This is a genomic window from Mesobacillus subterraneus, from assembly GCF_023715485.1.
Classification (GTDB): domain Bacteria; phylum Bacillota; class Bacilli; order Bacillales; family Cytobacillaceae; genus Mesobacillus; species Mesobacillus subterraneus_B.
The window spans coordinates 288,358-390,691 of sequence record NZ_JAMBOF010000003.1 but is presented as its reverse complement, the minus strand read 5'-3'; the positions used below and the strand labels follow the sequence as shown (position 1 = coordinate 390,691).

Here is a 102,334-nt window from a genome sequence, read left to right as displayed (position 1 = left end):
TTAAAAATGTTTGAACAACGATATACAAAGGCCAAAAAGGGGTAGTCAGGCAGCCTCGGCTGCCTGACTACCCCTCCACATATAACTCATAGAGTATGGATGTTTACACATAATTCTTGACGGAACCTTATTTTCGCCAATATACCTGTGAAAATCGCCAATAAAATTAATTTTTCGCCAATAAACGCGAAAACTACAGAAAATAGTGTCCGTCATCAGGTAGATGACGGTCCGAAATAGTGAAGCACCAAAGAAAGTGTACGTCATCACCTGCCTCAAGCCAGATTCGGAGCTAATGCACCCTTCCACCACTCATTAAAAACCCAATTTTGGTTAAAACTAAGCAAAACGTATGGAAAGGCGGAGGTACCCTTGATTGAAATCAAATCTGAACTTGAAGGCAAGCACTTTGACCTGTTTAAGCTTGAGCAGCTTCTTAAGCCACTTGGCTACACTGTAGGAGGCAACTGGGATTATGACCACGGAGCCTTCGATTACAAAATTGACGATGAAGTAGGCTATCAATTTTTAAGGCTGCCGTTTAAGGCCATTGATGGCCAGCTTGATGCCCGGGGTTGCACGGTGCAAATGCAGCGCCCTTTTCTGCTCTCCCATAAGTATCAGCGGGGGATAGACGACCATGCAAATATCGGTAATGCGAGCGCTTCGTTCAACCAGTTCCAGGAGCCCGTGGACAAGGATGCGAGCTTTCCAGAAAAATATATCGAAGTTGGAAAGTCGCTAGTCCGTGAGGTGGAGGCCGCCATATTGCATCATTAATCGGTTGTTATGGCCAGTAGCTGGTCATCATGTCCAATTTTGATATTATTTACGGGGTTGACGACTAAGTCATCCCCTTTTTTAAGTCCGATCAGAGTTATATTTCTCTCTGTCAGTAATAAATGGCTTGCTTCCTGAAACCTCTTGCCAATCAAGATGCTATCAGCCGGAATATAGGATAAATGCTTGCCATTCAACTCGCCTAACAAATCAAGAAGTGGACCCATCACATCTTCTGAAGAAATGCTGTTCAAAAAGACAGCGCTGGTCAAGGCATTTGTCGGGATGAGATCATCTGCTCCAGCCCTGCGCGCATTATTGATTTGCTCGCTTGTAAGGATTTCCGCTATACAGCGGATTTCAGGATTTAATCCTTTAATCGCAAGCAAGGTAAGGATGGTATTCATATCTGCTTGAAGTTCATCGAGGTTTTGATCGGATGTGATGATGACTTTTAGCGCATTTTGAATTCCTGCACTTAATAAAGTGTCATCCCTGTTCGCTCGTCCTCTGATGAAATGGACATTGTCATCACTTATAGGATTTGCCCCTAACGATTCATCAATCAGTATAATTGACTTTCTTGATTCAGTAAGTGTCCTGATGATCGACCGTGACCTTTCATTCCATCCGATGATAATGACATGGCCTTTCCCCTTATATCCTACTTTACCTTCAATATATGCATTCTGTTTAGTGACCGTAGCCGCAGATAGATGGATAAAATAGGATGATAAAAAACCAGTGCCAACTAATAAGAGAATGATCGCAGTCATTCTTCCTGCAAAAGTAACAGGGTAGAAATCCCCGAAACCCACGGTCGATGCAGTAATGATCGCCCACCATATGCCGTCAAAAACCGTTGGAAAGCTCTTTGGTTCAATGAAATGGATTACTGAGCCAAATACAATAACCATCAAAGAGGCAATCATTAATATCCTTGTTAAAATAGGCATCCTGACAAAGCGCATATATATTTGACTAGTCATTTTTATCCTCCTTGTAGGTTTATGCAATTCTATGTAGGAAAACAATAGTTCCTTTTCCCTTAATAGCATCATCAAAAACAGGGTAGCCATGAAAATTATGTAAAATTAGTTTCTACGATAAGGGCTGTTTTTACACCCATTATGTACAGGAATTGTACATTAGCCCGTACCAAACTTTCAGCAATACATATGCTGTGTAGTAAAGGAGGGATATGATATGTCATTTAATTTTGGATCTAATGTGTTTCTATTCCTTGCATGCATGCTGGCTGGCTGGGCACTTATAAAATTTGGACCGTATTTACTAACACTTGCCGGCATGGGTATTTTTGGTATTATCGGAGTCATTGTCATCGTCGTTTTCGCATTCGTCATTATATTTATTGGCCTCAGGGTGCTAATTAACGGCGGCTGGCGCAGTTAGTCTGCCAAGTCAGAACCTGTCCTCAGGGCAGGTTCTTTTCCATGACATCATCATAAACTTGTACATAACAAAATATATTTTAGAGAAGGGTAAGGGAATAGGATTGGAGTGGTCTAGCTCGTGCATGATTTTATTATGGCCGTATTGGACTGGCTATCGGACCTTGGTTATATGGGAATTGCTATCGGATTGATGCTGGAAGTGATTCCTAGCGAAATTGTCCTTGGATATGGTGGATATATGATTTCTCAGGAATTGATAGGCTTTACCGGGGCAGTCATCGCCGGCACGATTGGGGGAACGATAGCACAGCTGTTTTTATATTGGCTCGGATTTTACGGCGGACGGGCGGTGCTGGAAAAGTACGGCAAATATATACTGATTAACAAGCATCATATTGATCTATCCGAAAAATGGTTCAATAAATTTGGCCCTGGTGTCATTTTCTCAGCGAGATTTGTACCTGTAGTAAGACATGCGATTTCGATTCCAGCTGGTATTGCAAGAATGCCCTTAATCAAGTTCACTTTATACACGATAGCAGCTATTATCCCTTGGACAATTTTCTTTCTTTACCTTGGTATAGTACTTGGTGAAAACTGGGCGGGCGTCAAGGACGCAGCAAAGCCATTCATAGTTCCAATCAGCATCATTGCACTGGGGGCAGGAACTGTTTATTTATTGGCAGCACGAAAAACTAAACAATGATGATCTTGCTCAGGATTGATTCCTGAGTTTTTTTATGCCAAAGCGGCTCATAAAAATTAGCAGATTAGTAAAAGTTAAGAAAAGGAAAAAGCTATTCCATACCGGCAGGGGGAAGATCCAGTGTTAAAGGAAATGTTCAAGCTGTTCAAAAAACAGCAAAAGAAACAATCTTCCTCAGTAAAAAAGCTGGGGGGAGAGCAATCCGACTTAAAGGAAAAGGAATTCAGCCGCCATCTCCAGGAGAATTTGTCTATATTAAAAAAGCTTTACAGCGTTCCGGATAATAAGGACATAAAACTGAGAGAGTTGTATCTGGAGGGCTTTAAAAAGCAAGCTGCCCTTTTATTTATCAGCACAATTACGGATGTTAAGAGTGTTGAAGAAAATATACTTAAGCCGTTAACTGAGAACACTTCATCTACTAAGCATGTGAGAGATGTAGTATCAGTACAAATGGTACATGAAATCTCTTATTTTAAGGATGCTGTCAAAGATATTAATAAAGGAAATGCCCTTTTGGTTTTAGAAGGGGAAGCCTGGGCTTATGTTTTGGATTGCCCGGATTTCCAAAGCAGGGCGATAGAAAAGCCTGACAATGAAATCCTCATTAAGGGTCCAAAAGAAGCCTTCAACGAAAAGGCGGTAGCAAATATATCGCTGCTCAGGAAGAAAATCAGGAACGAAAATCTAATTGTTGAAGGAATAGAAGTCTCTCAGCGTTCCCATAATGATGTTTTCGTCCTTTATATTCGCGGGCTGGCAAATGAAAAACTCGTTACTAACATCAAAAAAAGGCTTGGCAGTCTGGAAGTGAATGCAATACAGAATTTATCGCTGCTGGAAGAATACATTGAAGAACGCAATTATTCCATTTTTCCAAGCATCCTGAACACCGAAAGACCTGATCGTGCAGCTTCGTTCCTTGAAGATGGCTATATTATTTTACTAATGGACAACTCTCCTGATAGTCTGGTGCTTCCTGCCACCTTCTGGTCATTTTTCCATAGTCCTGAAGATCACTATCTCAGAATCCATTATGGTAATTTTACGAGGGCGCTCAGGATGTTTGCGCTTTTCATCACTTTATTTACATCTGCTATCTATATTGCAATCACAACGTATCACGCGGAAATGATCCCACCTGATTTATTGCTGGCGATTGCATCCTCCCGTGAGAAAGTACCTTTCCCTGCTGTAATTGAAATTTTAATCATGGAAGCGGCATTTGAACTGATCCGTGAGGCTGGGTTGCGTGTTCCGAGCCCCATAGGACCAACTATAGGGATTGTGGGGGCCTTGATTCTCGGACAGGCTGCTGTTGAGGCGAATATTATAAGCCCTATTGTTATTATTGTCGTCGCCCTTGGAGGTCTTAGTTCCTTTGCCGTAAGTGATTTAAGCCTGAATTTTGGAGTAAGGCTCATTCGCTTTTTGTTTATTTTGAGTGCGTCCATGATTGGCATATATGGGATGACAGCGTTTTTCGTTGCCGGACTGTTTTATATGGTTTCACTGAAGTCTTTCGGTGTTCCTTATCTAGCTCCCCTGTCTCCTAGCTATAAATCATCCAAGGATACAATTTTCCGCAGGCTAGTTAAAAATGAAAACATAAGACCAGGATTTCTTAAACCTTCTGATTCACAAAAAAAGAGCGATGGGGCCTAAATAATGATACAAAGCAAGGGGAAACTCGGAATAAAAGAATTCATATCAATTATCGCCCTCACGATTGGAACAAAGCTTAGTGATGATACTCCTTCCATCATTTATGAAAATGCCAAAAACGCTGGATGGATTGCCACAATCCTAATCGGAGTGATGTCTTTTATCCCTGTAATAATATTGATCAAAGTTTTTTCCGCCCACAAAGATAAGAATTTGCATGAGGTGATCATTTACCTTTTCGGGAAAATTCTTGGCAACCTTATTTCAATCATCATTCTTGTACTCGGTGCTTCAGCATTGATTGTCGATTCAGGTGTGTATGTAGATATTATCGGGACGATGTATTTCACAAAAACTCCGCCAAGCATAATTTACCTAATTTTGATGGCTGTATGTGCATATGGCGCCAAACGGGGGATTGAGCAAATTGGTGCGGTTTCCTGGCTGCTGCTGCCATACTTGAAAATCACCCTATTGGTGGCTGTCATTGTAAGCATCAATGAAGGAACACTTGGGTTTATTTTTCCGATTTGGGGTGAGGGGAAACTTGAAATTGTTAAAGCGTCTGCTAAAAATCTATCCATTTTTTCGGATTTTTTATTTATTGGCCTGATTGCTCCCTTGGTCGTCTCATTCAAGGATTTCAAGAAAGGAACCATCATTTCACTAATATTTGTAACTTTAGAAATCAGTCTGGCTATGGTCACATTTGTAATGTTATTTGATTACACTACGGCTGAAATGCTGAGTTATCCTTTTCACGAAACCATACGATACATACAAATTGGCTTTTTGACAAATGTAGAGACTTTATTTTTTCCGTTCTGGCTCGTGGCTACTTTTATAAGATTTTCGTTTTACCTTTATCTTAGTGCAATCTTGCTAGGTGGAATCCTGAAAATTAAAGAATTCGAATATCTTATTCCTTTAGTGACAACGATCGTTATTTTAATCGGATTAAGTCCAGATAGTCCTTCGATCGTGCTATATACAATGAGGCAATATATATTATTGCTGCTTAGCCCTGCCTTTATATTCCTGCCGCCGCTTATGTGGCTGATAGCCAAAATACGGGGAGATTTTAAGAATGAGACAGTTCAAGAATCTAGTTGAATTTTCGCTGCTAATTATAATCGTTCTCTCTTTAACGGGATGCTGGGACCAAAAAGAACTAGACCAGAAAGCATATGTAATTGGCATTGGCCTTGATCCTCACGAAGCGGAAGGAAAAGTGAAGGTTACATATATAATCGCTAACCCGGAGGTGGGTTCCCAGCAATCAGGCGGAGGCACAAATGAGCCTCCTCAAGAAACGATCACTTTGGCGGCAGATGATTTCATCTCTTCTCGAAATACTGCTAATACTGTCATATCGAAAGAAATTTCCTATGACCTGTTGAGGGTCATTATCGTATCTGAGAAGCTTGCGAAGGAATCGGATTTTATCAGATGGATCTATAGTGCAGCAAAAGACCGTGAAATCAAAAGAAGTACAAAGTTAATCGTCACGAAAGAGAGTGCGGCGAAGTTTATTTCAAACAATAAACCAAAGCTCGAAACACGTCCTCATAAGTACTTTGAATTCATGATCGACAGAGGGCAGCAAACCGGCATGATTCCCAATACGGATCTTAATGATTTCTTCCGGGTTACTGAAAGCGATGCAGATTTATTTTTGGCGATCTATGCAACTACTGAAAAAGAGGAGTCAGATCGCAGTAATATGTCGGATGATGATTTTTTAGCAGGTGAAATTCAGGTAGAAGGGGTTACGAATGATGCCCAATTTATCGGCTCTGCCGTATTCAAGGAGGGAATCATGATTGGAAAGATAACAGGAGAGGAAACAAGGATCTCAAGCTTGCTGGATGACACATGGGATATAGGAGATTTCAAGACGACGTTTAAGGATCCCTTTGATGAGAGGTTTCGGATATCTGCAAGGATAGCAAAGACTAGGGCCAATAAATTCGAATTCAAACAACAATCCGGGCGGCCAGTAATTGATATAAAAGTTCCTTTGTACATTGAAGTTCTCAGTGATCCGAGCATGATTAATTATGCAAAAAATAAAGAAAAAGTAAATGATTTAAAGAAGGCCATGAGGACAAAAATTGAAGATAATATTACAAAGTATATTAAGTATACCCAGGAAGAATTCAAGGGCGATACTTTCCATTTGTCAATTCCTATCAGGACGGAGTTTGGAACACTCGGTGAGTTCCGTGATTTTGACTGGATGAAATCCTACTCAAACGCTGAAGTTAATGTAAGTGTTGACATCCGCTTTGGAGAGTTTGGCCGTCAGACTAAATTTCCTAAGCTTGAGGAAGTGAGGGATTAATATGGTCTATTTGATATGGGGGATTGTAATGGTAGTGTGCTTCTATTCTCTCGCATTTGGAGTGACCTTGTGGAAGCAGAAAAATAAGCCAGGATCGATTGTGGTCATCCTGCTTTCCATCACCAGTATCATCCTGCCTTATTTTACTTATGTAAAGTGATATTTTAAAAACGAGAAAAAGAAATTTTCCCCATCTGGTTTTTTATTCGAATTTTTAAAAGTTTATAACATTGTGATAATATAAATATAATCAATATTAAATGGGGTGTAGGAATGAGCCTGGTTGGATATAACTTTGGAGAAATTCTTAAGTCGTTAAGAGCTTATAAACGAATGACTTTGTCAGAATTAGCCGAAGGAATTTGTTCTGAAGATGATTTGCTTCAATTTGAGAAAGAAGAGAAATATCCAACAATCGACCAATTATACAAAATAGCTTTGAAGCTGGATGTTGAACTGAACCACTTTTTTGACATCGCCTCAACAGATACATATAATTACGCAATTGCTGTTACGGAATTGATTAAAAAGTATAAAAGAGAACGGGATTATGCCGCGATCAATGAAATTATTTTAAAGGAGCAGGATAGTCCTTTATTCAAGCATACATCATTCAAGCAATTTTTGATGTGGCACGAAGGAATTTGTACCTATTACCTTGATGAAGATAAAGATAAATCTATTGGATTATTATATGGAGCTTTATCCATGACCAATCCAGAAAGAAAAGACCTGACCGAACGTGAAATTGAAATTTTGACAAGTGTAGCGATCATTAAGAAGGATGCAGGTAACCTTGAAGACGCGGTTGAAGTTTTTCTGATGGCGCTCAATAATTTGACGAAACTTCCACAAGTGCAAGACTCTAGCATCTGGTTGAAAATTCTGTATGGTCTGGCACAAGCATTATCGAAGCTTGAGAGTTATGAAGAATCACTTATTTATTGCAGCAAGGGGATCGATAATTGTATATATGAAGAAAATATGTATTTATTTGGTGAACTTCATTATCAAACAGGCATGAATTACATTAAATTGGGTAAATTAGATGAAGGAAAAGAATATTTGGAAAAAGCAGTTTTGATTTTTAAACTTCAAGAAAATGAGAAGTTTGCTAGTTTAGTAATCACTGAAATGGAAAAATTATTGAAATATTGCTGAACTTGTTAAAATATCACCTGAAAAAAGGAGGAAGAAAATGAAGAAAGCACTTATAGTTACAGCATTAGCTGCCGTCTTTGCTGCCGCGGCTGGCCTGAATACAGCTTATATTCATCTTGGCGACCTGCCATCGCAGCATTCACAGGACGGAACAACCGTAGCCGACCTGCCGTCGCAGCATTCACAGGCCGGAACAACCGTAGCCGACCTCCCGTCGCAGCATTCACAGGACAGGATAACCGTAGCCGATTTGCCGTCGCAGCATTCACAGGCCGGAACGACCGTAGCCGACCTGCCGTCGCAGCATTCACAGGACGGGATAACCGTAGCTGATTTGCCGTCGCAGCATTCACAGGCCGGAACGACTGTAGCCGACTTGCCGTCGCAGCATTCAGAGGATGGGACAACCGTAGCCGACCTGCCATCGCAGCATTCACCGGATGGTACTCAGTTAGCAGATCTTCCTTCACAGCATGGCAATAGTGATCATTTAGCTTAAATATTAATTTCGGCAGCCTTGACTGAATTGGTCAGGTTGTTTTTATTTTACATACTTAATTGGATCTGTATTGTTTCATACTTTGTTAGGCTTATTGTCTATAATATTGGATATTTAGAAAAAAAGGCTCTGGAATGCCCAGAACCTTTTTTTTACGGTATTATTACTAGTGCACGAAGTTTTTAATCAACTATATCCATGTGGCCGTCATCCATCATTTCAAAGTTCTTGCTTGGCATTGCACCCATTGTTCCATGACAATCATTGTACATTTGCTTTAATTCCTTTTCTGAAAAACCTGGGTGCATTTTTTCCATCAACGGTTTCATTTGGCCGTAATTAAAAGTTCCTTTGCCGTCATTACCTTCTTCAGCGAAGGCTGAAGTGCTTGCTCCTAGGATAAGCGCTGTGCTAAAAAAAGTTAAAATTATTTTTTTCATCTTGCTCAGCTCCTTTCTTGATATCTTAATCTTATATGGACAGTTTGCATAAACTTAGCAGAAGCGGTGACAAAGTTATGAACTCTTCAAAGCATTGCAGGAGGCAAAAGTATGATACTGCTTGATTCTCTCGCTGGCCAGCCAATCTGGCTAGCCATTTTAATCAGCCTTCTGGTTAGTATAATTATTGCAATTGCAGGTATTCTTCCTAGTACATTCGTGACTGCAGCCAATATAATTTACTTTGGGTTTGAGGGTGGCCTGGCTCTGTCAATCATAGGTGAAGCTTTAGGTGCCATCATCAGCTTTTTCCTATATCGAAAAGGCTTAAAAAAGCTCAGTGAAAAATCTTCTGGTAAGCGAAATCTTAAATTGCTGGACAGGCTGAAGGGTACATCTGGCGCAGAGGCGTTTGTACTTGTTTTTTTATTGCGGATCTTTCCATTCATACCATCAGGGCTGGTAACTCTTGCGGCCTCTTTTAGCAAAATGGGAGCAGCTGCATTTATGGTTTCGAGCACCTTCGGTAAAATCCCTGCTCTCTTAATGGAGGCATATTCTGTAAATGCTGTCCTAGGGTGGGAAAAGGAGTACCAGCTGGCGGCTGCAGCTTTTGCGGCGATTGCTGCTGTTTGCTACTATTATTGGACAACTAGAAGAAAAAAACGGAGGATTTAAAAAGATTAATGTATAAGAAAAGTTTCATGGTTGTTCTGATGCATCAATTCTTTTTACAGGCTTTTCAAAAGAGAAGGAAAAGGATGAGACAAAACCAGCGCCAGCAGAAGAAAATGCTGATCGATCAAGCAGGATGGAAGACTGGCGTTCATAACGATTTAAAATGATTTATACGATTCGGCAGATGGCAACCAAACTTGGAACCAGTTGCTGACCAAGGGTAAAATACGATATACCGGAATGCTAAATTACAATAAAACAATGCCACAGCTTTTTGCTGCGGCATTTTTATGTGATATTACTTTTCTTCTTTTCCAAGTACGCGGTTTACACGCTTCCTAAGCATGTTCATGCCGCTGCCGCCTGCCTGGAAGTGACGAAGCTTGCCTTCTGCGTCAAATACATAGTATGCGGGAACATATTTATTTTCAAAAGCATCGGTCAGCTTGTGTTCACTATCGATGAAAATCGGCTGTGAAATATCGTGGCCCATTGCCATTGCTTCGATAACGGCAACATCCAAGTCATTTTCAGAACGAGGCATATGGACTGCGATCACGTTCAATTCATCTTCAAATTCATCTCGGAACTCATTTACTTCTGGCATTGCTTCTTTGCAAAGACCGCAGCTAACAGACCAGAAATGGATTAATGTAGGCCTGCCTTGTAGATCTTCTTTTGTCACTTCACCGTTTAACCAGCTTGTTGCACCAGATAATTCCGGCATTTCTTCTCGTAATTTCATCACGGATGCCTCCTCAGCAATAAATTATATAGATATATTATCATTGAAACTATTTAAAAATCAATACTTAATTATAATTATTATAAAATATTAATGATTATCATTTAGAAACGTTTAGGTAAATAACTAGGACCAAACACTTTTCCCTAAAAGATTCATATCCTGACTATTGGGAGGTGAGCGCAATGGCATATAGCAACGCTCTTGTGTACGTCGGGGAAATGGGCGCAGACATGTATACTCAAACCCTTAACGGAGTTTTATATACCCAGGATCAAATCGGATTCATGGCCGATAGAATTTTATGGACTGAAGGACAAATAGGAGAAATGGCAAACAGAATCGTGTATGTTACTGAATTGTCCCAATTCAATACGGTTAAAGCAATGTATATGGTCATGACCATGTCTTTTATGGGCATGGATACAATGATGAACAATATGTTCAAATATGCGATTACAGTCAATCCAGTAAGCTACATTCCATGGATGACACGGGCAGGTAATGGTAATCATTATCTTCCTTATCCGTATCCTTTCTATTCAAAAGAGTAGTTTGGAAAGCAGCCAGTTAAAAGGCTGCTTTTTTTATTTTTTTCTGAAATCATGAATATTTTTTACGGTAGGAGGTATATATAAAGGTAATTTTTTTTCAGTATGGATTCCGCCGGATCATAAATACTATTGGGTAGGAAGGGGGATCACTATGTCAATTTCTGCGGATAAAGTACTGGACGCTAAAGGGCTGGCATGCCCTATGCCAATTGTGAAAACAAAGAAAATGATGAATGAATTGGAGCCTGGTCAAGTTATAGAAGTTCAGGCAACAGATAAAGGTTCAACAACGGATTTAAAAGCCTGGGCTCAAAGTACAGGCAATCAATACCTCGGAACAATCTCAGAAGGGGAAGTTCTAAAGCATTATCTTCGCAAAGCTAGTGAAGACGAACTGACGAATGACTCACCGCATCCTCATACCGCATCACTTGAAGAGGTGCTTGGAAAGCTTGAGGGCGAAGAGAAAATCACGATCCTTGATGTCAGGGAATCAGCTGAATATGCTTTCGGGCATATACCTGACGCAAAATCAATTCCGCTTGGCGAGCTGGAGCAGCGTTTCAATGAACTGAATCCTGAAGAGGATGTTTATGTTATTTGCCGCTCAGGCTCACGAAGTGATATGGCAGCAAAAAAACTGGCTGAAAAAGGATTCAAAAAACCAATTAATGTTGTTTCCGGCATGAAGGACTGGACAGGCCCTACCGAAACTTCAGTTGAAAAATAAGGAGGAACTAAAAAATGAAAGTAGCTATCATCGCCTCTAACGGCGGAATGTTTGATGCATACAAAGTATTCAATATCGCGACTGCGGCAGCTGCAACAGACGCAGAAGTAGGAATTTTCTTTACGTTTGAAGGTTTGAACCTGATCCATAAGGATGCGCACAAGCAACTTCCTATGCCTGCAGGGAAAGAGCATTTCCAGGAAGGATTCGCAAGAGAAAACGTTCCTCCAGTAGAACAGCTTGTTGAAATGGCAGCAGAAATGGGCGTCAAAATGATCGCTTGCCAGATGACAATGGATGTAATGTCTCTGGAGAAAGACCAGTTTGTTGATGGAATTGATGTGGGCGGAGCTGCTTCATTCCTGCACTTCGCAAGCGACGCAGACATTACTTTGACATTCTAAAATCAAAGCAAAACAGGAGGAATCAAATGGTACAGACGATCTCAGCAAAAGAATTAGCGCGAAAAGTCATTAACCATGAAGACCTGTTTATCCTTGATACAAGAAATACAGATGACTTCGATGACTGGAAAATCGAAGGCCGTAATGTGAAAGTCCATAATACGCCGTATTTCGACCTGCTTGAAGGCGTTGATCCCGTGAAGGATGTTTTGCCTAAGGATCAGGAGATTTATGTCGTATGTGCAAAAGGTGGATCGTCTGAGTTTGTTGCCGAGCAAATTGAAGAGGCTGGCTACACGAATGTCTACTCGATTGAAGGAGGCATGAAAGCCTGGAGTGAACATTTAGAGCCTGTGAAAATCGGTGACCTTAAGAACGGCGGTTCTCTTTACCAGTTTGTGCGTATCGGCAAAGGTTGCCTTTCCTACCTTGTTGAATCAAATGGCGAGGCTGCAATTATCGATACAAACCGGATGATTGAACAGTATGAAGAGTTCATGTCAGGCAAGGACTATAAGTTAGTTGCCCTGCTCGATACACACCTTCATGCTGACCATATTTCTGGTGGAAGAAAGCTAGCTGAAAAAGTGGGAGCTAAATATTACCTCCCGCCTAAAGATGCTGAAGAAGTAACATTCCAATATGAACCTCTGCGGGATGGCGATGAAAGTAAGGTTGGAAACACTGTAATCACGGCTGTGTATTCTCCGGGACATACAATCGGCAGTACTTCATTCATCATTGATGACCAATATTTGTTGACTGGCGACATTCTGTTCATCGACTCAATTGGACGCCCTGACCTGGCCGGCCTGGCTCAGGACTGGGTAGGAGACTTGAGGAACACTTTATACAAACGATATAAAGAACTTGCAGATGAACTACTTGTTCTGCCAGCCCACTATATGGGAATCAATGAAATGAATGAAGACGGCAGCATTTCAGAAAAACTTGGCGTCCTTTATGCCGAGAACCACGGTTTGCAGATTGACAGCGAAGATACGTTCAGGAAAACAGTAACGGAAAATCTTCCGCCACAGCCGAACTCTTACCAGGAGATCAGGCAGATGAATATGGGGAAAATCAATCCTGATATCGAAGAGCAGCGGGAAATGGAGATCGGTCCAAACCGCTGTGCTGTCAGATAAAAAAAAGGGGTACCTTGTGGGTACTCCTTTTTGAATATAAAAGGCTCTTTTCGTAAGCTTCACAAAAATTTGTGTGCGTTTTTCAGCTCACGCCATTTTATAGTTCCATCAAACAGATGATAGGTTTGCGAAAATAGCCTTAGAAAATTGGAGGAGAGAAACGATGAAAAAATTGACTTTCATCCAGCAAAACGATACACATGGCAGTTTGGATTTGCATCACGAATTATTCTGGAAAGAAAATACTCCTGAACTGAGAAAAACAGGTGGATTTTCACGGATTTCGAAATATGTAAAAGATCTTAAAGCTCAAAATGATAATGTGCTTTTCCTTGAAGGCGGAGATTTATTCCATGGAACTTTGCCGCTTGTCGCTTCGAAAGGAGAGGCCATATTGCCGGCATTAAAAGAAATGCAGCTGGATGGATGGGTACCGGGCAACTGGGACTTCGCATATGGAAAAGATCAGCTGGCTTTATTGGCAGATAGACTTCCTTTCCCAACGCTGGCTTGTAACGTAATGGATAAGGAAACAAAAGATACATTCTTTAAGCCATATTTCATTAAAGATCTCCATGGAGTAAAAGTTGGAGTAATCGGCCTTACCTATCCATATGTCGATGAAACGATGCCTGACAGCTTCTCTGCAGGACTTGCTTTTTCAAAAGGAGTAGAAGAAACCCGTAAATGTGTAGACGAGCTAAAAGGCCACGCAGATATTGTCCTTTTGCTGAGCCATATGGGCCTGCCGCTCGATGTGGAGCTTGCGGCACTTGTTGATGGGATTGATATCATTTTATCTGGCCATAGCCATGACAGGATCGAACAGCCGATTACTGTGAATGGGGCACTCGTAGTGCAGGCTGGTTCCAGCGCATCCTTTCTCGGAAAACTGGATGTAACTTTTGAAAACGGTAAAATCGATGACTACCAATACGAATTAGTGGCGATTGATGAGAGTTTTCCTGAAGATGAAAAGATGGCCAGAATCATTGCTGACATTTTGGAGGAGTACAAGCAGGAAAGGAACAATGTCGTTGGCAGTACGGAATCCCTTTTACATCGAATGACCTTGAACGAAGCACCAATGGATAAATTGATTACTGATGCCTATCTTCACGCTTTCGATTGCGATTTGGCGTTCTCACACGGATGGCGGTACGGGACACCCATAGCTGCTGGAGATATTACAGAATATGATTTGCATACCATCATTCCGACGAATCCTGAAATGTTTACTTTAGAGATGAGTGGCGAGCATCTTTTAATGGCCTTGGAGAAAAATCTAGAGATGGTTTTCTCAAGAAATCCATTCAAGCAAAAAGGTGGTTACATTCTACGATCATCAGGATTGTTCATGGCCTTCAAGCCCTATAATCCAGAAGGGAATCGCATTCAGAAGCTGCTCATTGGCGGTCAAGAAATCAACTTAAGAAATAACTATAAGATCGCAGGCGGCGGAAAACAACTGTTCAGAGGAGCAGAAGCCGATAAAACCTATCATGGTGTATATGCTATTGATGTCATTAAGCAATTTTTAACAGATAAAGGGATATTTAGGGCTGACAACGAACAAAAGATACTCAGTATTTAGCAAATAGAAATGTTAATGGACATTTCAAGCCTGGACTGAGTTCAAAATGTCCAAGAAAGGTGATTTAATGGACATTTCCAGCCAGGACCGAGTTCAAAATGTCCAAGAAAGGTGATTTAATGGACATTTCAAGCTGGAGCTGAGTTCAAAATGTCCAAGAAAGGTGATTTAATGGACATTTCCAGCCAGGACCGAGTTCGAAATGTCCAAGAAAGGTGATTTAATGGACATTTCAAGCCAGGACCGAGTTCAAAATGTCCAAGAAAGGTGATTTAATGGACATTTCAAGCCAGGACCGAGTTCAAAATGTCCAAGAAAGGTGATTTAATGGACATTTCAAGCTGGAGCTGAGTTCGAAATGTCCAAGAAAGGTGATTTAATGGACATTTCAAGCCAGGACCGAGTTCGAAATGTCCAAGAAAGATGATTTAATGGACATTTCCAGCCAGGACCGAGTTCAAAATGTCCAAGAAAGGTGATTTAATGGACATTTCAAGCTGGAGTTGAGTTTAAAATGTCCAAGAAAGGTGATTTAATGGACATTTCAAGCCAGGACTCAGTTCAAAATGTCCAAGAAAGTGATTAAATGGATTACAAAAAAAGTCGCGGCTCACAAAAGCCGCGACTTTTTCCTATTTTACCCCAGTCAGGTCTTTCATCATGTTCTCGTCCATAGGGCCGACGATTTTTTTCGTGATTACGCCGTTCTCATCGAGGATGTAGCTTGTAGGAATCGTGAATGCCTGATAGGTCGTTCCTGCATCTCCCTCTTCATCCAGAGGAATCGTGAAGGTTAGACCATATTCATCAACGAATTTTTGGACTTCCTCCACGCCTTTGTCCATATTGGTCAGGTTTACAGCGAGGATTTCAACGCCCTGGTCGTTGTATTCTTCATAGAAATTCTGCATATGCGGCATTTCTGCTTTGCATGGCGGGCACCATGTAGCCCAGAAGTTCAAAATGACTTTTTTGCCGCGGTAATCAGAAAGCTTGATTGTTTTTCCGTCAAGCGTGTTTAATTCAAAGTCAGGTGCTTCAGCGCCTTCCCGCAAGGACGACAGCTTTGCGCCAGGAATATCTTCTGTTGTTTCCGTGGCTTCTTCAGTTTGATTCGTCGTTTTCTTTTCACTTTCAGTCGAAGTCGGTTTCCAGATATTCACTACAAGAATGACGACAGCGAGAGCTAAAATAGCAAATGATAAAAGATTTTTATTCAAAGCTGTACTTCCTCCTTATTAGATCGTAGAAATGTTAGCAAGTAGAAACCAAGCGCAAGGATTAACAGGTTTTCCAAAGAAAACAAATCTGAAAATAAACTCAGTATAAGTACTTCTAACATCAAAAATAATATTGCATATTGCAAATTGAGCTTTGTTTTACTGAAATAAAACACAAGGAAACCTAGCAAAAATAGAGCCTGTAACGCGGCTGCCAAAAGGTCCTCTGATAATGCGAATAAAGCAGTCCAGTACAGCATGAAAAATATAAAGTAGACAGGGAGATACTCCGCTGTGTTAATGCTGCTGCCCTTTTTCCTTGCGATCCATAACAAATAAAGTGCAATCCCGGCGAATGCAAGGATCTGCCCCTTTGTCCCGCCATTGAAGTAAAGAAGGGAAAGGGGGGTATCAATGAACATTTTAAAATTAAAGAGCGCATAGCTTAGCTTGTAAATAGCTATGTAAATGAAGAAGCTGTTCCAATACCAGTCGTCGATGCTCTTCTTTTCCTTTAGCCTGTAGACTAAGGCTGCGATAAAGATTGCGGCAAACGCTGCAAGCAAGTCCGCAGGCAGCGTGAATCTGCCGAATGTTATATAATTCAAGCCACATCACCTTTTTTTGGCTGGTCTGGCGTCAATTCAATCTGGTACCGTATATCGATGTTCCCGATGACCGATTGAATCATGCCGCAATTTTTCAGGACAAGGCTCGCCAGCCTTTCAGCCTGATTAGCCTTATCCTGCTCGTCTGTCTGCACCCTCACATTGAATGTCAGCTGTTCAATCCGGTTTGCTTCTTCCGGATTCCTTACTGAGGATACAATAACATCAATCCTTTTATAGTCTATTCTCTTCTTCGTTAGAATATTTGCAAGCAAAGAGGTGCTGCAGCCAGTCAATGAAGCTACAAATAATTCAAAAGGCCGGTAGCCTAATTCACTGTTAGGCGATACTGGAAGGAACCCGTATTCTAGCTGTCCAATAATTTTATCATTATAATAAGTAAATTCCATCTTAATTGCTCCTTTTTAAAGGCGCTTTTCGTAAACATTGTTGCTTCTCCCCCAAAGTATGAGTGTTAAAACATTCCCTTTTCAAGAACTTTTTCGAAAGGAGCTTAAGTAAAAGAAGTAAGAAATAGAAAAACAACAATAATACGGAAACAGCCTTTTTAAAACAGTATGATTATGTTTTGTTAAGGAATGATTAAGATGAGTGATAAGCTGGTATCGTTATCCAAAATGAGTGATGATGACCATCAGTTTCAAGGCCGATTTCTCCTCCATGTGCTTCGACAATGCTTTTCGCGATCGCTAATCCTAATCCGGCACCATCTGCTTTTGTACTCCGGGATTCCTCGAGGCGGTAAAATCGTTCAAAAATCAACTCTTTCTTTTCTGGATCGATGTAATTTCCTTTATGGGAAAAAGTGATTTTGACTATCTCCCCGCTTGTATTAGCTTCAATGGAGAGTTGTCTGCCAATATCATAATCTATGATATTTTGCAGAAGGTTGGATGTTACCTGTTTGAGGCCGTCTTTATGTCCAAAAACAAGACCAGAATTTATTTCCTGGAGGAAAGTATCGAACTTGCTGTTCAGCTTCAGCTGAAAAGCAGAAATCGATTCGGACAGGACCATATTTATGTCTACCTCTTCAAACTGCTTTTCTAAAAAATAGACCTCTTTATTCCACGCATCCAGTTCACCAATCAAATCGACTATCCGGGTGATCCGCCGTGATTCCTCCAGAAGGGAACCGAACAATTCAGGGTCGCCAGTTAATACCCCGTTATGTAGGGCTTCGAGATAACCATTGATATTGGTTAGCGGGGTCCTCAACTCATGGGCGATATCTCTTAGCATTTCTTCTCGTCTTGTCTGGATGACAGAAAGAGTCTCTGTCATCGCGTTGAAGTTCGTAACCAATTCACCCAATTCACCGGTAGAGGGTGAATCAATTTGCGAAGGGATTTTCCCTTCCTTTATCTGGTTGGCGGCAATAGACATTGTTTTCACCGGTTTTACGATCCTACTTACGGAAAAATAATGCACGAGCCCGGCGGTGATAAAGGCGATGATACTTACCTTGATCAGGAATGAATTCAATGTGTCAACGAGCTGTGCTCCTGTAACCTGTTCTTGATTTACCAGGAAACAGGCATAATCTTTGACGGAAATTCCGGCAAGCATGATGACCAGCAAAATGACAACGCTGTTGACAGCAACAAGCTTCGATAATAATAAATTGGCAAAACTACTAATTCGCCGCAAATTTATACCCCATTCCTCTCACGGTCTGAATATAATCTTTTGGCGTCTTTTCTTTGATTTTTTCCCGCAGGTTCTTGATATGGACATCGATTGTCCGCTCAGTAACTGCTTTTTCGTTGTTTTCATAAATCGTATCAAGGATCTGCGGCCGGGAAAGAATCTGACCTGGATGCTGCATGAACATATGAAGGAGCCTGAACTCAAAGTTCGTCAGATCAAGTGGTTCCCCATCCACCATGGCTTGGCCTTTTGCCGGCTTGATTGTCAGTCCTGTGAAAGTAAGCTTGCCGCATCTGCTTGCGGTCCTTCTTAAAACGGCCTCGACCCGCACCATCAATTCAGCAGGGCTGAACGGTTTTACGACATAATCATCGGCCCCAAGCTTAAAGCCCTCAATCCTGCTTTTTTCAGAGGCTTTTGCAGTCAGCATGATGACAGGCATCATGCTTTCCAGATCATTCCTGAGCCAGCGGCAAATTTCCTCACCGTTTTTGCCCGGAAGCATTAGATCCAGAATCAGGATGCATGGGTCGTATTTTTCGATCATTTCCTGAGCGACAAGGCCATTGTCGGCTTCTAGGACCTCATAGCCTTCATTCGTTAAATAGATTTTCACAAGCGTCCGGATTTTCGGGTCATCCTCAACAACTAAAACGCTTTTGCCAATCAACTCTTTTTTCAAATGAAACACCCCTTCATGCAGCCTGCAGGCAAGAATTAAAATTGGAACAAGCTATACGCAGACAGCCAGGCACTGATTTTTTGCATTTGTCCTGAAAGGACGAGGAAGCCCATGCCAACCATGATCATTCCGTTAACGAATGCCAGCTTAGCTAGATATTTGTTGATTTTCTTGATTGCCTTCAAAGAATAAGAAATAACAAATGAAATAATCAAGAACGGAACGGCCATTCCAAGGGAATAGGATGTAAGCAGATACATTCCTTGATATAAAGTATCTGATGAACTTGCCAGCAGCAGGATCGATGAAAGAGCAAGTCCAACACAAGGGGACCAGCCGCTTGCAAACGCCATGCCCAGGAAAACTGAACTGAAAGCACCTTTGGATTTTGTTTCAGAATGAACTTTTTTCTCCATCATCAAAAATTTGATGTTCAGCAAACCGGCCATCTGCAAGCCAAAGACAATAATAAGCAAGCCGGCAATTTGCATAACAATTGTTCTATAGTTTGCGAATACCTGACCAAGGAAAGACGCGGATGCACCCATTACGATAAAAATTAAACTAAACCCTATAATGAAGCCGAAAGAGCGGCTGAAAAGCGTGGTGCGGTCAACAGCTACCTTTGAACCTTCAATCTTTCCTCCAGTCAAATGCGTTATGTAGGCAGGGAGGAGGGGAAATACACATGGTGAGAAAAACGATAATATTCCAGCAGTAAAAGCAAAAAATAATCCAATCTCTGTCATTTTAAAGATCACTCCTTTTCTATACTCTATATTGTGATTTGTTTGTTAAGGATTAATGAAGATACAGTAAATCAATATACCCCTATTGGTATTTCTGTTTAAATATTGTATAATGAATGGTAGTCTCTTGTAAATGTTGACGTTATTCTTATGCTGTTTTGATTGCTAGTATACTGTTTTAAGTAAAAAAATAAAACCTAGGAGATTTCCTAGGTTTTACATTCATTTTATTGCAGTTTACCTAAACCCTATGTGGTATAATCCAACTTAATGGTTTAAATTTCTCTTAATCCCGAAATAAGTGAACAGGGAAACAGTGGATAAAATGGCCAAAGAGGCTATTTCAAACTTCACATCACGGTAGGTGATGGAATCATCCTTTGTAAAGTACATCAAACCGAAAATAAATACAGATAATACGATAACGGTAACGATGATATCTACTTTTTTCATTTTCTTCCCTCCAAATCTATAGTAATAAAGGGGTGCGATCATATTGAACTTGGAACATTTAAAGACATTTATAGCTGCGGCCAAATATGAGAGCTTCTCCCAGGCAGGCAAGATGTTGAATCTCTCTCAGCCAGCCGTAAGCCATCAAATCAGCCAATTAGAGACTTACTATAATAAACAACTGTTTATCAGAGCCAATCGGAAAATCAAATTATCAGAGGCCGGCAAGACATTGTTCGATCATGGACAACAGCTGCTGGCGTTAAATGATAAACTCGAAACTCTCTTAGCTGAGGGTGACACAAGCCAAACAATAAAAATTGGCTGCAGCAATACGATTGGTGAATGCCTGATTTCAAAGATGATCCAGGACTTCATTAAACTGAATCCGGATATTACCAGCAGCCAAATTCAAATCACGATTGGGACTTCTGTCCATATAACTGATTTACTGTATGCATCTGAAATTGACCTTGCCCTTGTCGAGGGACAAGCCGGGCGCTATGATTTCATATCTCATGAATTCTATGATGACTTGCTCGTGCTTGGTGTCTCACCTCAGCTGCGTATTGACCCAAGTAATCAGGCTCCTGAAAAGCTTGAGGAAATGACATGGCTAATACGCGAGCCAGGCTGCGCAATGAGGCAGGCAACTCTTGATTTATGGAAAGGGTTGAACATCGAGCCGAAATCTGTCCTTGTCTATAATAGCAACACGCTGATCAAGGAAGGTGTAAAAAATGGATTGGGGGTCGCTGTATTTTCAAAGCTGGCGATCTGTCCGGAAATTAAATCAAGACAGCTCATTGTCAGTCCATTTAAAGACAGGGACCGCTCCCGTCCATTCTACCTGCTAAGAAAAGACAATCAGTTCAAATCCAATCTCCATGAGAGAGCATGGAATTTCATAACTGATTTAGATGAAAATCCTAATGCCTCCTGTTAAGGGACATTAGGATTTTTCTATTTTTGGTGCATACGCTTTTCTTATTCTTTATCTTTATTTTGTTCAGCTAATTCTACTTCAAGCTCTGTTTGGATCTTAAGGGCCTTATGTGCGTCAGAAGCAAGATAATCGATGATCTGCTGTCTTTGTTCATCAGTCATTTTCGCTCCATTACCGGCCATACGATCCACGACAGATGTCCACTGCTCGGGGCCTTTACTTGAATTCTTCATGATTCGGCCAATATCATGGCACTGAAGGCAAGTGCCCAGGAAGGCTTCTTCATTAATATCTTTTGCCTCTGGGAAGACAAGCGTAGAAGCTTTCTTGATTCTGTTTGCTTCTTCCTCATTGCCCTTCTGATATGCCAGAAGCTGATCTTTTGGAACATCTGTTTTTAGTGCGATACCATTTGGATTCAACCCGACAGGAATTGTCTGTCTGAAATCCTTCTTTTTCGTTAAATCAATTTTTGTAAGGGTTTTGTCACCCCAGTTAGATCCGAACATCATGCTTCCGTCCGGACTCCATGCCAGCCAGTGAATATTCTGTACTCCCCAGATTTTCCTGACAATTTTGTAATTATCTTTCGGATCAAGGACTGTCAAGAAGCCTGCGCCGTTTTGGGAAGTATACCAGTATCCGTCAGGACCAAGGTAAGCAATGTTTGTGCCTGCACCGGTTTTTACTGTCTTGATGAACTTTAGCTTCTCTGTATCGATGATCGAAATGGACCCATCATTACGATTGCCAGTAACCAAATCATGCGTATTGCCCATGAAGCTTAAATTAACTGGCTTTGGAATATCTCCAATTTTCTTTAAAAGCTTTTCTGTTTTAGCGTCATAAATCGCTACTTCATCGTCAGCAGTATTGGCAACTGCAACATATTTTCCGTCATTGGACATATCAAGACCGGATCCTGTCCCTTTGCCATAGTCTGTTTCTGTCCGCTCAAGGTGTCTCATTTCTCCAGTTTCAATATCGATAACTGTGATGAATGGTTCTGCCTGCAAGCTGACAAAGAGTTTTTTGCCGTCAGGAGTGACGTTCAAATCCCTTGGCTTTTTACCGACATTTTTGAACACCTTAACGAGTTTTGCTGTTTTCGCATCAATCATGCCGACTGCTTCTACACCATTCAATGAAGTGAATGCGTATTTGCCGTCAAAAGAAAAGGTCATGTGCTGTGGTGCAGGAGGCTTTTCGAAGCCAGGGAAATCGATGTCATGTGGTTCAAAAGTCTCCATATTGATAGCCAGTACGCTCGTTCCGTAACGCTGTGTTGCAAATGCCCATGTTTGATCCTTATTTAAATGGATATGGTGAGGAGTACCAGAACTTTGGATATATTTTACCGGGTTACCGGTTTTGATATCGGCAATGGCAATCCCGTTACTAACTTCGTTAGCTGAAAGGATCCAGCCTTCGCCATTCCAGTCCATATTTGTATCCGCGTTGCCGTTTGGCTGGTCTTTCCACCAGTTAGGAGAATAGTCCTCATGCACCTCAGAAAGATCTTTCTTGTTCTTGTCATCCAGAGAAGCATCTTTAACTGCAGCTTCGGAGCAGGCAGTAAGGGATATAGATAAAAGTGCCAAAGCTGATAATTTTAAAATGTTTTTCATTATATTTTCACCTCGCTTATTTTTCGATTAGAACCATCCAACAAGCAGGATAAGAACTAGGGCAGTTGTCGTACCCCATGTAATCCATACTCCAGGATGGGTAAGCCATTTCGTTTTATCATCCACTTGGGAAATTCCCTGTGCAAGTCCGTAAGGGCAGACTTTACAGAATGAGTTTCTCGCCTTGTAAGATAAAGCTGTATAAAGAACAGCCGTTGAAGTTACAAGGAAGAAGTACTTATCCATACTAAAGTTCACAAGAGATTCCCAAATTGTGATTGGGTTATAGAAGTAACTTACTGTTGCGTAAGCCATGAAGATGCTTACAACGAAAGCTAACAAGAACGTTACTGCTTTGCCTTTGTCACCTAATTTAGCTTCAATTTTGTTGAGAAGCATGCTGAAAGTGTTATGAGGGCAAGCATATTGGCAAAATGCCCTGTAAATGATCATGGATAGAGCAAGGAAAGCCATCAGGAACAAGAAGAGGAAAACGAAAAATAGATAGCCAGCTTCATAGCTTAATTGATAGCCGAATAAAAATAATTTTTCGTTATCGAAATCCACCCTGAATCCGTTCCAAAATGGAAGAGTGAAAATGATGATAAAAAATGCCCATCTGATTAAAGTTTTAACCACGAAGAAAATCCCCCTTTCTTTATCTGTAGTCCTTTAAATATTCATATACCAGGTCAATCTCTTTTTCTGTGTATAGGTGACCGATAGCTGGCATCGTGTTTCGGCCTTTTTTGATGACATTCTTTATGTCTTCTTCAGGCATTCTGTCTGTTACACCGCTTAAATCAGGTGCCGCACCAGTCGCATGGCAATTCAGGCAGGTACCTTCAAAAATAATCTCTCCTTTGTTGTCCTGAGGAGCTGCAGCAGGTTCAACTGCTAATTTCCCAGGCATAAAGATGGCATAGCCGATTGCCCAGATTGCGACGACGTAGAATACAGCCACTAAAAGCTTCGGCACTTTATTATGCTCAATTTTAATGTCAGAAACGATATCTTCTTTATGTTCTTTTTTCATGATTTCCACCTGCCTTTTAAATGCTGTAAGTATGGGAAGAGCAGATAACCATTACCTTAAACCTGGGGGCTTAAGGTAATGGTTTTACTTCTTTGTTAAATTAACAACAAGAATTTAGTTGTTATCCAACGGTTTTTCAAGATTTATTTCTTTTTTGTATTCTTCCAGTCTTTCTTCAGTTGGCTTGAGGCTCATCAAATAAGCGACAAGGTCATCAAGTTCCTGGTTAGAAAGATAATCGAAAGATGGCATGATTGAACCTGGGCTTGTTGATTGAGGATCAATCAAGTGCTGGCGCTGCCAATCTTCATTGTATTTCAAGCCAACCCACATTAAATCCGGGCCAGTACGGTTAGATCCCAATAGGTGGGGTAAATCATATTTGTAGTCGCCGCCTTGTGATACTGGTCCAAGATTCTGGTTTGTATCCGCAGGCAATGCTCTTACGAATTGTGTGTGGCAAGTCTGGCAGCCATTTTGGATATATACTTCTCTTCCTCTTGCTTCAGCAGAATCCTCTGGGTAATTGCGAAGCTCACCGCTCGCAGTTGCAGAGTTGATTTCCTGGTCGAAGAGGGGAAGGATGACTGTGCCGGCGACACCGAAAGTCCACAAGATTAAAGCAACGATTAATACAGCTGATGGTTTACGTTCCAACGTGTTCCCTCCTCATTAAGCAGTAGCAGCTTGTTGCTGAGCTTGCTGTTTTTTCTCTAATTTAGCTAGTTTAATAGTTTTATACATATTCCAAGCCAAGAAGAACTGAGCTACATACATCATTGTTCCGCCGATTGCACGGCCCTGTACATAAGGCTCCATCATTAATACTGTTTGCAGGAATGGAACTCCTTCGATCCATGCGAATCCTTGTACCACACCAGCGATCCATAATGAGAATGCGAATACTAGGAATCCAACAGTAGAGAACCAGAAATGAGCTTCCATTGCTCTCTTGCTGAACATTTCACGGCCAACAATTTTAGGCAGAATGTAATAAATTGCCGCGAAAGATGTGAAAGAAAACGCTCCGAATGGTCCCATATGAGCATGCCCAACAGTCCAGTGAGTGAACTTAATGACTGAACTTACAGATGGAAGGGCTTGCAAGGGTCCTTGAAGACAGGCGAACAGGTAAAAAATTGTACCAGCCATTGTGAAGCGAAGCGGTACGCTCGTGCGTGTTTGTGCCCAAGATCCCTTCATTGTTCCCCAGAAGTTAGCAAGAACTGCCCAAACCGGAATCAAAAGAACGATTGATGGGATAACTCCCGCTTTAGAAATCCATCCAGGGATTGGTCCGTTCATCAAGTGGTGAGGACCGTTCCATACATAGAATGTAGCGATTGCCCAGAAGCCGATCATTGACAGCTGGTGGCTGTATAGCGGCCGGCCAGTCAACTTAGGAAGCAGGTAATAAATTTGGCCTACACCTACAGTTGTCATCCAAAGACCGATAGCATTATGTCCAAGGAACCAGCCCATCAAACCTTGCTGTACACCACTTGGAATCCATTGTGCGGGGAAGTTTCCGACAATCCAAGTCAATGGCAGCCATAGCAATGATCCTAGGAAATACCAGAGACTGACATAAAGCATTTTTTCTGTTCTCTGGCCGACTGTCTTGAATAGGTTATAAGCTACAAGTCCAATTGCCACAAGAAGCTGAACGTCAACCCATAGAGGGAATTCACCATACTCAATTACCTCGGTCTGACCGAATAATAATGCAAAGAAACCTTCTAAAATAACGATGTTATAAAATACTAGTGCGAAATTCCCTAGCTTTTCGCTGTAAACCTTGGTTTTAGCGAGCTTAGGAATCATGTAGAACATTGATCCTACATAGGCCATTGAAAGCCATGCGTAAATGACGAGCATAACGTGGGCAGAGCGAACATGCCCGTAAGTTGTCCAGCGATTGTTTAACAATTCTGGCCAGATTTGTTTTGTTGCAGTAAGAAGTCCCATGCTCATGCCGATGATGATCCAGAAGACAGCAGCAATGAACCAATTCTTTGATGAACTCCATTTTTCGTCTGTAAACATTTTGACACTCCCTTGTTCATAAAATAAACACATATATTTCACAATTTCTTCACAATCTGCTATTTTACATGATACATCCCAGATTGCTTTTAAGTTATTCAACTTTTCTATAGTGTTATCCAATTCTTTTATACATGCTTATTAACTGGGAAAAAGACGCCTTTTTTTACATTTATGGCAAAAAAAAACAGAGCGGGATTGTTCCGCTCTGGAAGTTATTTTTAATTTTGTTCTTCTTTTTTATTGTACTTTTTACGAATGGTATCGAGGACAAAGATAATAAGAATAGGTACTCCGATGTAGTAAAGGAAATCAAAATACAATCCCAAAGATTGATGATCCATTGTTCTACCTCCTATAATATTTTCACCACATTTTAATCCCAAAGCATTTTTATTACAACCCCATAAATATACTCTGGACGGTTTCGGGAATTTCTGTTAGAGTATTTCGGTAGAACAGACAACTATTATAGAGGGAGGTGTCATGATGGTAACTGGAGCTTGGATCTTGCTGATGGTCATGTTCGCATTTACTGCATCTGCAGGCATCATCTGGTATTGGAGCAAGAAAAACGGCCTTTACGATGAAAGCATAAAATACAGAATGCTTGATGAGGACTAAACCAGCCTGGTACACAATCTTTACAATCTGCTAATTATAAAGGTTACCTGGGCGGGCTTATCTTTTTATCTTCATACAAACTCTGCTTTAAAAACTTCTATAGAAAAATAATTTTATCTCCGCAGTATTTCTATTATAAAAAATCTTTTTCTTCTATTAAATATAGTCACTACCTTCTAGTTATTTCTTTTCGATCGTTTTTCAATATAATATCTCCTTTCCTTTTTTTCATTTTTTCATTCAACTTATCAGCCTACATGACATATGATAATTCAATGTTGCTATTTTATTTACTTTTCCGTTTTTTGACAGCGCAGAACATTATGAATTAAAAAAGTCATAAAAAATTCATAAATACTGTTGACAAAGGTATTGATTTTTTATACTATATACCCTGTAAGGTATTTAACAACGTAATCACGTTAAAAAAGATAAATATTTTTTTACAGAGAAAAATACCCGTAACCGTAATTAGAGAGGGAGAGAATAAATGGGAGAAACGAAAAAAACAACAATTGTTTTATTCAGTGGGGATTATGATAAGGTAATGGCTGCATATATCATTGCCAACGGTGCTGCCGCTTACGATCACGAAGTAACGATTTTTCATACGTTCTGGGGCTTGAATGCTTTAAGGAAAGATGAGCCAATCCAGGCTGACAAAAATTTCATTGAAAAAATGTTCGGCTGGATGATGCCAAGAGGCGCTAACAAAATGGGCCTTTCTAAAATGAACTTTGCTGGATTCGGTCCTAAGATGATCAAGGATGTCATGAAAAAGCACAATGCAATGCCGCTTCCAGACTTGATCGAATTGGCAAAGGAGCAGGATGTTAAGCTTGTAGCCTGCCAAATGACAGTAGATTTGCTTGGTCTAAGACAAGAAGAGATCATGGATGGCGTGGAATTCGCCGGCGTAGCTGCGTACCTGGCTGATGCTGAAGACGGCAACGTCAACCTGTTCATCTAATAGATACTTTTAATTGGAGGTCTACAAATGGAAACTGTAAAATCAAATTTCACTGTCGACGCAAAAGGGCTTGCGTGCCCAATGCCGATTGTCAGAACTAAAAAAGCAATCAACAATTTAAATCCTGGCGAGGTTTTAGAATTGCTCGCAACGGATAAAGGTTCTAGGGCGGATATCCAGGCTTGGTCTAAAAGCTCTGGCAACCAATACCTGGGAACGATCGAAGAAGGCGATGTTCTTAAACACTATATCCGCAAAGGCGGTTCAGGTGAAGAACAAGAAGAGACAAAATATCCAAACGTTGTTTCAAACGACGATGTCATCAATAAGCTTGAAGCAAATGAGGATGTTGTTGTCCTTGATGTAAGGGAACCAGCAGAGTATGCATTTGGCCATATTCCAAACGCTGTTTCTATTCCTTTCGGTGACTTGGAAAACCGTTTGACTGAACTTGATAAGTCTAAGACAATCCTTGTTGTATGCCGTACTGGCAACAGAAGTGACATGGCTTCACAAACACTTTCAAGCAACGGCTTCGAAAATGTTTGGAATGTCGTGCCTGGAATGTCAGAGTGGAACGGACCCACTGAATCAAAAGTAAAATAATTTTTTTTGAAAAAAATATACCTATGGAGGTAAATTTGAATATGAAACCAATGACGTCTAAAGAAGTTACTAAAAAAGTATTTAATAAAGAACCATTCTTCATCCTTGATGTTCGTAACGAGAGCGACTTCAACGATTGGAAAATCGAAGGCGAGAACTTTGAATACTTGAACATTCCTTACTTCGATCTTCTTGATGGTGTAGAGGAAATCCTTGATAAAGTCCCAACCGACAAAGAAGTCCTTGTAGTATGTGCGAAAGAAGGTTCATCTGTAATGGTTGCGGAAATGCTTGAAGAAGCAGGCCGTGAAGTATCTTATCTTCAGGGCGGAATGAAAGCATGGAGTGAACACCTTGAGCCAGTTAAGGTTGGCGATCTTAAAGATGGCGGCGCGATGTACCAGTTCGTCCGCATCGGAAAAGGCTGCCTTTCATATGCAGTTGTTTCTAATGGGGAAGCTGCATTGATCGACGCTACAAGGATGACGGATGTTTACCTTGATTTCGCTAAGGAGCTTGGCGTTGAAATCAAGCATGTATTCGATACACACCTGCACGCCGACCACATTTCCGGCGGCAGAAAAATTGCTGAAGCAACTGGTGCTGCTTACTGGCTGCCTCCAAAAGACGCAGATGAAGTTGTCTTTAATTACCAGTCATTAGAAGATGGCAACGAAGTGACAATCGGTGAGACTAAAATTGCTATCAATGCACTTTATTCACCAGGCCACACAATTGGTTCAACTTCTTTTGTAGTGGATGAAAAGTATCTTCTATCAGGGGACATACTATTCATTGACTCAATCGGGCGTCCAGACTTAGCAGGAAAAGCTGAAGACTGGGTAGCGGACTTAAGAGAATCCCTCTACACTCGTTACAAGCAGCTTTCTGATGAATTATTAGTGCTTCCAGCTCACTTCATGATCATCGATGAGCTGAACGAAGACGGCAGCGTATCTGAAAAGCTAGGTACACTATTCGCAAAGAACCACGGCTTGAACATTGAAGACGAAGCTGAGTTCAGAAAGCTAGTGACTGAGAATCTTCCGCCGCAGCCGAATGCATATCAGGAGATTCGTGAAACAAATATGGGTAAAATCACCCCTGACGACGAAAAACAAAGAGAAATGGAAATCGGGCCAAACCGCTGTGCGGTAAGATAAATTGAACTCTATCCAGGGGAGTTATACTCCCCGGATTGCATTCGATAAATACGACTTTTTATACAACCAAGGAGGATTTTAACATGAACGTAGCAAAAGTATTAGACGCAAAGGGACTAGCTTGTCCAATGCCAATCGTAAAGACTAAGAAGGCAATCACTGACCTTCAATCTGGAGATGTATTAGAAATTCATACAACTGATAAAGGCGCTGTAAAAGATCTAGCAGCTTGGGCACAATCCACTGGAAACGAACTTCTGAAGCATGAAGAAGAGAACGGTGTGTTCAAGTTCTGGATGAAAAAGGCGTAATTGAACGAAGGGAGAGCTTGTCTCCCTTTTTCTTTGCTTATATATGAGTTTCTAAAAGGAGGAAGCCAGATGGATTTTACTTATTTAATCGTTATATTTTTAATCGGTTTTATTGGTTCTTATATTTCCGGGATGGTTGGAATCGGCGGTTCAATCATTAAATACCCAATGCTATTATACATTCCGCCATTGTTTGGAATCGCGGCTTTCAGTGCCCATGAGGTATCTGGAATCAGTGCGGTACAGGTTTTCTTCGCTACAATCGGTGGAGTTTGGGCTTACCGAAAAGGCGGCTACTTGAACAAGACACTGATCATATACATGGGTGCAAGTATCCTTGTTGGTAGCTTGCTCGGCAGCTATGGCTCAAGATTCATGTCAGAAGGCGGCATCAACCTGGTTTACGGTATCCTTGCATTAATTGCTGCGGTAATGATGTTTGTTCCGAAGAAGAACGTAGATGACATTCCGCTTGACCAGGTTACTTTCAACAAATGGCTTGCAGCATTCTTCGCGTTTATCGTTGGTATTGGCGCAGGTGTAGTAGGAGCTGCCGGAGCATTCCTGCTTGTTCCAATTATGCTCGTTGTATTGAAGATTCCTACAAGGATGACAATTGCCACTTCATTGGCAATTACTTTCATCTCTTCAATAGGATCAACGGCTGGTAAACTGGCAACTGGCCAGGTAGAATTCTGGCCTGCGTTAATCATGGTAGTAGCAAGTCTAATCGCTTCTCCGCTTGGTGCAAATGCAGGTAAGAAAGTTAATACTAAAATACTTCAATACATCCTTGCAGTATTGATTCTGGGTACAGCTATCAAGATCTGGATGGATATACTTTAAAAATTAGGCTGTGTTAAAGGTCATTATTGATTTTTAAGCTCTGTTGATTGGAGTGGAAGGCGCGAAGACTCCTCCGAAAATGCTAACGCATTTTCATCGTGCGTGGGCAGATTCGAGGAAGTTCAATCAAAGTCCTGCGGGATGAACGGGTCAGGGGAGACCCCGCAGGAGTGAAGCGACGAGGAGGCTCCCCGGGCCGCCCGCGGAAAGCGAAGCGCCTGGAACGGAAATCAACAGCCAAATTTAACTGCCAAAAATTAAAAAGGCTTCGCTTCGGCGAGGCCTTTTTCTAATTAAAACTTCCGTCCCGGCAGCCGATGAAGGGTAAAATACGGACAGCCTTGAAGGAGTATCGGCAAAGTTGTCTAGAACCGTTGTGGGTTCGGACAGATCTGGAGGAAAACAGCAATAGTCTGCCCAATTTCGCCTGAAATGTGAGCTGGCATGAAGTTATTATCATTTTATATGGTTTATTATGGTAATATAGTTATATTTTTTATAAAAACTGAAATATAAGTCTTTTTGCTCACATCAAACACTATTAAACAATACCTTTTCCCTATTTAGAATATACTGAATATTTTATATTATTTAGGAAATAGAAATATTCTAATAGGGAGTGAATGATGTGTTAAAAGTCCTTTCCACTTCGGCGTTATCCCTTGCTTTAGCGGGCAGCGCAGTATTTGCGGGAGTCCATGCAAATGATTCCTCAGTCAACACACAAAGTAAATATGAATTAAACCTTGCGCACCATGTAGGTGCTGCTCCAGAGCTTGTTGATAGAGCAAAGGAATTAGGTATTGATATCTCCAAAGTCGATCCTGCAGAGAAGATTGCCCAGACTGGAGCTAAATTCCAGCAGCCTGGAGATAAGCATGTAGCCTATAAGGAAGCTACTGGGGATATCCCGGTGCTGGTTATTTTGGCAAAGTATAAGGGTGAAGATCAACCGATTGGTGACATGCCAGGGCAAGTTCCTGCACATTACTACGAAGACTTAATTTTTGGAACGGAGTACAATCCGTATGAACTGGAGCAATTCAAAAAGTATGATGGCCCAGATGTTCCAAAAGACCGTACGATGCAAAATGCTTACAAGGAATCAAGTTACGGAAAAACCAATCTTATCCGCAAAGAGAACACTGAATTTGTTTGGGTTGAACTTCCAAAGGGTGCCTCTTATTATCTTGACCAGGAAGGCACATATGCTGAAGGCGGAGTGTACAAGCTTGGTAACGTAAACGGAGATGCCCATACTGGCGAATTCATCCGTGACCTGTTAAAAGCAGCGGATGATCAAGTCGATTTTTCTAAATACGCAGATGAAAATGGCGAAGTTCCTAACGTATTCGTCGTCCATGAAGGTACAGGAGCTGAATACAGCCGTGACCCTGGCCAATTCTGGTCTCATAAGTGGAGCCTGTTAAGTGCACTTTACTATGGAAAATATTATGAAACTGGCAAGCCGGCAGATGTTCATGCAGGTATGACCCAAGCAGAATGGATTGCCAAAACACAAAAAGAAGACATGACGTATGATGGCGTAGTCGTTAACAACTACAACATCCAGCCTGGTATCGGCGGTAACGTAGCTGGTTTCGATGCAGCGACAAACTCTTATAAAGAAGAAGCGAAGACAGGTCCATTCCCAGTACAGACTGGTGTATACGCACACGAATTTGGACATGCACTAGGATTGCCTGATTTCTATGACACTCTTTACTCATCAGAGGGAGTAGGAAACTACTCAATGATGGCAGGAGGCTCATGGATGCGCTATCCGAATAAGGCTGAGTACGGCGGAAACTCACCGACACACTTCGATCCATTCTCAAAGGTCTTCTTAGGCTGGGCAGATCCGATTGAAGTAACACCAGAAAGTGGAGTACAAACCATCACTTTACCAGCTGCAAGCCAAGCAGATGCTAATAACGGAATCGTTAAAATGGAAGTTCCAGGATCAAACGGAACGGAATACTTCCTGTTCGAAAACATGCAGCAGGATGGCTTCAACAAGGGAATGATCCGTCAGGGAGAAAACGCTCATGGTTTAGTTGCCTGGCATGTTGATGAAAACATCATCAACCTTTACCAGACAGCTGGCTTCCGTCCGAACAATGTCGAAAACTGGATGAACAAGCGCTTCCAGTTCAATCAGTCCCAGACTGCAAGCAATGGCGATGTGGTAACACACTATGGTCTATCTGTCCTTCAGGCAGACGGCTTGTATGACCTGGAGAAGAATTTAAACCGTGGAGATGCTGGCGACTTCTTCAAGACAGGAAGTAAGATCACTCCTGTATCAGGAAACGTTCACTCTGGTTCTTACTACTTCTGGAAAGGCTTCAGTGACACTCCAGCTGATTCCGGAATTCATGTAACAAACATCAAGGAAAATGCAGATGGTTCTATCACAGCTAAATTCTTCTACAACTTTAATTCAAGCGTAAAGTAATATTAAAAACCTGAGCATGGAAAGAATCCTGCTCAGGTTTTTGTGTTCTTATGAAGTCACATTCCCACAAATACATCTAAATGGCCTGGAAGGACCTTTGCGTGAAATGGGAGTCGCTGTCCTTCTTCACCGTCAATATTAACCACATGATCCTTTGACGAAGACACATTAAGGAAGGAGGTGCGAATATATTCGACTTCTTCACTTTCCTTCAGTTCACCCTTCAATAGGGAAGGAATGATCGTGGCGATTTTTGGTATGGACATCTTCTTTACGATAAAAACGTGAAACTTTCCATCATTTACGCTTGCATTTGGGGCGAGTGCCTCGAAACCGCCAACCGAATTTGTAAGAGCTGCAAGCAACAAGAAAGAATCCCCCTCCCACTTGCCGTTTTCATGTTCAACTGACAGTTCAATCGAATCGCCGCTAAGGAAGGATTTTGCACCTTCCATAAAATAGGCAAGTGACCCAAACCTTGTCTTTTGATCGGGTGTCACATTATAAGAAGCTTCTGCAATGGATCCAACTGCCAGGACATTCGCAAAATAAGCTGTATCTATCTTTCCGACATCCACGGCTATGGTTTTTCCATCTTCTAAAATCGAAATTGCCTTGTAAGGATCAAGGGGGATTTCAAGTGCGCGGGCAAAATCATTAATTGTCCCTAAAGGAATGATTCCCAAAGCAGGCCGATGTTCCTGTTCAGCAAGGCCATTGATAGCTTCATTAATGGTTCCGTCTCCTCCCATCGCAATGACTGCATCATAAAAAGCTATGCATGCCTCTGTGGCAAAAGCAGCGGCGTCCCCTTCCTTCTCCGTTTTCCTGATATCTATATCATCATATTTTGACTTCAAGGTTTCTTCTATTTTTTCCACATAGTCGTTCGCTTTTTCTTTTCCGGATGATGGATTCATTATGATCATTGCTTTCATTATCGACAACCTCCAACAATTCATTTCGCGAACCTTCAAGCATTTATCAACTCTATTATTTACCATTAATCCATTGCCTATAAACCAGGTAATAGATTGGCATACATATCAGCGCATTCCCATATTTCTCCCGTTAATACAATAACCCCCTTTGAATACAGGATTATAGCTAACGTAAAAAGGGTAGTTACTTAGCAAGCAACTTAAAAGAGAGAGGAGATCATCGGGGAATGCCTAAAAAATGGTTGTTATTCATAGCACTTGTTCTTTCAGCGTTGCTGTTGTCAGCCTGTGCCGAAAAGGAACAGCTTGACGACGGAACTGAACTGATTGACAAGGATGAATTAATATTCACAGCTTCCGGCGAGTTCAAGCCGTTCAGTTACTTAAAGGATGATTTGAAAATGACTGGCTTCGACATTGAAGTAGGGGAAGCAATTGCAAAGGAAATGGGTCTGAAGCCGATCCAGAAAAGAATGAAATTCAAGGGGATTGTTGAAGGGGTGAAAACGGGACGCGCGGATGTCGCGGTTGCCAGCCATACAATTAATCCTCAGCGTAGCAAGCATGTATTATTTTCGACTCCATACTATTATTCTGGTCCTCAGATTTTTGTACGGCCAGACAGCGGCATAGAAACTGTTGAAGATCTAAAAGGGAAGGAAGTCGCAGTAGCAAAAGGGTCGACTTACGCAGACACTGCCTCAAAATATACTACTGACCTTAAAATGTATGACAGCGATATTACTGCGTTAAAGGCTTTGAGCACTGGACGCCATGACGCTGTCATTACAGACTTCGTCACGGGGAAAAGCGCGGCAAAGGAAGGCTTTGATATTGAAGGAAGACAACTGATCGAACGCAGTGAGCAGGCGGTTGTCATTCCGAAGGATAACCCGCAGCTATTAAAAAGAGTAAACGAAGCGCTTGAAAATCTGCGCAAGGATGGAACACTCTCAAAGATCAGCCAAAAGTACTTTGGTGAAGATATAACAACGAATCCTGAATGACATAGAGAATATTACTAGAAGGGATGTAGGAGCATTGCCAAGTATCGGACATTTATTACAAACATTTTTCGACAGCAGCGATCTTTTTATCGATGCTATGCTGCTTACGCTGCAGCTTACAGTTGTGTCAATTTTAGTTGGTATCGTAATCGGTTTGTTTTTTGCACTTTTAAAGATTTCAAATATTAAAGCTTTAGAATGGATTTCAAATACGTACGTTTATTTAGTCAGGGGAACACCTCTGATTGTACAAATCTTCATTTTATATTTCGGGATCAGCGGTATTTTCCTGATTCCTGATTTCTGGGCGGCAGCATTGGCTCTTGCTTTCCATAATGGTGCGTACATCGCGGAAATATTCCGTGGCACGATCCAGTCAGTCGACAAAGGACAGATGGAAGCAGGGCGTTCCCTGGGAATGTCAAAGGCACTGACAATGAGAAGGATCATCTTGCCGCAGGCTTTCCGGCGTTCACTCCCGCCGTTAGGGAATCAATTCATCATCGGCCTTAAGGATTCCTCACTTGCTGCCTTCATTTCGATGAATGAACTTTTCAATGTAGCCACAACACTAGGATCAAACAATTTTGATGAGATGACGTATTTGTTGATCGTAGCATTCTACTACCTAGTGCTTGTAGCAATCCTGACATTGATTGTACGAGCAATAGAAAAGAAATTAGCTGTAAGTGACAGGTAAGGAGGAAAAATTCGTGTATACAAGAGAAATGATTCATATAGAAAACCTAAATAAATCCTTCGGAGACCTCCATGTACTGAAGGATGTGAATGTAACCGTTAAGGAAAGTGATGTAGTCTGCCTTGTCGGCGCCAGCGGTTCTGGTAAAAGCACATTGCTGCGCTGCGTCAATTTTCTGGAGAAAAAGGACAATGGCAAGATCATTATTGAAGGGAAAGAAATTACCCAGGATACTCATGACATCAATGAAGTGCGCCAAAAGGTAGGCATGGTATTCCAGCATTTCAACCTGTTTCCCCATATGACAGTTCTGGAGAATATTATTGAAGCTCCAGTCCATGTGAAAAAGATACCGAAAGATGAGGCAATCAAGGAAGCGAAGGCACTTTTGCAAAAAGTAGGCCTTGATGATAAGGCTGATGTTTATCCGAGCAAGCTGTCAGGAGGGCAGAAGCAAAGGGTGGCGATTGCCCGTGCTCTGGCGATGAAGCCAGATATCATGCTTTTTGATGAACCCACATCAGCACTTGACCCAGAATTGGTAGGCGAAGTACTCTCGACGATGAAAGAACTTGCCGAAGAGGGAATGACTATGGTAGTCGTTACTCATGAAATGGGCTTCGCCCGTGAAGTGGCTGATTGGATCATATATATGGATGAAGGAATCATCGTTGAGAAAGCAAAGCCAGAAGAGTTCTTCACCAATCCAAAAGAAGAACGTACAAAAGAATTCATCCAGACAATAGGTCTTAAATAGGTAAAATAAAGCAGTCCTGCGCAAATGCAGGGCTGCTTTATTGCTATTATAAGGTTATAAAAAAAGGCGAAAAACTGCGATTCAGTGAGATATTAAGTGATTAGCGGGGAATAATCTTTTAAATTAGCCTAAAAAGGTCATTTTTAGCTCTCTTTTCATCCTTTACAACTGGAATGGCAGAGGAGTATGATTACAACAGTTTCAGTAATCTGCTGAAGCAACTGCCCTTTTTAGAAGCTTTTGTATCAATGCAATAAAGCTTTCGAAAAGAGCCTAATTGAATGAGTTTCATATTTCTAAATCGCTGAATCCATTGGAGCGGGGGAACCAACAATTCGTGGAACTTATCCACTAGGGGTGAAGCCTTTAACAAGGCAGGGCTATTCTGAGCCCTAATCCGACAGCTAACTCCGCAAGCGTTGCAGAAGAGGAAGATGAAGCTTGTGTGACTAGTTTGTTCAAAAGTCCACAAGGCTATTATCTTTTAGCCTCTGGGGGCTTTTTTGTTTTGCATGATTTTAAATATGTCGACTATTTTAGAATCCAGTAAAGACAAAGGCCCAGCAAAGAAATATTTGAAGCGTAATGTCTCATACTAAGGAGAGAAGGAATACATCATGCGCAGGAAAATGTTTTTTAGGCTGGACCCTCCTAAAATACTTGTCATTGGTTTTGGGACGATTATCTTGTTGGGTACGCTGCTGCTGTCACTTCCCGCGGCGACAACCGATGGCAAAGGGCTAGGCTGGATGGATGCATTATTCACCGCTACATCCGCAACTTGTGTGACAGGGCTGGTGGTAGTGGATACCGGCGATACGTTCACCAGATTTGGTGAAATGGTCATCCTTTCGATGATCCAGATCGGCGGACTTGGATTCATGAGTTTTGCTACATTGCTTGCGTTCATCCTGGGTAAAAGAATCTCCTTCAAAGAAAGGCTGATTATCCAGGAGTCTTTGAACAATGCGACAGTTGAAGGTGTGGTCAGACTTGTAAAAAGAATTTTGGTCTTTACAGCAGTTATCGAAATTGCTGGAGGAATCCTCTTGTCGCTGAGATTTTCACACGACATGGCTGCTGGAAAAGCTATCTATTATGGCTTTTTCCATGCTGTTTCGAACTTTAACAATGCCGGTTTTGACTTAATGGGGGGCTATCGCGGCCTGACAGCATATGCTGATGATCCTGTCGTCAATATCACACTGATTTCACTGATTAGTTTAGGCGGCATTGGATTCATTGTTATGAATGAGATCTTTGAATTTAGAAGCACAAAGAGAATTTCACTGCACTCAAAAATGGTTTTAGCTGTTTCCGGTATCCTTGTTCTTGGTGGAGCCATTCTTATTTTTATTCTTGAATACAATAATCCCGCTACGTTGAAGCCGATGGGGATGACTGGGAAGATATTTGGGGCGATTTATCAATCTGTCACTCCAAGGACTGCAGGTTCCAATACGATAAGTATTCCCGATATGAAACAGACGACCTTATTTTTAATTATTTTCCTGATGTTTATCGGAGCCTCTCCAGGATCTACTGGAGGCGGGATCAAGACAACAACATTTGCTATACTGATTGGTGCGGTTAAGTCCCAGATCCGCGGCAAAGAAGATGTCGCGTTCTTTGGCAGAAGGCTGGATTACAGCATCATTTCCAAGGCTTTGACAGTGACACTTATCGCGATATTTTTAGTGATTTCGATTACAATGTTGTTGACGATCACAGAACCGGGACATGATTTCCTGATGATATTTTTTGAGGCAGTCTCTGCTTTTTCAACAGTCGGTCTGTCAATGGGATTGACACCTGAACTGTCACCGTATGGGAAAATGTTAATAACAATTACGATGTTTGCGGGCCGGGTTGGTCCGTTGACACTTGCCTTCGCAGTAGCGAAAAAAAGAAAAGAAGATCATTATCGCTATCCTGCTGGAAAAGTGATGATTGGGTAGGAGGATGTTTTTATGGCAAAGCAATACGCAGTAATCGGGATGGGACGCTTTGGTTCAAGTGTAGCAATCTCCCTGTATAATCAAGGGAACGAAGTATTGGCAATCGATAAAAAAGAGCAGTATATTGAAGAATTCAAAGAGCATGTGACCCATGCGGTTATTGGAGATTCTACCGATGAACAAACACTGAAGGCAGTAGGAATCAGGAATTTTGACACCGTAATCGTGGCAATCGGGGATGACATCCAGGCAAGTATCCTGACTGTCCTTATCCTAAAGGAAATGGGTGTCTCAAATGTCGTTGCCAAGGCGCTTAACAAGCACCATGCCCAGGTATTGTTCAAGGTTGGCGCGGACAAAGTCATTTTCCCTGAAAGAGATATGGGGGAAAGAGTTGCCCATCAGCTGATGGCATCTCCTAATGTATTGAATTTCATCGAGCTATCAGATGACTACAGCATCGAAGAAATCAAGCTTCCAATGAGCATGGCAGGCAAGAACTTAATCGAAATTAATTTGCGTGCAAAATACAATATTACGGTAATCGGAGTAAAAACCGGAACAAAGGTTGATATTTCCCCAGATCCGGAGAAAACTTTAAGAGCTGAGGATATCCTGATTGTACTTGGTGAAAATGGTGATTTGAACAGATTTACAAGGGTGAAATAAAAGTATGTCTTGCAGGCTGTCATGGAACAGCCTGTTTTTTTTGATGAAAAAATTAGAAAATTGATAAAAGATAGACTTTAGGAATAACCATTAATAAAAATTTTATAATGACGATGATTTATTTGTGGAATTTTTATAAAGGAGCATGATCATCAAGATGAAACGAATCACAAGTATGCTATTAGTTATATTTTTGCTGTTAGGAACCCTTGCAGGATGCTCATCTAGTGAAAAGTTGCAAAAGGACAGGGTTAAAATTGGCATTATGTTGTCTGACGTCGGACTAGGAGACCAGTCATTTAGTGATGCAGCTTTTGCTGGGCTAGGCAAAGCAAGAGATGAACTGGACATCCTTTTTGACTATAGAGAATTGCAAACAGTAGGCTCGTATGAAAAAGGATTCACCGAGCTTGTTGAAGCTGAGAATGATGTAGTCATTGGCTTAGGCTTCATGGTTCTTGAGGATCTCGAGAAAGTAGCGAAAAAGTATCCTGAGCAGCAATTTATTCTTATAGATTCAGTTTCTGAGCTGGATAATATCACGTCCATCACATTTAAAGAAGAGCAGGGAAGTTTCCTTGCAGGTGCCGTTGCTGGAATGGCTTCTAAATCTAATATTGTAGGTTTTATTGGCGGTGCGGATGTTCCGCTGATTCGTAAATTCAAAGCAGGGTTTGAACAGGGAGTGAAGGCTGTCAACCCGAAGGCAGAGGTGAAAGCAGCCTTTGCTAATGACTTTGGCAATGCCGAGCTTGGAGGGAAAATAGCTTCGGGGATGATCGAAGAAGGAGCGGATGTCCTTTATGCTGCGGCTGGTTTTACCGGTGTGGGCGTACTGAAGGAAGCCCAAGCAAAGAAAAAGTTAGCCATTGGTGTGGACAGTGACCAGTACTATTACGCCGAGAAGGCAATCGTTACATCCATGCTAAAAAATGTCGACGTAGCCCTATATGAAATAGTGAAGGAATTCAAGGAAGATAAAAAACTTTCAGCAAAGCAAATTGAACTCGGCATTAATGAAAATGGGGTAGGGTTGGCTCCAATCAGAGTCATTAAGCTTACGCAAGATCAGGAGAAGAACTTAAAGGACCTGGAAGCAAAAATATCAAGTAATGAAGTGTCGATTCAGCTAGATTAAAAGCTGCTATTGGGGGAGCTACCATGACAATCAAAAAGAAGTTACTGTTAAATTTATTATTGGCTATAGGATTATCCATAGTGATGATTTCCTTCATCATTTACAGGATGCTGATAGTCCAATCATCAAATCAGGATTATGTCCAAGTTTTACTCACTGTGCAAAATCTGCAGGCTGAAACATCGGCTGCCAAGCAATCATTAAGCAATTTCTCTTTCAATCCAACTGACGGGAACAAGCAAGAAGCGATAAGTAAAATGGAGAAAACCTCCGAAATATTCAAGAAGGCAGGCAGCTTGATAGAGGAGCAAGAGAGCCAGAAAGTTTTAAAAAAGGCTTATGATAAATTTACTTTGCTTCAATCTGAAGCAAACCGTGCACTAGATGACAAAGTAAGTGAAGAAGTGAAACGCCAGTCTCTCCGAAGCGACGGAGTGCTAAATGATCTTCACCTGTTGAATATTCAGGTTAATGAACATTATGATTTTTTACAGAGGGACCTGAAAAATCAGATTCAATTTATTATAATAGCCGCCGTATTTGGAAGTATCCTTCTTGTCATCGTTGCAGGGGGCATTGGTATCAGGCTTACCAGCTCGATTACGAAACCGTTGAAGCAGATTGCCATGAACGCCCAGGAAATTGCCAAAGGGAATTTAATGATAGAGAAAGTGCCTTATAAGCATAAAGATGAATTAGGAACTTTAAATGAGTCATTTGACCAGATGGCGTTGCAGTTGACTTCATTGCTGCAAAAAGTAAATTTGGCGAGCAAGGAAGTAGAAGTATTTGCCGAGGAAATTGAGCAGGAAAATTATTCGCTTACGGAAATTTCTAAGCAGGTAGCGGTATCGACTGATGAATTATCAGCAGGCGCACAGACAGTTTCAGAAGACCTGCAGCAATCTGTCCAGCTGATTGACGACATGGATAAGGAAATTATTCTAAACCTGAATCACTCCCAGGAATCCTCACACTTTAGCAGGGAAGCTGTTGAAGCGATTGGTGAAGGAAGGAAAGCGATCGACGAGCAGAAGGTTTTGATTACTGAGAATAAAGAAGCCTCGTACTCAATTCAGGCTGCAACTGATAAGTTTGTTGGTTATGCTGCAAAAATTGAAGATATGGCTACATCCGTTTCGGCTATCGCTGCACAAACCAACTTGTTAGCCCTGAATGCAGCGATTGAAGCAGCAAGGGCAGGGGAAGCGGGAAAAGGTTTTGCAGTGGTTGCTTCAGAAGTGAGGAAGCTTGCAGAAGAATCGAACGTTGCAACCACACAAATTTTTGATATGGTCAACCTGCTCAAGAGTGGTCTTGAAGATATAGCAATGGCAGTAACCAAAGGCGGCAGCATCGCAGATGAGCAAATGGAATCGATGGATTTAACGATGACCACCTTCGAAAACATCGAAATAAAGGTTACGGGCATCTCCAATAAAATCTTACAGCTTGTCCAGGGCATGGAAGCATCTAAAGAACTGGGAGCGAAGGTCCTTCACAATGTTGAATCAATCAGTGCTGTCGTCGAAGAGACAGCTGCTGGAAGCGAAGAAATATCTGCTTCTACTGCCGAACAATTATCAGCATTCGGAAATCTATCTAAAAAAGTTACAGATTTACGGAAGCTGACAAATGAGTTAAATAATTCTGTTTCAGTTTTCAAGTTTAATAGGTAGTAAAGGAAAGTATCATAGTTTTTTAGCTGTGATACTTTTTTATAGTATTTAAGCAAATTAGAAAAAAACTCGTCCTTAATAAAATGAAGTTATCGCCAATATAATTTTGCTCGATAAGATCATTCTTTCGCCAATGAAAATTTTATTAGTAGATTATCAGTTAACTTAACCAAAAAATGAGCATTAAATCATCTGAATCTGGGACTAAAACAAAAAACTAGCCATGCTTGTCTTGTTTTTGTCATGCAGCAATGACCATTTGAGTCTATAATAAGATAATAGAAAATAGGGTTATAGAAAGCGATTGCTTTGGGGCTTAATAACAGAAGAGAAGGTGAAGTATTGAAACAGGCGGATATATTTTTGGCGTTTTTTCGTGTGGGAATCCTTGGCTACGGCGGAGGACCTTCGTCCATTCCACTGGTACATAAGGAAGTTGTCGAAAAATATCAATGGATGGATTCCGATGAATTCAGTGATATCCTGGCGCTCGGAAATGCTTTGCCAGGGCCGATCGCCACGAAAATGGCCGGTTATATCGGCTATCGGGTAGGCGGAATTTTCGGTATGGTCAATGCCTTATTGGCTACGATCGTCCCCACTATCATCCTGATGATTCTCCTGCTGACGGTACTGAATGCATATAAGGATGAACCATGGGTAAATGGGATGGCTGAGGCTGTAGTTCCAGTCGTTGCTGTCATGCTTGCAGTCCTGACTTGGGATTTTATCAAGAAATCGGGCAAGTCGAAACTGGGGTGGGGCTGGACGTTTGTTGCGCTGGCTGGCAGCCTTCTTCTCCTTCAATTCCTGAATGTCCATCCTGCTATCTTAATTTTTGTCTTGCTGGTTGGTGCCCTGTTGAAGAGAGATGCTTCTCCCTCAAAAAGTGAACAAGCTGGAGGGGAATAGTAATGATTTATTTTAAGATTTTCATGGCATTTTTTATTCCCGGCATTTTGGGCTATGGAGGAGGACCAGCCTCAATTCCGTTAATCGAGAATGAAGTTGTTGACCGTTATGAATGGATGACGGTCAATGAATTCAGTGAAGTTCTCGCAATGGGAAACGCTTTGCCAGGCCCGATCGCCACGAAAATGGCAGGCTATATCGGCTATGCCCAGGGTGGAATTGTCGGTGCTGCAGTAGGTATATTTGCCGCAGTAGCTCCTTCACTAATCCTCATGATCGGCTTGCTCGGCCTGCTGATGAAATTCAAAGATTCTCCGCGGGTCAAGAGACTGACGATTGTCGTCCGCCCAGTCATTGCCGTGCTGCTCGGAGTCATGACCTATGACTTCTTTTTCTCCTCCTATGAAGGCGTAGGCCTGATGCAGACAATACTGATCGGAGGCATAAGCTTTGTCCTGATGGAAAAATTGAAAGTGCATCCTGCTTATGTCATCGCAGGAGCACTAGTGTATGGAGCCCTTGTTTTATCTTAATCAGGGGTTTTTCTTAATTTATGGCTGTGTTAAAGCTGAATGTTGATTTTTAAACCCTGTTGATTGTAGTGGAAGGCGCGTAGACTCCTGCGGGCGCTGCTGGTCAGGTGAGACCCCGCAGGAGCAAAGCGACGAGGAGGCTCAGCGCCAGCCCCGCGGAAAGCGAAGCGACTGGAACGAAAATCAACAGCCGTGTTTAACAGAGCTTAATTTATAAGAAACTCTTTAAGGGGAGAATCTAGTTTAATAACCAAATTAAGCTGAATTCAGAAAAAAACTTTCGCTTACTCCTGCAACAATGAAAGCGATACCATTTAAAAAAGTTGGTAAAATGCTTGTTGACAAACAAATCAGAAGGTTTTATGATTTCAATTATCAAAATTAATTTAATAAGTTACTTATCAAGAGAGACCGAGGGATTAGGCCCTATGACGTCCGGCAACCTCCAATTTGGAAAGGTGCCACTTCCTGCAGAATGTTTTCATTCTGAGAGATAAGTCGTATAGATATTTACGATGCCTCTTTCTATGAATGAAAGAGGCATTTTTTATTATATCTAAATTCGTAACCATGAGCTGGAGGTGCAAAGCATGATTGAAGTAAAAAAATTGGTCAAGGTATATGAAACGAAAAAAGGGTCCGTAACCGGTGTTGACCAAGTTTCCTTAAGAGTAGAAAAGGGTGAGATTTATGGAATTGTTGGTTACAGTGGCGCTGGAAAAAGTTCTTTGCTGAGATGTCTTAATCTCCTTGAAAAGCCAACTTCAGGAGAAATTTTGATTGATGGTGTCGAGCTTACTTCGTTAAACAAGAGTGAACTAAGGAAAGCACGATTGAAGATCGGGATGATTTTTCAGCATTTCCATCTCGTGAGCGCCAAGACAGTAAGTGAAAACATCGCGTTTGCTCTGAAGGCTGCAGGAACACCCAAAGCGGAAATAACGGAAAGGGTCCTGGAGCTTCTAAACATGGTAGGACTTTCTGACAAGAAGGATGTTCATCCAGCTCAATTATCAGGGGGACAGAAACAGCGTGTCGGTATTGCGAGGGCACTTGCCAATAATCCATCGGTGCTGTTATGTGATGAAGCTACGTCTGCCCTGGACCCAAGCACAACGAGGTCAATATTGTCTTTACTAAAAAAGATTAATAGAGAACTTGGCATCACGATTGTCCTGATTACGCACGAAATGGAAGTAGTCAAGACCATCTGTGACAGAATGGCTGTCATGCAAAATGGCAAAATCATCGAAGAAGGCAATGTTTATGATCTGTTTGCCAATCCACAGCAGACTCTTACACAAGACTTCGTGAACTCGATCCTTCAGTTCGAACTTCCAGAAAGGCTGCTGGAAAAGCGAGATGGCAAGCTCATTAAGATTTATTTCCAGGGTGAGATTGCCGAGCAAGGTGTGATCTCGGATGTCTTCCAGCGATTCAAGGTAAAAGGAAATATCCTTCACGGAAAAATTGAGTATATTCAAGACATTCCACTAGGGATATTCATTATGGAGGTTTCGGGCGATAAACAAGAGCTTGAACGGGCGATCGCTTATATCGCATCGAGAACGAAAAATCTGGAGGTGATTGATGATGCTGCCTGAAAGTCTGGTTACCTTATTGCCGGAGCTAAACAAAGCGTTTTTTGAGACGGTGTACATGGTCGGGATTTCAATCCTTGTCGCGATCATTGTGGGACTGCCGACAGGTGTACTGCTATTTGTCACAGATAAAGGCTTGTTCCTCGAAAATCAGATTTTTAAAAGTGTTGCAGGATTCATCGTCAATATGATTCGCTCGGTCCCATTTATCATTCTGTTGATTGCACTGCTGCCGCTGGCAAACCTAATCGCGGGGACGACAATCGGGCCGACAGCCGCATCCGTTTCATTATCAGTAGCGGCGATCCCTTTCTTTGCAAGGATCGTAGAGCAAAGCTTCCGAGAAATCGATAAGGGTGTAATTGAGGCAGCCGTAGCGACAGGAGCGACACCCTGGATGATCATAAAAGATGTATTGATTCCCGAAGCACGCTCGGGAATCGTCCAGGGGATAACTATTACGATCATCAGTTTGGTTGCCTATTCTGCAATGGCCGGAATAGTCGGCGGCGGCGGTGTCGGTGACCTGGCAATCCGCTTCGGATATTACAGATACGACAATACAATCATGGTCACGACTGTTATTATCCTGATTTGCCTAGTCCAGTTGATTCAATTCGGCGGGGACAGAATTGCAAGATTAGTAGATAAAAGATAAAAAAATATGGGGGTTAATTAAAATGAAAAAACTATTTTACTCATTATTCTTGTTGTTATCAATCGGACTGCTTGCGGCTTGCGGAAGTGATTCAGCGTCAAATAGCGAAGCAAAGGAAGACAAGAAAGAAGTGACTTTCGGTGCTACTTCCGGTCCTTACAGTGACATGGTTACAAAAGCAATCAAGCCGTTGCTTGAGAAAAAAGGCTATGAAGTGAAGGTAGTCGAATTCAGCGATTACATCCAGCCAAATCTTGCTTTATCTAAAGGCGATCTTGATGCGAACCTTTTCCAGCATAAAGTGTATATGGAGAATTTCGCTAAAGAGCATAAACTCGAGCTATCAGAGGTCATCGTAGTGCCGACCGCGCCTATGGGAATCTATTCAAAGAAATTCAACTCTCTAGATGAAGTAGCAGAGGGGACTGCTATCGCGATTCCGAATGATCCGACAAATGCAGCTCGTGCTTTCCTTATCCTTGAGGACGCTGGCTTAGTAAAGCTGGATCCTAATGCTGATCCACTTACTGTTTCTGAGAAGGATGTAAAAGAAAATGAAAAAAAACTGCAATTCAAGCCAATTGAAGCAGCGCAGCTTCCAAGAGCAGTAGACAGTGTCGACCTTTCTGCTGTTCCAGGTAACTTTGCACTTGCCGCGAAGATGGACCTGCTTGATGCCCTTCAGCTCGAAAACATGCCAGACCAGTACCGCAATCGCGTGGTCATCAATACAAAAGATGAAAGCGCGCAATTTGCAAAAGATATTAAAGAGGTTGTAGAATCCGATGAATTTCAAAAAATAATCGATGAAGAATTCAAAGGCTTCGGAAAGCCAGAGTGGATGAAATAAGATGGAAATCAAGTTCCAGGAGAGCGTATCTCCTGGGACTTTTCTTTTTTATAGCTTTACTCCCTGTAAATTGGTTAATATATTAAAAGAGATTCCTTTTTTTCCATGCCACAGGAATGAGGACAAACAAACAGTATCAGAGGGAGAATTATGAATAAACGAGATAAGAGATCTAGACATCTGGCAGCCATTTCACTAGCTATTATGGGAGCTGGCTTTATTGCGACGATTCCATTTCAGGACTCGCTGATCGGCAAACTGCTGATGGGAGGTTTTGAAGCTGGATTGGTGGGTGGACTTGCAGACTGGTTTGCCGTCACGGCACTGTTCAGGCATCCGCTTGGCATCCCAATCCCACATACCGCGCTCCTGCCTAAAAATCGTGATAAGGTGACACGCGCGTTAATCAATATGCTTGAGAATGATTGGCTTACGAAAGAAAGCATCATGGATAAATTCAAGCAGATTCATATATTGGATAAGATTTTTGAAACAGTTGAAAAGGAATTGCACTCAGAATCTGTAAAAAAGAGCATTCAGTCTTTCAGCCTTGAAGTTATCAGGAAAGTAGAAGTTGAAAAATTCGCTCCGTCCATTGAACAAGAAATCAAAGGCTTCCTCCTTTCAGCAGACACTTCCGTGTTCCTTCAAAAAGCCTCAAGCCATGTATTAGCGAAGGAATATGATGAAGCGGCTTTTAACTATGTCCTGACAGAGACTGAAAAATGGGCTGCAAAGGATGAAGCAAAAATGGTTCTCGGCAAACTGGGCAAGCAGGCAATCGAAACTACACAAGCCGACGGGCTTTTAAAATTTGCGATTCAATCCTTCAGCAATATGATCACTGAAGAAAAAATCGGCAATATGCTGCAGTCTTTCATTTTAAAACGAATGAACAATCTTAAGAAAAGCGATAATCAATACAGGCATATGATTCTTGAAAAGGTACGCAAAGAGCTCGGAGGCATAAGTGAACGGGAAGCATTGATGCTCGAAATCCAGAGTTGGAAAAATAAAATGGTCGATGATATGGACTTGTCTGGACAAATCAAGGGTGTCCTGGCAAAGGCAAAGGATCGTGCCATCGAGTTCATTGAAAAAGACAGCTTTGTGGATGACTCGGTGATTCCAATCGTGAAAAAATTCATCAACGAAATTAAGCAAGACGATGAAAAAGTTGCAGCAATCGAGAGCTGGCTCCATGCTAAGATTGCAGGGTTAATTGAAAGAAACCATTCCAAGATCGGCAAGCTTGTGAGGGAAAACCTAGACAAGCTCGATACCGAAACGCTAATCGATATGATGGAAAACAATATCGGAAAAGATCTGCAGTGGATCCGGGTCAACGGAGCAGTTTGCGGCTTCCTGATTGGAATTGGACTGACGATTTTCAAGCTTGTCGTTATGTAAATACTTCGGGGAAAGATCAATCTGCATTGCAGGTTGGTCTTTTTTTAAAATTAAGCTTTGAACAATGTTGATTTAAGCACATGTTGATTGGAGCGAAAATCAACAGACTAGTTTTACAGAACCAAAAATTAAGTAGGAGGGAGAGTCATGATTAAAAGAAAAATATTGCTCAAAGTAGTCTTATTCATTGCCGTTGCTTGCTTTGTAACTCTGTATTGGGCTTATAATTACAAAATTGTTTCAGGCATGTATGAGAAATTAACAATTACCACCATGGGTAAGACTACAGTTACGATTGAGAATCAATCACAAATCACAAGAATCATCTCAGAGATCAATGAAAGCCCGAGATCATTCAGCTTTAATAACGGATTTACATACGATTATTTGCCACATGGCATGTTAACCTTTGAAAATGATACTGAAAAAGTCCAAATAGGATTCTTAATCAAAAATGGGAATACAATTACAAAATACTGGGAGATAGACACTGATTTTAAGTTTGGGACTCACTGATGAACAGGTAGCAGAGAGTCTGCATTACCCCGAATGAGCTGAGAGAAGGAAAAACGGTAAGAGCAGAGAGCCTGCATTACCCCAAATGAGCTGAGAGAAGGAAAAACGGTAAGAGCAGCGAGTTTGCATTACTCCACATGAGCTGAGAGAAGGAAAAACGGTAAGAGCAGAGAGTCTGCATTACCCCGAATGAGCTGAGAGAAGGAAAAACGGTAAGAGCAGCAAGTTTGCATTACCCCAAATGAGCTGAGAGAAGGAAAAACGGTAAGAGCAGAGAGCCTGCATTACCCCGAATGAGCTGAGAGAAGGAAAAACGGTAAAAGCAGCGAGCCTGCATTACCCCAAATGAGCTGAGAGAAGGAAAAACGGTAAAAGCGTAATACGTAAACCCCATAAAACAAGAAAAGACTTGGTTATTACAACCCAAGTCTTGTTAACTCTCTTATAATTCGTTTTTGACAAGCTCATACCCTGTTTCTTTCCACACATAACGAATGCCATGGACAAAAGAGTTGAATGTTGGAACGTCAACGCGCAATCCATCGAGTACAATCGACTTGGCCATTTCGGGACGGATTCCTACATAAATAGACTGCACTCCCATAAGTTTAAGCGCATTGACTACCTTCTGCAGGCGGAATGCAATAGAGGCATCAAGTTCATGGGACACACCGGTAAAATCAAAAATGACAAATTCATTTCCGTGTTCTCCACAATATAATGAAATTTTTTCTTCCAGGAGTGTTAGTCTGTCTTCAGTCAATTTGCCCATAACTGGAATAAGAACGGCTGAGTCGACTGATAATGGGATTACCGGCATGTCCAGGATCTGAAGTTGTTTCCTGTTTTCCTCCAGGGTTTCCTCAAAATCGGTAACATCCTTCCAGGTAAGGACGTATCCATTATTTTCGCCATCACCGTTTTTTAAGTGATTAACTGAAATGTCAGCGGAAAATTTATTGAACAATATGATACTTGCTTTGAGAGGGAAATTTCCACTGGACAGGTTTTCCTTTTTGAGGCTGCCATGAAGTTCTCCCATATTCTGTCCCAGAAAATCCTCAGGATCATTGATTCCAACATAAGGTCCGATTTGAGCCAATAGTTGTTTTGCAGAATCATTTATAAAAACAATTTTGTACTCTTCATCTGCTATTAAGATATTTTCATTGATTTTATTCAAAATCTGGACGGTATCGATAGCATCGATCTTATACAAAGGAATCGCTCCAATTCAAGTTCGCGTATTATGTAAAATTATAGACGAGTTTCCAGGTATAAACAACAATATCGATAATCCGAGCAAAAAAGTAACCCCATCGCCATTATATTTGGGGATGGGGTTTCATCATTGTGTTATTTAAAGGTGAAATTTCACTTACTGTCTGGTGCTGTTTGTCTGAAAATAGTTTTCCGGATAAAAGGAATCACCCAGCGGTCTAAACCATATCTTCCTGCGTTATAGCCAGCGAACAGGATGATGAAGCCGAAGAAGATGTCCGTTGGATTGTGGGATACTGTACCGGCAAGGAAGAAGGAGAAGTTCATCACCAAGCCGAAAAACATTGCGGCTGTTGTCAGACATCCGAGGATGAGACCCAAACCAACAAGGAATTCGCCAACAGGTACGATAAAGTTGAAAAGCTCGATGTTCGGCAGGGCAAAGTTTTCAAGGAAAGATACATACCAGCTATAAACCATGTTTCCATCAGGACCTTTTACCGGATTAGCAATTGCATTTTTCAAATATCCAGTGGCGTCGAAGCCATCTCCAGTCATTTTCCCCCATCCAGCGGTCATCCAGTTATAACCTAGCCATATACGTAAAAATGTCAAAAGTCCAGCAGCAACATTGTTTTCTCTTAACCAATTTGCGAACATATAAATCGCATCCCTTCAAGAATGAGTAATTATTGATTACACTATAATATATTTGCTTACCTTATTTTTAATGATGGCTGGAGAGCGCAGTTCACAAATTAGCCAAAACATATTTACAGGATTTTGAACAATAGAAGAACTTGGAATCAAAATTCATAGGTTCATAGAATGCATTCCTTAAAAGTAAGCAGCAAAAAAGAGCCTGGTTTGGCCAGGCTCTTTTAGAAGCGAGAGTAGTTACACAGCTTTATGTGCAGCTTCAGTTTCCCTTTTCAATGCAGCTTTGCGGATGAACGGCACTACCCAGCGGTCTAAACCGTATTTTCCTGCATTGTAGCCAGCGAACAGGATAATAAAGCCGAAGAAGATGTCAGTTGGGTTATGAGATACAGTTCCGGCAAGGAAGAAACTGAAGTTCATCACTAAGCCGAAGAACATCGCAGCAGTTGTCAGTGCACCAAGGATCAAACCAAGACCGATCAAGAATTCACCAAGGGGAACGATAAAGTTGAAGAGATCGACGTTTGGGATCGCAAAGTTTTCCAGGAAGTTCACATACCATCCGTAGACCATGTTTCCGTCTGGACCCTTTACCGGATTCGCAACGGCATTTTTCAAATAGCCAGAAGCGTCGAACCCTTCACCAGTCAGTTTACCCCATCCAGCAGTCATCCAGTTATATCCAAGCCAAACCCTAATCACAGTCAACAGGCCAGCAGCAATATTGTTTTCTCTTAACCATTTCGCGAACATATAAATCGCTTCCCTTCAAAAATAAGTAATTATTGATTACACTTACAATATATCAGAAACCGAAATATAAATGATGGGTATGTGAAAGTATTCACAAAAAAGAAACAACAAAATGACAGAATTTTGAACATGTGATTGTAAAAGAGGTAAAAACCCCTATGCCATAATCTTTCATTATGCCTATTAGAGAAATAGAGTTCAGAAAGGAAGGATATAGATGGAACATCAATCAGGAGTCCCACAACAAAAACCGGGCACTGAAAAAATATGGAGCAAGGATTTTAAGCTCATTTTTCTCGCCAACTTCTTTATCTTTCTAGGATTTCAAATGACATTGCCGACAATTCCCCTGTTCGTGGAGCACTTGGGAGGAAATGACCAATTAATTGGATTCGTCGTTGGGATCTTCACCTTTTCAGCCTTGCTGGTTCGGCCGTTTGCGGGACGCATGCTAGAAACAAAGGGAAGAGGATTCATATACCTAACCGGCCTGGCGATCTTTGTTTTATCTGTAGGTACTTTTGGCTTTGCAATGGGAATAACCTTCTTGTTTTTGATGAGGGTTGTCCAGGGAGTGGGCTGGGGATTCTCAACTACAGCATCAGGCACAATCGCCACCGATTTGATACCTGAACGGCGCCGTGGAGAAGGAATGGGGTACTTTGGGCTATCCGGTAACATTGCTCTGGCTTTTGGCCCCACGCTTGGCCTTGCTCTGGCAGAAGTAATCACGTTTAAGCAGCTATTCTTATTTAGTGCTTTGCTGGGTTTGACGGCCTTTCTTTCAGCTTCAAGAATCACTTATAAACAAGTTGAGAAAAGCGAAAAGGAATTGGAACGGCGCAAATGGGATGTCTATGAAAAAACGGCGTTGCAGCCATCCTTATTATTATTATTCATTACCATTACCTTTGGCGGGATTGCGTCATTTCTCCCGCTTTATACAGCACAGAAGGGCATCAGCGGAATCCATTGGTACTTCTTCATTTTTGCGATAACCCTCATGTTGTCCCGGTCATTTGCGGGCAAGCTCTATGATAAAAAAGGACACGGAGCGATCTTCATTCCTGGCGCAGTTTTAATCATGGCGGCCATGATCTTGCTGGCATGGCTTCCAGGCAGCCTTGTCATGTTCATTGCTGCCGGTTTGTATGGATTTGGGTTTGGCTCAGTTCAACCGGCTCTGCAGGCATGGGCAGTTAAGGATGCTCCCATGAACCGCAAAGGCATGGCAAATGCAACATTCTTTTCCTTCTTTGATTTAGGTGTAGGAATCGGGGCCATGGCTTTTGGCCAAATTGGACATATGTTTGGATATGGCAGCATTTATATTGCATCTGCGCTGTCTGTTTCTGTTTCGATCCTCCTTTATATGTATATGGTCAAAAAACCGTTGGTTAATTAGATGGCCGAGCCTGTTCCAAAATTGGAGCAGGTATTTTTATTTGTAAGGTTAAATTTAACAGAGTAATATACACTTATAGGTATAAAATGGATGGTATTTGAGACATCGCCCTCGCCTGGCAATTTTTAAGACTTTTAAAATATATGGTGCGGGGTATAGAAGAAGTAGACTTGCAAATAGTATCTATACAATAGCTATGAAAATGGAGGAGGAATTTAAATGTATTTCAAGTCTTTTTTTGATGAACAGCTAGCCCATATGTCTTATTTGATCGGCTGCCAGAGAACTGGCGAGGCGATTGTAGTCGATCCGGCAAGGAATATTCAGCCTTATCTTGATGTTGCGAAAAAGGAAGGCTTGAAAATTTCTGGTGCAACCGAAACTCATATACATGCAGATTATCTTTCGGGAGCCAGGGAGCTTGCCCATCACCATGGCGCGAAGCTTTACGTTTCAGATGAAGGCGACAAGGACTGGAAGTATGAATATGTCGATCAATATGAGCATGAGCTGCTTACCGATGGTTCGACTTTTAACATAGGGAATGTTTATTTTGAAGTTCTTCACACGCCTGGCCATACTCCGGAAAGCATTTCCTTCCTGCTTACGGACAAGGGAGGCGGAGCCAATGAGCCGATGGGGATCTTCACAGGTGACTTCTTGTTCGTAGGAGATGTGGGCCGTCCAGATCTTCTGGAAAAAGCGGCAGGAATTAAGGATACGTCCGAATCAGGGGCGCGGCAGATGTTCGAATCGCTCCGCAAGGTCGAAGAACTGTCAGACTTTCTGCAGGTCTGGCCGGCCCACGGTGCCGGCAGCGCGTGCGGAAAGTCACTCGGAGCAGTCCCGATGTCGACCTTAGGGTATGAGAAGAAATTCAACTGGGCTTTCCAAATCAAAGAAGAGGATAAGTTCGTTGATGAATTACTGGCAGGGCAGCCTGAGCCTCCGAAGTATTTTGCCCAGATGAAAAAGCTGAATAAAACAGGCCCTGAATTGCTTCGCCGTGAAGAAACGCCTCAAGTTTCTTTATCGGATGCCAGCAATGCAGTGGTTGTTGATTCACGCCCGGCAAAGGAATTCGCGGATGGCCATGCAGAAGGCACCATCAACATTCCATACAATAAATCATTCACAAACTGGGCAGGCTGGCTATTAAGCTACGACCAGGATATTGTCGTGATTGCCGATCCTGAGAAGCTGGCTGACGTGAAAAAATCGCTGCAGTCAATCGGGCTAGACCAGGTAACCGGCTACATTAACCCAAAAGAAATCGGCCAAAACCTGGAAGAATATAAGAATGTCACGGCCAGCAAGGCGAAAGAACTGATGGAGGATGACAACTACTTCGTCATCGACGTCCGCAACCAGAGCGAATGGGACAGCGGCCATATCCCAGGCGCCCATCATATGATGCTTGGAAATCTGACCGACAAACTTGACGAGATTCCAAAGGACAAGAAAATCATCGCTCACTGCCAGTCCGGCGCACGCTCAGCAATCGGAACAAGCCTGCTGCTGAAAAACGGCTTCAAAGATGTACTCAACCTCGAAGGCGGCTTCTCCGCCTGGGAAGAAGAAGGACTGCCTGTTAAAAAAGATTAAATTATTGAGCCAGCTCAGCCAATGAGCTGGCTTTGTTGTGATTTCACAAGAGTTTATTGGCGCCCATATTTGAGAGAATGCGAGAAAGGAGGTCACTAATGGGCCGTATTGGCGCCCGTTTTTAGGAGTTAGCGGGAAAAGAGGTCACCAATGAGCCGTATTGGCTCCCTTTTTTGAAAGAACATGAGAAAAGAGGTCACCAATGGGCCGTATTGGCGCCCGTTTTTGAGAGAACATGAGAAAAGAGGTCACCAATGAGCCGTATTGGCGTCCATTTTTGAAAGAACATGAGAAAAGAGGTCACCAATGGGCCGTATTGGCGCCCGTTTTTAGGAGATTGCGAGAAAAGAGGTCACCAATAATCCGTATAGGTGCCCATATTTGAGAGAATGCGAGAATACATGTAACCAATAATACGGAGCTGCGCTGCAAAGAGGTGGCCAATGCCGCTTTCATCAAATCATGACCAAACTATGACCAAATCATTAATTAATCTGTAACAATGGCCTAATCAGTTGATTCTGTTTCATGGGAGCTTTATTTTATATATAACAGATATCGGAATTAGAGGGGATAGCCGTGAGAATATTAGTCATTGAGGATAATGAAAGTGTCTGTGCGATGATCGAGATGTTCTTTTCGAAGGAAGGAATCGAAGGGGAATTCGAAAATGACGGCCTGAAAGGATACACTGCTTATAGAAATGGCAGCTGGGATTTGCTGATCGTCGACTGGATGCTTCCTGGAATGGATGGGGTTACGCTTTGCAGAAAAATCAGACAGGAAGGAAGCGATGTTCCGATTATCATGCTGACGGCGAAGGACAGTGAGTCTGATCAGGTTCTTGGGCTGGAGATGGGCGCGGATGATTATGTGACAAAGCCGTTCAGTCCACTTGCCTTGATGGCAAGAATCAAAGCTGTTGCCCGCCGCTATCAAAAGCATAAGCCTGAAGAAAAAGGTGAAATCGGTACAAGCCTCCTGAAAATCAATAAGGAAACGCGCGAAGTGATGTTCGATGGGAAATCGATCACTAATCTGACGCCAAAAGAATTTGACCTGCTGCTGTTTTTCGGCCAGCATCCTCGCCAGGTTTTTACGAGGGAACAGCTGCTTGAACGTGTATGGGGGTACCAATACTATGGTGATGAGCGGACGGTCGATGTCCATATCAAGCGGCTAAGGAAGAAGCTTGGTTCTCCTGAACAGCCACTGTTCCATACGGTTTGGGGCGTAGGTTATAAATTTGATGAATCGGTTGATGGGAATGAAGGTTAAATATATTTACCAGCAATTCATCAGTCATATCAGTATTATCATTGTGGCTTTTCTGATTCTCAGTCTTGTGTTCACCCAGTATGTTGAGACACTCGTCTATAAAAACAAGACAGAGGAGCTCATTTCATACGGAGAAAATATCCTGAGGGATCTTGACCGGGGAAGTGAACGTCCTGACCAGGTTATTAACCAATATGCACGTGTTCTGTTTGGACGGGACATCCAATTCAGCGTGTTTGATGAAAATATCCAGCTGCTGAACCCAATCAGATGGAGGGGTCCGGCAATTGAATTCACCGAAAAGGAATGGAGAAAGCTCACGAACGGTGAACCAATTGTCATGAAATATGATCTCGAACGATATGACAGAGCGGTAACCCTTGTGGCATTGCCATATTTAGACCAGGGTCGCTTCGTTGGCGGTATCCTGCTCACTTCGCCGATTAGCGGTACCCGGGAGATGATTGGCGAAATAAATAAGTATCTTTTCTATACTGTTCTTATCGCGCTTGCCGTCTCATTCCTGTTGAGCTGGGTGCTGTCACGCATCCATGTCAAAAGAATCAAAAAGCTGCAGGAAGCGACATCGATGGTTTCAGCAGGCGATTATACGGTAAAAGTTCCGCCCTCGGATTTTGATGAAATTGGCGAATTGGCGAATGATTTTAACAGCATGGTCAGCAAGCTTAATGAATCGAAGTCTGAAATCGAAAGCCTTGAATACCGCCGCCGCCAGTTCATGTCGGATGTCTCCCATGAATTGCGGACTCCGCTTACGACGATCAGCGGGGTGATCGAAGGGCTGAAAAATGATATGATTCCAGAGGCTGAAAAAGAAAGGGGCATCCATCTCGTCAGCCAGGAAACAAAGCGCCTGATCAGGCTTGTGAATGAGAATCTTGATTATGATAAAATCCGCTCAAATCAGGTGCAGCTTTTTAAAGAAGATATAGATCTGCTTGAGGTGCTTGAAATCATCAAAGACCAGCTGGAGTTGCAGGCGGAAGAGCGTAATAATCAAATTGAAATTACAGCTGAAGGAACTGCGATGGTGCATGCTGATTATGACCGGCTCGTCCAGATTCTGATCAATATCACGAAAAACAGCATCCAGTTTACCGAAAACGGAACGATTTGGCTCCGCGGAAAATTGGACGGCAACAAAACGTTGATTGAAATTGAGGACACTGGGATTGGGATTGAATCAGAGGAGATCGAAAAGATTTGGCATCGCTTTTACAAAGCGGACATCTCAAGGACGAGCAACCCGTTTGGCGAGTTCGGGCTCGGCTTGTCCATTGTCAAACAGCTGGTACAGATGCATGACGGAAAAATTCATGTGGAAAGCGAACACGGAAAAGGGACAAAGTTTGTGATTGAACTCCCATTCCGATAATATAAAAAAGTAAGCTGCAGGCATCGCCTTCAGCTTTTGCAATTTGAAAGGATGAGAAAGATGGTACGTTTCGGAGTAGTAGGAACCAATTGGATTACAGAATCATTTATTAACGGCGCATGCAATCATAAGGATTTCCAGCTGACTGCAGTTTATTCGCGTACAGAGGAGAGCGCTGCAGCGTTCGCGGATAAATTCGATGTGAGCTCCACTTTTACTGATCTGGAGGAAATGGCGAAGAGCGACGTGATAGATGCAGTATATATCGCCAGCCCAATCTCACTGCATGCCCGTCAGGCATTAACGTTCATGGAAAACGGCAAGCATGTCCTGTGCGAAAAGGCGATTGCATCCAATAGCGATGAATTAGCCAGCATGATCAAGGCGGCTAAAGAAAACGATGTCGTTTTAATGGAGGCATTAAAATCAACATTGATGGCCAACTTCAAGGCTGTCCAGGAAAACCTGCATAAAATCGGCACGATCAGGAGGTACTTCGCAAGCTATTGCCAGTATTCCTCACGCTATGACAAGTATAAACAGGGAACGGTGCTGAATGCCTTCAATCCTGAGTTTTCAGCAGGTTCGTTGATGGATATCGGCATTTACTGCGTCTATCCGCTCGTTGTCTTGTTTGGAGAACCGAAGTCAGTCCAGGCGAACGGTTATGTGCTTGAATCAGGAGTGGACGGAGAAGGAAGCCTGTTATTAAAATACGATGGCATGGATGCTGTCATCATGTTCTCGAAAATCACCGATTCTACACTGCCATCTGAAATCCATGGCGAGGATGGCAACATCAGGATTGATAAAATCAGCAGTCCAGAAAAAGTGGATATCATTTATCGTGACGGCAGGACAGAAGACATTTCGCGTGAACAGCTTGCAGACAATATGTTTTATGAAGCTGAAGAGTTCATCTCTTTGATCCAGCAAGGAAAGAAGGAATCAGTGAACAACTCACTTGAAAACTCGAGAATTACAATGAAAATCCTTGATGAAGCAAGAAGGCAAATGGGAGTCAGGTTCCCGAGCGACAAATAAAGATAGGGCAGATACTTCTGAAGTATCTGCCCTATCTTTATTTTCATTTGGGTTAATTAAATTTTTGATTCATTAAAAGTAGTTTTTTTAACTTTATTTATAAAATTAGTAATTTAAAAACTTCACGCACACTGGGTCTGGGACCTTCACATCAGATTGCAGCAAGGTCAGCTTCCCTGTTTCCTCATCACGGGAATAGAGTGCGACGTTGCTGGAATTCTGGTTTGTGGCAATCAGGAATTTCTCGTTTGGATCCAGTACAAAATCCCTTGGCCAGTTGCCCTCGGTTGATGTGTGTTCGATAAATGAAAGCTTGAAGCTTTCGGAATCCACCTTGAAGATGGCGATGCTGTCATGGCCGCGGTTGGCTGCATAAACGAATTTTCCATCAGAAGAGATGTGGATGGCGCTTCCCTGATTGTTCTCTGTGAAATCGCCAGGCAGTGTAGAAATAGCTTGAAGCTGTTCGAAGCTTCCATCTTCGGATTGGTATTTCAAAACGAGAACCTCAGAGCTGAATTCAGTCATCAAATAGGCTATCTTGTTATTCGGATGGAAAACTAGATGCCTTGGACCGCTTCCCGGCGCTATGTGCAATATACTCTTTTCGATTAATTGCCCGTTATCGAGTGAATAGGTAAGCAGCTGGTCGATGCCGAGGTCGATGACTGCTGCGTATTTTCCATCAGGAGTAAAACCTGCATAATGGGTATGGGCTTTTTCCTGACGCTCATCAGGCCCTGAACCTTCGTGGACGACGCTTGATAACACTGTCTCGATACTGCCGCTTTCTCGGTCAAGCAAATAAGAATCTGCAGAGCCTTTATGATAGTTAGCCGATAGCAGCATGCTGTTTTCCTTATTCACGCTGACATGGCATGGCGACGCACCTTCGGCAAGCTGAGTATTAATCAATGAAAGGCTGCCGAATTCAGAAATATTAAACCCTGCAACTCCGCCTAAACCACCTTCCTTTCCAACCGCATAAAGAAAGCGATTATCATCACTGATAGCCAGGTAGGTTGGATTCTCAAGCGAAGCAGCTGCTTTCACATCAATGATTTTCCTATTTGCGGCATCAAGGGTAAAAGAATAGATCCCCTCGCTTTCGCCTTTTGTATATGTACCAAAATAGCCTGTGAATTTTTCATGAGTTGTCATCCGCAAAGCCTCCAATATGATTTAGCAATTTAATGTTTTAGTCTAGTAATAGTCTAGCAAAAAAGTGCACAAGGACAAAATGTTCTGAACGGTGGTGTAATAAGAAAAATTTCCGGAAACTGTTATGTCTTTAAACGGCGGACGTTTAATTTTTCAATAAAACGGTATAGTTAAAGATGGGATGTTATATTTCCTGACTAAAATCTAGACATTAAACTTTAGAAGGGCTATGCTCTTTTATAAATAGTTTATTGTGACTTAGGAGGTTTAAAATGAGCTTGCAAAAACAGATAATCGAAGCATTGCATGTACGGCCGCAAATCAATCCCCAAGAGGAAATCAGAAAGCGGATCGATTTCTTGAAGGAATATATGTATGCATCTAAGGCCAAAGGATTCGTACTTGGAATCAGCGGCGGTCAGGACTCCACACTTGCAGGAAGGCTGGCTCAGCTGGCTGCGCAAGAACTTCGCTCTGAAGGTTCGCAGGCCAAATTCGTGGCAGTGAGACTTCCATATGCTGTCCAAAAGGATGAAGACGATGCACAGCGAGCGCTGAATTTTATCCAGCCTGATAAAACGCTCACTTTCAACATCCAGCCTGCAGTCGATACGTTCAATACTCAATTTGAAGAAGCGATTGGCGAACGGATGACTGATTTTAATAAAGGAAATGCAAAGGCAAGAATGAGGATGATTACCCAATATGCAATTGCCGGGCAGGAGGGCTTGCTGGTGATCGGTACAGATCATGCTGCAGAAGCGGTAACAGGATTCTTCACAAAATATGGGGATGGCGGTGCAGACTTGCTTCCGCTGACTGGCCTGAATAAGAGACAAGGCAGGGAATTACTCAAAGCCTTGAACGCGGAACCTAGGTTATACCTGAAAGAACCGACAGCCGACCTTCTCGACAATAAACCGCTTCAGGCCGACGAGACTGAGCTTGGAGTGAGCTATGAAGCAATCGATGATTACCTCGAAGGGAAGCAGATCGCAGAAGCGGATGCTGCGAAGATAGAAGGAAGATACCTTGCCTCAGAACACAAGCGGCATGTACCTGCATCCATGTTTGATTCCTGGTGGGAAAAATAAAATGAAAGCCTGGCTGATCTCGCTTCAGCCAGGCTTTCATTCTATTCTGACTGTGCCATCGCTAAATGGTTTGTCTCTTCCTTTTCAGTAACTTTGTCGATTTTATCGGTAAACATTTGGAAGACTCGCTTTTTTTCTTCCAGCTCCTTGATGTACTCTTTTAAGTCATTGAATTTCTGTTCAAATGGCTGGTGATACAACTCCCTGATTTTCCTATTCAAATCAGGATTCACAGTCGATTGGACGACCTGCTTTGTGATGTTGTATTTATATGTATAGACCTTTAACTCGTTTTTAACCTCATCGTATTCTGCGTCAATCTCGTTCAAAATTCCTTCTATTTCTGCTTTCCATTCATCTAGCGACATCTTAACATGCTGTTCCATACGGATCCTCCTGCCATTCGCCTGTATTAAAGCTTCTTCTTTTTATTCTATCAGGCAATTTTTACATCTGGATTGCTGGTATATTACAGTGTGGAAACAATCTACTGTTATTGAACGAATAATCAAATAGAAAATTACAATAAAATGTATAAAGCTGATAATATGGATGTAGGGAAAAATACTCATTTTTGTAGATTAATGACGAAATTTGTTGTATTGATGGTTCATAAGTTTTATATTTTAACTAGTACTGAAAAAGGCAAACTTATCGAAAGGTAAGGACGCAAAGCCACGAGTCTAAGGTGTTTATGCTATGATCGTCGGGTTGCCAAAAAAGATCGGATGTAATGACCAGATAGGTAAATGGGTTTATTTTGACCGTTCGCCGAAAAAAATCCGCCATCTTTTTGGAGGATTTTTTATTTGGGCCTGTTTGGTGATTTTACCTAAAGTCAAGCTTTCCATCACGTCAATTCCTTTAACCAGCTGAGAATAAAACACAAAACTGCAAAAAAGAACAGAATTTGACGTTTGCGAACATTGAGAGAGGTTAAATAATACTTAAGTGACTTGACAGGACAAATAAAGACAATCCTTTTGGCAGGTTTGTTCAAATTCAGGATGGGGGATTTTAAGAAAAATTTGACGGAAGGTGGAGGAATCATTGACTGTATTATTTGGAACGGTAGAGTACTTTGAGCGGGAGATTGAGTTTCATTTAGCAGAGGTTGAAAAAAGAGAGCGACTCATGGAAGAAATTAATCAAATACAGCTGAAGCTAGAAGAAGAACTCCTTAATGATTTCATATGTGACGAGAAGCTCAGGATGGAATGCTTACAGAATCTATCCAATGCCTGCAGTAAATTAACAGAAGATTATGTAGTTTGAAATCTAGTATACTATTAAAGCCTGTGGTGCGTACCACAGGCTTTTTTATAGGCTTGATAAAGGTTCCTTCTGCAGAAGTACTGCCGATCTTTATTCTTATTCTATTACATTCTCGATGATTGTCGCGACACCCATGCCGCCGCCAATGCAAAGTGTTGCCAAACCGTATTTTTGTTCTCTCTTTTTCAATTCATGAATCAGTGTTACAAGAATTCTCGCGCCGCTCGCGCCGATTGGGTGGCCTAGTGCGATCGCTCCGCCGTTAACGTTGACATTTTCTTCGCTCATGCCGAGCTCCTTCATGACAGATAAGGCTTGTGCAGCGAACGCCTCATTTGCTTCAACCAAATCAATTTGCGTCAATTCCATGTCAGCCTTTTTAAGCGCTTTTTTAACAGCGTCAACTGGTCCGATGCCCATGATGGAAGGATCGACTCCGGAAGAGGCATTTGCCTTGATTGTTACAAGCGGTGTAACACCAAGTTCTTTTGCCTTTTTGCCGCTCATCACGACAACGGCAGCTGCTCCGTCATTGATGCCAGATGCGTTGGCTGCAGTAACAGTGCCGTCTTTCTTGAATGCGGGCCTTAATTTGCCAACCTTCTCAAGAGTGCTTCCGAATTTCGGATGCTCATCCTGATTGACGATGATTGGCTCGCCTTTTCTTTGCTTTACAGCAACAGGGACGATTTCATCCTCGAAGCGTCCGGAATTAATCGCTGCCTCAGCTCTATTCTGGCTTTTTACTGCGAATGCGTCCTGTTCATTACGGGAGATTTCATATTTATCCGCAAGGTTCTCAGCAGTGATGCCCATGTGGTAGTTATTGAATGCGCACACAAGGCCATCACCAAGCAAAGTATCGACGAGCTTTTGGTCACCCATCTTGAAGCCTTCACGCGCACCTTTAAGTACGAAAGGTGCCTGGCTCATATTTTCCATTCCGCCGGCCACAACAATGTCAGCATCTCCCGCAGCAATAGCCTGGTATGCAAGGTGTACTGCTTTTAAACCGGATCCGCATAGTTTATTGATGGTCATGGATGGGCAAGTTTCAGGAAGTCCTGCTCTCATAGCAGCCTGGCGTGCCGGATTCTGGCCGAGACCAGCCTGAAGGACATTTCCCATGATTACTTCATCGACAGCATCTGTGCTTACATTCGCTTTTTCCAAAGCTGCTTTAATCGCTGTTGCTCCTAAGTCTACTGCTGAAACATTTGAAAAAGCTCCGCCAAATGCTCCAGTTGCGGTCCTTACTGCGCTTGCAATGACAATTGTATTTTTCATTTTCACTGCCCCTTCGGAAATCAAGATAAGAATGGGGGATATATTCCCCATTTGCTGTTGTTATTATTATACTAGTCCAGTTAACTTGTAGACTGCAATTATGAAGAATACAGCCAATGTTTTGATAATTGTAATCGCGAAAATATCTTTGTAAGACTGCTTATGTGTAAGTCCGGTAACGGCAAGCAATGTAATGACCGCACCATTGTGCGGAAGTGTGTCCATACCGCCTGATGCCATGGAAATGACACGGTGCATAACCTCTGGCGGAATGTTGAACTCCGTAATTGCTTTCATATACGTATCTGCCATGGCGCTTAGAGCAATACCCATACCGCCAGAAGCTGACCCTGTGACACCTGCAAGCGTAGTGGTTGTAACCGCTCCGTTAATCAGCGGATCAGTAAATGTAGCAGAGATTCCTTTACTTACAACTGAGAAACCAGGAAGGGAAGAAATGACTCCTCCAAAACCATATTCAGCACCGGTGTTCATGGAAGCAAGCAATGCTCCGCCGATGGCCGTGTTGACGCCAACCTTGAAGCCACCAGTAACTTTCTTCATATCATATAAAAGAGTAGCCAGGATACCAAGGATCAATGCCAATTCAACCGACCAGATGCCGACTACTCCAGACATTTGCACTGTTCCGTAAGTATCAAGTCCAATCTTTGAGAAATCGAAACCATTAGGATACCATTTCGGTAGGTTCACTGTGAAAAATTTGTTCGCGACACCAACTAAAATTAATGGCACAAATGCTAATACTGCCTTTATTGTGCTTGTTTTAGCTGTCATATCGATATTGGCAACGCCTTCTTCAAGTGCATCTGCCTCGGCAGCAGCAGCTGATTCAGCGTTATCAAATCCATAAAACCCTTCACCTCGCTTGGCGGCTTTCTTTCTAAGTGTTTCAAGGTAGAGCATACCCAAAACGAAAACAAGGATCGCACCAATGATACCAAGTACAGGTGCTGCATAAATATCTGTGCCAAAAAAGCCTGTCGGAATAACGTTTTGGATTTGCGGTGTACCCGGAAGCGCATCCATTGTGAATGTAAAAGCTCCGAGCGCGATTGTTCCAGGAATCAATCTTTTAGGAATGTTCGCTTCTCTGAATAAGTTTTTAGCAAAAGGATAGATGGCGAATACGACAACGAATAAGCTTACTCCGCTGTATGTTAAAATTGCGCCCATCAACACGATTGCAAGGATTGCGCGAGTACCGCCAACCAATTTAATGATTGATTTGGCGATTGATTCGGCAATTCCTGACATTTCTACAACTTTACCGAAGATAGCTCCCAGCAAGAAAACAGGGAAGTAGCTTTTAATGAATCCAACCATCTTTTCCATGAATATGTTGCTGAAGAAAGGAAGCACGTGGCTCGGATCAGTCAGCAGCACCGCAAGCAATGCTGCAATCGGTGCAAACAGGATAACTGAATATCCTTTGTAAGCTGTGAACATCAATAATCCAAGCGCTAAAAGAATAACGAAAAGCTCCATACGGGTAACCCCTCTCTAATACACAAATAATAGTTTGTTAGATTGCTGCAATGTTTCTGAAGCTTGCAGCTTCTTCATTTTTTAAACCCATCGGCTCATTCATGAATATCCTGCTGTCCATTAACTTTAAGTCTTTGGCAATCAGCGGCCTGAAATTCATATGGGAAAGGATGTCACTTTCAAGATTGATACCTGGTGCAATCTCAGTGAGCGTAAGTCCTTCCGGTAAAAGGTCGAACACTGCACGTTCGGTAATGTAGATTACTTTCTTCTTGTTTTCTCGGGCTACATCGCCGCTGAAGGTAATTTGCTCAACATCCTCGATGAATTTTCTCGCTTTTCCTTCTTGAAGGATTTCCAGCTTGCCGCCATCGGCCTGAACTTTCAAGCCGCCTGCGGTGAATGTACCGCAGAAGGCGATCTGCCTTGCGTTCTGGGTAATATTGATGAATCCGCCGCAGCCGGCAATTTTCGGCCCGAACTTCGAAACATTGATATTGCCTTTTGAATCACATTGCGCGAGACCAAGGAAGGCTGCATCGATGCCGCCGCCATCATAAAAATCAAACATATATGGCTGGTCAATGATCGCCTGCGGACCGACTGAGCAGCCGAAGTCAAGGCCGCTTGCTGGTGTTCCGCCGATAGCGCCAGGCTCGACAGTTGGTATGAACTGTTCGTTCATGCCTTCTTCCTTTAGGACCTGGGCGATGATTTCAGGAACGCCGATGCCATAATTCAACACTTTAGTTTCATCGTTCAGCAGCATTGCTGCCCGGCGAGCAATCACCTTGCGCTCGTTAAGCGGATAGGCTTTATTCGACTGCTTGTGGACCACATCGCCGCGATAGAAGTCTTCATTATGCTGGCTTCCAAAGGTTTGCATATGGTTTGCGGGATTTTCAACAACTACTACATAATCGACAAAGATACCAGGGATGGCAACGAGTTTAGGATCGATCGAACCGTTCTTAACAATTTTTTCAACCTGTACGATGACCTTGCCGCCACTATTGCGCGCATTCATTGCAATTGATAGAATTTCAAGTGTAAGCGGTTCCTTTGAAAAGCTGATGTTGCCGCTTTCATCTGCCTCTGAACCCTTTAAAATAGCAATATTGATTTTTTGAGTTTTATAGGCAAGATAAGAGCTGCCGTCAAAATTGATTTTTTCGACAATCTCATCTTTTGTTACTTCATTAAGCTTGCCGCCATCAAGATCAGGGTCGACAAATGTGCCAAGTCCTACATGTGTAATCGTTCTAGGCTTTCCAGCCGCACCATCCCTGAACATCTGCGAAATGACACCCTGTGGAAGGTTGTAGGCTTCCAGTTTGTTATTGACAACAAGCGGCTGGAACTTAGGAGCAAGCCCCATATGTCCGCCGATTATTCTTTTAACAAGCCCCTCGTGAGCGTAGTGGTTCATGCCTCGGTTAGCTCCATCACCAATCCCTGCTGCGTAAAACAGTGTTAAATTTTTAGGTTTGCCTTGTTCAAGGAATCTATTCTCAACTTCCATATGAATTTCTTCAGCTACACCAGTTCCGATAAATCCGCCAAGACCTACGACGGAATTGTCTGCAATCAGGTTAGCTGCGTCTTTTGATGTAATGATTTTTACAGAAGACATTGTAAACACCTCATTGTCTGTATTCTTGTTAAGTCCTAAAGAAAAGGTGAGTTATAGTCTTAATCCGCCAGTCACTTCCAGAACATGGCCGTTCACATAGCTTGATTCGTCACTGGCCAGGAACAATACTGCATTCGCGATTTCCTGTGGCTTTCCAAGGCGGCCAAGAGGAGTCTTTTCCCTTATTGGCTGAAGGACCTTATCAGGCACTGTAGCCATCATTTCTGTTTCTACATATCCTGGAGCGATTGCGTTCGAACGTACTGCTGCGCCTTTGCGTGTGAACTCCTTCGCCCATGTATAAGTCATGCCGATTACGCCAGCTTTAGTTGCTGCGTAGTTTGTCTGGCCAACATTTCCATATACTCCAACAACTGAAGAAATACTGACGATTGAACCTTTGCCGTTTTCCATCATAATTGGCGCAACAGCCTGTGTAAGGTTGAATACACCTTTCAAGTTAACGTTGATGACAGCCTCCCACATATCTTCAGTCATTTTCTGAATCAATGCATCACGTGTGATACCCGCATTGTTTACTAGTACATCTATTGTTCCTAACTCGTTTTTAACTTCTTCGACAAATTTCGCCACCTGGTCACGATTTGTTACATTAAGCTGCACTTGTCGTACATTTGGCAGTTCATATTCCCCAGTCCCCATATCCAGAGAATAGATAAGCCTGGCACCTTCTTGCGCAAACGTTTCCACTATTTGGCGCCCAATCCCTCTTGCGCCTCCTGTAACGATAGCAACTTTACCTTCCATTCTATTCATAATGTACGCCCCCTACATGATAGATAATTCCTACACCATTAATGTAAGCGTTATCAACTATAAAATAAAATACATATAAATCATATGTATAATAACTTTTGGTTATAGAGTATAAAAAAGCAGAGTGCAAAGAATTCTTTGCACTCCCCAGGGAAAAAAAATATCGTTATTTGATGTGTTCTTTTACAAATTCAATGAACTTTTTTGCCGCAAACGATACGTATCTGTTTTTCTTGAGGATGATGGCAATCCGCCATTTCAATTCTGGATGTTCGATAGGGATTTGTTTGATGTTCTGACTGTTGAATCTTGCGAGAATCGGCCTTGGCAAAATCGAGATTCCCTGGTTAAGACAAACTAGTTCAGTTAGAAAGTCCCACTGCGAACTTTTGAAGTAGATATTCGGTTCAAATCCGGCCTCCCGACATGCCTTGATAACATGGTGGTGGAGGAGAAATGTTTCATCTAAAAGTGCAAAGGATTCATCTTTTAAATCCTCAAATAAAACCTTATCCTTGCTTGCGAGCGGATGGTCATTATGGACAACGAGAACGACCTCATCCTCTGTGACCGGAATATATTCGATCCGGTCTGAAAGCTCCGGCAAAATGACAAGGCCGAGGTCCACAAAGCCTTTTTCCACCATCTCATATACAGTCACTGCTCCATTTTCAATAATCGAAAGATTGATCCCGGGATAATCATGGCGGAAGTTAGCAATCAGCGGGGGGAAATAACACGTGCCTATTACCGGCGGGATTCCGACACTTACATTTCCAGTCCTTAGATTTTTAGTATCCAGAATCGACTCGGTGATCGCTTCCATATCAGAAAGGAGTTTTTGACCTTCTTCAAAAAGCCTTTCTCCGGCATCGGTCAATGTCATTTTGTGTTCAGACCGGTCAAACAACTGAACACCGAGGTCTTCCTCAAGCTTTTTGATCATTTTACTGAGTGCAGGCTGTGATAGGTGCAGGTGCCGTGCTGCCACTGTAAAACTTTGATCCTTTGCAACCTGTACGAAATAAGATAGCTGTCGAGTATCCATACTCATTCCTCCATTTTTTAAGGAGTATCCGTCCATTCAATGGGAATATTGTAACACAGGCAGCAGGTTGAAAAATAATTCTTAAATGCCAATCGCTAGACGCATTCAATTAGAATGGCTCTGACAAATTTCCGGTTTGCTGATATTGGACAAGCATTTACGAATGAGTGCTGATTATCTAAGGGCAAATTAAATTTTTCAACGATAACCTATGGGACTACCCGGACAAATCAGCTGCATTCTAGTTTGTGCAAATGATTCCATATGAATTTGCGTTTGAACCTATAAATTTAAGGATATGTTTATCAGTAGGACATCAAAAGGAGCAATGACATGGAGAAAAAGGAATATAACAAGCTTGTAAGAGACTATTTTCCGGAATTAATGAAGGAAAAGGGGAGAGAAGCAGAGTTTGAGGAATTAAGCAGCAGTCAATACAGCGAAAAGCTAATGGAGAAATTCAATGATGAAGTTGAAAAGTTCCGCAATGCTGGAACGGACAGGCTGCTAAGTGAGATAGTGGACTTGCTTGAGATTATATATGCAATCGCAGAGCATCGCGGCATAACGGAATCCGAAGTAGAATTCATGCGGCAGTTAAAAAAGAACCGAAGCGGTGGCTTCAGAAAGAGAATTATGCTAAAAACCATGGATGATAAGTAATTTCTGTTGTCACAATGAATGTTGCTTTTCGAATAAAATTAATTAAGTTGTAAAAGCAACAAGGTTTACGAGAAGAGCCTAAATAATAGACCATAAAAATCCCCTCCGCCAGTTTAGCAGCGGAGGGGATTTTCTATATTTGTTATGCAGCTTTATGTGCGGCCTCTGGTGTTTGTTTAAATACAGTCTTTCGGATGAAAGGCACAACCCAGCGGTCTAAACCATACTTCCCAGCGTTGAATCCAGCGAACAGGATGATGAAGCCGAAGAAGATGTCAGTTGGGTTATGAGATACAGTTCCGGCAAGGAAGAAACTGAAGTTCATCACTAAGCCGAAGAACATCGCAGCAGTTGTCAGTGCACCAAGGATCAAACCAAGACCGATCAAGAATTCGCCAAGTGGAACGATAAAGTTGAAGATATCGACGTTCGGAATCGCGATGTTTTCAAGGAAGCTCACGTACCAACCGTACACCATGTTTCCGTCTGGACCCTTAACCGGATTCGCAACGGCATTTTTCAAATAGCCAGAAGCGTCAAAGCCAGGGCCAGTCAATTTGCCCCAACCAGCAGTCATCCAGTTATATCCAAGCCAAACCCTCAGGACAGTCAGCAGGCCAGCAGCAATATTGTTTTCTCTTAACCATTTCGCGAACATATAAATCGCTTCCCTTCAAAAATAATTAATTATTAGTACACTTATAAAATATCAAATGGATTGGTATTAATCTGTGAATAAAATATGAAGTCACATATCAGCCATAATGTTATGAACAAATTTTGTCAGTAGTTTTCCTTTTATGTCTATTTATACCTATATAGGTATATTGACAAATACCTTTATCCTTGCGGCATATACAGGATAAATTTAGAATAGGAATAAATATGAAATACAAGCTGGAAAGGGGAAGGGAAATGAGCGATCTTTTATTCAAACAGTTTGAGATGACGAGAGGTTTTTTTATCAAAAACATTGAATCTATCACTTCCGAACAGGCAAGTGTACAGCCAGAAGGCTTTAACAATACAATCCACTGGCACATCGGCCACGTTTTGACAGTGGCTGAACAATTCATGATGGGCTACCCAAAAAAATCACACCATCTTCCGGAAAACTACATAGAACTATTTGGCAATGGTACGCGTCCTGCAGATTGGAGTGGTGATATTCCTACTGTGGAGGTACTGGCTCAACAATTGAAGGAACAATTAGGAAGGATTACGGAAGTACCGGCTGAAATGCTTAATGAAAATCTTAAAAAACCGTTTCTTGGGCTTGAGACATTCGGAGAACTAGCCAACATGGCATTATTCCATGAATCCTATCACCTTGGCCAAATCCATGCGATGAAAAAAGTGATAGATAAATAAATGAATTCCACTAAAGCAGGGTCCAATGTGGGCTCTGCTTTTTGAATCTTTTCTTTTTCGAATTCGTATAAAAAGCAAAGCACGAATTAATGTTCTTATGAATCTAGTTTGAAGAGGAGATTAAAAATGTACAGAGAAGATTGTCCATATTGCAACATAAAGGCGGATGTTGAACAAGACATAGTTTTTGAGAATGAAACTTGTTATTTCATCCAAAAGGAATCTGAGCAGCAGGTTTTGCTTGGAAGCGGATTGATCATTCCAAAAAAGCATAAGCGGGACGTATTTGATTTGTCAGCTCAAGAGTTTAGCGGTTCAAGAGAATTGCTGCTTCTGGCTAAGGAATTACTCGATAAAAAGTTTTCTCCAGATGGTTACAGTGTAGGCTGGAATACAGGAAAGGCAGGAGGTCAGTCGATTTTCCATGCCCATCTTCATGTAATTCCAAGATTCAAGGACGAACCATTTGCTGGAAGAGGAATCAGGTACTGGATTAAACAGAAAGAAAATAAGAGAAGATAAGCCATAAAGTCAACGTGCCAATTGTATGTTGGGAAATTTATAAGAAGTTTTTCGATAAATAGTTTGAATATTTTTACAAAAATGAATCGAATTTCCCGGGATGCTAGTCCTGGGATTTTTCTAATTTATAGGGTTGTTGGGTCTAAGGTGGTATAGACATCTATACTGTTGCTTAGATAGTCTAAAGATACATATTGAAAGCCTTTTCATAGATTTAAAGATTATGTAGAGCCACGGCTCGGAAAAGGAGGAAACATGAAGAAAAAGCCACTATCAATCGCTTTAGCAGCAGTGCTAGGTACGGGAGTGTTCATTCCAGTGTCATTTGCAGAAGGTAATTCAGGTCCAGGGGCGTCTATCGAACAAAGGGAGGGGAAAGCAGGTTACCAGCAAGCACATCCTGTTTTCTCATGGGACAATCCAGGACCGTTATCTCTCGTGCTCCACAGAGGTTCAGTCCGTGGCGCAGGGATGGTACAGGAGCCGCTGGATGAAATCGATGGCCATATGAACAGAATGATCGCTGACCGGGTCATGCCAGGAGCAGTCGCATTCGTTGCCCGCCGCGGTCATATCGTGAAACATGAAGCCTATGGGCATGCATACAAGTATGAAGATGATCAATTCACAGAGACCAGCAATCCAATCAAGATGGAAGAAGATACAATTTTTGATCTTGCCTCCATCAGTAAAATTTTCACGACAACTGCTGCCATGATTCTTTATGACCAAGGTCGTTTTGAGCTGGATGACAAAGTATCAGAGCACATTCCTGAATTTGCAGCAAACGGCAAGGGAGACGTGACAATCCGTCAGCTCCTTACCCATACATCAGGTTTTACAGCTTGGATTCCGCTTTACACAAAAGGAAGCAGCCGTGAGGAACGAATCGATTTGGTCCTGCAGCAGCCATTAAGCAATGAACCGGGCAGCAAATATACATACAGTGATCTCAACATGATCACGCTCGGTGTTTTGGTTGAGCGCCTTTCAGGACAGCGCCAGGATGATTTTGTTAAGGACCACATTACAGGTCCGCTGAAAATGAACGATACTTTTTACAATCCTCCAGCGTCTTTGAAAAATCGGATTGCGGCCACTGAATACCAGCCATGGACCAACAGGGGCATTGTCTGGGGCGAAGTGCATGACGAAAATGCATGGTCCCTGGATGGTGTTGCAGGTCATGCAGGTGTTTTCTCAACAGCCCCAGATCTCGCCAAGCTTGCCCATATGTATTTGAATGATGGCCGTTATGGCAGCGTCCAAATCTTAAAACCTGAAACAGTCAATAAGATTATAGAAAACCAGATTCCACAATTTCCTGGCAATGACCACGGATTAGGCTGGGAACTTGCCCAGGGCTGGTTCATGGATGCTTTATCTGAAGGTTCTTCATTAGGCCATACAGGTTATACGGGTACTTCGATCGTCGTCAACAGAAACAATGGCACCATTGCGATCCTGCTTACAAATCGGGTGCACCCTAGCCGTAACACGGTATCAACCAATGTCGCGCGCAGACAGCTGGCAAGACAGGTTGCCGATGCGATTCCAGTCGAGATACCGGATGGTGCTGCATGGTTCTCCGGCTATGGAGACAAACTTCAACGCACGCTGACGTCAGAAGTGACACTGGACAAGCCTGCAAAGCTATCATTCCAAACATGGCATCGAATTGAAGCGCAAGCTGATTATGGTTACGTGGAAATCTCTGAAGACGGAGAAAACTGGGAGAAGGCTTCAGTTTTGACAGGCAGCAGCATCGACTGGAATACGGCTGAAGCTGAAATTCCTGCGGGAACCAAGTACATCCGCTTCCATTATAAAACAGACAGCTACACGAATGGCCGTGGCTGGTATGTTGACAATATTAAACTAGCAACCTTTGACGGTGAGCAAATAGAGACTGAGTTTTCAGGTGAAGGCTGGGAACAGAGGAATTATTGAACCACTAATATTCAATGATTTGGATAAAATATGAAAATGGAGGAGATATGCATGAGAAAAATGAGTAAACTGATGCTTTATTCGTTAGCAGTTGTTCTGGCATTTTCACAAATGCTGTTCGGCAGTTCCTTGAGAATAGCAAAGGCTGAGGATGCTGACCAGGTGGAAGACCTTGTGATCTACCAGAACGTTCCTGAAGCAGAAACGGTCATTAACGGTGGAAGCATTCAATTGAAGGCACTTCATGTTTATCGCGAAGGGCATTTCATGCTTGCATCCAAAAACCTTGTCTGGGATTCCGCAAACAAAAATGTTGCGGAAGTAGACACTAACGGAAATGTCCAATTTACGGGGCAAAATGGAAGAACATTCATTACGGTCACAGACGGTACTTTTAAGGACCGAATTGCCCTCGACTATAAAGTGAAACCATCCTCAAAAACAGAGGCGGAGAAAGGGAAACCTGAATCCGAAGCTGCCGTCATCAAGCAGGAAGGTCAAAGATATGACGTCATCGGCAACGCAATCAGCAAAATGACATTGGAAGAAAAAGCAGGACAGATGCTGATGCCGGATTTCAGGAATTGGAACGGTAAAAATGTTACTGAGATGCTCCCGGAAATCGAGCAACTCGTGAAAAAATATCATTTGGGCGGAGTCATCCTGTTCCGCGAGAATGTTGTCACAACAGAACAAACAGCGCGCCTTGTATCAGATTATCAAGCTGCTGCTGAAAAATTCGGCCTGCTGCTTACCATCGACCAGGAGGGTGGAATCGTAACAAGACTTCAGTCCGGAACAGATATGCCAGGCAATATGGCATTGGGAGCAACCAGGTCACCTGAGATTTCATGGAATGTTGGAAACGCAATCGGTGAAGAGCTTGCCTCACTCGGCATCAACATGAACTTCGCACCGGTAATGGATGTTAACAACAATCCTGACAATCCGGTCATCGGCGTCCGTTCATTTGGCGAAGACCCACAGCTTGTTGCTGACATGGGTGTAGCTTATACAAAAGGACTCCAGGCCGCAGGTGTAGCGGCGACAGCAAAACACTTCCCTGGACATGGAGATACCGCAGTCGATTCGCACCTTGGTTTACCGGAAGTTCCGCACGATAAAGAACGATTGAAGCAGGTTGAGCTCTATCCGTTCCAAAAGGGAATGGAAGCAGGCATCGATGCGATTATGACAGCTCATGTCACCTTCCCTAAAATTGACGGCACAAAAGCCATCTCACAGAAAACAGGAGAAGAAATCGCGATTCCGGCAACACTTTCCTACAAGGTGCTGACAGAATTGATGCGTGAAGAAATGGGCTATGAAGGTGTTATTACAACAGATGCAATGAACATGAAAGCAATCGCTGACCATTTTGGTCCGGTAGATGCAGCAATCCGTGCTGTTAAGGCGGGTACTGATATCGTTCTGATGCCAGTGGGGCTGGAAGAAGTGGCGAATGGCTTGCTGGATGCCGTGAAAAACGGTGAGATTTCCGAAGACAGAATTGAAGCTTCGGTAAAACGAATTTTAACCTTGAAGGTAAAACGCGGTGTGATTAAGGAGGAAACTCCTGCTTCAGTTGAAGAAAAAGTCGCAAATGCGCTGAAGGTGGTTGGTTCTGCTGAACATAAGCAGATAGAAAAAGAAGCAGCCGAGAAGTCAATTACATTAGTTAAAAATGACGCTGCATTGCCTTTGAACAATGATGACCAGGTTGTCGTGGTTGGGAATACGTTCGTAAACGATTTGGGCAGCGCGATTAAAGAGCGCCATGAAAACACAACTATCATTTCGACAACCAATTACAAGCTGTCGGAAGCTCAGCTTGATCAAATCAAGAATGCCAGCGCTGTTGTGGTCGGCAGCTATACTTTCAGTGTTGCAGGACGCTCTCCTTCCAGCGCACAAATGTTGATGGTCAACCAGATTATCGGCATGACAGATGCACCTGTTATTGGAGTAGGCATTCGCAATCCATATGACATCATGGCTTACCCGGAAATTGACGCTTACCTGACGCAATATGGATTCAGGCCTTCAAGCTTTGAAGCTACAGCGGGGGCATTGCTGGGAGAGTTCTCACCTACTGGCAAGCTTCCAATCACAATACCTGATTTGAATGGCGGCGTACTGTATCAGTTTGGGCACGGGTTAACCTACTAAATGTGAATAGGCAGGCTTCATGATTTGCGCCTGCCTTTTATTTTATTCATTTCGATATCTCCGGGGGAGCACTCCTCCCTAATATTAATCCTTAAACTAGGGTCGGCCGTATTTAGGAATAAAACAAGAAATTCAGGAATAACAAGTCTGGTTTAAGGAATATAACGAAAAAATTAGGAATAAAGCAGCTGGGTTTAGGAATATATCGAAAAAATTTAGAATAACTCTCTTATTTCAGCCTCATAAAAGTAATTTTAATAGAGTTGCAGTCGAATATTGATTGAACTCTATGTCAATCTTCAAATAAGATTCAACCAATTATAAAAACAGGAGTGATAGCGTTGAAAAAATGGCTAGTTACAATCCTAACAACTGTCTTGATTCTCTCCTCTCTGACGGCAGCAATGGCGAACCATGATAATGGCCAGGGCAAAAGCCAGGATCACAAGAAGTTCAAAGTAGGAGCGGAAACGCTTCTCGAGGAGCATAAGGATTTGATCAAAGGCAAGCGCGTAGGTTTGATCACGAATCCGACTGGCATTGACCAAAATCTTACCAGTGTTGTTGACCTGCTTTTCAATGACCCGGATGTGGAATTGACTGCTTTATACGGACCAGAGCATGGTGTCCGGGGAAGTGCACAGGCAGGAGCTTATGTTGAATATTACATCGATGAGAAAACAAATCTTCCTGTCTACAGTCTCTATGGTAAAACAAAGAAGCCAACACCAGAGATGCTTGAGAATGTCGATGTCCTGCTGTTTGATATCCAGGATGTGGGGACAAGGTTCTACACTTACATCTATACGATGGCATATGCAATGGAAGCTGCGAAGGAAAACAACATTCCCTTCATCGTCCTGGATCGCCCGAATCCCCTTGGCGGATATAAAGTGGAGGGACCAGTGCTTGAAACTGAATACAAATCATTTGTTGGAAACTATGAAATCCCGTTGCGCCATGGCATGACGGTAGGTGAACTCGCCAAGCTCTTCAATAAAGAATTTAATATCGGAGCAGATTTAACAGTAGTGGAAATGGATGGCTGGAAGCGAAATATGTTCTATGATGAAACACCGCTTGAATTCGTTCCGCCTTCACCAAACATGCCTACACTTGAAACGGCACTAGTTTATCCGGGAGCTGCTTTGATTGAAGGGACGAATGTATCGGAAGGAAGAGGGACGACCAAACCGTTTGAACTGATTGGCGCGCCTTTCATCAATTCAGACGACCTTGCTGAAGAATTGAACTCTTTGGATCTTCCAGGGGTCAAATTCCGGGCTGCATCGTTCATTCCGACTTTTTCAAAGCATGCCGGGACCCTTTCGCATGGCATCCAGATCCATATCACTGACCGCAACTCATTCAAGCCAGTTGAAACAGGTCTTCACCTTGTAAAAACGATTCATGATATGTATCCGGAAGATTTCCAGTTCCGTCCAGAAGACAGCAGGGGAATTTCCTTCTTCGACCTTTTGACAGGTAACGGATGGATCAGGGAAGCGATTGAAAATGGACAATCTGTCGAAGAAATCAAAGCACAGTGGGAAGATGAATTAAATCAGTTTAAACAGGTGAGAGAAGAATACCTTATCTATTAAAAACGAACATCACAAGAAATGAAAACTGGCCGCTGCATCTTGCAGCGGCCAGTTTTTTGGACATCAATTCGCGCTGGTATCCCAGTCGGAATACAGTCCGCTGCCATTGCAGCCAGGACATTCGTACGGTGCGGCATAATAAACAAACTCATTGGCGGAAAACGGATAGAATCCTCTTCCGTAGCAGTCAGGGCATTTATTCTGTTCTTTCATATTAGTAACATGATTCTCATATCGCGTATTTCTCCACTGGTTCAGCGCATTTAGTAATCCCATTTACGATCACCTCCAGTTCTATACATATAGTTTGGAGAAATTTATCTCTTTTTATGTATAGTTTATGGAGAATTATGGATTTTGCGCCGGTACTGGCACAGAACTTGTCTAGAAAAAATCAGCGATTTAACGAAAGTTGACAGTACTGTGAACAATTCGTGATTACGGCCATTGCTGGATAATCTTGGACTATAATTAAGCCGTACATATGAATTGGAGGGATTCAAATGAGTGAATTGTCTCAAGCGGTCAACAGGCAAATTGCGAACTGGAGCGTGATGTTTATCAAGCTTCATAACTATCATTGGTATGTAACAGGACCTGAATTTTTCACCTTGCATGCAAAGTTTGAAGAGCTTTACAACGAAGCTGCCCTGCATATCGATGAACTCGCAGAAAGGCTGCTGGCTATGGGGGACAAGCCAGTTGCAACAATGGCAGGAGCTTTGGAGCAATCCTCGGTAAAAGAAGCTGAGGGAAGAGAAACAGCACAGAAAATGGTCGCAACTATAGTAGAAGACTATTCAACAATGATCCAGGAATTGAAGCAAGGAATGGAATTGGCAGATGCAGCAAATGATGAAACGACAGGCGATTTGCTACTTTCGATTCAATCAGGGCTGGAGAAGCATGTCTGGATGCTTAACTCTTTTTTAGGCCGGTAAAAGAAAATCATAATGTGAAGTTCTAGTAAGGCGTATGAATGGGCATACGTCTTTTTTTAATGCAAAAAAGCACTCGGTGGCCGAGTGCTTTTTCAAGAAATTTCATATTGGATCCCTATTGGAAATCTATTTTTTATACTTCCAGCCAGCTCTGTGACCATTTTTCAATATCCCTCATAAGAGGTTCAAGCGCAATCCCTTTATCAGTCAATGAGTATTCGATTCGGACTGGAGTGTCTGGATAAACTTTACGTTTTACAATCCCTTCGATCTCCAAATCCTTCAATCGCTCTGAAAGCACTCTGCCACTCACTCCTATGGAGGATTCAATGGTGCAAAAGCGCTGCGGTCCAGAAAGCAGCTGATATATGATCATTCCAGTCCATCGCTGGCTAAGGATGGTCATCGCTTTTTCGAATCTGGGACAAATCGACTTATCCATTTTCATCACTCCTTACTTATATTATAAACACATCAGCTAAAAAATAAATTACTTTTTATAAAATAATTACTTGACGTAATTAAATTACAAAAATATAATTACTTACATAAAGTAACTAACTAACGACTTATATATTAAACTGCAGTTAATATACTCGTTAAAATTCATCTAATTGGAGGAAAAGGCAAATGATAAAAAATAATGAAGCAGGCGCAACGATTTTAAGGGTAATATTGGGTATAACATTTTTAATTCATGGTGCAGCAAAGTTCCAGGGTGGAATTGAAAACACAGCTGGTTTCTTTGAAAGCCTTGGATTGCCAGGTTTTACAGCGTATCTTGTAGCAATCATTGAATTAGTTGGCGGCTTGGCAATGCTGCTGGGAATGGGTACAAGAATAATCTCAATCTTATTTGCGATCGTTCTGGCTGTAGCGATCGTAAAAGTGAAACTGGCTGGCGGATTCCTTGGAAACGGGCAAATGGCTGGGTATGAATTGGATTTAGCTTTACTGGCCATCTCTATTTATCTAGCGATGACAAATAAGTCACTTTTCGCATTGGAAAATGTACTTTTTCAATCAAAAAATGCTTAAGCGATATCAAAAGGAGGAAACAGATATGAATTTTCATCAGCCGCCGGTTACTTTTGTAGGGCAGGTAAATCTTAAAGTACAAAATTTCGAGCGTGCACTTGCCTTCTATAAAGAAGTTATTGGCTTCAAAGTATATGAACAAACGGAAAGATCAGCTAAGCTGACTGCTGACGGAAAGACAGTCTTACTATCGATTGAACAGCCAGAAGACGTCATACCAAAACAGGCAAGAACCGCAGGACTATACCATTTTGCGCTTTTATTGCCACAGCGTTCTGATTTAGCAAATATTGTTAGGCACTTTCTTAAGTTAGGCTATCCTCTGCAGGGAGCATCCGACCACCTTGTAAGTGAAGCCCTCTATTTAGCGGATCCTGATGGCAATGGGATTGAAATCTATACAGATCGCCCAGCGTCAAAATGGGATTGGAATGATAACGAAGTAGTGATGGCTACCCAAGCGCTGGATGCAGAAAATCTGCTTGCAGAAGGAAAGGATGAATCATGGAATGGACTCCCGGCAGGGACAATAATGGGGCATATCCATTTACATGTTTCCGAATTAGCCAATACAGAGGAATTTTATACAAAAGGTCTTGGATTCGAAGTGGTTTGCCGTTATGGATCACAGGCTTTATTCATTTCATCAGGTAAATACCATCACCATATCGGACTGAATACCTGGAATGGCATAGGTGCGCCTAAACCACCAGTTAACAGTGCAGGTCTTGAATCATTTACATTGGTATTGCCGAATGAAGAGTCGGTAATTGCAACGATTGCCCGGTTAAAAGAAATCGGAGCATCTGTTACAGAAGAAGAGTATGGTGTGTATACTGTTGATCCTTCAGGAAACCGCATCAACCTAGAAACAGCAGCTGGCAGCAAAGGAAATTAATTGAATTCATGTGGTGGAAGTTGGAATGAAAAGCTCGCATTCCTTGATGGATTCGTCATCGTGCAGGAATATCACAGTATCACCGGTGCTTTGAAAACGCGCTAGATTTTGCGCGTGAGGCATGGAACAACAAGGCAGCTGGCATTGTAAGTTATGGATCAACTGGCGGTGCATGTGCGGCGTAGCATCTAAGAGGAATCTGCGGTGAATTGAAAATTGCTGACATCCGTACACATCCAACATTGTCATTATTTACAGACTTTGAAAATGGTGCTGAATTCAAGCCACAAGCCCTGCATCTTAATAATGTCAACACCATGCTAGATGAGGTTGTAGTGTGGACCGGAGCCTTGAAAACTTTAAGATAAAGTAAAGCATTTTCTAGTGAGCAATTTTATTGACCACACTTTTAAAACGGAGTATTATCTCGAAGTAAACACTTTTTAATTCGAGATTTAAAATTCTCAAATTATTTACAATACATCAAAAAAAAGGTGGAATTACATCATGGCAACGGTTTTATACATCACAGCACATCCGCTAACCGAGGAGCAATCCTTCAGTTTGGCAGCAGGAAAGGCGTTCATCGAGACGTACAAGGAATTGAACAAGAACGATGAGATCATTCAACTGGATTTATTTAAGGAAAACATTCCGCACATCGATGCAGATGTTTTAGGAGGCTGGGGAAAGCTGCAAAAAGGCACTGAATTCGCAGCGCTATCTGCAGACGAGCAGGCAAAAATCGGCCGTCTTGCTGAACTTGTTGACCAGTTCACGGCAGCAGACAAAATTGTATTTGTTACACCGCTTTGGAACTTCTCATTCCCTCCAGTTATGAAGGCATATCTTGATGCAGTTGCAGTAGCTGGCAAAACATTCAGGTACACACAGGAAGGCCCTGTCGGTTTGATGACAGACAAAAAGGTTCTCCACATTCAGGCGCGCGGAGGATATTACTCAGAAGGTCCTGCAGCAAATATGGAAATGGGACACCGCTACATCGAAACAATTATGAACTTCTTCGGTGTACCTTCAACTGAAGGTCTGTTCCTGGAAGGCCATAATGCTAACCCAGAAAAAGCACAGGAAATCAAAGAGAATGGAATTGCCCGTGCGAAGGATCTTGCATATACGTTCTAAGGGATTTGCAAAAAGCAGGTCAGCAATTCTGCTGTCCTGCTTTTTGCATTGTGCAGAGTTACTATAGTAATTAGAAAAAACAGAGAGGATAAGCCGGTTGGTCCCCAATCAGCTTCATTGGTGACCTGTTTTCATCGACTCTCGGATTCTAGGTCACCAATCGGCATCATTGTGACCTGTTTTCATTCACTCTCGGATTTTAGGTCACCAATCGGCATTATTGGTGACCTGTTTTCATCTACTCCCGGATTTTAGGTCACCAATCTGTATCATTGGTGACCTGTTTTCATTCACTCTTAGATTTTAGGTCACCAATCTGTATCATGGGTGACCTGTTTTCGTCGACTCTTAGATTTTAGGTCACCAATCTGCATCATTGGTGACCTGTTTTCATTCACTCTCGGATTTTAGGTCACCAATCGGCATTATTGGTGACCTGTTTTCATTCACTCTCGGATTTTAGGTCACCAATCGGCATCATTGGTGACCAGTTTTCAGTGAATCTGAGATTTTAGGTCACCAATCGGCATTATTGGCGACCTGTTTTCGTCGACTCTTAGATTAAGCCCATATAATTGTGTAAAAAGAAAATGAGTCAAATTAATTCCTTTAGTCAACAATGTTATCAGCGACGAAAACAATGTGGAGGAATTAATTATGACTCAATTACAGTTTAACCTAAATCTTGACATTTTAAAAGAATCCGTCATGGATTCAAACATCGATTCTGTGATCAAGGCATCCATTGTCTTGGTATTAAATGAGTTCATGGAAAAAGAGCGTGATGACCATTTAAAAGCAAGTGCCTATGAGCGCACACCTAGTCGTCACGACTACAGAAACGGATACTATGAACGAGAACTTTTATTAAGCATTGGAAAGATAGTACTGAGAGTGCCTCGTACTCGAAGTGGTGATTTTTCTACCAGTGTGTTTGAACAATACGCTCGATGTGACCAGGCTTTTGTCCTCTCTATGCTTGAAATGGTCGTAAATGGAGTTTCCACTCGAAAAGTATCCAATATCGTAGAACAACTCTGTGGACAAAAAGTATCCAAATCCTTCGTATCCACTCTCACGGAAAAGTTGGATCCTGTAGTGAACAAATGGGCGAACCGGCCGCTAAATACCATGTACTACCCTTATATCTTTGCGGACGCCATGTATATCAAAGTAAGGGAGCACAATCGTGTTGTTTCTAAAGCAGTCTATATTGCCACTGCCGTTGATGAGAATAACAGACGGGAAATCCTTGGCTTACGTGTAGATCATGTGGAGAGTTGTGAAGCGTGGCAACGATTCTTCCAACACTTACAGTCAAGAGGTTTACAAGCACCTAAGCTGATCATTTCCGATGCCCATAAGGGCTTAAAAGCTGCCATTGGAAAAGAGTTTGTAGGATCCGCCTGGCAGCGATGCACGGTCCATTTCAAAAAGAATATCATCACCCATATGCCGAAAAAAGAGATGGATGAAGTGAAGATCGCACTAAAGAGAATATTCGAAGTAGCGAAAGTGGAAGACGCGAGAAAATACAAAACAGAGTTCATTGAAAAATACGGAGACAATTCAAAACTTGCGAAAGCAATAGAGATTTTAGAAGACGGCTTCGAAGATGCAATACAGTACCTTGATGAGAAACCAATGTTCCATAAGCATATTCGAAGCACAAATTCATTAGAGAGAATAAATGGAGAGGTCCGTAGAAGAGAACAAGTAATTAGGATCTTTCCTAACACACAATCAGCTTTCAGATTGATCGGAGCTGTCCTGATGGATTACGCAGAGGAAGTTGGAAAACGAATCATCAAAGAAAAGGAAGAAGACTAAAGGTAAGAAGAAGTAGGGTCCGCGAAGCGAAATTTTTGATGTACTGGAAGGGGGGTACCCCCCTTCCAGTACATCAAAAATATATCAGCTGTATAACTTGATTTTCCTAAGGAATGATTTTACACATAATAGTGGGCTTGACTCCCCAAACTGCGAGAACTAACCCAAAACGGTAAAAGCAGGGCCTCTCCTTTGCCCCAAACTGCGAGAAAAAAATGAAAACGGTAAAAGCAGGGCCTCTCCTTTGCCCCAAAATACGAGAAAGAACTTAAAACCGTAAAAGGAAAGCCAACAACAAATGTCTACCCTATTGGGAAATTCTATCCAAAAACATAAGGTTCGGAATGAGACCTTTCCGGACCCCTTTTATCTACTAGCTGAGACCCTCTATCAGAGGGTCTTTGGTTTTGCGCTCTAATCGAATATTTACTTTTTGAAATAAAAAAACACGCTCTCTTTATAGGAGCGTGTTCACTGTGGACTATTGGTTTAGGTCGTATCTTTTTCCTTTTACAAGGTAAAAGACATTTTCTGCGATGTTTGTAACGTGATCAGCTGCTCTTTCGAGGTAACGGCTGATGAATGACAGCTGGGTGATTTGAGCCAGCTGCTCTGGTTTGCTTCGGGCAAGGCTTAACAAATCCTTGATTGTCTGTCCATACAGATCATCTACTTGATCATCCATCTGGGCAACCTGTTTCGCTTTGCCTAAATCTTCCTCATTGTATGCTTCTAAAGATAATGTCAGCATTTCTACAGACAGCTGGTGCATCTGCTTAATGTGTTCAATAGGTTTAACTAATGGTTCATTTCCAATGCGGATAGTGGATTTCGCGATATTAACGGCGAAGTCTGCCATTCTTTCGATATCAGTCGCGATTTTTATAGCAACAATCAGCCTTCTTAAATCAACCGCTACAGGCTGCTGCTTTGCAATCAATAAAATCGCAAAGTCATTGATTTCCTCTTCCATGATATTGGCCTCTGCATCATCCTCAAGAATTTTCAACGCGAGTTCGATATCTTTGTTTTCGAGTGATTCAAGAGATTTATTTAGTGCATTTACTGCGAAATTACCAAGCTCCATCAATTTTCCGTGCAAAGTTTTAAGATCTTCATCAAATTTACCTCTTACTACCATGAGTCCTCATCCTTCCAGTGAAATTATTAGGAAAAATCAACCGAAACGTCCAGTAATGTAATCCTCTGTCCTTTTGTCTGATGGATTGGAGAAAATTTTATCCGTCTCAGCAAATTCAATGACCTCGCCATTCAGGAAGAATGCAGTCTTGTCAGAGATACGGGCAGCCTGCTGCATGTTGTGCGTTACGATGATGATGCTGAAGTCTTTTTTCAATTCCTGGACAAGCTCCTCAACCTTCAATGTTGAAATTGGATCAAGTGCTGACGTTGGTTCATCCATCAGGATAACATCTGGTTCAATCGCCAGCGCGCGGGCGATACAGATACGCTGTTGCTGTCCGCCAGAAAGACCATAAGCATTCTGGTTCAAACGGTCTTTTACTTCGTCCCAGATTGCTGCTCCCCTAAGGCTTTTTTCTACAATTTCATCTAGGATTTTTTTATCACGGATGCCATGAATCTTCGGACCATAAACGATATTTTCATAAATGGATTTCGGGAATGGATTCGGTTTCTGGAATACCATCCCTACGCTCGTTCTTAAATCTTCAACCTGATAAGATTTTTCAAGAATGTTCCGGCCCCTGTATAAAATCTCACCGGAAATTTTAACAGAAGGAACCATTTCAACCATTCGGTTCAATGTTTTAATATAAGTTGATTTTCCGCAGCCGGATGGTCCGATGATTGCTGTTACTTCATTCTCATTGATCGCTAAATTAATATTTTTCAACGCATGTCCTTCACCATACCAAAGGTTAAGGTCCTTAGTATCATAAACAACCTTCTTATTATCTTTTGCGCCTTCATTTCCTGCAGCTGTATTTACATTTACATTTGTCTTATCCGTCACTGTTGACATAAGTTAAAACCTCCCAGACTAATATCTTTTTTGAAATTTATTCCGAATCAAAATAGCAATTGAGTTCATTACAAACAAAACTAGCAATAGAATGACGATTGTTGCCGCTGCAAGGTTTGCATATTCAGCTACAAGTGCAGAGTCAATTGTCCAGTAATAAATCTGAACTGGCAAAATCGTGAATTTATCAAAGATTCCGTCTGGAATAGGAATTAACAACGCAGGTATTCCAATTACAACAAGTGGTGCCGTTTCACCAATCGCACGAGATAAGGCAAGGATTACACCTGTAAGAATTCCAGGCAAAGCGGCTGGCAAGACGACGTTCTTGATTGTCTGCCATTTTGTAGCACCCATTCCAAAAGAAGCTTCCCGTAAAAATTGAGGAACGGCACGTATTGCTTCCTGGCTGGCCACAACTACGACTGGCAGGACAAGCAAAGCCATGGTCAAACCGCCGGCAAGCACTACTGAACCTAAGTCTAGAGCCCTTGCGAAAACTGTTAGACCAAGGATACCAAAAACTACGGATGGAACACCAGCCAAATTCGAGATATTTGTTTTAATGAATGAAGAGATACGACCCTTTGTTGCATACTCTTCAAGATAAATAGCTGTCCCAATCCCCAGGATCATCGTGACAGGAGCCACTACGAGCATCAGCCAGAATGTTCCCATGATGGCGCCCCAAATACCGGCTCTTCCGGGGTCAGTAGACAGGCGGTTAGTCAGGAAATCCATGTTGATCCATGGCAATCCGGCTGTCAATACACGATAGATTAATACGACCAATACTACAAGGCCGAATAGTGTCGCCATTAAGAAAAGTGCTTTTGCAAGTTTGTTCGCCAGTAAGCGGGAACCCATTTTTTTATGGACTTGTTTCGCGTCTACATATTTCATATTAATATTCCTCCCTGAACCTTCGAGAGATATATTGAGCTACAAGGTTCATGATCAGCGTGAAGACAAACAGGGTCATGGCTACTGCATAAAGGCTGTAGTACAGAGTTGTGCCGGCAGCAGCCTCTCCTCCTGTTACTTCTACTATATAAGCTGTCATTGTCTGCATCGATTGCGTGACATCGAAAGTGAAGTTTTTTGAACTTCCGCTCGCTATTGCAACAATCATCGTTTCACCAATAGCTCTGGAAATTCCTAGCACGAATGAAGCGATAATCCCTGAAATCGCTGCAGGAATGACTACTTTCCAGGTTACTTCAAGCTTTGTTGCTCCTAAAGCCAATGCGCCTTCTCTCATCGCATTCGGCACAGAACTCATCGCATCTTCTGATAATGAAGCAACCATCGGGATAATCATGATCCCCATCACAATTCCCGGGCTCAAAATATTTGTCGGTTCCAGGCCAGGAATGAATGATCTTAACAAAGGAGTTACAAATGTGAAAGCAAAAAATCCATAAACAATCGTTGGAATTCCTGCCAAAATTTCAAGTATAGGCTTTAACACTTTTCGTGTCCGTTCAGATGCATACTCACTCAAGAAAATAGCTGTCATAAGCCCAACAGGGATAGCAACGAGCATCGCGATGACTGTTGAAATTAATGTCCCAGTAAGCAAAGGCAATACTCCAAATACAGCATTTTCTCCCAATGGCTTCAATTTAGTACCCGTAAAGAAATCTATGAAAGGAACGTCTTTAAAAAAGGCGATTGTTTCCGTTAATAAAGTAAGTACAATTCCAATTGTCGTAAAAACAGAGATTGCTGCAATTCCAAATAAAATTTTCGGTATTAATTTTTCCGTTAAATTGCTGACACTTTTTGTCTTTTTCTTTTCTTGTATGATTTCACGTACATTCAGCTTTTTACCGCTATCGTGAACAACGCTTTTTGCCACGTGTAAAACCCCTTTCATCCTTCTCATCCAAGGAAAAGCCTTTTCAACAATACCCCAGGGAAAACAAATTAATATTTAACACACGCAAGAAGATGAGAAGGTTAGACCTCTCATCTCCTCGTAGTAAGGTTTTACTTCTTCAACCCATTTAAAGTATCAAGAGCTGCTTCGATGTCTGCATCAGATAAAGGAGCAAATCCAGTTTCTGCTGCAACATCTTTAGCGTTCTCCATTGTGTAGATTGCGTAATCTAGCACTTGCGCCTTTTCTTTTGCATTATTCACGTTCATGTAAGTGAAAACAGGGCGTGTGAATGGAGCATAGTCGCCATCTTCTTTGATTGTGTCTAATGATGGTTCTACTGGTCCATTACCAAAGTCAACTTTAACCGCTGACAGCTTATCTTTATTGCTGTCATAGTAACCGTAACCGAAGAAACCAATTGCATTCTTATCTTTAGAAACAAGATCCACTAGAGTTGAGTAATCCTGCTGCAAGTTAATGTTTTCAGGAAGGTCCTGTTCTTCAAGGATGTTTTCAAACATGAACTCGTAAGTTCCGTGGTTTTCATTAGGACCATAGGTCTTGATTTCTTCATCTGGGAAATCAGCACGGACATCCGACCATTTTTTCTTTCCTGCGCTAGCAAGGAAAATATCTTTTACTTCTTGTTCAGTAAGCTCAGTAGCCCAGTCATTGTCTTTATTGATTACGATTGTGATACCGTCTAATGCAACCTTCATTTCCTGCACTTCGATGCCAAGCTCTTCTGCTTTAGCTTTTTCCTCGTCCTTGATCTGGCGGGAAGCATCGTTGTAGTCAGTACCGTCTTTAGCAAGGAATTTCTTGAAACCTGCTGAAGTTCCGGAGCGGCTAACTTCTACAGAGACATTTTCTTGTTCTCCCATATAGTTTTCAGCCATGCGAGCCATAAATGGATAAACTGTACCTGAACCGTCAATGACTACGCTGCCTTCTAGTTCTTCGCCATTTCCACCTTCGTTATCTCCGCCTCCACAAGCTGCAGCGAATACCATTACAGCTGCCAGCATTAAAAACAGGCTCATCTTTTTAAGACTCTTCATTCCTTAATTCCCCCTACGAGATGTGGTTGTTTAAATCCTACAAGCTTAGAATAAAGCTTTTCTTTTAACGCGGTTTTAACTGAATGTAAAGGTTTTGTAAATTTAATTGAATCCTGGATAAATTTTTCTAAAAACAGGTATACATTTAAGTTGTCCGGTTGAGGATAGTATACCCAGTGAAATAAAAAAAAAACTGTCCCAAAAGAGACAGTTTTCAAGCACTATTGTTCAATTTCAACTTCGATTTCTTCTAAAAGTTCGGTACCTTCTTCTTTCTTTTCAACTTGCTGAATCGGCTGTTCTGGGTTCATATTTCCTTCTGTCCGTTTCTTTTTCAACTCAAAAAACGTATCAAGGACCCTGCGTCCAATATCATTATTCGCATGATGGCCCTGATTTCCTTCATATGCCCAGGGGACCATGACTGCCATGGCAATCTCTGGATTCTCATGTGGCGCATATGCAATAAGGCTTAAATTCATTACCTCAGGAGGCTTGTCAAACTTGCTTCTCTGTGGCCCATCATAAAAAGCCTGTGCCGTACCAGTCTTGCCTGCTGGTTTATAATCAGCAGTGTAAAAGGATCCGTAGGCTGTGCCGCCTCTCTCTTGCATGACTCTCCTGAATCCTTCCTGGACTCTGTCAAACCATTCCGACTTGGCATCAACTTTATTAAGGATCACAGGTTCGAATTCATTAAGAACAGGACCCACTTCATTATTCTTCATCACGGGCTCGCGTATTTCCCTTACAATCCTTGGCTGAAGTCGGTTTCCACCATTTGCAACGGTAGAAGCATATTGCGCAAGCTGTAATGGTGTATACGTATCATATTGTCCAATCGCAAAGTCAAGCAAAAGACCTGGTCTTCTTTCTGTACCCTTAAAGCCGACCATTTCGTTAGGTAGATCGATTCCGGTTCTAGCTCCGAGACCAAATTGGCTGAAATAGTTCCTCATTGTATCGAAGGCTTCTGGTTGGAGATACAATGGCTGATCATACTTATAATTTCCTTTACCTATGTTGATTGCTGTCCTGAACATGTAAACGTTCGAGGAAACCTTTAATGCATTGCGATCATCAAGTGTGCCAAGCCCTGCTTTCCATGATTTCTTGGGATTTGTACCTTTGATTTTTATCGGTGTATCGTAAAACTGCGTTCCTGGATTTATGGCACCAGTCTTAAAACCAGTGAGAATTGTAGCACCTTTGACTGCGGATCCAACGTTATATGACGTTGTAAAGTTGCCGCTCGCAAAGTCCTGCATGACCGTTTTCCCTGTATCCTCATCTTTTACTATCTGTTTTCCGGCAAGCGTCAGGATTTCTCCAGTATTCGGATCCATCAAGACAACAAATGCCCTGTCCAATAGACTTGTTCTTGACGTCTGCTTTGCCTTTGCTAATTCTTCTTCGATAATCTTCTCGACCGCTAACTGTAGATCCATGTCAACAGTAAGCACAAGATCCTTTCCTCGCTGTCCTTCTGTGATTACCTTTGTATCCAGCACGTTTCCTGCTTTATCCGTAATATTTTTCACTTTCGCTTTTTGGCCGTGGAGTACGTCTTCATATTGCTGCTCAATATAACTTAACCCTACCCTGTCATTTCGGCTATAATCGCGTGAAAGGTAATACTCAAGTTTTTCTTTTGGCAGACCCTTCTCTGAATCACTTACCTTGCCCAGAATGGATTTTAAGGTTTTATCAAACGTGTAATGTCTCTCCCAATCAGTTGTTGTATCTACACCAGGGAGCATTTCAAGATTTTCGCTGACTACAGCATATTCTTCAGGCGTAACATCTTTTTTGACGATTTGCGGCGATAAGGCATACCCGCTGATTAATTCACGGAAAATGGCGAGGATTTCCATATCTTCTTTCGTCAATTCATCAAGCTCGTTCTTGGAGATACGGTCTAGCTGAAGATTATAGATTGCTTTATCATCGAGCTTTTTATCATCATAAAGGGCCCATTCTTCTTCCTTGACTTTTTCCTTAGCCCTCTCTTCATTTCTTAAGATCCAATAATCCTTTTTGTCTCTCTCCCGGACTTTTTTCAAGTCTTCTTCAGTATCCTTATTGATCAATTTCGCCAGGCGTTCTGCTATCATGAGCATTTCCTTCGTTTCGGTGCCCTGGCTCTTTGTATACGTAATCGCCTTGCTTGGCGTGTTATCGACAATCGTTTTCATATTCCGGTCATACATTTTCCCTCGCGGAACCGGATTGTTCACTGTAACATCCTCTGTACGTTCAATTTCTCTTTTAAAATCTTCTCCGTATACGATCTGAACTATGCCTAGTCTTAAAATCAGCATCGAGAATAACAAAAATACTGCAAAAAACACCATATTCAGCCTGAATGGCACATGCGTCTTCTTTTTTTTCTTTTTATTCAAGCCTCTCCCACCTCTTCAGTCTGTATGTCCGTGCCAATGCACTATCTCTTATTTTATCGAAAAAGGTCGATTTTTTCTATCATTAAACTTCAAGAGAAATTTTTTCCAGAAAAAAACCGGGGGGAGTCCCGGTTATGCTGTAGCTTTAAGATGAATATGCCTGATACAAAAGTAAATGAGGGTATGTCCACTGCCAAGGATGACAAGCAAGATAGGGATAATCCGTTCTTCATTGAAAACTGAAATCGAACCTAGGAATAACAAGATTGAAAAAATCCGGCCCAGATTCAAAAACAATTCCCTGACAACAATATATTCGATTCTCATTTCAGCAGCCTTCCAGCCCCTGCCGATTATATCGTAGGTCATTGATGAATAGGGTACGAGAAGCAGAGGATAAGCGACTGCAATCAGAGCCGCATATAACAGCAGGCGGAAATAGCTCAGCTCAAATACTAGCAGGAATATTGCCAAGAAAAGCATGATTCCACCAATAAGAATGGCTTTTTTCCTGTATTCTTTTTTCAGCATCCGCGAAACAAAATAATAAGCCAGAAAAGAGATACCTGAATTTATCAAACCATAAGTACCAAGCGCCAGCTCACTATCCGTGGCGATAAAAACATAAACCGAAACGATAAAAACAAATACTCCTTCCCTTAGACCCTGGAAAAAGTGAGCGTTTGTGATCATTCGCCAATTTTTATCATTTTTCCTCTCCGTTATAATACGCTGGAACCAATACTTTCCGTGAGCAGGCCTGCGCTGCAAGAAAAAGCTCAGGAAAACAGCAACGGAAAAGAGTCCTAATGATAGTCCAAATACAACCGTATAACCGGTGAATTTTTCAAGCCTCGAAATAATGAATCCTGCTGCAACAGGGCCAATCATGCCGCCTACAGAACCGAGTATCCCTAAAAATCCATTAAAGAAATCCCGCGTTTCCGGCTCGGTTATTTCAAACGTAAGCACGTTGAAGGCAAGCCAATAAAAGCCGTAGCCTATTCCCAATAATACACCGAGCAGAAGCAAAAAGTCCGAAGCCCTCGTGCCTACAAGCAAGACAGTAACATAAAACAGAGCCAAAAAAATCACTCCAATACGGAGTACGATAACTCTATCCACTTTCTTGGCCCATCTCCCTGCCAGGATGAAGGTCAGTGGCTGTGCCACCACAATCGATAAATTGTACAGTCCCAGATCGGCAAGCTCTCCGGATTGCTTCCATAAATATATATTGACGAAGGTGTTCGAAAGGGCAATGCTCAATGAGTACAGTCCCCCAATAATCAATAGGAGCGATAAATCCTTGGTAAGTTCAATGTCTCCTAATAATCTTTTTACTTTGCTCATGATCAACTCCCCTTTTCTCTTGGGTAGTTTCTATCAAAGTAAAGGGCGTTATTCAGTTTTTCGAAAGCCTCTTTCTGTGAACAGCCAGGACTTGACCATAGCAAATTAAAGAGGCTGCAATAAATTGCAGCCCCAGCCGTTAACACGTATTATTTAGCGGAAGTGTAACGGTTGTTAACTTCTTCCCAATTTACAACGTTCCAGAAAGCGCCGATGTATTCTGGTCTTCTGTTCTGGTAATTCAGGTAGTATGCATGCTCCCAAACATCAAGTCCAAGGATTGGAGTCTTGCCTTCCATTAATGGAGAGTCCTGGTTTGGAGTGCTAGTTACTTCCAACTCGCCATTGTTCACAACAAGCCAAGCCCAGCCTGAACCGAAACGAGTAGTTGCAGCCTTTGAGAACTCTTCCTTGAAGCCTTCAAAGCCGCCAAATTTAGAGCTGATCGCTTCTGCTAGTTCGCCAGTAGGCTCGCCGCCTCCATTTGGAGAGATCACTTGCCAGAATAAAGAGTGGTTAGCATGTCCGCCACCGTTGTTGCGGACAGCAGTACGCGCTGCTTCAGGAACTGCATCCAGGTTAGCAACAACTTCTTCAACAGTTTTGGAAAGAAGCTCTTCGTTTCCTTCCAAAGCGTTGTTAAGGTTTGTTACATAAGTATTGTGGTGCTTAGTGTGGTGAATATTCATTGTTTCTTTGTCGATGTGTGGCTCAAGTGCATCGTATGCATACGGTAATTGCGGTAATTCAAATGCCATTTTAACATCCTCCTATGTATCGTGGTTCACTTCAAGAACAAACCTATCATATAATTCAGATATTAGAATTGTTCTAAAAGTGCTTCAATGTAAGATTACCAAAGAACGGTAATCGATTCAAATAAAATGCTTGAATCCAACGAAATTAAAATTCTCATATTTAAGGAATTTTATACATCCTTCTTCAAGTATCACTGTTGTTTGGGTACCAAAAACCAGTTAGCCCTCCCTTTGATAAAGTTTCGAAAAATCGTCAATATTCTCAAATGGCTTTCTGTCAACGATTTAAGTCGCATCCAGGAAAACGCCTTCCATTTTATGCTAAAACACCATTGACATAGTAACAACAATTCTTTTAAATCAAAGGTGTAGAGGCATTATAAGGGAGACGATCCTAATGGACAAAAACATATCATTATACAGTTTAATTTTACAAAATTTCATTGATAAGGAAACAATCCAAAAAATTAAACCGGATACCTTACTTTTTCAGGAAGATGAAAATGTCCAGCATATTTACATCATCCTTAGCGGCAGTGTTTCAGTTGGCAGAGTCCATATGAAGGGGAAGGAATTTATCCTTAAAATTTTGAATGGCGAAGAAATGATTATCGAATACGAATTATTCAAACATTCACCACGGTATCATTTTTCAGCAAAGACACTTACTGAGTGTGAAATCCTCATGATAAAAAAAGAACAGTTCGAGGACTTCATATTGAATGATAAAACGGCTATGAATGCGCTTGTCAATTGGTTAAGCACCAGGTATCTGAAAGCACAGATGAAGTGCCAGGACCTGATTATGAACGGTAAAAAAGGCGGACTCTATTCCATTCTGATTCGTCTATGCAATAGCTATGGCGTGATGACAGATGAGGGCATCCTGATTGATTTGCCTCTGACACACCAGGAATTAGCGAACCTTACGTACGGAACACGCGAAGTTGTGCAGAGAATGCTTAAAGAATTGCGTGAAAAAGACATCATTTCCTATGATCAGCTCAAATTCACCGTGAAGAACCTCGCTTACTTGAAGAAAGAAGTCGATTGCCAGAACTGCTCTTTTGAAATTTGCGGATTGAATTAAAAAAATCGTGCTCGAGCAGCACGATTTTTTATTATCAAGAATTATTAAAGCACCAAAACGAAGAAGTAAATAAGCATGACAGCCATAATGATTCCTTTGGTTACTACACTGCTCACAAAACCGATTACCGATCCAAACCCTATTTTAATGGCATCATTGATATTTTTCTTGTTCACCAGCAACTCTGCAAGTGACGCCCCTAAAAATGGACCGGCAATGATCCCGACGAAGGGAATGACAAAAGGGCCAACAAGCAATCCAATCGTGCTGCCCCATACCCCTGCTTTACTGCCTCCGTATTTTTTCACACCGATTATATTGGCAATATAATCCGCGCCAAACAATAAGATGACAAACAATCCCTGCACCGTCCAAAAGATCCAGTTGAAGGGTTCGAATGAAAATAAGACGCCATACAGAATGAAGCCGCCCAATAAAAACAGGACGCCAGGCAAAATCGGGACGATCAAACTTGCAAAGGCACCAACGAATAGTACTCCAATTATTGTCCAATAGATATATTCCATTTAATCATTCCTTCTGTTAGTGAAATAAAATAAGCAAGGGTTTCCCCTTGCTTATTTTACCACTATTTCTGGTCTCCCAAAACGTATTCAGCGATGTTAACTGCATGGTCGCCGATTCTCTCAAGGTTGCTGACGATATCAACGAAGACGATACCTGCCTGTCCAGAACACTGCCCTTCATTCATGCGAAGGATATGCTGCTTTCTGAGCGTACGCTCCATGCTGTCAATTTCATCTTCTTTTTTAACAACTGCTCTAGCAGCATCAAGATTTTTCTGATCCAAAGCCTGAAGTGCTTCTTCAACTGTGCTGACGGTAAGATTGAACATTATTTCAAGGTCATCCATCGCAGTATCAGTCATCTTGACTTTATTGGCCTGCTGGTATTCGATCAATTCAATGATATTTTCGAAATGGTCCCCAATTCTTTCAATATCACGGACCGTATCAATAAGCATGCTGTGCTCTTCTGATTCATGCTCTGATAATGAGCTGGTTGCTAAGTCGACTAGATAATCTGTTATCTTGCGGTCAAGGTTATTAATAGCTTCCTCTAGTTGGTATGCCGTCGCAGAGTGCTTAGTATTTTTTGTCTTTAAGAATTCATTCGTTTCTTCAAGTCCCTTGAGCGCGAACTTACCCATACGCAATACTTCTTCCTTCGCCTGGCCAAGCGCGATTGAAGGAGATTGTTCAATGAAAACTGGATCAAGGTGTTGAGCTTTATAATCAATGATTGCATCCTCACCAGGAATCAGCTTAGTCACAATCAAAGCCAGGACAGCTACAAATGGAAGCTGAATCAGCGTGTTAGTAGAGTTGAAGATCCCATGTGCGAAGGCAATCGTCATTTCAGGATTTAAACCTAGATGATCCTTTAGTATTTCAATCAAAGCTGTAAACGGACGAAGAAGGATTAAAAAGATAGTGGTACCTATCAGATTGAACAGTACATGTGTTGCAGCCGCCCTTTTTGCAGCTACTGAAGTTCCAATTGCAGCAAGGACTGCTGTAATTGTTGTTCCAATGTTATCTCCAAATAAAACAGGTAAAGCACCATCAAGATTTATCAGGTTTTCAGCATGCAGTCCCTGTAGAATACCAATTGTAGCACTTGAACTTTGGACAATTACAGTAAACACTGTTCCAATTACCACTCCAAGGAATGGGTTTGAGCTTAGTTCAACTGTCAAGTCATGGAATGATTCCAGACTGCGGAGCGGCTTCATTCCTCCGCTCATCAATTCAAGACCATAAAATAACGCTCCAAATCCAAAAACAATTTGTCCGAAGTTGTGTACTTTTTTATTTTTAAAGAAGAATAATAGAATCGATCCAAGAGCAATAATCGGTAAAGCATACTCCCCTACATCAATACCAATGATAAATGCAGTTATCGTTGTACCGATATTTGCGCCCATAATGACCCCAATCGCCTGGCGCAGCGTCATAAATCCTGCACTGACAAGACCGACTGTGATAACTGTTGTAGCTGAACTACTCTGCACCAAAACAGTAACAATTAGTCCTGCTAATACTCCCATCACCGGATTGGTTGTAAAGCGATCCAGTACATCTCTCAATCGCTCACCTGCTGACTTCTGCAGGCCATCACCCATGAATTTAATGCCGTATAAGAAAATTCCAAGACCCCCAAAGAATTCAAACAGCATTTCTTGTAAATTCAATTCCATTTTTTTCAACCCCTAGATTTATTTCGACAAAGATTTACAAACCTCCATTATTATGAGGTAAATATTAAAGGGAAGTAAACTGTTTTCGCTTCAAATTTACAATAGCTTAACATTTCTTCGTTATGTTACAAACATGTTACAAAACCATCTTTAAATGCTTGTTAAACGCCTATCTAACAGCTAAAATAAAAAGCGGGCAATCTACTAAAGGGCGTGTACCGATGAATATTTTTACACAATTGATCAAGAGCATCTATTCACCAAACGATATTGCGAGATTCCGGTTTCAAGGCATCGGAAAAACGATCCTCTACGTCTTCATTCTTACTTTAATATCAATCATTCCTGCTTCCTATTATTCAGCGTCAACTATAAGTGAAGCGGCTGAATCCGTTAAAGAGACCATGAAGACGGATATCCCCTCTTTTTCGATAGAACAAGGAGAACTTAAATCTGAACTAAAAGCACCTTTAACAATTAAAAATGAAAGTTTCACACTTATATTTGATTCTACTGGTACAATCGAGCAAAAAGATCTGACTGGCATGGATGCGACTTTTGCCATACTGAAAAATGAAGCAGTACTTGCAGCAGGCGGCGAAACAAATTCTTTTTCTTACACATTATTCGGTGCTGAAACAATGACAAAGCAGGATATTCAAAGGTTGATTAATAGCGCCTCCTCCTCCCTTCCTATTTGGATCGGGCTGCTTCTCATCTTCATCTTTGTTTTTTCAATTGGCATGAAATTCATAGAGGTATCTATTCTTGCCTTGTTCGGACTGCTTTTAAAAAATCTAGCAGGAAGAAACCTGCAATACAAACAATTATGGAGAATGGCTTCCTACAGTGTCACACTTCCAACTATATTTTTTGCAATCATGACTTTGCTTAAGACGACAGTCCCATACAGCTTCGCAATCAACTGGTTTGTGGGCTCCATGATTTTGCTATTAGCTATAAAGGAAGTTCCGATCCCTAAAAAGAAAAATGATTAAAATGCGCCTCTGGGCGTATTTTTTTTTATCAAATCCTGTTTATTCTATTAAATAAGTTCTCAACTCTACTTCTCCTGCATATCAATTGATATAGGCTGTTTGAGGGGGGAAAATCCTATGAAAAAACTTGCAGGTTTCTTAATGCTTTTAATAGTTGTTTACGCGATTTATAACGATTTAAGTGCAGGGACTCTACCAGCAGCAACTATGCAAAAGGCAGAGTCCGTTGAAATACAGGAAAAAGAAATCAAAGATAAGAAGACAGTAAACGAGATTCGATATTTTGAACACGAAGTCAAACCTGGAGATACAGTTCTTTCCGTACTCGACAGCAATTCAAAAAGCCCACTGGAAGTACCGGTCTCAAAAGCGGTTGAAGACTTTAAAAAATTAAATGATGGAACGGACCCGCAAAAGATCAAGTTTGGCAAGACATATAAATTCCCGGACTACAGCAATACAAATTAGTAAAGGCTAACAATTATAGTCTTTCCTTGTCAATATGAACTAAAGATTGATAAAATGGGGATGTGCATCATTAGGAACTTAAACATGAATTCCATTTTTCAAAGGAGCGAATCACTGTTGAGTGAAATCATACATCGTACGAAAACCCGTCCGATCAAGGTGGGAAATTTAACAATTGGCGGCAACAATGAAGTCGTCATCCAAAGCATGACGACAACCAAGACGCATGACGTGGAAGCAACTGTCGCAGAAATCATGCGTCTTGAGGAAGCAGGCTGCCAGATCGTCCGCGTTGCATGTCCGGATGAGAGAGCAGCGAATGCCATATCTGAAATCAAGAAACGCATTAACATCCCGCTTGTTGTCGATATCCATTTTGATTATCGCCTGGCTCTGAAAGCAATCGAAGGCGGAGCAGACAAAATCAGGATCAATCCTGGAAATATTGGCAAGCGCGAAAAGGTAGAGGCAGTCGTAAAAGCAGCAAAGGAACGTGGAATTCCAATCAGGATTGGTGTGAATGCTGGTTCACTGGAAAGACGTATTCTTGAAAAATATGGCTATCCTACAGCTGATGGGATGGTAGAGAGTGCGTTGCACCATATCAAAATCCTCGAAGATCTTGATTTTCACAATATCATCGTTTCGATGAAGGCATCTGATGTGAACCTGGCGATTGAAGCATATGATAAAGCCGCAAGAGCATTTGATTATCCTCTTCATCTTGGCATAACAGAATCGGGCACATTGTTTGCCGGAACTGTTAAAAGTGCTGCTGGTCTGGGAGCGATCCTAAGCAAAGGTATCGGCAACACTGTCAGGGTATCACTTAGTGCGGACCCAGTAGAAGAAGTTAAGGTTGCGCGAGAGCTGCTGAAGTCATTCGGCCTGGCAGCCAATGCGGCAACACTGATTTCCTGCCCGACTTGCGGAAGGATCGAGATTGACCTGATCAGCATAGCCAATGAGGTAGAAGAGTACATCTCAAAGATCAAGGCACCAATCAAGGTCGCAGTGCTTGGCTGTGCCGTGAACGGCCCTGGCGAAGCGCGCGAGGCTGATATCGGCATTGCCGGAGCGAGAGGGGAAGGCCTGCTTTTCCGTAAAGGAGAAATAGTCCGTAAAGTACCTGAAGCTACGATGGTGGAAGAACTTAAGAAGGAAATAGATAAGATCGCTGAGGAAAAGCTGCGTGAGGCTGCAGTCCAGCAATAAAATAATAAGCGCCCGGGAGAATATACTCCCGGGCATTTTTTTGGCAATCGATCGAGTGCCGTTAAAAAAACGGCAAGATGAATATGCCAACTAAAATGGAAATTGTCCCAATCCCAATAGCCCAGCTTCCAATTGCGGAACCTCTTCGGCGGGCCATGAAACCAAGGACGATTCCTGCTGCTCCGAAAAAAACAGGTAAAATAAACAGCGACAAGATCGATAGGGCAAGAGCTGAGTATGCAAGCCCTCTTCCTCCAGTTGTACTTTCTTCTGACCTTCTTGTTATTGCAGGAGCAGCAGGAACAGCAAATTCGGCCGCAGTTTCTTCCTGGTACTGTTCATTTCGTCCAGGCAGGGCTATTGCAGTCATCTCCTGGTAGTGCTCATCACGCCCAGATCCAGCGATTGCGGTCATTTCCTGATAGTGTTCATCACGTTCAGGACCGGCTATTGCAGTCATTTCCTGGTAGTGCTCATCACGTGCAGGAGCGTACAGTTCTGCTGCGGTTTCTTCCTGGTATATCTCATCACGTGCATCTCTGATTGTGATAACATCCTGCTTAGGTTCAGTAATATACTCGGTACCAATCTGTTTTCGTTCTTGGTCTGCCACTTTAATCCCTCGCTTTCTTAAGTGGAGCATTTATTATTGTTTACGACCATGAAGTTTTTCATCATGGCAATGTTTGTCTAATGGAAAAGTAATTCTTTTGCGCAATAGGAACATTTGGTAAGATTGAGGAAAGAAATTTTTTAAGGAGCACACCGCATGAAAAAACGCTTTGGCATAGATATTGATGGAACAGTGACCTGTCCAACTACATTCGTTCCATATTTAAATGAGGCTTTTAATTTGAATATTACGCTGGATGATATCAAGCAATATGACTTCATGCCGCTTGTAACAGTCTCTGAAAAAGAATTTGCTGCCTGGTTCAAAAAGATGGAGCCGGAAATTTATTCTCAATCACCCCTGGCATCAGGTGCTAAGGATATTTTAAAAAGCTGGGAAAAAGATCATGAATTGTTTTTCATTAGCGCAAGAGGAAGCCATTTGCTGGACCTTACAAAAGAGTGGTTCACAACGCATGAACTTATGTACCATGATATACATTTAATCGGCTCCCATGATAAAATCGCAGCAGCCCGGAAGTATGATGTGGAAATCTTTTTTGAGGACAAACATGATAACGCGGTAGACATTCACGAACAATTAAACATCCCCGTCATACTTTTCAACACACCATATAATCAGGATCCTATTCCAGATGGCGTCATTCGGGTGAATGATTGGAAGGAAGCAAACAGCTGGGTTCAAAACTGGATAAAAAATAACTAAAACGGCCTTTCTTATGGTCGTTTTTTTTGTTTCACTTTAAATTACCCATTCATTAGATAAAAAAAGACCGGAATTGATATCCGGTCTCGACCTGATGCCGATCTTTAATTTAAGCTATAACAGCAACAAGGTTTATGAAGTGAGCCTTCACTGTACACATTCTGGACAGCGCCCATAGATCTCAAATTTATGCCCGGAAATATCGTAGCCATTAAAGCTCGCTTCAATGTTTCTCATTGGGCAAGTTTCGATTTCCTTCGTTTTGCCGCAGTCAAGACAGATAAAGTGATGGTGGTGCTCTTTATGTGAGCATGTGAAACGAAAATGTTTTTCTCCGGAAAGCTCAGTCATTTCAAGTATCCCAAGCTCCACGAATACGCTCAGATTGCGATAGATCGTGTCAAAGCTCAAACCAGGATAATTACCCTTCATCTGTTCGAGCACATCGCGTGCCGTCAGATATTTATCATTATCGGAAAAAAGCTGGAGCATATCCTCACGCTTGCCGGTATGCTTGTAGCCTTGTTCCTTTAAAAGGTTCATTGCTTCTATTACATTCATGGTATCACCTCGTTAAATAGATCTCGCTGACGCCCGTTTCTTGAACCAAATGGCTAAGACAAGGATGAGAACTGCAATCAGGACAATGGTTCCTCCAGGTGCAAGGTCCAAGTAATAAGACAGGAACAAACCGCCTAATACAGAAATCTCGCCAAACAGGATCGAGAAAAAGATTGTTTGCTTAAAACCTTTTGCAAACCGGATGCTTGCCGCAACCGGTAAAGTCATCAAAGAAGAAACAAGCAGAATGCCGACAATTCTCATTGAAGCCGCAATAACAAGAGCTACCATGATAATGAAAATGAAATGGAGCGTCTTGGCTGCAATTCCCGTAGCCCTGGCATATTCCTCATCAAAAGATAAAAGGAAAAGTTCTTTATATAACATTACGACAAGCGCAATGACGAGCAGGCTGATCACAAGAATAGTCCAGAGATCGGTTCTGCTTACTGCGCTGACACTGCCGAACAAGTAACTGAACAAATCCGTATTGAAGCCGTCAGCGAGCGAAATAAAGATCACTCCGAGCCCGATTCCCCCTGAAAGGATAATTGGGATTGCCAGTTCCTGATAATGCTTATACACCGTGCGTAGCTTTTCGATGAATAAAGATCCGCCAACCGAAAATGCCATGCCCATATAAAGAGGATTCAGGCCGCTGAAAAACAAAAATTTCTTTTCGAGCAGCAGGCTGGCAGCGATTCCCGCCAAGGTTACGTGGCTGAGCGCATCTGCAATGAGCGAGAGCCTGCGCACAACGATGAAGACACCGAGCAGCGGTGCAATCACTCCAATGATCATACCTGTTAAAAAAGCATTCTGTAAAAATTCATATTGCATGAGTCCGCTAATCATGAATGGGCCCCCTCATGATGGTGATGGTCATGTGTCAGAACATGAACATCGTGCCCATAAATTTCTGAAACTTCATTGATTTTCAATTGTTCGAATTCCACTGTACTACCATGGAAATGCATATTTTTATTCAAGCACGCAACATTCGTGACTTTATCGGAAATGGTGCCGATATCGTGCGTAACAAGAAGCAATGTGATGCCATTCTGTTTGTTCAGTGTTTCGAGCATTTCATAAAATGAATTCACATTCTGCGCATCGACCCCGACGGTTGGTTCATCAAGAATCAGGAGTTCCGGACTGCTTACAAGAGCCCTGGCAATAAAGACTCTTTGCTGCTGACCGCCAGAAAGCTCGCCAATATTCCTGTCTAAAAACTTTTCCATTCCAACAGATCCAATTGCCTGTTTGATTTTTACCTGGTCGCTCTTCTTTAAAAATTTAAAAAGCCCGAGTTTTTTGGTTAACCCGCTCGCAACCACCTCAAAAACGGTCGCCGGGAATCCAGTATTGAATGAGTTGGCCTTTTGCGACACAAAACCGATTTTATGCTGGTCCCTGAACTTGCTAATATCCTGGCCAAAAAGGCGGATTGTGCCCTTCTGCGGTTTGATCAGCCCCAGCATCAGTTTCAGCAGGGTGGACTTGCCAGACCCATTCGGCCCGACAATCGCTAAAAAACTTCCCTTTTGGATGGACAAATTTATATTTTCAAGTACATTTTCTTTATCGTATCGATAAAACAAATCCTGCACCTGGACGATATAATCGTTGTTGGCCATTTTTATCACCTACAAAAATAAGAATCATTCCGATTTACATTTAGTAGTATATCTTTTACCGGTCAGAATGTAAATAAAAGAACGTCACTTGCCCAGAAAATTGTCACGAAATCCATTAATGACACATACGTTACTATGGAGGAGTGATGATCTTTGGCTATTTTTGAAAATATCATTAACCATAAAATAAGTAATATTACGGCCGATGAACTGCTTAAATATGCCTCACAATTCAACATTTCAATTTCAAAGCCTCAAGCACAGAAAATCGCCGGGTACTTACGCGGAAAAAAAGTAAACATTTTTATTGATTCAGAAAGAACGGCACTAATCAAGGAAATCGCCCGAATCACCAGCCCTGAGACAGCAAGAGAAGTTAACAAGCTGTTTATTAAATTCACCAAATAATAATGATTACATTCAAAAAAGCTGTGGATTTCCCACAGCTTTTAACTTTGTTATTTAGTTAGCTATGCAAGATTAGATCAAGCAGATTATCCTCAAATTGTTTGCTTTTAAGCATCTCAATTTCGTGTTTATAAGGAGCTTTTTTATTGTTCTTATCTTCACCGACAAATGGTGTTTCAAGAATTTTCGGCACGTGTGCCAATTGTGGGTGGTGAACAATGTAGCTTAGTGCCTCAAAACCAATATGGCCAAAGCCAATGTTTTCGTGGCGGTCTTTTCTCATCCCTATCTCATTTTTGCTGTCGTTGATGTGAAGGACCTTAAGCCTGTCAATACCGATGATTTTATCGAATTCATTCAGGACACCGTCAAAGTCCTCTACGATTGGATATCCAGCGTCATGTGTGTGGCAAGTATCAAAGCAGACGGAGAGTTTGTCATTATATATGACACCGTCCATGATCATTGCCAGTTCTTCAAAGCTCTTGCCGCATTCTGAACCTTTTCCAGCCATCGTTTCAAGGGCGATCTGAAGATTTTCTTCTCCAGTCAAAACTTCATTGATGCCTTCGACTATTTTTCCGATGCCTTTCTCCGTTCCTGCTCCAACGTGCGCGCCTGGATGGAGGACAATCTGCTTTGCACCCAGCGCTTCAGTCCGCTCAATCTCGCTTCTGAGAAATCTCACCCCAAGATCGAATGTATCCGGATTTTCCGAATTTCCGATATTGATGATATAAGGAGCATGGACAATGATTTCACTGATCCCATGCTGCTCCATATGCCTGCGGCCCTCTTCTATATTCAGGTCCTCGATTTTTTTCCTTCTCGTATTCTGTGGTGCCCCCGTGTAGATCATAAAAGTATTTGCTCCATATGAAACGGCTTCTTCGCTGGCAGCAAGCAGCATTTTTTTTCCGCTCATGGAAACATGTGAGCCAATTAACATTACTGATCTCTCCCTAAAACCAATGGTTATTTTTTCTTATTCAGGCGATTTTGCCGTTTTTTAATTTTATCCATTTCCCATTGCATCTTTTTCTTATATCCAGGTTTTACCTTCTTAGGTTTTGAAACGAGTGATTTTGCCACAGCTTCACCTGGAGTTTCTTTTTTCTTTCTGTTTTGTCGTCTGTTCCGCTCTTCTATCTCAGTGAATTCACCTTTCTTCACATCGATATTCTTGAAAGTGATCCCCATTTTTTCAAGGCGAATTAATGCATCTTCATCAGACTGTTCATAAACCGTCAAAGCAATTCCTGAAAATCCTGCGCGGGCAGTACGGCCAACCCTGTGGATATAAAAGTCCAGGTCCGTTGGCAGCTCATAATTGATGACATGGCTGATACCCTGGATATCGATTCCTCTCGCTGCAAGATCAGTAGCAACGATATATTGGAACTCAAGGTCTTTGACCTGCTTCATGACTCTCTTGCGCTCACGAGGACT

General features: G+C 42.0%; 109 protein-coding genes, 1 pseudogene and 3 riboswitches (1 of these 113 cut by a window edge). Of the genes and pseudogenes, 64 read left to right on the top strand and 46 right to left on the bottom strand.

Going from position 1 to position 102,334, the window contains the following annotated elements; genetic code table 11:
* Positions 1 to 372 precede the first annotated feature (372 nt).
* Positions 373 to 780 (top strand): YugN-like family protein, encoded by a 408-nt coding sequence (locus M3204_RS06650; RefSeq protein ID WP_251479876.1) that lies wholly within the window; start codon positions 373 to 375, stop codon positions 778 to 780.
* On the opposite strand, the gene M3204_RS06645 is transcribed toward M3204_RS06650, so the two are convergent.
* On the bottom strand, positions 777 to 1,769 hold the full coding sequence (locus tag M3204_RS06645) for a potassium channel family protein (RefSeq protein ID WP_251479873.1): 993 nt from the start codon (positions 1,767 to 1,769) through the stop codon (positions 777 to 779). The genes M3204_RS06650 and M3204_RS06645 overlap by 4 nt on opposite strands.
* A 217-nt stretch (positions 1,770 to 1,986) precedes the next feature.
* Here M3204_RS06645 and M3204_RS06640 point away from each other — a divergent pair, with 217 nt between their 5' ends.
* The 8 genes from M3204_RS06640 (at position 1,987) to M3204_RS06605 (ending at position 8,570) form a co-directional block, all read left to right on the top strand.
* Complete coding sequence (locus M3204_RS06640) at positions 1,987 to 2,193, top strand: hypothetical protein (protein ID WP_251479870.1); 207 nt, start codon at positions 1,987 to 1,989, stop codon at positions 2,191 to 2,193.
* A 135-nt stretch (positions 2,194 to 2,328) separates the two neighbouring features.
* Entirely contained in the window at positions 2,329 to 2,901 is a 573-nt protein-coding gene (locus tag M3204_RS06635) for a DedA family protein (protein WP_251479954.1), read from the top strand.
* A 120-nt stretch (positions 2,902 to 3,021) separates the two neighbouring features.
* A complete protein-coding gene (locus M3204_RS06630; protein WP_251479867.1) occupies positions 3,022 to 4,566 on the top strand; it encodes a spore germination protein in 1,545 nt (514 codons plus the stop codon).
* Between the two features lie 3 nt (positions 4,567 to 4,569).
* Positions 4,570 to 5,679 (top strand): GerAB/ArcD/ProY family transporter, encoded by a 1,110-nt coding sequence (locus M3204_RS06625; protein WP_251479864.1) that lies wholly within the window; start codon positions 4,570 to 4,572, stop codon positions 5,677 to 5,679.
* The gene (locus M3204_RS06620) at positions 5,654 to 6,910 is read left to right on the top strand and encodes a Ger(x)C family spore germination protein (protein WP_251479861.1); all 1,257 of its coding nucleotides are present in this window, start codon (positions 5,654 to 5,656) and stop codon (positions 6,908 to 6,910) included. The genes M3204_RS06625 and M3204_RS06620 overlap by 26 nt, the downstream gene beginning before the upstream one ends.
* Before the next feature lies 1 nt (position 6,911).
* Positions 6,912 to 7,070, top strand: coding sequence for a hypothetical protein (locus M3204_RS06615; RefSeq protein WP_251479858.1), 159 nt, complete (start codon positions 6,912 to 6,914; stop codon positions 7,068 to 7,070).
* Between the two features lie 113 nt (positions 7,071 to 7,183).
* Positions 7,184 to 8,071, top strand: coding sequence for a helix-turn-helix domain-containing protein (locus M3204_RS06610; RefSeq protein ID WP_251479855.1), 888 nt, complete (start codon positions 7,184 to 7,186; stop codon positions 8,069 to 8,071).
* 37 nt (positions 8,072 to 8,108) lie between these two features.
* Positions 8,109 to 8,570 carry a hypothetical protein gene (locus M3204_RS06605; RefSeq protein ID WP_251479852.1) on the top strand — a complete coding sequence of 154 codons (462 nt, stop codon included), beginning with the start codon at positions 8,109 to 8,111 and terminating at the stop codon, positions 8,568 to 8,570.
* Between the two features lie 182 nt (positions 8,571 to 8,752).
* Here the strand turns inward: M3204_RS06605 and M3204_RS06600 are convergent, their stop codons facing one another.
* Complete coding sequence (locus M3204_RS06600) at positions 8,753 to 9,010, bottom strand: hypothetical protein (protein WP_251479850.1); 258 nt, start codon at positions 9,008 to 9,010, stop codon at positions 8,753 to 8,755.
* Positions 9,011 to 9,121: 111 nt separating this feature from the next.
* Here M3204_RS06600 and M3204_RS06595 point away from each other — a divergent pair, with 111 nt between their 5' ends.
* The gene (locus M3204_RS06595; protein ID WP_251479847.1) at positions 9,122 to 9,688 is read left to right on the top strand and encodes a TVP38/TMEM64 family protein; all 567 of its coding nucleotides are present in this window, start codon (positions 9,122 to 9,124) and stop codon (positions 9,686 to 9,688) included.
* An 8-nt stretch (positions 9,689 to 9,696) separates the two neighbouring features.
* Positions 9,697 to 9,855 (top strand): hypothetical protein, encoded by a 159-nt coding sequence (locus M3204_RS06590; protein ID WP_251479844.1) that lies wholly within the window; start codon positions 9,697 to 9,699, stop codon positions 9,853 to 9,855.
* 131 nt (positions 9,856 to 9,986) lie between these two features.
* Here the strand turns inward: M3204_RS06590 and M3204_RS06585 are convergent, their stop codons facing one another.
* Positions 9,987 to 10,433, bottom strand: coding sequence for a TlpA family protein disulfide reductase (locus tag M3204_RS06585; RefSeq protein ID WP_251479842.1), 447 nt, complete (start codon positions 10,431 to 10,433; stop codon positions 9,987 to 9,989).
* 185 nt (positions 10,434 to 10,618) lie between these two features.
* Here M3204_RS06585 and M3204_RS06580 point away from each other — a divergent pair, with 185 nt between their 5' ends.
* From M3204_RS06580 to M3204_RS06560, 5 genes are all read left to right on the top strand, one after another.
* Positions 10,619 to 10,987 (top strand): hypothetical protein, encoded by a 369-nt coding sequence (locus tag M3204_RS06580; RefSeq protein ID WP_251479840.1) that lies wholly within the window; start codon positions 10,619 to 10,621, stop codon positions 10,985 to 10,987.
* A gap of 151 nt (positions 10,988 to 11,138) precedes the next feature.
* The gene (locus tag M3204_RS06575) at positions 11,139 to 11,717 is read left to right on the top strand and encodes a sulfurtransferase TusA family protein (protein ID WP_251479839.1); all 579 of its coding nucleotides are present in this window, start codon (positions 11,139 to 11,141) and stop codon (positions 11,715 to 11,717) included.
* 14 nt (positions 11,718 to 11,731) lie between these two features.
* The gene (locus tag M3204_RS06570; protein WP_251479837.1) at positions 11,732 to 12,121 is read left to right on the top strand and encodes a DsrE/DsrF/DrsH-like family protein; all 390 of its coding nucleotides are present in this window, start codon (positions 11,732 to 11,734) and stop codon (positions 12,119 to 12,121) included.
* A 26-nt stretch (positions 12,122 to 12,147) separates the two neighbouring features.
* Positions 12,148 to 13,269: an MBL fold metallo-hydrolase gene (locus M3204_RS06565; protein ID WP_251479835.1), complete on the top strand. Its 1,122-nt coding sequence runs from the start codon at positions 12,148 to 12,150 to the stop codon at positions 13,267 to 13,269.
* A 163-nt stretch (positions 13,270 to 13,432) separates the two neighbouring features.
* The gene (locus tag M3204_RS06560) at positions 13,433 to 14,863 is read left to right on the top strand and encodes a bifunctional metallophosphatase/5'-nucleotidase (protein ID WP_251479833.1); all 1,431 of its coding nucleotides are present in this window, start codon (positions 13,433 to 13,435) and stop codon (positions 14,861 to 14,863) included.
* Between the two features lie 632 nt (positions 14,864 to 15,495).
* Here the strand turns inward: M3204_RS06560 and M3204_RS06555 are convergent.
* The 7 genes from M3204_RS06555 to M3204_RS06525 form a co-directional block, all read right to left on the bottom strand.
* The gene (locus M3204_RS06555; protein WP_251479831.1) at positions 15,496 to 16,083 is read right to left on the bottom strand and encodes a peroxiredoxin family protein; all 588 of its coding nucleotides are present in this window, start codon (positions 16,081 to 16,083) and stop codon (positions 15,496 to 15,498) included.
* The gene (locus M3204_RS06550) at positions 16,080 to 16,691 is read right to left on the bottom strand and encodes a hypothetical protein (RefSeq protein ID WP_251479828.1); all 612 of its coding nucleotides are present in this window, start codon (positions 16,689 to 16,691) and stop codon (positions 16,080 to 16,082) included. Before M3204_RS06550 ends, M3204_RS06555 begins: the two co-directional genes overlap by 4 nt.
* Positions 16,688 to 17,101, bottom strand: a complete 414-nt coding sequence (locus M3204_RS06545) for an OsmC family protein (RefSeq protein WP_251479825.1) — start codon at positions 17,099 to 17,101, stop codon at positions 16,688 to 16,690. The genes M3204_RS06550 and M3204_RS06545 overlap by 4 nt, the downstream gene beginning before the upstream one ends.
* Positions 17,102 to 17,294: 193 nt before the next feature.
* Positions 17,295 to 18,362, bottom strand: a complete 1,068-nt coding sequence (locus M3204_RS06540) for a HAMP domain-containing sensor histidine kinase (RefSeq protein WP_251479822.1) — start codon at positions 18,360 to 18,362, stop codon at positions 17,295 to 17,297.
* Entirely contained in the window at positions 18,349 to 19,044 is a 696-nt protein-coding gene (locus tag M3204_RS06535) for a response regulator transcription factor (RefSeq protein ID WP_251479819.1), read from the bottom strand. Before M3204_RS06535 ends, M3204_RS06540 begins: the two co-directional genes overlap by 14 nt.
* 35 nt (positions 19,045 to 19,079) lie before the next feature.
* The gene (locus M3204_RS06530) at positions 19,080 to 19,793 is read right to left on the bottom strand and encodes a cytochrome c biogenesis CcdA family protein (RefSeq protein ID WP_251479816.1); all 714 of its coding nucleotides are present in this window, start codon (positions 19,791 to 19,793) and stop codon (positions 19,080 to 19,082) included.
* 267 nt (positions 19,794 to 20,060) lie between these two features.
* Positions 20,061 to 20,246, bottom strand: a complete 186-nt coding sequence (locus M3204_RS06525; RefSeq protein WP_251479813.1) for a hypothetical protein — start codon at positions 20,244 to 20,246, stop codon at positions 20,061 to 20,063.
* Between the two features lie 43 nt (positions 20,247 to 20,289).
* Between M3204_RS06525 and M3204_RS06520 the strand changes: the two genes are divergently transcribed.
* Positions 20,290 to 21,192: a LysR family transcriptional regulator gene (locus M3204_RS06520; protein WP_251479811.1), complete on the top strand. Its 903-nt coding sequence runs from the start codon at positions 20,290 to 20,292 to the stop codon at positions 21,190 to 21,192.
* A 41-nt stretch (positions 21,193 to 21,233) separates the two neighbouring features.
* Here M3204_RS06520 and M3204_RS06515 read toward each other — a convergent pair whose 3' ends face one another.
* From M3204_RS06515 to M3204_RS23650, 6 genes are all read right to left on the bottom strand, one after another.
* Positions 21,234 to 22,820: a hypothetical protein gene (locus tag M3204_RS06515; RefSeq protein ID WP_251479809.1), complete on the bottom strand. Its 1,587-nt coding sequence runs from the start codon at positions 22,818 to 22,820 to the stop codon at positions 21,234 to 21,236.
* 27 nt (positions 22,821 to 22,847) lie between these two features.
* Positions 22,848 to 23,459: a 4Fe-4S binding protein gene (locus M3204_RS06510; RefSeq protein WP_251479807.1), complete on the bottom strand. Its 612-nt coding sequence runs from the start codon at positions 23,457 to 23,459 to the stop codon at positions 22,848 to 22,850.
* Positions 23,460 to 23,478: 19 nt separating this feature from the next.
* The gene (locus M3204_RS06505) at positions 23,479 to 23,856 is read right to left on the bottom strand and encodes a c-type cytochrome (RefSeq protein ID WP_251479805.1); all 378 of its coding nucleotides are present in this window, start codon (positions 23,854 to 23,856) and stop codon (positions 23,479 to 23,481) included.
* 114 nt (positions 23,857 to 23,970) lie between these two features.
* Positions 23,971 to 24,513 (bottom strand): cbb3-type cytochrome c oxidase subunit II, encoded by a 543-nt coding sequence (locus M3204_RS06500; RefSeq protein ID WP_251479804.1) that lies wholly within the window; start codon positions 24,511 to 24,513, stop codon positions 23,971 to 23,973.
* A 15-nt stretch (positions 24,514 to 24,528) separates the two neighbouring features.
* Positions 24,529 to 25,902, bottom strand: coding sequence for a cbb3-type cytochrome c oxidase subunit I (locus tag M3204_RS06495; RefSeq protein ID WP_251479802.1), 1,374 nt, complete (start codon positions 25,900 to 25,902; stop codon positions 24,529 to 24,531).
* 221 nt (positions 25,903 to 26,123) lie between these two features.
* Positions 26,124 to 26,246: a hypothetical protein gene (locus tag M3204_RS23650; RefSeq protein ID WP_285857069.1), complete on the bottom strand. Its 123-nt coding sequence runs from the start codon at positions 26,244 to 26,246 to the stop codon at positions 26,124 to 26,126.
* A gap of 142 nt (positions 26,247 to 26,388) precedes the next feature.
* Here M3204_RS23650 and M3204_RS06490 point away from each other — a divergent pair, with 142 nt between their 5' ends.
* From M3204_RS06490 to M3204_RS06460, 7 genes are all read left to right on the top strand, one after another.
* Complete coding sequence (locus M3204_RS06490; RefSeq protein ID WP_251479799.1) at positions 26,389 to 26,526, top strand: hypothetical protein; 138 nt, start codon at positions 26,389 to 26,391, stop codon at positions 26,524 to 26,526.
* A 490-nt stretch (positions 26,527 to 27,016) separates the two neighbouring features.
* Positions 27,017 to 27,496, top strand: a complete 480-nt coding sequence (locus M3204_RS06485) for a DsrE/DsrF/DrsH-like family protein (protein WP_251479796.1) — start codon at positions 27,017 to 27,019, stop codon at positions 27,494 to 27,496.
* Between the two features lie 27 nt (positions 27,497 to 27,523).
* Complete coding sequence (locus M3204_RS06480; RefSeq protein WP_251479794.1) at positions 27,524 to 28,102, top strand: sulfurtransferase TusA family protein; 579 nt, start codon at positions 27,524 to 27,526, stop codon at positions 28,100 to 28,102.
* Positions 28,103 to 28,143: 41 nt separating this feature from the next.
* On the top strand, positions 28,144 to 29,265 hold the full coding sequence (locus M3204_RS06475) for an MBL fold metallo-hydrolase (protein ID WP_435367738.1): 1,122 nt from the start codon (positions 28,144 to 28,146) through the stop codon (positions 29,263 to 29,265).
* A gap of 83 nt (positions 29,266 to 29,348) precedes the next feature.
* A complete protein-coding gene (locus M3204_RS06470) occupies positions 29,349 to 29,576 on the top strand; it encodes a sulfurtransferase TusA family protein (RefSeq protein ID WP_144478685.1) in 228 nt (75 codons plus the stop codon).
* A 69-nt stretch (positions 29,577 to 29,645) separates the two neighbouring features.
* Positions 29,646 to 30,422, top strand: coding sequence for a sulfite exporter TauE/SafE family protein (locus M3204_RS06465; RefSeq protein WP_251479791.1), 777 nt, complete (start codon positions 29,646 to 29,648; stop codon positions 30,420 to 30,422).
* A gap of 628 nt (positions 30,423 to 31,050) precedes the next feature.
* Entirely contained in the window at positions 31,051 to 32,880 is a 1,830-nt protein-coding gene (locus M3204_RS06460; RefSeq protein ID WP_251479789.1) for a M6 family metalloprotease domain-containing protein, read from the top strand.
* A gap of 56 nt (positions 32,881 to 32,936) precedes the next feature.
* Here the strand turns inward: M3204_RS06460 and M3204_RS06455 are convergent, their stop codons facing one another.
* The gene (locus tag M3204_RS06455) at positions 32,937 to 33,884 is read right to left on the bottom strand and encodes a diacylglycerol/lipid kinase family protein (RefSeq protein WP_353056056.1); all 948 of its coding nucleotides are present in this window, start codon (positions 33,882 to 33,884) and stop codon (positions 32,937 to 32,939) included.
* Between the two features lie 164 nt (positions 33,885 to 34,048).
* On the opposite strand from M3204_RS06455, the gene M3204_RS06450 reads away from it, so the two are divergent.
* From M3204_RS06450 to M3204_RS06385, 14 genes are all read left to right on the top strand, one after another.
* Positions 34,049 to 34,828, top strand: a complete 780-nt coding sequence (locus tag M3204_RS06450) for a transporter substrate-binding domain-containing protein (protein ID WP_251479784.1) — start codon at positions 34,049 to 34,051, stop codon at positions 34,826 to 34,828.
* A gap of 34 nt (positions 34,829 to 34,862) precedes the next feature.
* Positions 34,863 to 35,528 (top strand): amino acid ABC transporter permease, encoded by a 666-nt coding sequence (locus tag M3204_RS06445; RefSeq protein ID WP_251479781.1) that lies wholly within the window; start codon positions 34,863 to 34,865, stop codon positions 35,526 to 35,528.
* Positions 35,529 to 35,556: 28 nt separating this feature from the next.
* The gene (locus M3204_RS06440; RefSeq protein WP_251479952.1) at positions 35,557 to 36,285 is read left to right on the top strand and encodes an amino acid ABC transporter ATP-binding protein; all 729 of its coding nucleotides are present in this window, start codon (positions 35,557 to 35,559) and stop codon (positions 36,283 to 36,285) included.
* A gap of 292 nt (positions 36,286 to 36,577) precedes the next feature.
* A riboswitch (cyclic di-AMP (ydaO/yuaA leader) is annotated at positions 36,578 to 36,720 on the top strand.
* Positions 36,721 to 36,902: 182 nt separating this feature from the next.
* Positions 36,903 to 38,243: a TrkH family potassium uptake protein gene (locus tag M3204_RS06435; RefSeq protein ID WP_251479778.1), complete on the top strand. Its 1,341-nt coding sequence runs from the start codon at positions 36,903 to 36,905 to the stop codon at positions 38,241 to 38,243.
* Between the two features lie 12 nt (positions 38,244 to 38,255).
* Positions 38,256 to 38,912, top strand: coding sequence for a potassium channel family protein (locus M3204_RS06430; protein ID WP_251479776.1), 657 nt, complete (start codon positions 38,256 to 38,258; stop codon positions 38,910 to 38,912).
* Positions 38,913 to 39,069: 157 nt separating this feature from the next.
* Complete coding sequence (locus M3204_RS06425; RefSeq protein WP_251479773.1) at positions 39,070 to 40,050, top strand: BMP family lipoprotein; 981 nt, start codon at positions 39,070 to 39,072, stop codon at positions 40,048 to 40,050.
* A gap of 23 nt (positions 40,051 to 40,073) precedes the next feature.
* On the top strand, positions 40,074 to 41,729 hold the full coding sequence (locus M3204_RS06420) for a methyl-accepting chemotaxis protein (RefSeq protein WP_251479770.1): 1,656 nt from the start codon (positions 40,074 to 40,076) through the stop codon (positions 41,727 to 41,729).
* Between the two features lie 342 nt (positions 41,730 to 42,071).
* Positions 42,072 to 42,641, top strand: a complete 570-nt coding sequence (locus tag M3204_RS06415; RefSeq protein WP_251479768.1) for a chromate transporter — start codon at positions 42,072 to 42,074, stop codon at positions 42,639 to 42,641.
* Positions 42,642 to 42,643: 2 nt separating this feature from the next.
* Entirely contained in the window at positions 42,644 to 43,174 is a 531-nt protein-coding gene (locus M3204_RS06410; protein WP_251479763.1) for a chromate transporter, read from the top strand.
* Between the two features lie 395 nt (positions 43,175 to 43,569).
* A riboswitch (SAM riboswitch) is annotated at positions 43,570 to 43,674 on the top strand.
* A gap of 90 nt (positions 43,675 to 43,764) precedes the next feature.
* On the top strand, positions 43,765 to 44,778 hold the full coding sequence (locus M3204_RS06405; protein WP_251479761.1) for a methionine ABC transporter ATP-binding protein: 1,014 nt from the start codon (positions 43,765 to 43,767) through the stop codon (positions 44,776 to 44,778).
* Positions 44,768 to 45,433 carry a methionine ABC transporter permease gene (locus M3204_RS06400; RefSeq protein WP_251479949.1) on the top strand — a complete coding sequence of 222 codons (666 nt, stop codon included), beginning with the start codon at positions 44,768 to 44,770 and terminating at the stop codon, positions 45,431 to 45,433. The genes M3204_RS06405 and M3204_RS06400 overlap by 11 nt, the downstream gene beginning before the upstream one ends.
* A gap of 22 nt (positions 45,434 to 45,455) precedes the next feature.
* Positions 45,456 to 46,283, top strand: a complete 828-nt coding sequence (locus M3204_RS06395) for a MetQ/NlpA family ABC transporter substrate-binding protein (RefSeq protein WP_251479758.1) — start codon at positions 45,456 to 45,458, stop codon at positions 46,281 to 46,283.
* A 150-nt stretch (positions 46,284 to 46,433) separates the two neighbouring features.
* Complete coding sequence (locus M3204_RS06390) at positions 46,434 to 47,693, top strand: DUF445 domain-containing protein (RefSeq protein ID WP_251479755.1); 1,260 nt, start codon at positions 46,434 to 46,436, stop codon at positions 47,691 to 47,693.
* Positions 47,694 to 47,840: 147 nt separating this feature from the next.
* The gene (locus tag M3204_RS06385; RefSeq protein ID WP_251479754.1) at positions 47,841 to 48,209 is read left to right on the top strand and encodes a hypothetical protein; all 369 of its coding nucleotides are present in this window, start codon (positions 47,841 to 47,843) and stop codon (positions 48,207 to 48,209) included.
* Between the two features lie 442 nt (positions 48,210 to 48,651).
* Here M3204_RS06385 and M3204_RS06380 read toward each other — a convergent pair whose 3' ends face one another.
* The 3 genes from M3204_RS06380 to M3204_RS06370 form a co-directional block, all read right to left on the bottom strand.
* On the bottom strand, positions 48,652 to 49,428 hold the full coding sequence (locus M3204_RS06380) for a PAS domain-containing protein (RefSeq protein WP_251479752.1): 777 nt from the start codon (positions 49,426 to 49,428) through the stop codon (positions 48,652 to 48,654).
* Positions 49,429 to 49,583: 155 nt separating this feature from the next.
* Entirely contained in the window at positions 49,584 to 50,090 is a 507-nt protein-coding gene (locus M3204_RS06375) for a DoxX family protein (protein WP_251479749.1), read from the bottom strand.
* Between the two features lie 237 nt (positions 50,091 to 50,327).
* On the bottom strand, positions 50,328 to 50,843 hold the full coding sequence (locus M3204_RS06370) for a DoxX family protein (RefSeq protein WP_251479746.1): 516 nt from the start codon (positions 50,841 to 50,843) through the stop codon (positions 50,328 to 50,330).
* Between the two features lie 217 nt (positions 50,844 to 51,060).
* Between M3204_RS06370 and M3204_RS06365 the strand changes: the two genes are divergently transcribed.
* From M3204_RS06365 to M3204_RS06345, 5 genes are all read left to right on the top strand, one after another.
* The gene (locus M3204_RS06365; RefSeq protein ID WP_251479745.1) at positions 51,061 to 52,248 is read left to right on the top strand and encodes an MFS transporter; all 1,188 of its coding nucleotides are present in this window, start codon (positions 51,061 to 51,063) and stop codon (positions 52,246 to 52,248) included.
* A gap of 219 nt (positions 52,249 to 52,467) precedes the next feature.
* Entirely contained in the window at positions 52,468 to 53,853 is a 1,386-nt protein-coding gene (locus M3204_RS06360; RefSeq protein ID WP_251479742.1) for an MBL fold metallo-hydrolase, read from the top strand.
* A 579-nt stretch (positions 53,854 to 54,432) separates the two neighbouring features.
* Positions 54,433 to 55,131: a winged helix-turn-helix domain-containing protein gene (locus M3204_RS06355; protein WP_251479739.1), complete on the top strand. Its 699-nt coding sequence runs from the start codon at positions 54,433 to 54,435 to the stop codon at positions 55,129 to 55,131.
* Positions 55,121 to 56,527, top strand: a complete 1,407-nt coding sequence (locus M3204_RS06350) for a sensor histidine kinase (protein WP_251479946.1) — start codon at positions 55,121 to 55,123, stop codon at positions 56,525 to 56,527. Before M3204_RS06355 ends, M3204_RS06350 begins: the two co-directional genes overlap by 11 nt.
* A gap of 60 nt (positions 56,528 to 56,587) precedes the next feature.
* A complete protein-coding gene (locus M3204_RS06345; protein WP_251479735.1) occupies positions 56,588 to 57,571 on the top strand; it encodes a Gfo/Idh/MocA family protein in 984 nt (327 codons plus the stop codon).
* A gap of 105 nt (positions 57,572 to 57,676) precedes the next feature.
* Here M3204_RS06345 and M3204_RS06340 read toward each other — a convergent pair whose 3' ends face one another.
* On the bottom strand, positions 57,677 to 58,738 hold the full coding sequence (locus tag M3204_RS06340) for a lactonase family protein (RefSeq protein WP_285857068.1): 1,062 nt from the start codon (positions 58,736 to 58,738) through the stop codon (positions 57,677 to 57,679).
* A 266-nt stretch (positions 58,739 to 59,004) separates the two neighbouring features.
* Here M3204_RS06340 and nadE point away from each other — a divergent pair, with 266 nt between their 5' ends.
* A complete protein-coding gene (gene nadE / locus M3204_RS06335) occupies positions 59,005 to 59,826 on the top strand; it encodes an ammonia-dependent NAD(+) synthetase (protein ID WP_251479729.1) in 822 nt (273 codons plus the stop codon).
* A 41-nt stretch (positions 59,827 to 59,867) separates the two neighbouring features.
* Here nadE and M3204_RS06330 read toward each other — a convergent pair whose 3' ends face one another.
* Complete coding sequence (locus M3204_RS06330) at positions 59,868 to 60,212, bottom strand: hypothetical protein (protein ID WP_251479726.1); 345 nt, start codon at positions 60,210 to 60,212, stop codon at positions 59,868 to 59,870.
* 248 nt (positions 60,213 to 60,460) lie between these two features.
* Positions 60,461 to 60,545, top strand: a riboswitch (cyclic di-GMP riboswitch).
* On the opposite strand from M3204_RS06330, the gene M3204_RS06325 reads away from it, so the two are divergent.
* Both M3204_RS06325 and M3204_RS06320 read left to right on the top strand, forming a co-directional pair.
* The gene (locus tag M3204_RS06325; protein ID WP_251479723.1) at positions 60,526 to 60,702 is read left to right on the top strand and encodes a hypothetical protein; all 177 of its coding nucleotides are present in this window, start codon (positions 60,526 to 60,528) and stop codon (positions 60,700 to 60,702) included. Its footprint overlaps the riboswitch before it by 20 nt.
* A 174-nt stretch (positions 60,703 to 60,876) precedes the next feature.
* Positions 60,877 to 61,101, top strand: a complete 225-nt coding sequence (locus tag M3204_RS06320) for a hypothetical protein (RefSeq protein ID WP_251479720.1) — start codon at positions 60,877 to 60,879, stop codon at positions 61,099 to 61,101.
* A gap of 96 nt (positions 61,102 to 61,197) precedes the next feature.
* Here M3204_RS06320 and M3204_RS06315 read toward each other — a convergent pair whose 3' ends face one another.
* The 5 genes from M3204_RS06315 to M3204_RS06295 form a co-directional block, all read right to left on the bottom strand.
* Entirely contained in the window at positions 61,198 to 62,388 is a 1,191-nt protein-coding gene (locus tag M3204_RS06315; RefSeq protein ID WP_251479717.1) for an acetyl-CoA C-acetyltransferase, read from the bottom strand.
* A gap of 66 nt (positions 62,389 to 62,454) precedes the next feature.
* Positions 62,455 to 63,897 (bottom strand): GntP family permease, encoded by a 1,443-nt coding sequence (locus M3204_RS06310; protein WP_251479715.1) that lies wholly within the window; start codon positions 63,895 to 63,897, stop codon positions 62,455 to 62,457.
* Between the two features lie 37 nt (positions 63,898 to 63,934).
* Positions 63,935 to 65,530 (bottom strand): acyl CoA:acetate/3-ketoacid CoA transferase, encoded by a 1,596-nt coding sequence (locus tag M3204_RS06305; protein ID WP_251479712.1) that lies wholly within the window; start codon positions 65,528 to 65,530, stop codon positions 63,935 to 63,937.
* Positions 65,531 to 65,581: 51 nt separating this feature from the next.
* Complete coding sequence (locus tag M3204_RS06300; RefSeq protein WP_251479710.1) at positions 65,582 to 66,307, bottom strand: beta-ketoacyl-ACP reductase; 726 nt, start codon at positions 66,305 to 66,307, stop codon at positions 65,582 to 65,584.
* Positions 66,308 to 66,473: 166 nt separating this feature from the next.
* Positions 66,474 to 67,355, bottom strand: coding sequence for a LysR family transcriptional regulator (locus M3204_RS06295; RefSeq protein ID WP_251479706.1), 882 nt, complete (start codon positions 67,353 to 67,355; stop codon positions 66,474 to 66,476).
* 333 nt (positions 67,356 to 67,688) lie between these two features.
* Between M3204_RS06295 and M3204_RS06290 the strand changes: the two genes are divergently transcribed.
* Positions 67,689 to 68,018, top strand: coding sequence for a nucleoside triphosphate pyrophosphohydrolase (locus M3204_RS06290; protein ID WP_251479703.1), 330 nt, complete (start codon positions 67,689 to 67,691; stop codon positions 68,016 to 68,018).
* Positions 68,019 to 68,160: 142 nt separating this feature from the next.
* Here M3204_RS06290 and M3204_RS06285 read toward each other — a convergent pair whose 3' ends face one another.
* Positions 68,161 to 68,676 carry a DoxX family protein gene (locus M3204_RS06285; protein ID WP_251479701.1) on the bottom strand — a complete coding sequence of 172 codons (516 nt, stop codon included), beginning with the start codon at positions 68,674 to 68,676 and terminating at the stop codon, positions 68,161 to 68,163.
* Positions 68,677 to 68,933: 257 nt separating this feature from the next.
* Between M3204_RS06285 and M3204_RS06280 the strand changes: the two genes are divergently transcribed.
* The 5 genes from M3204_RS06280 to M3204_RS06260 all read left to right on the top strand — a co-directional run bounded on the left by M3204_RS06280 (position 68,934) and on the right by M3204_RS06260 (position 75,634).
* Entirely contained in the window at positions 68,934 to 69,389 is a 456-nt protein-coding gene (locus M3204_RS06280) for a DinB family protein (protein ID WP_251479697.1), read from the top strand.
* A gap of 126 nt (positions 69,390 to 69,515) precedes the next feature.
* On the top strand, positions 69,516 to 69,911 hold the full coding sequence (locus tag M3204_RS06275) for an HIT family protein (RefSeq protein WP_251479694.1): 396 nt from the start codon (positions 69,516 to 69,518) through the stop codon (positions 69,909 to 69,911).
* 255 nt (positions 69,912 to 70,166) lie between these two features.
* Positions 70,167 to 71,861, top strand: coding sequence for a serine hydrolase (locus tag M3204_RS06270; protein WP_251479691.1), 1,695 nt, complete (start codon positions 70,167 to 70,169; stop codon positions 71,859 to 71,861).
* A gap of 51 nt (positions 71,862 to 71,912) precedes the next feature.
* A complete protein-coding gene (locus M3204_RS06265; RefSeq protein WP_435367737.1) occupies positions 71,913 to 74,030 on the top strand; it encodes a glycoside hydrolase family 3 N-terminal domain-containing protein in 2,118 nt (705 codons plus the stop codon).
* 341 nt (positions 74,031 to 74,371) lie between these two features.
* The gene (locus M3204_RS06260; protein WP_251479688.1) at positions 74,372 to 75,634 is read left to right on the top strand and encodes an exo-beta-N-acetylmuramidase NamZ family protein; all 1,263 of its coding nucleotides are present in this window, start codon (positions 74,372 to 74,374) and stop codon (positions 75,632 to 75,634) included.
* Between the two features lie 63 nt (positions 75,635 to 75,697).
* Here the strand turns inward: M3204_RS06260 and M3204_RS06255 are convergent, their stop codons facing one another.
* The gene (locus tag M3204_RS06255; protein ID WP_251479686.1) at positions 75,698 to 75,910 is read right to left on the bottom strand and encodes a methionine aminopeptidase; all 213 of its coding nucleotides are present in this window, start codon (positions 75,908 to 75,910) and stop codon (positions 75,698 to 75,700) included.
* A gap of 227 nt (positions 75,911 to 76,137) precedes the next feature.
* Between M3204_RS06255 and M3204_RS06250 the strand changes: the two genes are divergently transcribed.
* On the top strand, positions 76,138 to 76,575 hold the full coding sequence (locus tag M3204_RS06250) for a Dps family protein (protein ID WP_251479683.1): 438 nt from the start codon (positions 76,138 to 76,140) through the stop codon (positions 76,573 to 76,575).
* Positions 76,576 to 76,708: 133 nt separating this feature from the next.
* Here M3204_RS06250 and M3204_RS06245 read toward each other — a convergent pair whose 3' ends face one another.
* Positions 76,709 to 77,017 (bottom strand): winged helix-turn-helix transcriptional regulator, encoded by a 309-nt coding sequence (locus tag M3204_RS06245; protein WP_251479679.1) that lies wholly within the window; start codon positions 77,015 to 77,017, stop codon positions 76,709 to 76,711.
* A gap of 188 nt (positions 77,018 to 77,205) precedes the next feature.
* Between M3204_RS06245 and M3204_RS06240 the strand changes: the two genes are divergently transcribed.
* The 5 genes and pseudogenes from M3204_RS06240 to M3204_RS06220 all read left to right on the top strand — a co-directional run bounded on the left by M3204_RS06240 (position 77,206) and on the right by M3204_RS06220 (position 81,484).
* A complete protein-coding gene (locus M3204_RS06240; protein WP_251479677.1) occupies positions 77,206 to 77,613 on the top strand; it encodes a DoxX family protein in 408 nt (135 codons plus the stop codon).
* A gap of 25 nt (positions 77,614 to 77,638) precedes the next feature.
* The gene (locus M3204_RS06235) at positions 77,639 to 78,511 is read left to right on the top strand and encodes a VOC family protein (protein ID WP_251479674.1); all 873 of its coding nucleotides are present in this window, start codon (positions 77,639 to 77,641) and stop codon (positions 78,509 to 78,511) included.
* 18 nt (positions 78,512 to 78,529) lie between these two features.
* Positions 78,530 to 78,879, top strand: a pseudogene (locus M3204_RS06230) (NADPH-dependent FMN reductase); the annotation flags it as partial.
* Positions 78,880 to 79,018: 139 nt separating this feature from the next.
* On the top strand, positions 79,019 to 79,654 hold the full coding sequence (locus tag M3204_RS06225) for an FMN-dependent NADH-azoreductase (protein WP_251479671.1): 636 nt from the start codon (positions 79,019 to 79,021) through the stop codon (positions 79,652 to 79,654).
* Between the two features lie 657 nt (positions 79,655 to 80,311).
* Positions 80,312 to 81,484 carry an IS256 family transposase gene (locus tag M3204_RS06220; protein ID WP_251479668.1) on the top strand — a complete coding sequence of 391 codons (1,173 nt, stop codon included), beginning with the start codon at positions 80,312 to 80,314 and terminating at the stop codon, positions 81,482 to 81,484.
* Positions 81,485 to 81,965: 481 nt separating this feature from the next.
* Here the strand turns inward: M3204_RS06220 and phoU are convergent, their stop codons facing one another.
* The 8 genes from phoU to M3204_RS06180 form a co-directional block, all read right to left on the bottom strand.
* Entirely contained in the window at positions 81,966 to 82,625 is a 660-nt protein-coding gene (gene phoU / locus M3204_RS06215) for a phosphate signaling complex protein PhoU (protein ID WP_251479665.1), read from the bottom strand.
* A 36-nt stretch (positions 82,626 to 82,661) separates the two neighbouring features.
* A complete protein-coding gene (pstB, locus tag M3204_RS06210; protein ID WP_251479662.1) occupies positions 82,662 to 83,489 on the bottom strand; it encodes a phosphate ABC transporter ATP-binding protein PstB in 828 nt (275 codons plus the stop codon).
* Positions 83,490 to 83,507: 18 nt separating this feature from the next.
* Positions 83,508 to 84,392 carry a phosphate ABC transporter permease PstA gene (gene pstA, locus M3204_RS06205; RefSeq protein WP_251479658.1) on the bottom strand — a complete coding sequence of 295 codons (885 nt, stop codon included), beginning with the start codon at positions 84,390 to 84,392 and terminating at the stop codon, positions 83,508 to 83,510.
* Between the two features lies 1 nt (position 84,393).
* Positions 84,394 to 85,368: a phosphate ABC transporter permease subunit PstC gene (pstC, locus tag M3204_RS06200; RefSeq protein ID WP_251479656.1), complete on the bottom strand. Its 975-nt coding sequence runs from the start codon at positions 85,366 to 85,368 to the stop codon at positions 84,394 to 84,396.
* Positions 85,369 to 85,481: 113 nt separating this feature from the next.
* Entirely contained in the window at positions 85,482 to 86,435 is a 954-nt protein-coding gene (locus M3204_RS06195; protein WP_251479654.1) for a PstS family phosphate ABC transporter substrate-binding protein, read from the bottom strand.
* A 221-nt stretch (positions 86,436 to 86,656) separates the two neighbouring features.
* A complete protein-coding gene (locus M3204_RS06190; RefSeq protein ID WP_251479941.1) occupies positions 86,657 to 88,789 on the bottom strand; it encodes a peptidoglycan D,D-transpeptidase FtsI family protein in 2,133 nt (710 codons plus the stop codon).
* Between the two features lie 180 nt (positions 88,790 to 88,969).
* Entirely contained in the window at positions 88,970 to 90,190 is a 1,221-nt protein-coding gene (locus M3204_RS06185; RefSeq protein ID WP_251479651.1) for an MFS transporter, read from the bottom strand.
* A gap of 149 nt (positions 90,191 to 90,339) precedes the next feature.
* Positions 90,340 to 90,948 carry a superoxide dismutase gene (locus tag M3204_RS06180; protein ID WP_251479648.1) on the bottom strand — a complete coding sequence of 203 codons (609 nt, stop codon included), beginning with the start codon at positions 90,946 to 90,948 and terminating at the stop codon, positions 90,340 to 90,342.
* A gap of 397 nt (positions 90,949 to 91,345) precedes the next feature.
* On the opposite strand from M3204_RS06180, the gene M3204_RS06175 reads away from it, so the two are divergent.
* Entirely contained in the window at positions 91,346 to 92,038 is a 693-nt protein-coding gene (locus tag M3204_RS06175; protein ID WP_251479647.1) for a Crp/Fnr family transcriptional regulator, read from the top strand.
* Between the two features lie 44 nt (positions 92,039 to 92,082).
* Here M3204_RS06175 and M3204_RS06170 read toward each other — a convergent pair whose 3' ends face one another.
* Together M3204_RS06170 and M3204_RS06165 are read right to left on the bottom strand one after the other, a co-directional pair.
* The gene (locus M3204_RS06170) at positions 92,083 to 92,565 is read right to left on the bottom strand and encodes a DUF456 domain-containing protein (RefSeq protein ID WP_251479643.1); all 483 of its coding nucleotides are present in this window, start codon (positions 92,563 to 92,565) and stop codon (positions 92,083 to 92,085) included.
* 62 nt (positions 92,566 to 92,627) lie between these two features.
* Positions 92,628 to 94,259, bottom strand: a complete 1,632-nt coding sequence (locus tag M3204_RS06165) for a Na/Pi cotransporter family protein (protein ID WP_251479640.1) — start codon at positions 94,257 to 94,259, stop codon at positions 92,628 to 92,630.
* Between the two features lie 221 nt (positions 94,260 to 94,480).
* Between M3204_RS06165 and M3204_RS06160 the strand changes: the two genes are divergently transcribed.
* The 3 genes from M3204_RS06160 to ispG all read left to right on the top strand — a co-directional run bounded on the left by M3204_RS06160 (position 94,481) and on the right by ispG (position 96,940).
* The gene (locus M3204_RS06160) at positions 94,481 to 95,257 is read left to right on the top strand and encodes a DUF1189 domain-containing protein (RefSeq protein ID WP_251479637.1); all 777 of its coding nucleotides are present in this window, start codon (positions 94,481 to 94,483) and stop codon (positions 95,255 to 95,257) included.
* A 117-nt stretch (positions 95,258 to 95,374) separates the two neighbouring features.
* On the top strand, positions 95,375 to 95,725 hold the full coding sequence (locus tag M3204_RS06155) for a LysM peptidoglycan-binding domain-containing protein (protein WP_251479634.1): 351 nt from the start codon (positions 95,375 to 95,377) through the stop codon (positions 95,723 to 95,725).
* Positions 95,726 to 95,851: 126 nt separating this feature from the next.
* Positions 95,852 to 96,940: a flavodoxin-dependent (E)-4-hydroxy-3-methylbut-2-enyl-diphosphate synthase gene (ispG, locus tag M3204_RS06150; RefSeq protein ID WP_251479938.1), complete on the top strand. Its 1,089-nt coding sequence runs from the start codon at positions 95,852 to 95,854 to the stop codon at positions 96,938 to 96,940.
* A gap of 61 nt (positions 96,941 to 97,001) precedes the next feature.
* Here ispG and M3204_RS06145 read toward each other — a convergent pair whose 3' ends face one another.
* The gene (locus M3204_RS06145; protein WP_251479632.1) at positions 97,002 to 97,553 is read right to left on the bottom strand and encodes a DUF4190 domain-containing protein; all 552 of its coding nucleotides are present in this window, start codon (positions 97,551 to 97,553) and stop codon (positions 97,002 to 97,004) included.
* A 156-nt stretch (positions 97,554 to 97,709) separates the two neighbouring features.
* Between M3204_RS06145 and M3204_RS06140 the strand changes: the two genes are divergently transcribed.
* Entirely contained in the window at positions 97,710 to 98,279 is a 570-nt protein-coding gene (locus M3204_RS06140) for a hypothetical protein (RefSeq protein ID WP_251479629.1), read from the top strand.
* Between the two features lie 147 nt (positions 98,280 to 98,426).
* Here the strand turns inward: M3204_RS06140 and M3204_RS06135 are convergent, their stop codons facing one another.
* From M3204_RS06135 to M3204_RS06125, 3 genes are read right to left on the bottom strand one after another with little or no spacing between them, the layout of a single operon-like run.
* Positions 98,427 to 98,840, bottom strand: a complete 414-nt coding sequence (locus tag M3204_RS06135; RefSeq protein WP_251479626.1) for a Fur family transcriptional regulator — start codon at positions 98,838 to 98,840, stop codon at positions 98,427 to 98,429.
* A gap of 12 nt (positions 98,841 to 98,852) precedes the next feature.
* Positions 98,853 to 99,695: a metal ABC transporter permease gene (locus M3204_RS06130; protein WP_251479623.1), complete on the bottom strand. Its 843-nt coding sequence runs from the start codon at positions 99,693 to 99,695 to the stop codon at positions 98,853 to 98,855.
* A complete protein-coding gene (locus M3204_RS06125) occupies positions 99,692 to 100,477 on the bottom strand; it encodes a metal ABC transporter ATP-binding protein (protein ID WP_251479620.1) in 786 nt (261 codons plus the stop codon). The genes M3204_RS06130 and M3204_RS06125 overlap by 4 nt, the downstream gene beginning before the upstream one ends.
* A gap of 153 nt (positions 100,478 to 100,630) precedes the next feature.
* Here M3204_RS06125 and M3204_RS06120 point away from each other — a divergent pair, with 153 nt between their 5' ends.
* Positions 100,631 to 100,885 (top strand): DUF2624 domain-containing protein, encoded by a 255-nt coding sequence (locus M3204_RS06120; protein WP_251479619.1) that lies wholly within the window; start codon positions 100,631 to 100,633, stop codon positions 100,883 to 100,885.
* 58 nt (positions 100,886 to 100,943) lie between these two features.
* Here the strand turns inward: M3204_RS06120 and M3204_RS06115 are convergent, their stop codons facing one another.
* Together M3204_RS06115 and M3204_RS06110 are read right to left on the bottom strand one after the other, a co-directional pair.
* A complete protein-coding gene (locus M3204_RS06115) occupies positions 100,944 to 101,834 on the bottom strand; it encodes a deoxyribonuclease IV (RefSeq protein ID WP_251479616.1) in 891 nt (296 codons plus the stop codon).
* 26 nt (positions 101,835 to 101,860) lie between these two features.
* Positions 101,861 to 102,334, bottom strand: partial view of a DEAD/DEAH box helicase gene (locus tag M3204_RS06110; protein WP_251479613.1) — the end only. It continues 840 nt past the right edge of the window; the window shows 474 of its 1,314 coding nt (coding positions 841-1,314); its start codon lies off the right edge, out of view; its stop codon occupies positions 101,861 to 101,863.

Coding starts and splice junctions, on each gene's coding strand:
- M3204_RS06585 (WP_251479842.1), bottom strand. CDS start 10,433: ATGAAATTACGAGAAGAAATGCCGGAATTATCTGGTGCAACAAGCTGG.
- M3204_RS06625 (WP_251479864.1), top strand. CDS start 4,570: ATGATACAAAGCAAGGGGAAACTCGGAATAAAAGAATTCATATCAATT.
- pstA (WP_251479658.1), bottom strand. CDS start 84,392: ATGAAATATGTAGACGCGAAACAAGTCCATAAAAAAATGGGTTCCCGC.
- M3204_RS06370 (WP_251479746.1), bottom strand. CDS start 50,843: ATGTTCGCGAAATGGTTAAGAGAAAACAATATTGCTGCTGGCCTGTTG.
- M3204_RS06185 (WP_251479651.1), bottom strand. CDS start 90,190: ATGAGCAAAGTAAAAAGATTATTAGGAGACATTGAACTTACCAAGGAT.
- M3204_RS06140 (WP_251479629.1), top strand. CDS start 97,710: ATGAAAAAACGCTTTGGCATAGATATTGATGGAACAGTGACCTGTCCA.
- M3204_RS06410 (WP_251479763.1), top strand. CDS start 42,644: ATGATTTATTTTAAGATTTTCATGGCATTTTTTATTCCCGGCATTTTG.
- M3204_RS06390 (WP_251479755.1), top strand. CDS start 46,434: ATGAATAAACGAGATAAGAGATCTAGACATCTGGCAGCCATTTCACTA.
- M3204_RS23650 (WP_285857069.1), bottom strand. CDS start 26,246: ATGGATCATCAATCTTTGGGATTGTATTTTGATTTCCTTTACTACATC.
- M3204_RS06290 (WP_251479703.1), top strand. CDS start 67,689: ATGGAGAAAAAGGAATATAACAAGCTTGTAAGAGACTATTTTCCGGAA.
- pstB (WP_251479662.1), bottom strand. CDS start 83,489: ATGTCAACAGTGACGGATAAGACAAATGTAAATGTAAATACAGCTGCA.
- M3204_RS06430 (WP_251479776.1), top strand. CDS start 38,256: ATGGCAAAGCAATACGCAGTAATCGGGATGGGACGCTTTGGTTCAAGT.
- M3204_RS06125 (WP_251479620.1), bottom strand. CDS start 100,477: ATGGCCAACAACGATTATATCGTCCAGGTGCAGGATTTGTTTTATCGA.
- M3204_RS06300 (WP_251479710.1), bottom strand. CDS start 66,307: ATGAATAGAATGGAAGGTAAAGTTGCTATCGTTACAGGAGGCGCAAGA.
- M3204_RS06365 (WP_251479745.1), top strand. CDS start 51,061: ATGGAACATCAATCAGGAGTCCCACAACAAAAACCGGGCACTGAAAAA.
- pstC (WP_251479656.1), bottom strand. CDS start 85,368: ATGAAAGGGGTTTTACACGTGGCAAAAAGCGTTGTTCACGATAGCGGT.
- M3204_RS06330 (WP_251479726.1), bottom strand. CDS start 60,212: ATGGAACAGCATGTTAAGATGTCGCTAGATGAATGGAAAGCAGAAATA.
- M3204_RS06420 (WP_251479770.1), top strand. CDS start 40,074: ATGACAATCAAAAAGAAGTTACTGTTAAATTTATTATTGGCTATAGGA.
- M3204_RS06615 (WP_251479858.1), top strand. CDS start 6,912: ATGGTCTATTTGATATGGGGGATTGTAATGGTAGTGTGCTTCTATTCT.
- M3204_RS06170 (WP_251479643.1), bottom strand. CDS start 92,565: ATGGAATATATCTATTGGACAATAATTGGAGTACTATTCGTTGGTGCC.
- M3204_RS06440 (WP_251479952.1), top strand. CDS start 35,557: ATGATTCATATAGAAAACCTAAATAAATCCTTCGGAGACCTCCATGTA.
- M3204_RS06385 (WP_251479754.1), top strand. CDS start 47,841: ATGATTAAAAGAAAAATATTGCTCAAAGTAGTCTTATTCATTGCCGTT.
- M3204_RS06310 (WP_251479715.1), bottom strand. CDS start 63,897: ATGGAGCTTTTCGTTATTCTTTTAGCGCTTGGATTATTGATGTTCACA.
- M3204_RS06580 (WP_251479840.1), top strand. CDS start 10,619: ATGGCATATAGCAACGCTCTTGTGTACGTCGGGGAAATGGGCGCAGAC.
- M3204_RS06195 (WP_251479654.1), bottom strand. CDS start 86,435: ATGAAGAGTCTTAAAAAGATGAGCCTGTTTTTAATGCTGGCAGCTGTA.
- nadE (WP_251479729.1), top strand. CDS start 59,005: ATGAGCTTGCAAAAACAGATAATCGAAGCATTGCATGTACGGCCGCAA.
- M3204_RS06315 (WP_251479717.1), bottom strand. CDS start 62,388: ATGAAAAATACAATTGTCATTGCAAGCGCAGTAAGGACCGCAACTGGA.
- M3204_RS06495 (WP_251479802.1), bottom strand. CDS start 25,902: ATGTTTACAGACGAAAAATGGAGTTCATCAAAGAATTGGTTCATTGCT.
- M3204_RS06600 (WP_251479850.1), bottom strand. CDS start 9,010: ATGAAAAAAATAATTTTAACTTTTTTTAGCACAGCGCTTATCCTAGGA.
- M3204_RS06635 (WP_251479954.1), top strand. CDS start 2,329: ATGGCCGTATTGGACTGGCTATCGGACCTTGGTTATATGGGAATTGCT.
- M3204_RS06250 (WP_251479683.1), top strand. CDS start 76,138: ATGAGTGAATTGTCTCAAGCGGTCAACAGGCAAATTGCGAACTGGAGC.
- M3204_RS06465 (WP_251479791.1), top strand. CDS start 29,646: ATGGATTTTACTTATTTAATCGTTATATTTTTAATCGGTTTTATTGGT.
- phoU (WP_251479665.1), bottom strand. CDS start 82,625: ATGGTAGTAAGAGGTAAATTTGATGAAGATCTTAAAACTTTGCACGGA.
- M3204_RS06360 (WP_251479742.1), top strand. CDS start 52,468: ATGTATTTCAAGTCTTTTTTTGATGAACAGCTAGCCCATATGTCTTAT.
- M3204_RS06345 (WP_251479735.1), top strand. CDS start 56,588: ATGGTACGTTTCGGAGTAGTAGGAACCAATTGGATTACAGAATCATTT.
- M3204_RS06610 (WP_251479855.1), top strand. CDS start 7,184: ATGAGCCTGGTTGGATATAACTTTGGAGAAATTCTTAAGTCGTTAAGA.
- M3204_RS06190 (WP_251479941.1), bottom strand. CDS start 88,789: ATGGTGTTTTTTGCAGTATTTTTGTTATTCTCGATGCTGATTTTAAGA.
- M3204_RS06515 (WP_251479809.1), bottom strand. CDS start 22,820: ATGAAAAACATTTTAAAATTATCAGCTTTGGCACTTTTATCTATATCC.
- M3204_RS06405 (WP_251479761.1), top strand. CDS start 43,765: ATGATTGAAGTAAAAAAATTGGTCAAGGTATATGAAACGAAAAAAGGG.
- M3204_RS06400 (WP_251479949.1), top strand. CDS start 44,768: ATGCTGCCTGAAAGTCTGGTTACCTTATTGCCGGAGCTAAACAAAGCG.
- M3204_RS06395 (WP_251479758.1), top strand. CDS start 45,456: ATGAAAAAACTATTTTACTCATTATTCTTGTTGTTATCAATCGGACTG.
- M3204_RS06180 (WP_251479648.1), bottom strand. CDS start 90,948: ATGGCATTTGAATTACCGCAATTACCGTATGCATACGATGCACTTGAG.
- M3204_RS06490 (WP_251479799.1), top strand. CDS start 26,389: ATGATGGTAACTGGAGCTTGGATCTTGCTGATGGTCATGTTCGCATTT.
- M3204_RS06155 (WP_251479634.1), top strand. CDS start 95,375: ATGAAAAAACTTGCAGGTTTCTTAATGCTTTTAATAGTTGTTTACGCG.
- M3204_RS06350 (WP_251479946.1), top strand. CDS start 55,121: ATGAAGGTTAAATATATTTACCAGCAATTCATCAGTCATATCAGTATT.
- M3204_RS06235 (WP_251479674.1), top strand. CDS start 77,639: ATGAATTTTCATCAGCCGCCGGTTACTTTTGTAGGGCAGGTAAATCTT.
- M3204_RS06565 (WP_251479835.1), top strand. CDS start 12,148: ATGGTACAGACGATCTCAGCAAAAGAATTAGCGCGAAAAGTCATTAAC.
- M3204_RS06485 (WP_251479796.1), top strand. CDS start 27,017: ATGGGAGAAACGAAAAAAACAACAATTGTTTTATTCAGTGGGGATTAT.
- M3204_RS06475 (WP_435367738.1), top strand. CDS start 28,144: ATGAAACCAATGACGTCTAAAGAAGTTACTAAAAAAGTATTTAATAAA.
- M3204_RS06220 (WP_251479668.1), top strand. CDS start 80,312: ATGACTCAATTACAGTTTAACCTAAATCTTGACATTTTAAAAGAATCC.
- M3204_RS06280 (WP_251479697.1), top strand. CDS start 68,934: ATGAGCGATCTTTTATTCAAACAGTTTGAGATGACGAGAGGTTTTTTT.
- M3204_RS06245 (WP_251479679.1), bottom strand. CDS start 77,017: ATGGATAAGTCGATTTGTCCCAGATTCGAAAAAGCGATGACCATCCTT.
- M3204_RS06130 (WP_251479623.1), bottom strand. CDS start 99,695: ATGATTAGCGGACTCATGCAATATGAATTTTTACAGAATGCTTTTTTA.
- M3204_RS06590 (WP_251479844.1), top strand. CDS start 9,697: ATGTATAAGAAAAGTTTCATGGTTGTTCTGATGCATCAATTCTTTTTA.
- M3204_RS06450 (WP_251479784.1), top strand. CDS start 34,049: ATGCCTAAAAAATGGTTGTTATTCATAGCACTTGTTCTTTCAGCGTTG.
- M3204_RS06375 (WP_251479749.1), bottom strand. CDS start 50,090: ATGTTCGCAAATTGGTTAAGAGAAAACAATGTTGCTGCTGGACTTTTG.
- M3204_RS06115 (WP_251479616.1), bottom strand. CDS start 101,834: ATGTTAATTGGCTCACATGTTTCCATGAGCGGAAAAAAAATGCTGCTT.
- M3204_RS06525 (WP_251479813.1), bottom strand. CDS start 20,246: ATGAAAAAAGTAGATATCATCGTTACCGTTATCGTATTATCTGTATTT.
- M3204_RS06505 (WP_251479805.1), bottom strand. CDS start 23,856: ATGAAAAAAGAACATAAAGAAGATATCGTTTCTGACATTAAAATTGAG.
- M3204_RS06255 (WP_251479686.1), bottom strand. CDS start 75,910: ATGGGATTACTAAATGCGCTGAACCAGTGGAGAAATACGCGATATGAG.
- M3204_RS06305 (WP_251479712.1), bottom strand. CDS start 65,530: ATGTCTTCTGTAAAAATCATTACATCAAAAGACGCAGCTAACCTGATT.
- M3204_RS06595 (WP_251479847.1), top strand. CDS start 9,122: ATGATACTGCTTGATTCTCTCGCTGGCCAGCCAATCTGGCTAGCCATT.
- M3204_RS06480 (WP_251479794.1), top strand. CDS start 27,524: ATGGAAACTGTAAAATCAAATTTCACTGTCGACGCAAAAGGGCTTGCG.
- M3204_RS06620 (WP_251479861.1), top strand. CDS start 5,654: ATGAGACAGTTCAAGAATCTAGTTGAATTTTCGCTGCTAATTATAATC.
- M3204_RS06425 (WP_251479773.1), top strand. CDS start 39,070: ATGAAACGAATCACAAGTATGCTATTAGTTATATTTTTGCTGTTAGGA.
- M3204_RS06270 (WP_251479691.1), top strand. CDS start 70,167: ATGAAGAAAAAGCCACTATCAATCGCTTTAGCAGCAGTGCTAGGTACG.
- M3204_RS06285 (WP_251479701.1), bottom strand. CDS start 68,676: ATGTTCGCGAAATGGTTAAGAGAAAACAATATTGCTGCTGGCCTGCTG.
- M3204_RS06160 (WP_251479637.1), top strand. CDS start 94,481: ATGAATATTTTTACACAATTGATCAAGAGCATCTATTCACCAAACGAT.
- M3204_RS06135 (WP_251479626.1), bottom strand. CDS start 98,840: ATGAATGTAATAGAAGCAATGAACCTTTTAAAGGAACAAGGCTACAAG.
- M3204_RS06640 (WP_251479870.1), top strand. CDS start 1,987: ATGTCATTTAATTTTGGATCTAATGTGTTTCTATTCCTTGCATGCATG.
- M3204_RS06645 (WP_251479873.1), bottom strand. CDS start 1,769: ATGACTAGTCAAATATATATGCGCTTTGTCAGGATGCCTATTTTAACA.
- M3204_RS06435 (WP_251479778.1), top strand. CDS start 36,903: ATGCGCAGGAAAATGTTTTTTAGGCTGGACCCTCCTAAAATACTTGTC.
- M3204_RS06175 (WP_251479647.1), top strand. CDS start 91,346: ATGGACAAAAACATATCATTATACAGTTTAATTTTACAAAATTTCATT.
- M3204_RS06165 (WP_251479640.1), bottom strand. CDS start 94,259: ATGGAATTGAATTTACAAGAAATGCTGTTTGAATTCTTTGGGGGTCTT.
- M3204_RS06240 (WP_251479677.1), top strand. CDS start 77,206: ATGATAAAAAATAATGAAGCAGGCGCAACGATTTTAAGGGTAATATTG.
- M3204_RS06225 (WP_251479671.1), top strand. CDS start 79,019: ATGGCAACGGTTTTATACATCACAGCACATCCGCTAACCGAGGAGCAA.
- M3204_RS06455 (WP_353056056.1), bottom strand. CDS start 33,884: ATGGTAAATAATAGAGTTGATAAATGCTTGAAGGTTCGCGAAATGAAT.
- M3204_RS06575 (WP_251479839.1), top strand. CDS start 11,139: ATGTCAATTTCTGCGGATAAAGTACTGGACGCTAAAGGGCTGGCATGC.
- M3204_RS06605 (WP_251479852.1), top strand. CDS start 8,109: ATGAAGAAAGCACTTATAGTTACAGCATTAGCTGCCGTCTTTGCTGCC.
- M3204_RS06570 (WP_251479837.1), top strand. CDS start 11,732: ATGAAAGTAGCTATCATCGCCTCTAACGGCGGAATGTTTGATGCATAC.
- M3204_RS06545 (WP_251479825.1), bottom strand. CDS start 17,101: ATGGAATTTACTTATTATAATGATAAAATTATTGGACAGCTAGAATAC.
- M3204_RS06275 (WP_251479694.1), top strand. CDS start 69,516: ATGTACAGAGAAGATTGTCCATATTGCAACATAAAGGCGGATGTTGAA.
- M3204_RS06265 (WP_435367737.1), top strand. CDS start 71,913: ATGAGAAAAATGAGTAAACTGATGCTTTATTCGTTAGCAGTTGTTCTG.
- M3204_RS06530 (WP_251479816.1), bottom strand. CDS start 19,793: ATGACAGAGATTGGATTATTTTTTGCTTTTACTGCTGGAATATTATCG.
- M3204_RS06325 (WP_251479723.1), top strand. CDS start 60,526: ATGATCGTCGGGTTGCCAAAAAAGATCGGATGTAATGACCAGATAGGT.
- M3204_RS06295 (WP_251479706.1), bottom strand. CDS start 67,355: ATGGATACTCGACAGCTATCTTATTTCGTACAGGTTGCAAAGGATCAA.
- M3204_RS06560 (WP_251479833.1), top strand. CDS start 13,433: ATGAAAAAATTGACTTTCATCCAGCAAAACGATACACATGGCAGTTTG.
- M3204_RS06470 (WP_144478685.1), top strand. CDS start 29,349: ATGAACGTAGCAAAAGTATTAGACGCAAAGGGACTAGCTTGTCCAATG.